The sequence below is a fragment of the Roseovarius sp. PS-C2 genome, assembly GCF_018862045.1.
GTDB lineage: Bacteria > Pseudomonadota > Alphaproteobacteria > Rhodobacterales > Rhodobacteraceae > Roseovarius.
On the sequence record NZ_JAHKSQ010000003.1, the window covers coordinates 56,583 to 168,680 of the forward strand.

108 protein-coding genes and 5 tRNA genes (2 of these 113 running past the window's edge) are annotated in these 112,098 nt (G+C 63.3%); 62 read left to right on the top strand and 51 right to left on the bottom strand.

The features are described from left to right. The 4 genes from KPG71_RS06260 to KPG71_RS06275 all read right to left on the bottom strand — a co-directional run. A protein-coding gene (locus KPG71_RS06260) for a beta-ketoacyl-ACP synthase III (RefSeq protein ID WP_216337268.1) crosses the window boundary here: on the bottom strand, nucleotides 1-756 show its 5' portion. The gene continues 219 nt to the left of window position 1, outside the view; the window shows 756 of its 975 coding nt (coding positions 1-756); it begins with the start codon at nucleotides 754-756; the stop codon falls past the left edge of the window. Then, a complete protein-coding gene (plsX, locus tag KPG71_RS06265) occupies nucleotides 753-1,859 on the bottom strand; it encodes a phosphate acyltransferase PlsX (RefSeq protein ID WP_216337269.1) in 1,107 nt (368 codons plus the stop codon). The genes KPG71_RS06260 and plsX overlap by 4 nt, the downstream gene beginning before the upstream one ends. 23 nt (nucleotides 1,860-1,882) lie before the next feature. Beyond that, a complete protein-coding gene (gene rpmF / locus KPG71_RS06270; protein ID WP_073031830.1) occupies nucleotides 1,883-2,089 on the bottom strand; it encodes a 50S ribosomal protein L32 in 207 nt (68 codons plus the stop codon). A 153-nt stretch (nucleotides 2,090-2,242) separates the two neighbouring features. Continuing rightward, nucleotides 2,243-2,797: a DUF177 domain-containing protein gene (locus KPG71_RS06275; protein ID WP_253196139.1), complete on the bottom strand. Its 555-nt coding sequence runs from the start codon at nucleotides 2,795-2,797 to the stop codon at nucleotides 2,243-2,245. Nucleotides 2,798-2,883: 86 nt separating this feature from the next. Here KPG71_RS06275 and KPG71_RS06280 point away from each other — a divergent pair, with 86 nt between their 5' ends. The 5 genes from KPG71_RS06280 to KPG71_RS06300 all read left to right on the top strand — a co-directional run bounded on the left by KPG71_RS06280 (nucleotide 2,884) and on the right by KPG71_RS06300 (nucleotide 8,416). Continuing rightward, nucleotides 2,884-3,339 (top strand): outer membrane protein assembly factor BamE, encoded by a 456-nt coding sequence (locus tag KPG71_RS06280; protein WP_216337271.1) that lies wholly within the window; start codon nucleotides 2,884-2,886, stop codon nucleotides 3,337-3,339. An 81-nt stretch (nucleotides 3,340-3,420) separates the two neighbouring features. Further along, the gene (locus KPG71_RS06285; protein WP_216337272.1) at nucleotides 3,421-4,170 is read left to right on the top strand and encodes a GNAT family N-acetyltransferase; all 750 of its coding nucleotides are present in this window, start codon (nucleotides 3,421-3,423) and stop codon (nucleotides 4,168-4,170) included. Between the two features lie 99 nt (nucleotides 4,171-4,269). Next, on the top strand, nucleotides 4,270-6,105 hold the full coding sequence (locus KPG71_RS06290; protein ID WP_216337273.1) for an ABC-F family ATP-binding cassette domain-containing protein: 1,836 nt from the start codon (nucleotides 4,270-4,272) through the stop codon (nucleotides 6,103-6,105). 53 nt (nucleotides 6,106-6,158) lie between these two features. After that, nucleotides 6,159-6,941, top strand: a complete 783-nt coding sequence (locus KPG71_RS06295; RefSeq protein ID WP_216337274.1) for an ion channel — start codon at nucleotides 6,159-6,161, stop codon at nucleotides 6,939-6,941. Nucleotides 6,942-7,006: 65 nt separating this feature from the next. Further along, entirely contained in the window at nucleotides 7,007-8,416 is a 1,410-nt protein-coding gene (locus tag KPG71_RS06300) for a PIG-L family deacetylase (protein WP_216337275.1), read from the top strand. Between the two features lie 10 nt (nucleotides 8,417-8,426). On the opposite strand, the gene KPG71_RS06305 is transcribed toward KPG71_RS06300, so the two are convergent. From KPG71_RS06305 to KPG71_RS06330, 6 genes are all read right to left on the bottom strand, one after another. Further along, nucleotides 8,427-9,182 carry an SDR family NAD(P)-dependent oxidoreductase gene (locus KPG71_RS06305; protein ID WP_216337276.1) on the bottom strand — a complete coding sequence of 252 codons (756 nt, stop codon included), beginning with the start codon at nucleotides 9,180-9,182 and terminating at the stop codon, nucleotides 8,427-8,429. A gap of 59 nt (nucleotides 9,183-9,241) precedes the next feature. Continuing rightward, entirely contained in the window at nucleotides 9,242-10,294 is a 1,053-nt protein-coding gene (locus tag KPG71_RS06310; protein WP_216337277.1) for an AbrB family transcriptional regulator, read from the bottom strand. Between the two features lie 44 nt (nucleotides 10,295-10,338). Beyond that, nucleotides 10,339-12,582, bottom strand: coding sequence for a xanthine dehydrogenase family protein molybdopterin-binding subunit (locus KPG71_RS06315; RefSeq protein ID WP_216337278.1), 2,244 nt, complete (start codon nucleotides 12,580-12,582; stop codon nucleotides 10,339-10,341). Then, nucleotides 12,579-13,043: a (2Fe-2S)-binding protein gene (locus tag KPG71_RS06320; RefSeq protein ID WP_216337279.1), complete on the bottom strand. Its 465-nt coding sequence runs from the start codon at nucleotides 13,041-13,043 to the stop codon at nucleotides 12,579-12,581. Before KPG71_RS06320 ends, KPG71_RS06315 begins: the two co-directional genes overlap by 4 nt. Nucleotides 13,044-13,143: 100 nt before the next feature. Further along, nucleotides 13,144-13,908 (bottom strand): 3-keto-5-aminohexanoate cleavage protein, encoded by a 765-nt coding sequence (locus tag KPG71_RS06325; RefSeq protein WP_216337280.1) that lies wholly within the window; start codon nucleotides 13,906-13,908, stop codon nucleotides 13,144-13,146. Next, the gene (locus tag KPG71_RS06330; protein WP_216337281.1) at nucleotides 13,905-15,227 is read right to left on the bottom strand and encodes an aspartate aminotransferase family protein; all 1,323 of its coding nucleotides are present in this window, start codon (nucleotides 15,225-15,227) and stop codon (nucleotides 13,905-13,907) included. Before KPG71_RS06330 ends, KPG71_RS06325 begins: the two co-directional genes overlap by 4 nt. Before the next feature lie 114 nt (nucleotides 15,228-15,341). Between KPG71_RS06330 and KPG71_RS06335 the strand changes: the two genes are divergently transcribed. From KPG71_RS06335 to KPG71_RS06350, 4 genes are all read left to right on the top strand, one after another. Further along, on the top strand, nucleotides 15,342-16,205 hold the full coding sequence (locus tag KPG71_RS06335) for a MurR/RpiR family transcriptional regulator (RefSeq protein WP_253196140.1): 864 nt from the start codon (nucleotides 15,342-15,344) through the stop codon (nucleotides 16,203-16,205). Between the two features lie 34 nt (nucleotides 16,206-16,239). Beyond that, the gene (locus KPG71_RS06340; protein WP_216337282.1) at nucleotides 16,240-17,208 is read left to right on the top strand and encodes a TAXI family TRAP transporter solute-binding subunit; all 969 of its coding nucleotides are present in this window, start codon (nucleotides 16,240-16,242) and stop codon (nucleotides 17,206-17,208) included. Between the two features lie 111 nt (nucleotides 17,209-17,319). After that, on the top strand, nucleotides 17,320-19,929 hold the full coding sequence (locus KPG71_RS06345; protein ID WP_216337283.1) for a TRAP transporter permease: 2,610 nt from the start codon (nucleotides 17,320-17,322) through the stop codon (nucleotides 19,927-19,929). After that, nucleotides 19,926-20,357, top strand: a complete 432-nt coding sequence (locus tag KPG71_RS06350) for a universal stress protein (protein ID WP_216337284.1) — start codon at nucleotides 19,926-19,928, stop codon at nucleotides 20,355-20,357. The genes KPG71_RS06345 and KPG71_RS06350 overlap by 4 nt, the downstream gene beginning before the upstream one ends. 146 nt (nucleotides 20,358-20,503) lie before the next feature. Here KPG71_RS06350 and KPG71_RS06355 read toward each other — a convergent pair. The 4 genes from KPG71_RS06355 to KPG71_RS06370 all read right to left on the bottom strand — a co-directional run bounded on the left by KPG71_RS06355 (nucleotide 20,504) and on the right by KPG71_RS06370 (nucleotide 24,220). Beyond that, a tRNA-Arg gene (locus tag KPG71_RS06355) sits at nucleotides 20,504-20,580 on the bottom strand. A 58-nt stretch (nucleotides 20,581-20,638) separates the two neighbouring features. Next, nucleotides 20,639-22,027 (bottom strand): HAMP domain-containing sensor histidine kinase, encoded by a 1,389-nt coding sequence (locus tag KPG71_RS06360; protein ID WP_216337599.1) that lies wholly within the window; start codon nucleotides 22,025-22,027, stop codon nucleotides 20,639-20,641. Nucleotides 22,028-22,048: 21 nt separating this feature from the next. Continuing rightward, nucleotides 22,049-23,467, bottom strand: coding sequence for an NAD(P)/FAD-dependent oxidoreductase (locus KPG71_RS06365; protein WP_216337285.1), 1,419 nt, complete (start codon nucleotides 23,465-23,467; stop codon nucleotides 22,049-22,051). A 3-nt stretch (nucleotides 23,468-23,470) separates the two neighbouring features. After that, entirely contained in the window at nucleotides 23,471-24,220 is a 750-nt protein-coding gene (locus KPG71_RS06370; protein WP_253196142.1) for a TVP38/TMEM64 family protein, read from the bottom strand. 271 nt (nucleotides 24,221-24,491) lie between these two features. On the opposite strand from KPG71_RS06370, the gene rpmH reads away from it, so the two are divergent. From rpmH to KPG71_RS06400, 6 genes are all read left to right on the top strand, one after another. Beyond that, nucleotides 24,492-24,626: a 50S ribosomal protein L34 gene (gene rpmH, locus KPG71_RS06375; RefSeq protein ID WP_005980833.1), complete on the top strand. Its 135-nt coding sequence runs from the start codon at nucleotides 24,492-24,494 to the stop codon at nucleotides 24,624-24,626. Nucleotides 24,627-24,649: 23 nt separating this feature from the next. Continuing rightward, the gene (gene rnpA / locus KPG71_RS06380) at nucleotides 24,650-25,051 is read left to right on the top strand and encodes a ribonuclease P protein component (protein WP_216337286.1); all 402 of its coding nucleotides are present in this window, start codon (nucleotides 24,650-24,652) and stop codon (nucleotides 25,049-25,051) included. Then, the gene (yidD, locus tag KPG71_RS06385; RefSeq protein WP_216337287.1) at nucleotides 25,048-25,308 is read left to right on the top strand and encodes a membrane protein insertion efficiency factor YidD; all 261 of its coding nucleotides are present in this window, start codon (nucleotides 25,048-25,050) and stop codon (nucleotides 25,306-25,308) included. Before rnpA ends, yidD begins: the two co-directional genes overlap by 4 nt. Before the next feature lie 308 nt (nucleotides 25,309-25,616). Further along, entirely contained in the window at nucleotides 25,617-27,065 is a 1,449-nt protein-coding gene (gene guaB / locus KPG71_RS06390) for an IMP dehydrogenase (protein ID WP_216337288.1), read from the top strand. Nucleotides 27,066-27,110: 45 nt separating this feature from the next. Then, nucleotides 27,111-28,274 carry an RsmB/NOP family class I SAM-dependent RNA methyltransferase gene (locus KPG71_RS06395; RefSeq protein WP_216337289.1) on the top strand — a complete coding sequence of 388 codons (1,164 nt, stop codon included), beginning with the start codon at nucleotides 27,111-27,113 and terminating at the stop codon, nucleotides 28,272-28,274. Nucleotides 28,275-28,403: 129 nt separating this feature from the next. Next, nucleotides 28,404-30,680 (top strand): ATP-binding protein, encoded by a 2,277-nt coding sequence (locus tag KPG71_RS06400; RefSeq protein WP_253196143.1) that lies wholly within the window; start codon nucleotides 28,404-28,406, stop codon nucleotides 30,678-30,680. A gap of 79 nt (nucleotides 30,681-30,759) precedes the next feature. Here KPG71_RS06400 and KPG71_RS06405 read toward each other — a convergent pair whose 3' ends face one another. Then, nucleotides 30,760-31,386 (bottom strand): gamma-glutamyl kinase, encoded by a 627-nt coding sequence (locus tag KPG71_RS06405; protein ID WP_216337290.1) that lies wholly within the window; start codon nucleotides 31,384-31,386, stop codon nucleotides 30,760-30,762. Between the two features lie 195 nt (nucleotides 31,387-31,581). On the opposite strand from KPG71_RS06405, the gene recA reads away from it, so the two are divergent. The 4 genes from recA to KPG71_RS06425 all read left to right on the top strand — a co-directional run bounded on the left by recA (nucleotide 31,582) and on the right by KPG71_RS06425 (nucleotide 36,043). Next, a complete protein-coding gene (gene recA, locus KPG71_RS06410) occupies nucleotides 31,582-32,661 on the top strand; it encodes a recombinase RecA (protein WP_216337291.1) in 1,080 nt (359 codons plus the stop codon). A 132-nt stretch (nucleotides 32,662-32,793) separates the two neighbouring features. Continuing rightward, nucleotides 32,794-35,457 carry an alanine--tRNA ligase gene (gene alaS, locus KPG71_RS06415; protein WP_216337292.1) on the top strand — a complete coding sequence of 888 codons (2,664 nt, stop codon included), beginning with the start codon at nucleotides 32,794-32,796 and terminating at the stop codon, nucleotides 35,455-35,457. A gap of 11 nt (nucleotides 35,458-35,468) precedes the next feature. Then, complete coding sequence (locus KPG71_RS06420; RefSeq protein ID WP_216337293.1) at nucleotides 35,469-35,753, top strand: DUF1330 domain-containing protein; 285 nt, start codon at nucleotides 35,469-35,471, stop codon at nucleotides 35,751-35,753. 2 nt (nucleotides 35,754-35,755) lie between these two features. After that, a complete protein-coding gene (locus KPG71_RS06425) occupies nucleotides 35,756-36,043 on the top strand; it encodes a DUF1330 domain-containing protein (RefSeq protein WP_216337294.1) in 288 nt (95 codons plus the stop codon). A gap of 213 nt (nucleotides 36,044-36,256) precedes the next feature. Here KPG71_RS06425 and typA read toward each other — a convergent pair whose 3' ends face one another. Together typA and KPG71_RS06435 are read right to left on the bottom strand one after the other, a co-directional pair. After that, complete coding sequence (gene typA, locus KPG71_RS06430) at nucleotides 36,257-38,077, bottom strand: translational GTPase TypA (RefSeq protein WP_216337295.1); 1,821 nt, start codon at nucleotides 38,075-38,077, stop codon at nucleotides 36,257-36,259. A 79-nt stretch (nucleotides 38,078-38,156) separates the two neighbouring features. Continuing rightward, nucleotides 38,157-39,056: a GNAT family N-acetyltransferase gene (locus KPG71_RS06435; protein ID WP_216337296.1), complete on the bottom strand. Its 900-nt coding sequence runs from the start codon at nucleotides 39,054-39,056 to the stop codon at nucleotides 38,157-38,159. Between the two features lie 45 nt (nucleotides 39,057-39,101). Here KPG71_RS06435 and KPG71_RS06440 point away from each other — a divergent pair, with 45 nt between their 5' ends. Continuing rightward, nucleotides 39,102-39,245 (top strand): hypothetical protein, encoded by a 144-nt coding sequence (locus KPG71_RS06440; RefSeq protein WP_216337297.1) that lies wholly within the window; start codon nucleotides 39,102-39,104, stop codon nucleotides 39,243-39,245. A gap of 50 nt (nucleotides 39,246-39,295) precedes the next feature. On the opposite strand, the gene KPG71_RS06445 is transcribed toward KPG71_RS06440, so the two are convergent. Further along, the gene (locus tag KPG71_RS06445; protein ID WP_216337298.1) at nucleotides 39,296-39,805 is read right to left on the bottom strand and encodes a single-stranded DNA-binding protein; all 510 of its coding nucleotides are present in this window, start codon (nucleotides 39,803-39,805) and stop codon (nucleotides 39,296-39,298) included. Nucleotides 39,806-40,007: 202 nt separating this feature from the next. On the opposite strand from KPG71_RS06445, the gene KPG71_RS06450 reads away from it, so the two are divergent. Then, on the top strand, nucleotides 40,008-40,601 hold the full coding sequence (locus KPG71_RS06450; protein WP_216337299.1) for a lytic transglycosylase domain-containing protein: 594 nt from the start codon (nucleotides 40,008-40,010) through the stop codon (nucleotides 40,599-40,601). A 17-nt stretch (nucleotides 40,602-40,618) separates the two neighbouring features. Here KPG71_RS06450 and KPG71_RS06455 read toward each other — a convergent pair whose 3' ends face one another. From KPG71_RS06455 to miaA, 3 genes are all read right to left on the bottom strand, one after another. Continuing rightward, nucleotides 40,619-42,289 carry an ABC transporter substrate-binding protein gene (locus tag KPG71_RS06455; protein WP_216337300.1) on the bottom strand — a complete coding sequence of 557 codons (1,671 nt, stop codon included), beginning with the start codon at nucleotides 42,287-42,289 and terminating at the stop codon, nucleotides 40,619-40,621. 67 nt (nucleotides 42,290-42,356) lie between these two features. After that, nucleotides 42,357-43,223 carry an AraC family transcriptional regulator gene (locus KPG71_RS06460; RefSeq protein WP_216337301.1) on the bottom strand — a complete coding sequence of 289 codons (867 nt, stop codon included), beginning with the start codon at nucleotides 43,221-43,223 and terminating at the stop codon, nucleotides 42,357-42,359. 78 nt (nucleotides 43,224-43,301) lie between these two features. Continuing rightward, nucleotides 43,302-44,183 (bottom strand): tRNA (adenosine(37)-N6)-dimethylallyltransferase MiaA, encoded by an 882-nt coding sequence (miaA, locus tag KPG71_RS06465; RefSeq protein WP_216337302.1) that lies wholly within the window; start codon nucleotides 44,181-44,183, stop codon nucleotides 43,302-43,304. Nucleotides 44,184-44,327: 144 nt separating this feature from the next. On the opposite strand from miaA, the gene pyrH reads away from it, so the two are divergent. The 13 genes from pyrH (at nucleotide 44,328) to KPG71_RS06530 (ending at nucleotide 56,989) form a co-directional block, all read left to right on the top strand. Beyond that, on the top strand, nucleotides 44,328-45,059 hold the full coding sequence (gene pyrH, locus KPG71_RS06470) for a UMP kinase (protein ID WP_216337303.1): 732 nt from the start codon (nucleotides 44,328-44,330) through the stop codon (nucleotides 45,057-45,059). 48 nt (nucleotides 45,060-45,107) lie between these two features. Continuing rightward, entirely contained in the window at nucleotides 45,108-45,671 is a 564-nt protein-coding gene (frr, locus tag KPG71_RS06475; protein WP_073031763.1) for a ribosome recycling factor, read from the top strand. Between the two features lie 17 nt (nucleotides 45,672-45,688). After that, complete coding sequence (locus KPG71_RS06480) at nucleotides 45,689-46,414, top strand: isoprenyl transferase (RefSeq protein WP_216337304.1); 726 nt, start codon at nucleotides 45,689-45,691, stop codon at nucleotides 46,412-46,414. Beyond that, nucleotides 46,411-47,190: a phosphatidate cytidylyltransferase gene (locus tag KPG71_RS06485; RefSeq protein WP_216337305.1), complete on the top strand. Its 780-nt coding sequence runs from the start codon at nucleotides 46,411-46,413 to the stop codon at nucleotides 47,188-47,190. The genes KPG71_RS06480 and KPG71_RS06485 overlap by 4 nt, the downstream gene beginning before the upstream one ends. After that, nucleotides 47,187-48,368 carry a 1-deoxy-D-xylulose-5-phosphate reductoisomerase gene (gene dxr, locus KPG71_RS06490; RefSeq protein WP_216337306.1) on the top strand — a complete coding sequence of 394 codons (1,182 nt, stop codon included), beginning with the start codon at nucleotides 47,187-47,189 and terminating at the stop codon, nucleotides 48,366-48,368. Before KPG71_RS06485 ends, dxr begins: the two co-directional genes overlap by 4 nt. Before the next feature lie 4 nt (nucleotides 48,369-48,372). Beyond that, on the top strand, nucleotides 48,373-49,719 hold the full coding sequence (rseP, locus tag KPG71_RS06495) for an RIP metalloprotease RseP (RefSeq protein ID WP_216337307.1): 1,347 nt from the start codon (nucleotides 48,373-48,375) through the stop codon (nucleotides 49,717-49,719). A gap of 383 nt (nucleotides 49,720-50,102) precedes the next feature. Beyond that, nucleotides 50,103-52,430 carry an outer membrane protein assembly factor BamA gene (gene bamA / locus KPG71_RS06500; RefSeq protein WP_216337308.1) on the top strand — a complete coding sequence of 776 codons (2,328 nt, stop codon included), beginning with the start codon at nucleotides 50,103-50,105 and terminating at the stop codon, nucleotides 52,428-52,430. A gap of 8 nt (nucleotides 52,431-52,438) precedes the next feature. After that, nucleotides 52,439-53,107 carry an OmpH family outer membrane protein gene (locus KPG71_RS06505; RefSeq protein ID WP_216337309.1) on the top strand — a complete coding sequence of 223 codons (669 nt, stop codon included), beginning with the start codon at nucleotides 52,439-52,441 and terminating at the stop codon, nucleotides 53,105-53,107. Nucleotides 53,108-53,176: 69 nt separating this feature from the next. Next, nucleotides 53,177-53,641, top strand: coding sequence for a 3-hydroxyacyl-ACP dehydratase FabZ (gene fabZ / locus KPG71_RS06510; RefSeq protein ID WP_216337310.1), 465 nt, complete (start codon nucleotides 53,177-53,179; stop codon nucleotides 53,639-53,641). Between the two features lie 5 nt (nucleotides 53,642-53,646). After that, nucleotides 53,647-54,450, top strand: coding sequence for an acyl-ACP--UDP-N-acetylglucosamine O-acyltransferase (lpxA, locus tag KPG71_RS06515; protein WP_216337311.1), 804 nt, complete (start codon nucleotides 53,647-53,649; stop codon nucleotides 54,448-54,450). A 3-nt stretch (nucleotides 54,451-54,453) separates the two neighbouring features. Continuing rightward, nucleotides 54,454-55,260, top strand: a complete 807-nt coding sequence (locus KPG71_RS06520) for a UDP-2,3-diacylglucosamine diphosphatase LpxI (protein ID WP_216337312.1) — start codon at nucleotides 54,454-54,456, stop codon at nucleotides 55,258-55,260. Further along, complete coding sequence (gene lpxB, locus KPG71_RS06525) at nucleotides 55,260-56,420, top strand: lipid-A-disaccharide synthase (protein WP_216337313.1); 1,161 nt, start codon at nucleotides 55,260-55,262, stop codon at nucleotides 56,418-56,420. The genes KPG71_RS06520 and lpxB overlap by 1 nt, the downstream gene beginning before the upstream one ends. 149 nt (nucleotides 56,421-56,569) lie before the next feature. Continuing rightward, nucleotides 56,570-56,989: a PACE efflux transporter gene (locus KPG71_RS06530; protein ID WP_216337314.1), complete on the top strand. Its 420-nt coding sequence runs from the start codon at nucleotides 56,570-56,572 to the stop codon at nucleotides 56,987-56,989. Between the two features lie 108 nt (nucleotides 56,990-57,097). Here KPG71_RS06530 and KPG71_RS06535 read toward each other — a convergent pair whose 3' ends face one another. Both KPG71_RS06535 and KPG71_RS06540 read right to left on the bottom strand, forming a co-directional pair. Continuing rightward, nucleotides 57,098-58,108, bottom strand: coding sequence for an NAD(P)H-dependent flavin oxidoreductase (locus tag KPG71_RS06535; protein ID WP_367397330.1), 1,011 nt, complete (start codon nucleotides 58,106-58,108; stop codon nucleotides 57,098-57,100). A 466-nt stretch (nucleotides 58,109-58,574) separates the two neighbouring features. Beyond that, nucleotides 58,575-59,450, bottom strand: a complete 876-nt coding sequence (locus tag KPG71_RS06540) for an NAD(P)-dependent oxidoreductase (protein ID WP_216337316.1) — start codon at nucleotides 59,448-59,450, stop codon at nucleotides 58,575-58,577. Nucleotides 59,451-59,530: 80 nt separating this feature from the next. On the opposite strand from KPG71_RS06540, the gene KPG71_RS06545 reads away from it, so the two are divergent. Continuing rightward, nucleotides 59,531-62,005, top strand: coding sequence for a penicillin acylase family protein (locus KPG71_RS06545; protein WP_216337317.1), 2,475 nt, complete (start codon nucleotides 59,531-59,533; stop codon nucleotides 62,003-62,005). A 6-nt stretch (nucleotides 62,006-62,011) separates the two neighbouring features. Here KPG71_RS06545 and KPG71_RS06550 read toward each other — a convergent pair whose 3' ends face one another. Further along, a complete protein-coding gene (locus KPG71_RS06550) occupies nucleotides 62,012-62,437 on the bottom strand; it encodes a hypothetical protein (RefSeq protein ID WP_216337318.1) in 426 nt (141 codons plus the stop codon). A 201-nt stretch (nucleotides 62,438-62,638) separates the two neighbouring features. Between KPG71_RS06550 and KPG71_RS06555 the strand changes: the two genes are divergently transcribed. Next, nucleotides 62,639-63,226: a hypothetical protein gene (locus KPG71_RS06555; RefSeq protein ID WP_216337319.1), complete on the top strand. Its 588-nt coding sequence runs from the start codon at nucleotides 62,639-62,641 to the stop codon at nucleotides 63,224-63,226. Between the two features lie 2 nt (nucleotides 63,227-63,228). Here the strand turns inward: KPG71_RS06555 and KPG71_RS06560 are convergent, their stop codons facing one another. After that, the gene (locus KPG71_RS06560) at nucleotides 63,229-63,828 is read right to left on the bottom strand and encodes a cyclopropane-fatty-acyl-phospholipid synthase family protein (RefSeq protein WP_216337320.1); all 600 of its coding nucleotides are present in this window, start codon (nucleotides 63,826-63,828) and stop codon (nucleotides 63,229-63,231) included. 196 nt (nucleotides 63,829-64,024) lie between these two features. Next, a complete protein-coding gene (infC, locus tag KPG71_RS06565; protein WP_084728771.1) occupies nucleotides 64,025-64,570 on the bottom strand; it encodes a translation initiation factor IF-3 in 546 nt (181 codons plus the stop codon). Nucleotides 64,571-64,775: 205 nt separating this feature from the next. Here infC and KPG71_RS06570 point away from each other — a divergent pair, with 205 nt between their 5' ends. Continuing rightward, nucleotides 64,776-65,498 carry a translation initiation factor 3 gene (locus tag KPG71_RS06570; RefSeq protein ID WP_216337321.1) on the top strand — a complete coding sequence of 241 codons (723 nt, stop codon included), beginning with the start codon at nucleotides 64,776-64,778 and terminating at the stop codon, nucleotides 65,496-65,498. Nucleotides 65,499-65,582: 84 nt separating this feature from the next. On the opposite strand, the gene KPG71_RS06575 is transcribed toward KPG71_RS06570, so the two are convergent. The 6 genes from KPG71_RS06575 to cysG all read right to left on the bottom strand — a co-directional run bounded on the left by KPG71_RS06575 (nucleotide 65,583) and on the right by cysG (nucleotide 70,991). After that, a complete protein-coding gene (locus tag KPG71_RS06575; protein WP_216337322.1) occupies nucleotides 65,583-66,434 on the bottom strand; it encodes a ferredoxin--NADP reductase in 852 nt (283 codons plus the stop codon). Between the two features lie 70 nt (nucleotides 66,435-66,504). Beyond that, entirely contained in the window at nucleotides 66,505-66,909 is a 405-nt protein-coding gene (locus KPG71_RS06580) for a DUF934 domain-containing protein (RefSeq protein ID WP_073031700.1), read from the bottom strand. Further along, a complete protein-coding gene (locus KPG71_RS06585) occupies nucleotides 66,906-67,640 on the bottom strand; it encodes a phosphoadenylyl-sulfate reductase (protein ID WP_216337323.1) in 735 nt (244 codons plus the stop codon). The genes KPG71_RS06580 and KPG71_RS06585 overlap by 4 nt, the downstream gene beginning before the upstream one ends. After that, on the bottom strand, nucleotides 67,627-69,294 hold the full coding sequence (locus KPG71_RS06590) for a nitrite/sulfite reductase (RefSeq protein WP_216337324.1): 1,668 nt from the start codon (nucleotides 69,292-69,294) through the stop codon (nucleotides 67,627-67,629). Before KPG71_RS06590 ends, KPG71_RS06585 begins: the two co-directional genes overlap by 14 nt. Then, entirely contained in the window at nucleotides 69,287-69,595 is a 309-nt protein-coding gene (locus KPG71_RS06595) for a DUF2849 domain-containing protein (RefSeq protein ID WP_216337325.1), read from the bottom strand. Before KPG71_RS06595 ends, KPG71_RS06590 begins: the two co-directional genes overlap by 8 nt. A 1-nt stretch (nucleotide 69,596) precedes the next feature. Beyond that, nucleotides 69,597-70,991 carry a siroheme synthase CysG gene (gene cysG, locus KPG71_RS06600; protein ID WP_216337326.1) on the bottom strand — a complete coding sequence of 465 codons (1,395 nt, stop codon included), beginning with the start codon at nucleotides 70,989-70,991 and terminating at the stop codon, nucleotides 69,597-69,599. A 144-nt stretch (nucleotides 70,992-71,135) separates the two neighbouring features. Between cysG and KPG71_RS06605 the strand changes: the two genes are divergently transcribed. Beyond that, entirely contained in the window at nucleotides 71,136-71,597 is a 462-nt protein-coding gene (locus tag KPG71_RS06605) for an Lrp/AsnC family transcriptional regulator (RefSeq protein WP_216337327.1), read from the top strand. Nucleotides 71,598-71,601: 4 nt separating this feature from the next. Here the strand turns inward: KPG71_RS06605 and tpiA are convergent, their stop codons facing one another. The 6 genes from tpiA to KPG71_RS06635 all read right to left on the bottom strand — a co-directional run bounded on the left by tpiA (nucleotide 71,602) and on the right by KPG71_RS06635 (nucleotide 76,031). Then, nucleotides 71,602-72,354, bottom strand: coding sequence for a triose-phosphate isomerase (gene tpiA, locus KPG71_RS06610; RefSeq protein WP_216337328.1), 753 nt, complete (start codon nucleotides 72,352-72,354; stop codon nucleotides 71,602-71,604). Nucleotides 72,355-72,405: 51 nt separating this feature from the next. Then, nucleotides 72,406-72,756 (bottom strand): iron-sulfur cluster assembly accessory protein, encoded by a 351-nt coding sequence (locus tag KPG71_RS06615; protein ID WP_216337329.1) that lies wholly within the window; start codon nucleotides 72,754-72,756, stop codon nucleotides 72,406-72,408. A gap of 29 nt (nucleotides 72,757-72,785) precedes the next feature. Continuing rightward, nucleotides 72,786-73,148: an SUF system Fe-S cluster assembly protein gene (locus KPG71_RS06620; RefSeq protein WP_216337330.1), complete on the bottom strand. Its 363-nt coding sequence runs from the start codon at nucleotides 73,146-73,148 to the stop codon at nucleotides 72,786-72,788. Nucleotides 73,149-73,314: 166 nt separating this feature from the next. After that, complete coding sequence (rimK, locus tag KPG71_RS06625) at nucleotides 73,315-74,736, bottom strand: 30S ribosomal protein S6--L-glutamate ligase (protein WP_216337331.1); 1,422 nt, start codon at nucleotides 74,734-74,736, stop codon at nucleotides 73,315-73,317. 135 nt (nucleotides 74,737-74,871) lie between these two features. Next, a complete protein-coding gene (locus KPG71_RS06630; protein ID WP_216337332.1) occupies nucleotides 74,872-75,144 on the bottom strand; it encodes an NfeD family protein in 273 nt (90 codons plus the stop codon). Next, complete coding sequence (locus KPG71_RS06635; protein WP_216337333.1) at nucleotides 75,141-76,031, bottom strand: SPFH domain-containing protein; 891 nt, start codon at nucleotides 76,029-76,031, stop codon at nucleotides 75,141-75,143. Before KPG71_RS06635 ends, KPG71_RS06630 begins: the two co-directional genes overlap by 4 nt. Before the next feature lie 78 nt (nucleotides 76,032-76,109). On the opposite strand from KPG71_RS06635, the gene tgt reads away from it, so the two are divergent. Both tgt and lon read left to right on the top strand, forming a co-directional pair. Further along, nucleotides 76,110-77,249 (top strand): tRNA guanosine(34) transglycosylase Tgt, encoded by a 1,140-nt coding sequence (gene tgt / locus KPG71_RS06640; protein WP_216337334.1) that lies wholly within the window; start codon nucleotides 76,110-76,112, stop codon nucleotides 77,247-77,249. A 232-nt stretch (nucleotides 77,250-77,481) separates the two neighbouring features. Beyond that, nucleotides 77,482-79,893 carry an endopeptidase La gene (gene lon / locus KPG71_RS06645; RefSeq protein ID WP_216337335.1) on the top strand — a complete coding sequence of 804 codons (2,412 nt, stop codon included), beginning with the start codon at nucleotides 77,482-77,484 and terminating at the stop codon, nucleotides 79,891-79,893. Nucleotides 79,894-79,973: 80 nt separating this feature from the next. Here lon and KPG71_RS06650 read toward each other — a convergent pair whose 3' ends face one another. Then, nucleotides 79,974-80,168, bottom strand: coding sequence for a hypothetical protein (locus KPG71_RS06650; RefSeq protein WP_216337625.1), 195 nt, complete (start codon nucleotides 80,166-80,168; stop codon nucleotides 79,974-79,976). Nucleotides 80,169-80,296: 128 nt separating this feature from the next. Between KPG71_RS06650 and KPG71_RS06655 the strand changes: the two genes are divergently transcribed. The 6 genes from KPG71_RS06655 (at nucleotide 80,297) to KPG71_RS06680 (ending at nucleotide 81,702) form a co-directional block, all read left to right on the top strand. Further along, nucleotides 80,297-80,758 (top strand): HU family DNA-binding protein, encoded by a 462-nt coding sequence (locus KPG71_RS06655; protein ID WP_216337336.1) that lies wholly within the window; start codon nucleotides 80,297-80,299, stop codon nucleotides 80,756-80,758. 19 nt (nucleotides 80,759-80,777) lie between these two features. Continuing rightward, a tRNA-Val gene (locus KPG71_RS06660) sits at nucleotides 80,778-80,852 on the top strand. A gap of 133 nt (nucleotides 80,853-80,985) precedes the next feature. Then, nucleotides 80,986-81,061 (top strand) — tRNA-Val (locus tag KPG71_RS06665). Between the two features lie 198 nt (nucleotides 81,062-81,259). Then, nucleotides 81,260-81,336, top strand: a tRNA-Asp gene (locus KPG71_RS06670). A gap of 32 nt (nucleotides 81,337-81,368) precedes the next feature. Beyond that, nucleotides 81,369-81,445 (top strand) — tRNA-Asp (locus tag KPG71_RS06675). 38 nt (nucleotides 81,446-81,483) lie between these two features. Continuing rightward, complete coding sequence (locus KPG71_RS06680) at nucleotides 81,484-81,702, top strand: RND transporter (protein WP_216337337.1); 219 nt, start codon at nucleotides 81,484-81,486, stop codon at nucleotides 81,700-81,702. A gap of 7 nt (nucleotides 81,703-81,709) precedes the next feature. Here the strand turns inward: KPG71_RS06680 and KPG71_RS06685 are convergent, their stop codons facing one another. Genes KPG71_RS06685 through KPG71_RS06695 form a run of 3 tightly spaced genes read right to left on the bottom strand, consistent with a single transcriptional unit; the run spans nucleotide 81,710 to nucleotide 84,330 of the window. Beyond that, nucleotides 81,710-82,066, bottom strand: a complete 357-nt coding sequence (locus KPG71_RS06685; RefSeq protein WP_216337338.1) for a hypothetical protein — start codon at nucleotides 82,064-82,066, stop codon at nucleotides 81,710-81,712. Nucleotides 82,067-82,076: 10 nt separating this feature from the next. Then, nucleotides 82,077-82,943: an alpha/beta fold hydrolase gene (locus KPG71_RS06690; RefSeq protein WP_216337339.1), complete on the bottom strand. Its 867-nt coding sequence runs from the start codon at nucleotides 82,941-82,943 to the stop codon at nucleotides 82,077-82,079. Between the two features lie 10 nt (nucleotides 82,944-82,953). Then, nucleotides 82,954-84,330: a M20/M25/M40 family metallo-hydrolase gene (locus tag KPG71_RS06695; protein ID WP_216337340.1), complete on the bottom strand. Its 1,377-nt coding sequence runs from the start codon at nucleotides 84,328-84,330 to the stop codon at nucleotides 82,954-82,956. Between the two features lie 218 nt (nucleotides 84,331-84,548). On the opposite strand from KPG71_RS06695, the gene hemA reads away from it, so the two are divergent. The 6 genes from hemA (at nucleotide 84,549) to KPG71_RS06725 (ending at nucleotide 91,834) form a co-directional block, all read left to right on the top strand. After that, nucleotides 84,549-85,778, top strand: coding sequence for a 5-aminolevulinate synthase (gene hemA / locus KPG71_RS06700; RefSeq protein WP_216337602.1), 1,230 nt, complete (start codon nucleotides 84,549-84,551; stop codon nucleotides 85,776-85,778). A 112-nt stretch (nucleotides 85,779-85,890) separates the two neighbouring features. After that, nucleotides 85,891-87,111: a RodZ domain-containing protein gene (locus KPG71_RS06705; RefSeq protein ID WP_216337341.1), complete on the top strand. Its 1,221-nt coding sequence runs from the start codon at nucleotides 85,891-85,893 to the stop codon at nucleotides 87,109-87,111. Between the two features lie 88 nt (nucleotides 87,112-87,199). Continuing rightward, nucleotides 87,200-88,330 carry a flavodoxin-dependent (E)-4-hydroxy-3-methylbut-2-enyl-diphosphate synthase gene (ispG, locus tag KPG71_RS06710; protein ID WP_216337342.1) on the top strand — a complete coding sequence of 377 codons (1,131 nt, stop codon included), beginning with the start codon at nucleotides 87,200-87,202 and terminating at the stop codon, nucleotides 88,328-88,330. Between the two features lie 72 nt (nucleotides 88,331-88,402). Continuing rightward, nucleotides 88,403-89,149, top strand: coding sequence for an RNA methyltransferase (locus KPG71_RS06715; RefSeq protein WP_216337343.1), 747 nt, complete (start codon nucleotides 88,403-88,405; stop codon nucleotides 89,147-89,149). A 61-nt stretch (nucleotides 89,150-89,210) separates the two neighbouring features. Continuing rightward, nucleotides 89,211-90,350, top strand: a complete 1,140-nt coding sequence (gene ctaA / locus KPG71_RS06720; protein ID WP_216337344.1) for a heme A synthase — start codon at nucleotides 89,211-89,213, stop codon at nucleotides 90,348-90,350. A 5-nt stretch (nucleotides 90,351-90,355) separates the two neighbouring features. Further along, a complete protein-coding gene (locus KPG71_RS06725) occupies nucleotides 90,356-91,834 on the top strand; it encodes a carboxypeptidase M32 (RefSeq protein ID WP_216337345.1) in 1,479 nt (492 codons plus the stop codon). Between the two features lie 16 nt (nucleotides 91,835-91,850). Here KPG71_RS06725 and KPG71_RS06730 read toward each other — a convergent pair whose 3' ends face one another. From KPG71_RS06730 to KPG71_RS06740, 3 genes are all read right to left on the bottom strand, one after another. Next, entirely contained in the window at nucleotides 91,851-93,734 is a 1,884-nt protein-coding gene (locus KPG71_RS06730) for a nucleoside-diphosphate sugar epimerase/dehydratase (RefSeq protein ID WP_216337346.1), read from the bottom strand. A gap of 222 nt (nucleotides 93,735-93,956) precedes the next feature. Then, nucleotides 93,957-94,589 (bottom strand): sugar transferase, encoded by a 633-nt coding sequence (locus KPG71_RS06735; protein WP_216337347.1) that lies wholly within the window; start codon nucleotides 94,587-94,589, stop codon nucleotides 93,957-93,959. After that, nucleotides 94,586-95,437: an NAD(P)-dependent oxidoreductase gene (locus KPG71_RS06740; protein WP_216337348.1), complete on the bottom strand. Its 852-nt coding sequence runs from the start codon at nucleotides 95,435-95,437 to the stop codon at nucleotides 94,586-94,588. Before KPG71_RS06740 ends, KPG71_RS06735 begins: the two co-directional genes overlap by 4 nt. A 191-nt stretch (nucleotides 95,438-95,628) precedes the next feature. Here KPG71_RS06740 and KPG71_RS06745 point away from each other — a divergent pair, with 191 nt between their 5' ends. Continuing rightward, nucleotides 95,629-96,645 carry a polysaccharide biosynthesis/export family protein gene (locus tag KPG71_RS06745; RefSeq protein ID WP_367397315.1) on the top strand — a complete coding sequence of 339 codons (1,017 nt, stop codon included), beginning with the start codon at nucleotides 95,629-95,631 and terminating at the stop codon, nucleotides 96,643-96,645. A gap of 91 nt (nucleotides 96,646-96,736) precedes the next feature. On the opposite strand, the gene gyrA is transcribed toward KPG71_RS06745, so the two are convergent. Further along, complete coding sequence (gene gyrA, locus KPG71_RS06750; RefSeq protein ID WP_216337350.1) at nucleotides 96,737-99,490, bottom strand: DNA gyrase subunit A; 2,754 nt, start codon at nucleotides 99,488-99,490, stop codon at nucleotides 96,737-96,739. A gap of 203 nt (nucleotides 99,491-99,693) precedes the next feature. On the opposite strand from gyrA, the gene KPG71_RS06755 reads away from it, so the two are divergent. Next, nucleotides 99,694-99,963: an usg protein gene (locus KPG71_RS06755; RefSeq protein WP_216337351.1), complete on the top strand. Its 270-nt coding sequence runs from the start codon at nucleotides 99,694-99,696 to the stop codon at nucleotides 99,961-99,963. Between the two features lie 48 nt (nucleotides 99,964-100,011). Here the strand turns inward: KPG71_RS06755 and KPG71_RS06760 are convergent, their stop codons facing one another. Further along, entirely contained in the window at nucleotides 100,012-100,572 is a 561-nt protein-coding gene (locus tag KPG71_RS06760; protein ID WP_216337352.1) for a YSC84-related protein, read from the bottom strand. Nucleotides 100,573-100,705: 133 nt separating this feature from the next. Then, nucleotides 100,706-101,704: a porphobilinogen synthase gene (hemB, locus tag KPG71_RS06765; RefSeq protein ID WP_216337353.1), complete on the bottom strand. Its 999-nt coding sequence runs from the start codon at nucleotides 101,702-101,704 to the stop codon at nucleotides 100,706-100,708. 118 nt (nucleotides 101,705-101,822) lie between these two features. Between hemB and KPG71_RS06770 the strand changes: the two genes are divergently transcribed. From KPG71_RS06770 to KPG71_RS06780, 3 genes are read left to right on the top strand one after another with little or no spacing between them, the layout of a single operon-like run. Then, nucleotides 101,823-102,356, top strand: a complete 534-nt coding sequence (locus KPG71_RS06770) for a component of SufBCD complex (RefSeq protein WP_216337354.1) — start codon at nucleotides 101,823-101,825, stop codon at nucleotides 102,354-102,356. Nucleotides 102,357-102,404: 48 nt separating this feature from the next. Next, a complete protein-coding gene (mfd, locus tag KPG71_RS06775) occupies nucleotides 102,405-105,866 on the top strand; it encodes a transcription-repair coupling factor (RefSeq protein WP_216337355.1) in 3,462 nt (1,153 codons plus the stop codon). Next, a complete protein-coding gene (locus KPG71_RS06780; RefSeq protein ID WP_216337356.1) occupies nucleotides 105,859-106,452 on the top strand; it encodes a GNAT family N-acetyltransferase in 594 nt (197 codons plus the stop codon). Before mfd ends, KPG71_RS06780 begins: the two co-directional genes overlap by 8 nt. A 2-nt stretch (nucleotides 106,453-106,454) precedes the next feature. Here KPG71_RS06780 and KPG71_RS06785 read toward each other — a convergent pair whose 3' ends face one another. The 3 genes from KPG71_RS06785 to KPG71_RS06795 are packed head-to-tail and all read right to left on the bottom strand — an operon-like array spanning nucleotide 106,455 to nucleotide 107,951. Further along, on the bottom strand, nucleotides 106,455-107,042 hold the full coding sequence (locus tag KPG71_RS06785; protein ID WP_216337357.1) for an HD family hydrolase: 588 nt from the start codon (nucleotides 107,040-107,042) through the stop codon (nucleotides 106,455-106,457). Continuing rightward, nucleotides 107,039-107,293: a hypothetical protein gene (locus tag KPG71_RS06790; RefSeq protein ID WP_216337358.1), complete on the bottom strand. Its 255-nt coding sequence runs from the start codon at nucleotides 107,291-107,293 to the stop codon at nucleotides 107,039-107,041. The genes KPG71_RS06785 and KPG71_RS06790 overlap by 4 nt, the downstream gene beginning before the upstream one ends. Before the next feature lie 4 nt (nucleotides 107,294-107,297). Continuing rightward, nucleotides 107,298-107,951: an alpha/beta hydrolase gene (locus tag KPG71_RS06795; protein WP_073031613.1), complete on the bottom strand. Its 654-nt coding sequence runs from the start codon at nucleotides 107,949-107,951 to the stop codon at nucleotides 107,298-107,300. 153 nt (nucleotides 107,952-108,104) lie between these two features. Between KPG71_RS06795 and KPG71_RS06800 the strand changes: the two genes are divergently transcribed. The 5 genes from KPG71_RS06800 to KPG71_RS06820 all read left to right on the top strand — a co-directional run. Next, nucleotides 108,105-108,566 (top strand): Rrf2 family transcriptional regulator, encoded by a 462-nt coding sequence (locus KPG71_RS06800; protein ID WP_073031611.1) that lies wholly within the window; start codon nucleotides 108,105-108,107, stop codon nucleotides 108,564-108,566. Nucleotides 108,567-108,675: 109 nt separating this feature from the next. Beyond that, a complete protein-coding gene (locus KPG71_RS06805; RefSeq protein ID WP_367397316.1) occupies nucleotides 108,676-109,722 on the top strand; it encodes a cysteine desulfurase family protein in 1,047 nt (348 codons plus the stop codon). A 26-nt stretch (nucleotides 109,723-109,748) separates the two neighbouring features. After that, nucleotides 109,749-111,272 (top strand): Fe-S cluster assembly protein SufB, encoded by a 1,524-nt coding sequence (gene sufB, locus KPG71_RS06810; RefSeq protein WP_216337359.1) that lies wholly within the window; start codon nucleotides 109,749-109,751, stop codon nucleotides 111,270-111,272. A 32-nt stretch (nucleotides 111,273-111,304) separates the two neighbouring features. Continuing rightward, nucleotides 111,305-111,619, top strand: coding sequence for a heavy metal-binding domain-containing protein (locus KPG71_RS06815; RefSeq protein WP_216337360.1), 315 nt, complete (start codon nucleotides 111,305-111,307; stop codon nucleotides 111,617-111,619). Between the two features lies 1 nt (nucleotide 111,620). Further along, nucleotides 111,621-112,098, top strand: the 5' portion of a protein-coding gene (locus KPG71_RS06820) for a hypothetical protein (RefSeq protein ID WP_216337361.1). Its footprint extends 125 nt past the window's final position; the window shows 478 of its 603 coding nt (coding positions 1-478); it begins with the start codon at nucleotides 111,621-111,623; the stop codon falls past the right edge of the window.

Here is a 112,098-nt window from a genome sequence, read left to right on the forward strand (position 1 = left end):
CTGATGCGGCACGATCCAGTCGACATCGCTGCCTTTCAGGCCGATCTTGTCCAGGGCCGCATCGGCGGTGGAGGTCAGCTTTTCGACAGCCTGACGGAACAGGGGATTGCCCTGCATGCGCAGCTTGCCCGCCGTCCCGGTCGAGGAGACCCCGCCATCGACATAAAGCATCTCGCGATAGCGTCCGTCCGAGTTCAGGTCGGCCGAGAGCACGCCGCGATCATCGGTGCTCCCGTTTCCGTCCTGCGCGCCGAGAATCAGGGCGCCTGCGCCGTCGCCGAACAGAACGCAGGTCGATCGGTCGGTCCAGTCCATGATCCGGCTGAAGGTTTCCGCGCCGATGACCAGAAGGCGCCGGGCCTGACCGGCCACGATCAGCGCATGGGCGTTGGTCAGCGCATAGACGAACCCGGCACAGACCGCCTGCACGTCAAAGCCGAACCCCCGTGTCATGCCCAGATCGCGCTGCACCATGGTGGCGACAGAGGGAAAAGTCAGATCGGGGGTCGAGGTGGCCACGATGATTCCGTCGATATCGTCGATGCTCAGCCCGGCGTTTTCCAGCGCCGCGCGCGAGGCGCGCACGGCCAGATCGGAGGTGGTCTGTCCTTCGGCCGCGAAATGCCGCCGTTCGATCCCAGAGCGCGTGCGAATCCATTCGTCCGACGTATCGAGGGTTTTTTCGAACTCAGAGTTCGGAACGATCCGGTCAGGCAGGTAATGCCCGACGCCTTCCACGACGGCACGCAGAGTCATACAGTGTCACCATTATCCGAGTTTTCAGTTGCACCATCTTGGTCAAGCATCGTGGCGGATGCAACCCGCGCGGCCAGCTTTTGGGTAAAGCCCGACTGCGCCAGTTCAAAGGCCAGTTTCACGGCTGCGGAAACGCCGGTGGAATCCGCCGCCCCGTGCGATTTCACGACCGTGCCGTTCAGCCCGAGGAAAACGCCACCGTTGGCGCGGCGCGGGTCGATTCGCTTTTGCAGCCGCCGGAGCGATGTATAGGCCAGAACCGAAGCCAGCCGCGACAGGGGGGAATAGCGAAACGCCTCGCGCAGCAATTCGGAGATCAGCCCGGCGATCCCTTCGCCCGTCTTCAGCGCCACGTTGCCGGTGAACCCGTCGGTCACGATCACGTCGCAGACGGTGCCGGGCAGGTCGCGCCCCTCGACGAAGCCGACGAATTCGAAATCCGAATGCGCCGCGTTGGCGGCGATCAGGTCATAGGCCTCTTTCAGTTCGGCGCGTCCCTTGTGCTCTTCGGTGCCGACGTTCAGCAGCCCGACTCGCGGACGCGACAGACCGAAACCGTTGCGCGCATAGGACGTGCCCATCAGGGCGTATTGCATCAGATCCTTAGCGTCGGCGCGAATATCGCCGCCGCCATCCAGCATGATGTTGAATCTCTGCGGGTTGTTCGACGGCCAAAGCACGGCGATGGCGGGGCGGTAGATGCCTGTCAGCTTGCGCAGCCGCACCACCGACAACAGCATCAGCGCCCCGGTATTGCCGCAGGACACGCAAACCGTCGCCTCACCGTTGCGCACCGATTCCAGCGCCGACCACATCGAGGTCTCGCGCCCGTTGCGCAGCACGTGGCTGGGCTTGTCCTCCATCTTGACGATGTCGGTCGCATGCCGGATTTCACAGCGTCCGGCCAGGTGCCTGCGCTTGGCAACCAATGGTTCCAGCGTTTCACGGGGACCGTGCAGGATGAAGGCGATATCCGGATTCTTCTTGGCCGAATGCGCGATGCCGGCAACAACGGTTGCCGGCCCCTTGTCGCCACCCATGGCGTCTATAGAAATGATGGTGCGTCCGGCACCCGCGTTAGAATTTTCCATTCCTGCGGTCATGCGGACGCCCGCCCTTCAGATATTCAGGCCGCGTCTTCGTCCAGATCGACTTCGTCAACCATGGCGACGACTTCGCGGTCGGCGTAATGACCGCAAGCCGAGCAAACATGATGCGGACGCTTCAGTTCGCCACAGTTGGGGCATTCATTCGGGTTGGCCGCAACCAGCGCGTCATGGGCGCGGCGGTTGTTGCGGCGCGATTTCGAGACTTTGTTCTGTTGGACAGCCATGTCGCAACCTCAATTTCCTGTGGGCCAAAGCGGCCCGGTTTCACGAGTGTCCGCGGCTCTTAATCCGTACAGAGCCGCCGGTTCAACCCCAAATTCCGGTGAGAGCGCGAAAATACAGCGAATTCGGGTCAGGGCAAGCGGTTTTTTCGCGGCTCAGCCCTTGCCGTCCAATTTGTCCCTGAGCGAAGCGAGGGCGGCAAAGGGTTTGGTTTCTTCCTCGCGGATCGGGTCGGCTCCGGGCGGGGTAAACTCGGTTCGTTCCAGAGCGGCCTCGTCGCGGCGGGGATAGTCGGGCAGGGCCAGTGTCAGCGCTTCGATCATCACGGCGGTCAGGTCGATGGACTCGGGGAGCGGTTCTGTCGAGTCGTCTTCGGGCATTTCGATGTCGTCACCGTCCGGCGTGCCCGGCATATCGGCGACGAACACGCGTTCCACCGGCGTATCCAGTCGCGTGGTGACCGGCTCGAGCGAGACGACACAGGGTTGTATCACCGTCGCGCCGAGCGTGGCATCGAGCCGCCAGTCGTGTTTGCCTTGGGAGGCCAGTGTGCCGGTGAACGAAACCTTGCGCAGCCCCGAAAGGCCCAGCCGTTCCGCGATGCGTTCCATCTCGGGTTTGCCGGGACGCAGGGCAAAGCGAACCGGACGCCCCGCAGACAACTCTGCGATGCGGTAAACGGTCTTGGCCGAAGTGCTGTCCTGGGTCAAAGCGCTGTCTTCCTTTCTTGAACCTGTGCCCCACCTTGTTGTAAGCGGGATAAAAGGCATATCGGGCCAATATCAAGAGGGTGGACATGTTTGGTATCATAAAGCGGACGCGCGGCGCCATGGTCGTGCTTGGCCTGATCGCCCTTACTGCCTGTTCCGCCACCTACAGGAATCACGGATACGTCCCTCTTGAAGAAGACCTTCAGCAACTGGTTGTCGGCGTGGATACCCGTGCCACGGTTGACGATGTGATCGGTGCGCCCTCGACGGCCGGGATGCTGGATCAGGGCGATTACTACTATGTGCGCAGCCGCGTTCGCGAATTTGGCATGTACCGCCCCGAGGTCGTCGAACGGCAGGTGCTGGCCATCAGTTTCGCCGAAGACGACACCATCGCCAATATCGAACGATTCGGTCTCGAGGACGGGCATATCGTGCCGTTGTCGCGCCGTGTCACCGACTCGTCGGTCATCGATAACGGCTTCCTTCGTCAGATTCTGGGCAATATCGGCAATATCGATCCGTCGCAGATGTTCAACTGATCCGCGTCAAGCCTTTGTCATATCTTGCGTGCCATTGTGCCCACGCTTACCGTTTTCGAACGGTCGACAGAGGTGGATGACATGGCGGCATTGTGCAAAGGGCGCTATCGGGCGCGCATCGCGCAAGACGGTAGTGATGTGATCGCGGCGCAGCGTCTTCGGGCGCTGGCGTTTCTGGACGGGGCCGGACATGACGACAGCATCCTGGATCGCGATGGGTTCGACGACATCTGCACGCATGTTCTGGTGGAAGAGGTCGCGGGCGAACGCCTTGTGTGCTGTTTCCGCCTTCTGCCGCTGAGCGGCGGTGCGGATATCGGGCGCAGCTATTCGGCACAGTTCTACGAGCTTTCGGCGCTCAGGGCGTTCGAGGGGCCGATGGTGGAGATGGGGCGGTTTTGCATCCACCCCGACCTGCATGACCCGGATGTGATACGCGTGGCCTGGGGCGCCATGACGCGCTACGTGGATGAAAACGGGGTCGAGATGCTGTTTGGCTGTTCGTCCTTCAAGGGGACCGACGCCGAGCGCTATCTGGACGCCTTCGCCATGCTGGCCGAGCGCCATATCGCGCCGCGCCGCTGGTTGCCGCGGGTCAAGGCGCCTTCGGTCTTTCGTTTTGCCCAACGGCTGCGGCTACGCTCGCCCGATGCCAGACGGGCGATGCTGGGGATGCCGCCGCTGCTGCGCACCTATCTGCTGATGGGGGGGTGGGTCAGCGATCATGCGGTGGTCGACCGGCAGTTGAACACGCTGCATGTGTTCACGGGGCTGGAGATCGCCGCCATTCCCCCGGCGCGAAAGCGGCTGTTGCGGGCGGTTGCGCAATAGGCCGGCGCGCCGACGAAATACCGACACGATACCGACGTTTTACCGATGCCGCGTTTCAGGCCGCTTGACGCCTGCCGGGGCGCGGGATAGCCCGCTGTCATGGCACGTATTCCGCTTATGCAACTCTCCGATATTTCGCTGACCTTCGGCGGCGATCCGATCTTCGACAAGGTGTCTCTGGTCGTCCAGCCGGGGGACCGGGTGGCGCTTGTCGGGCGCAACGGGTCGGGCAAGTCGACCTTGATGAAGGTCATGGCCGGGCTGGTCGAGGCCGATAGCGGCGATCGGGTCATCCCGCCCGGAACCAGCGTGGGATACATGGAACAACACCCTGATATGTCGGGATTTTCCACGCTCGGGGAATTTGCCTCCAGCGCCCTTGAGCCGGGCGAGATGTATCGTGTCGAGATAGCCGCCGAAGGGTTGAAGTTCGATCCGGCGACGCCGGTCGCGACGGCCTCGGGGGGCGAGCGGCGCCGTGCGGCACTGGCCAAGCTGATGGCCGAAGCGCCCGATCTGATGTTGCTGGACGAGCCGACGAACCATCTGGATATCGAGGCCATCGCGTGGCTGGAGGCGGAGCTGAAGCAGACCCGTGCGGGGTTTGTCCTGATCAGCCACGACCGCGCGTTCCTGCGTGAACTTACCCGTGCAACCCTCTGGATAGACAGGGGAATTGTGCGCCGACAGGAGAAGGGCTTCGGCGATTTCGAGACGTGGCGCGACAAGGTTTGGGACGAAGAAGACCAGGCCCGCCACAAGCTGAACCGCAAGATCAAGGCCGAGGCCCGGTGGGCCGTCGAAGGGATCAGCGCACGCCGCAAGCGCAATCAGGGCCGGGTGCGTGCCCTGCAGGATATGCGTGCCGAACGCGCGGCCCAGATCCGGCGTCAGGGCACGGCGGCGATGGCGTTGGACGCCGGGCCGAAATCGGGCAAGAAAGTGATCGAGGCGAATGGAATTTCAAAGGCTTACGGTGACACCCTCATCCTGCGCGATTTTTCGATTCGCATTCAGCGCGGCGAGCGGGTGGCCTTTGTCGGCCCCAACGGTGTCGGCAAGACGACGCTTTTGAAACTTCTGATGAAAGAGGTGGAGCCGGATCAGGGAACCGTGCAGCACGGGACCAACCTTATTCCGGCGGTGTTCGATCAGTCCCGCGCGAACCTGGACCCGGAAATGACCCTGTGGGACAGTCTGACCGGGGATAAGGACATGCGCGTGTCGGGGCAGGCGGATCAGGTCATGGTGCGCGGACAGCCGCGCCATGTGGTGGGGTATCTCAAGGATTTCCTGTTTGACGAGCGGCAGGCAAGAGCGCCCGTCAGGTCCTTGTCGGGCGGGGAAAAAGCGCGGTTGCTGCTGGCCAAGCTGATGGCGCGGGAAAGCAACCTGTTGGTGCTGGACGAACCGACCAACGATCTGGATATCGAGACACTGGACCTGTTGCAGGAGTTGCTGGACGATTTTGACGGTACGGTTCTGCTGGTCAGTCACGACCGCGATTTCCTGGATCGCGTGGCGACCACGACGATCGCGATGGAAGGCGACGGGCGGGCGACTGTCTATGCCGGGGGCTGGAGCGATTATCAGGCGCAGCGCGGGGATGTTCCTGGTCGGGCGCCGTCGCCCGGTGCCGGAAAAAAACAAGTTAATTCAGGCGCTAAAGAGGCCGATGCCAAGCCGCGCAAACCCGCGAGGTTCGGCTTGTCCTTTACCGAAAAACACCGGCTGGAGGCCTTGCCTGGGGAAATCGGGAAGCTGGAAGCGGAGATTTCCAAGCTCGAAGAGCTTATGGCCGACCCCGACTTGTTCACCCGCGAGCCGGTCAAGTTTCAGAAGGCGAGCGAGGCGCTGAGCACCCGTCAGGCGGCCTTGCAACAGGCCGAAGACGAGTGGCTGATGCTGGCGGAAAAGGCCGAGGCCGATGGCTGAATTTGCATGTCGGTGCGACGTCGGTATCGTGTCGGTAAACCATCGGTGCGAACATGGCTGAAGACAGACCGCTGAAAGACAGGATCAGGCTGCTCTACGAAGGGCGCAGCAAACGGGCGACGCGATTTCGCTATGGGCTGCTGATCTTCGATGCGCTTACCATCGTCTTTTTCCTGGCGACGGCCACGATGAAGCTGACACCGGCGATCATGATCATGGATGCGCTGATCGCGTTCCTGATCCTGCTGGACCTGGTCTTGCGTTTCTGGATCGCCTCCAACCGCAAGTGGCTGATGCGCCGGGCCTATGTGTGGGTGGATATCGTGGTCCTCGCATCGCTGCTGGCGGCGCCGTTCATCGGGCAGGGGCTGGCGGTGCTCAGGGTCTTGCGGTCGCTGCGGCTGATTCATTCCTATCATCTGATGCGCGATCTGCGGCGCGATGCGCTGTTCTTTCGCAGGCATGAGGATGCCATCCTTGCGGCGGTAAATCTGCTCGTCTTCATTTTTGCCATGACGGCATTGGTCGACGTGCTGCGCGGCGGGCAGGAGCCGGGGCTGACCAACTATATCGACGCGCTGTATTTTACCGTCGCAACCCTGACGACCACGGGGTTTGGCGACATCACCATGACAACGCCTTTGGGCCGATTGCTGTCAGTCGGGATCATGGTGGTGGGCGTGGGCTTGTTCCTGCAACTGGTGCGGGCGATTTTTTCGCCGGCCAAGGTCAAGCACAAGTGCCCCGAATGCGGATTGATCAAACACGATCAGGACGCGATCTATTGCAAGCATTGCGGGCATGATCTGAAGATCGAAACCGAAGGCGCGACCTGATCCGGCTGAGCGCAGATCCGGGGCCGCGTTGACATGGTGAATGGCTTGTGCATGGTTCGACACCGATGCCGGGCAATCTGGAGAGTGGGTGGGTGCAAAGCTACGACGACGTGATCGCTTCGCCGGCGTTTCTGGAAGACCTGAACGCGCTGAACGCGGTGATTGTCCAATCTCTGGAGGATGCGGGCGAAGCTGCCGTGATAAACGGCAATGTTCTTTACACGAACAAGCTGAAGGATTTCCACAAGGCGGAGTTCTCCGAGGACATGGAGCCCAAGCGCCGTGCCCTTGTCGCGATGGCGCAGCGATCACGCTGTTTCGTCGAGGTGGGCGTGGCCGGAGGGCATGCGGTGTTGCTGGCGTTGCATGCCAATCCCGACCTGAAAGCCGTGGGAATCGATATGGCGGTGCGGGTCAAACCGTTCTGGCCGCCGGTGGACATATTCGTTCCCGCGGCGGCGGCGTGGATGGAAAAGCGATTTCCCGAGCGTTTCAGGCTGATCCGCAAGGATGCCGTCGAGGGGCTGAAAGACGTGGCGCAAACCCGCCCGTTCGGGCCGGTGGACATGCTGCATCTGGACGGTGGCAAGAAGGGCCGTATTCAGGAACTGGAGGCCATCTGGCCCGCATTGGCCGAGCACGGATACCTGATGCAGGGGGACTATCCCAACGGCCATGTGCAGGCCGACACAGCCATGATGATCGAGCGCGGTCTGGCGCGCGAGATTACCGATGCCGATTTCCCTCCGGCCGAAAGCAAGCTGTTCAAGGCCGTCGAGACAGGGCAGCGCGTGTTGTCCGAAAGCGTGGTCCTGAAGGACTTCAAGGGCAAACGCATTTTGATCTGCACGGCGCATCAGGACGATGAGGTTCTTTTTGCCGGTGGTTTGCTGGGAAAAGTCGCAAGGGACGCCGAGGTAACCGTGGCGTGTTTCTTTCGCCCCGCCGAAGGGCGCAAGGATACCGATACGCGGATCGGCGCCATGCGGCAGGTTTGCGAGTCACTGGGGGTCGGGTGCGTTCAGTATCCCTTTGCCGTCGAATCCCATCACCGTCCGCTCAGGCGATTTGTCGTGCTGCACAGCGAGCCCGAAGAAAATCGCGGCCGCAAGGTGCGCCCGATCGAGAGACATGGGCTGTATCCGGTGTTGAGGGACACCGCCTTTGCCGCGATCCGGCAATACAGGCCGGATATCGTGTTTACCCATAACCGCGAGGGCGAATACGGTCATCGTGAGCATGTGCTGTTGCATCACGCGGTGGTCGAGGCCGCGCGCCACGCCGATACGCCGATGCTGCTGAGTTTCGGGGTCGGGCAGGAAGGGCGGCCCGGTTTGACCGTGACCTATGACAAGCGCCGCAAGAAGAAGCTGTTTGACGTTTACATGCCTCAGTGGGACGGCCCGCGCCTGTATGATTTTGCGCTGGAGCCCGAGACCTATGTGCGCGAGGCGCTGTTTCCGATCTCGGGCTGAAACGGACCCATCACTGCATGCGCAGGGCGCCGTCGAGGCGGATCACCTCACCATTCAGGTAATCGCATTCGACGATGAAGCGCGCCAGCGCGGCGTATTCCCCCGGATCGCCGAGGCGCTTGGGAAAGGTAACATCCTGAGCCAGTTGATCCTGCACCTCTTGCGGCAGGCTTTGCATCATCGGGGTCATGAAGATGCCCGGCGCGATGGCCATGACACGGATACCTTCGCGCGACAGGTCCCGCGCCATCGGCAGGGACAGGCCGACGATCCCCCCTTTGGAGGCGGCATAGGCGGTTTGCCCTTTCTGCCCGTCGAAGGCCGCGACCGACGAGGTGTTGACGATCACGCCGCGCTCGCCGTTGGGGCCGGGGGCGTTCTGTGCGATCTCGGCAGCGGCCAGACGGGCCACGTTGAAGCTGCCGATCAGGTTGATGTCGATGGTGCGTCGGAAGGTGGCCAGATCGTGCGGGCCGGTCTTGCCAAGGGTTTTCTCCCCGGCGACGATTCCGGCGCAGTTCACGGCGGCGGTGATCTTGCCCATGTGGGATTTCGCCGTTGCGATGGCGTGCTGGACCGATGCCTCGTCGGTAACGTCGGTTTCCACGAAGGTTGCGCCGATCTCGCGGGCAACGGTTTCGCCACGGGTGCTGTCGCGGTCGAGGATGGTGACCTGCGCGCCCTGATCGCGGAAATGGCGGGCCGTGGCCTCGCCCAGTCCCGAGGCGCCTCCGGTGATGATCGCGGCGGTGTCTGTCATGCGCATGGCGGGTCTCCGATCCGTTAAATGAACGTGTGTTCAGATAACGCAGTGCGGGCCTTGTGTCAAAGGTGGCGGCGCAGCAAGCGAGAGGACAGGCTGAGGCTGAGGACGGTAATCAGGATGCGCCAGATATGGTGCAGCGTGACCAGCGCCGGATTGGCCTGCAACGACAGGGCGACCAGCGCCATTTCGGTCACACCGCCGGGGGCAAAGCTGATCAGCATGACGTCGAAAGGTTCGTTCACAAGCAGATACAAGGCTTCGGCAAAGCAGGCGGCGAGGATCAGCATGCCGCCGACCGAGAGAAGCGACAGGCCCATACCCCGCAGAATCAGGTGGCGGGACAAGCCGGTGAAGCGCATTCCGAGCGCGGTGCCGACGACGATCTGGGCGACATTGACCAGCCATTGGGGAATGTCGAGGTGATAGACCCCGCTGACCGACAGAAGCGCGGCGACCGCCATCGGCCCTGTCAATTGTCCGGCGGGCAGGCGCAACCAGCGTCCGGCCGCATATCCGGCGATCCCGGCCAGCACGATCACAGGAAGAGCGGACCACGGCACGCCGTCGCGCGCCAGCGTCGCGCCGCCCGCACTGCCCACCGGCTGGCCCAGCCAGAGCGACAACCCGATCGGCAGGATCGTCACGACCAGGATGACGCGCATGAACTGCTGCAGGGTCAGCCGCGCCAGATCGGCGCCGGCCTTCTCGCCCATGGCCAGGGATTCGAACAGCCCGCCCGGTGTGGCGGAATAAAAGGCCGTCGCGGGGTCATAGCCGCCGATGCGGCGGAAGATGGTGTAGTTGAAGGCGTGCGCCACGGGGACAAACAGGACCATGGCGGAAAAGCTTAGGGCCAGTTGCGGCGCGGAGGCCAATAGCTCGGGCGAGACCCGAGCGCCGATCATCAGCCCGATGACGGAAATGAAGGCCAGTCTCAACCAGGCAGGAAAGTTGTATCCGGCAGGTAGGTGCTGCGGCAGGGCCGTGGCGAGCGCGGCACTGACGACAAGCGGACCCAGAAGGAATGGCAGCGGCAGGCCAAGCAGCAGTGCAAGCCCCCCGGCGAGAGAGGAAAGTGCGAGCAGGGCAAGCGTGACGATCAGATGCGGCATGGCCCTAACAAGCACCCTGCGCGGTCAGAGGCAAGGGGGTGGAGTCATACGAAATCCATATGCTTGCTGAAGGGCATTTCGCGCAGGCGTTTTCCCGTGGCGGCAAAGATGGCGTTGGCAAGGGCAGGGGCGGCGGGCGGCACCGGCGGTTCGCCCACGCCGCGCACGGTGTCGGCGTTCTCCAGACCGCGCACGGTGATGTCGGGGCATTGGTACAGCCGCATGAAGGGGAAGCTGTCGAAGTTCCGCTGTTCGGCCTGACCGTCGGCATAGGTGATTTCGGCCATGATGGCGTGGCCCAGTCCCCAGATGACGCCGCCCTGCACCTGATTTTCAAAGTTCACAGGGTCCACGATGCGCCCGACCTCGGCGGCGACGAACACCTTGTCGATGCGGAGGCCGCCGGGGGTGTCGGTGACCTCGACCACCTCGGCGCAGGGGGTGCCGAAGGACAGGCAATAGGCCACGCCCCGGCCTTTGCCCTGTGGCAGGCGCGCGCCCCAGTTCGACATGTCGCCCACCGCCTCGAGCACTTTGCGCGAGGGGGCGTGGGTGCACAGACGCAGGCGCTCTTCCAGCGGGTCGGCCCCGGCGGCGTGGATCAGCTCGTCAAGGAAACTGTCGTGGAAGAACCCGTTCGAGGACGCGCCGACAGACCGCCAGGAACTGACCGGGGCCAGCCCTTTGGCGCGATAGCCGGTGACGCGGTAATCGGGAATGGCAAAGGGCTGATCCCACGCCCCGGCCACGATCTGCAGATCGGGTCCGGCAATGGGAAGGCCCTGCCGCCCCATCTGCGAGGTGATGACCGACGGCATGGCGATCCCGAGGTCACAGGCCGTTACCTGCCCATTCGCCACCGCCCCCCGCCCACGCGCCATCGCGATCTGGCGGGGGTAATCATGCGCCATGTCCTCTTCGCGCGAGAGGGTCAGCTTGACCGGCGTGCCCTTGACCGCCAGGGCCAGTTCCGCCGCCTGCCGCACGACCGTGTCCTCCAGCCGATGGCCGAAACTGCCGCCCATCATCTGCACATGGACATGCACGTCGTCTGTATCGTGCCCGGTGATATCGGCCACGTTCTGCTGAACGAAGCGCGGAATCTGGGTGCCGGTCCAGACATCGACACGGGTGTCGGTGACCAGAACGGTGGCGTTCACCGGCTCAAGCGGGGCATGGGCCAGATAGGGCGCGCGGTATTCGGCCTGCACGGTATCGGTGCCTTGCAGGGCGGTCCCTACATCTCCGTCATCCCTGAAGCGGCTGTCGCGGTTGGCCTCGGTAAAGCTGTCGGAGAGGGCTTGCCAATGGGCCTCCATGTTTGCGGGGTAGGTGGCGTCGGAGTCCCAGTCGATCCCGATGGCATTCACGGCCTGCATGGCGCGCCAAGTGTTGTCGGCCAGAACACCCACGCCGCCGGTGATCAGCACGATCCTGTGTACGCCGCGCATGGTTTCGGCCTGCGCGGCGTCATGACTGCGCATCGCGCCGCCCTGACGGGGATTGGTGCGCACGGCGGCGTGCAGCATGCCGTCGAGGCGGGTGTCGATCCCGTAGGCCTGCGTGCCGGTGGATTTCGCGACGATATCGAGCCGTTGCATATCCTGGCCGATCAGCCGCCAATCCGCGGGATCGCGCAGGGCGACATCCTCGACCGGGGCAATCTGCGCTGCGGCGGCGGCGAGATCCGTATAGGGCAGGCGGGTGCCGTCGGGCAGGATCACGGCCCCGTTCTCGGTGCGCAGCTCAGCGGTGTTCACGCCGGTTTGCGAGGCGGCGGCGGCCTTGAGCGTTTCGCGTGCCACGGCCCCGGCGTGGCGCAGTTTTTCCCAGCCATCCGGCACGGTGGTCGAACCGCCGGTAATCTGGATGCCCAGGAATTTCATCGGCGCGTCCAGAACGGCGCGGGTGGTTTTGGCCAAGAAACTGTCATCGGTGGACGCAAAGGGCGCCGAGTCATGCGACAGGGCGGTGTTGTAATAGGCGGGGCTTGGAGGGCCGGGATCGACATCGACCTGATCCAGCGCCACGTCCAGTTCCTCGGCGATCAGAAGGGCCTGCACGTTATAGGCCCCCTGGCCCAGATCGGCGCGCGGGGTGATCAGGGTGATCCCTTGCGGGGTGATCCGCACGTATGGGGTGAGCGCCGCCTCGCCCTCGGCCAGACCGGACAGCAAGGGGTTTTCATGCGGGCGTTTATACATCACCACACCAAAGGCGACGCCCCCGGCGATGGCGGCCGAACCGATCAGAAAGGTGCGGCGAGCGATCTTTCCGGCGCGGCTCATTCCGAGGTCTCCTGCAATTTGGCGGCGGCTGATTTCACGGCGGCGCGGATGCGCGGGTAGGTGCCGCAGCGGCACAGGTTGCCGCTGAGCGCGTCGTCGATCTGTTCGTCGGTCGGAGCGGGGGTTTCCGCCAGAAGCGCGGCGGCCTGCATGATCTGGCCCGACTGGCAATAACCGCATTGCGCGACCTGATGCTCGATCCATGCGGCTTGCACCGCATGCAATGCGTCAGGTGTGCCAAGGCCGTGGATCGTGGTGACCGGCCCCCAGACATCGCCGGCCAGCGTCTGACAGGAGCGCACGGCGACCCCGTCGATCTGGACGGTGCAGGCCCCGCATTGCGCGATGCCGCAGCCGTATTTCACACCGGTAAGCCCAAGTTCGTCCCGAAGAACCCACAGAAGGGGCATCTCCGGTTCGATATCGAGATCGTGCAGGGTGCCATCGACGGTCAGTTTCATGCCAGACCCCTTTGCCTGTTTAAACTTGGGAGCAGGGTAAACCGATCAGTTCAGATGTCCAGCGAAAGCGTCGCTTCGGGCCTGGCGATGATGCGGCGTATCAGGCGCAGGCCGCCAGCACCCGTTCCACCCGCTCGGCATTGTCGCGCGCAAGGCTGCCATCGGAATGCCAGAGCGAGTTTTCAAATCCGACGCGCAGTTTGCCGCCATGTTCATGGGCCTCGACCAGACAGGCGGTTTCGCTGCTGCCAAAGGCGCAAACCGCCCAATCCGGGGACAGGGCGCGCGTCTCAAGTTGTGCCAGAAAAGGGTGCAGGTCGGCAGGGTCGCTTTGTTGCCCTTCGCTGTAGCGGCCAAGCACGAAGATCAGTTGCAGGGCGGGCGTGTGCATCAGGTCGGGCGGCAGGATGCGCGCCAGCAGGTCGAATTCCTGCGGATCGTAGAGGATATGCTGGATCGCGATGTCGCGCGCGGCGCAGTCTTCGTAAAAGGCGCGGGCGGTCGTATCGGGCGTGTCGGTGGTCATTTCGCGGATCGAGGCCGAAACGAGGCTTGCGTTCGAGGTCAGGGCGACCTCTCGCTGATGGGCGGCGTCATAGAGGCCGACAGCCTCGGTGGTGATCTGCAGGGCCATGTCGGGGACGGCGCTGCGCAGTTCGGCAAGTGCCTCGCGGTAGAGGCCCGCGTCCAGAATGTGCCGCCCCTCGGCATTGCGCAGGTGCAGGTGCAACCCGTCCGCCCCGGCCTGTTGGCAGGCACGGGCGGTTTCGACGATCTCGGGCAGGGTCATGGGCAGGGCCGGATGGTCGGCCTTGGTGCGGCGCGCGCCGTTGGGGGCGACCATCACGCGGGGCAGGGCGGTCATGCGAAAACCTTTCCGAAGGCGGTATCGAGTTTGTCCACCAGTTCGCCGATCTGGTCCTCGGTGATGATGAAGGGTGGGGCCAGCAAAACGTGATCGCCGTGCTGCCCATCGATGGTGCCGCCCATCGGGTAACAGATCAGCCCGGCCTCGAACGCTGCCGCCTTGAGGGCTTTGTGGACGGCGCGGGACGGCGGGAAGGGATCTTTCGTGGCACGGTCGGCCACGATTTCGAGCCCGCGAAACAGCCCGCGCCCGCGAATGTCGCCGATATGCGGGTGTTGGCCGAAGCGATCCTTCAGGGCCGTGTCCAGAACCTCGCCCATCTGGGCCGAGCGCGCCGTAAGCCCGCCATCGGTCAGCTTGTCGACCACCACATCGGCTGCGGCGCAGGCCAGCGGGTGACCCATATAGGTGTGCCCGTGCTGGAAAAAGCCCGAGCCGTCGCGGATCGCGTCGTAGATGCGTGCCGAGCACAGCATCGCGCCGACGGGCTGATACCCCGCGCCGAGGCCCTTGGCGATGGTGACAATGTCCGGCGTCACGTCGTCCTGTTCGCTGGCGAACAGCGTGCCGGTGCGGCCCATGCCGCACATGACCTCGTCAAGGATCAACAGGATACCGTGGCGATCACAAATCTCGCGGATGCGTTTGAAATAACCGGGAACGGCGGGAACCGCCCCGGCGGTGGCGCCGACCACGGGTTCGGCCACGAAGGCGATCACGGTGTCGGGGCCGACCCGTTGCAGCTCGGCCTCCAGCTCATCGGCGACGCGCAGGCCATAGGCCTCGGGGGTTTCGCTGTCCTGCCGTCCGCGATACTCGTAACAGGGCGAGATATGGCTCGTTTCGATCATCAGCGGCGCGAAGGGCTCGCGACGCCACGCGTTGCCGCCGGTGGCCAGGGCGCCAAGGGTATTGCCGTGATAGCTTTGCCGACGGGCGATGAAGCGGGTGCGCTGTGGCTGGCCGGTTTCGAGGAAATACTGGCGCGCGAGTTTCAACGCGGCCTCCACGGCCTCGGACCCGCCGGATACCAGATAAACCCGGTCGATTCCCTCGGGCGCATGGGCGATCAGGCGATCCGCCAGCCGTTCTGCGGGCTCGGAGGTGAAAAAGCCGGTATGGGCGAAGGCGATCCTGTCGGCCTGATCCTTGAGCGCGGCGGTCACGTCCGGGTCGGAATGGCCGAGGCAGGACACCGCCGCGCCGCCCGATCCGTCAAGGTATTGCTTGCCGCTTTGATCATAAATGTAAGGCCCTTCGCCACGCGCGGCGAGGGGCAGGCTGGCCTTGGTGTGGCGGGGGAAAATGTGGCTCATGGCGCGACTCCGGATGGGTTGACGTGACTGAAACAGATGAATCGCGTATTGACAATATGTGAAACAGGTGAAACGAATTTGAGTTAAAAAATAAATCAACGGGGAGAAGACGGCTTGTCGGAGTCGTTCGAACAGAGACTGGCCCAACGGTTCAACGGCCTCAGCGAAAAGCTGCGTCTGGCCGGTGAATATGTGGCCAGCAACCCCGTGGACACCGCCACACGATCCCTGCGCGCCGTGGCCCATGACAGCGGGCTGGCGCCTGCCACGTTCTCGCGTATGGCGAGGGCCGTCGGCTATCGCAGTTTCGAAGACCTGCGCGAGGAAATGCGCACCAAGATCGACCGGCGGGTGAACAGTTTCGCGGACCGGGCAGAGCGATTGCAAACGGCCCATGCCGCAGGTGAAACGGCATTTTTCGATGCCCATATCGGGGCCTGTCAGGCCAACCTTTCCAACCTGTTGCATGACATCGACCGCGACCTTCTGGAGCATTGTATCGACAAGCTGCACGATGCGCGGCAGGTGCAGTTGCTGGGGGCTCTGGGATCGACGGGGGTGGTGGAATATCTTGCCTACATGGCGAATTTCTGCGACACCAACTGGTCGATGGCGAGCCGCATGGGATCGTCGCTGGGGGCCGGTTTGACGGGGCTCGACGAGCGCGATGCATTGATCATCGTGACGAAGCCGCCGTTTTCCACCCGTTCGATCGCTGCCGCCGAACTGGCCGCCCGTCAGGGGGCGTTCGTGATGGTGATCACCGACACGCATTCCTGCCCGGCGTTGCGCCACGCCTCTGCGGGATTCGTCGTGCCGACGGACAGCCCGCATTTCTATTCGTCCTACGTGGCCACGCTGGCCTTTGTGGAAACCATGATCGGGATGCTGGTCAGCCGGGCCGGTCCTGCCGCCCGCGAGCGGATCGCGAAGGTCGAAGAGAGCAACCGTCGTCTTGGAGAAGTCTGGGACGGCTGAATCGTCACCAAGCATCAAACAAAGGGAGACCATGATGTTTTCGAAGTTCAAATTCTCAATTGCCGGTGCGGCGCTTGCCACGATGATGGCTCCGGCGGCTCAGGCCGAAGAGTTCATCACCATCGGCACCGGCGGCGTGACCGGGGTGTATTATCCCACGGGCGGCGCGATCTGCCGTCTGGTCAACAAGGGCCGCAAGGAACACGGCATTCGCTGCTCGGTCGAATCCACGGGCGGGTCGATCTATAACATCAAGACCATTCGCGCGGGCGAACTGGAATTCGGCGTTGCGCAGTCGGACTGGCAGTACCACGCCTATAACGGCACCTCGAAATTCGAGGATGACGGCGCGTTCGAAGGCCTGCGCGCGGTATTTTCGGTTCATCCCGAGCCCTTTACCGTGGTGGCGCGTGCCGATGCCGGTGTGGTCAATTTCGAAGACCTCAAGGGCAAGCGCGTGAATATCGGCAACCCCGGTTCGGGTCAGCGCGGCACGATGGAAGTGCTGATGGGCGCGCTTGGCTGGACCACCGACGATTTTGCCCTGGCGACCGAATTGAAGGCCGCCGAGCAGAGCCAAGCCCTGTGCGACAACCAGATCGACGCGATGGTCTATACGGTGGGCCACCCGTCGGGCTCGATCCAGGAGGCCACCACGGCCTGTGACAGCGTGCTGGTGAATGTCAGCGGCGACGCGGTGCAGGGCCTTGTGGACGAGAACTCGTACTATCGTCTGGCGACCATTCCGGGCGGGATGTATCGCGGCAATGACGGTGACACGCAGACCTTTGGTGTCGGCGCGACCTTCGTGACCTCGGATGCCGTCAGCGAAGAGGCGGTTTACACGGTCGTGAAATCGGTCTTCGAAAACTTCGAGGATTTCAAGAAACTGCACCCGGCTTTCGCTAACCTCAAGCCCGAGGAAATGGCCACCGCGGGCTTGTCGGCCCCGCTGCATGCCGGTGCCGCCAAGTATTACAAAGAGCAGGGCTGGATCGAATAATCCGGCTTTGCCATCGGAAAGGGGCCCTCGGCGGCCCCTTTCCCGCCCCTAATTAACGAGAATGAATAGACCGACGCGCCAAGCGCAGTCAGGGACAGGGAGTTGACCGGTATGACCGATAATACAGGTGGAAAAGGGCCGCTGAGTGAATCCGAACTGCAGGAGCTCGTCTCCTCGACCGATGGCGGGGCGCGCAACCCGGTCGGGGCGGTTGGACTGTTCCTGGCGGTGGTGGCTGTTGTCTGGTCACTGTTTCAGGTGCTGTTAGCATCCCCTGTCTCGAACTACATCCTGCCCGGCGACCTGATCAACAACTCGCGCCAGATTCACCTGGCGTTCGCGATTTTCCTGGCCTTCATGGCCTACCCGATGTTCAAGACCAGCCCGCGCAGCTATGTGCCTGTTTACGACTGGGTGCTTGCGCTCGCGGGGACTTTCATTTCGCTTTATGGCTATTTCTTCTATCAGAAGATCGTCGATAACGGCGGTTTGGCCGATCACACGGACAAGTGGTTCGCGCTGGCCGGCCTGATCATTCTGTTCGAAGGCGCACGCCGCGCGCTTGGCCCGGCGATGGCGATCATCGCCACGATTTTCCTGGCCTATGTCTTCTTCGGCGCGTCCGCCTGGATTCCCGAAGTGATCCGCTGGAAGGGGGCCAGCCTGCAAAAGGCGATGAGCCATATGTGGATCACCTCCGAAGGGGTGTTCGGAATCGCGCTTGGGGTGTCGACCAAGTTCGTCTTCCTCTTCGTGCTGTTCGGCGCGCTTTTGGACAAGGCGGGCGCGGGCAATTATTTCATCAAGATGGCCTTCGGTGCGCTTGGCCACCTGCGGGGCGGTCCGGCGAAGGCCGCCGTTGTCGGCTCGGCGGCCACCGGTCTCATCTCGGGCTCGTCCATCGCCAACGTCGTGACGACCGGCACCTTCACCATCCCGCTGATGAAGCGCGTGGGCTTTAGCAGTGAAAAGGGCGGCGCGGTCGAAGTGGCCAGTTCGGTCAACGGTCAGATCATGCCGCCCGTGATGGGGGCCGCGGCCTTCCTGATGGTGGAATATGTCGGGATTTCCTATGTCGAGGTGATCACCCACGCCTTCCTGCCCGCGACGATCAGCTATATCGCGCTGGTTTATATCGTCCATCTGGAGGCGGTGAAAAACAACATGCCCACGCTCGGGGACCGGGTGGTCAGCCTCGGCCGCACCATCGTCGGCATGGCCGTCTTTTTCGCGGGGTTTGCGCTGTTGTGCTATGGTGTCCAGTATCCCGTGGGCTGGATCGTATCGCTGTTCGCGGAAGGGTCGGGCGCGATCCTGTCGGCGCTGCTCGTTCTGGCCTATGTCGCACTTTTGTGGCTGGCCGCCGGTGTGCCGGATCTTGAGCCCGACGACCCCGAGGCCGAGGACGTCAGGCTGCCCGTGGTGGGGGAAATCTACAAGGCGGGGCTGTATTTCCTGCTGCCGATCATCGTGTTGGTCTACTTCCTGATGATCGAACAGAAATCCCCCGGCCTGTCGGCCTTCTGGGCGACGGCGCTGCTGTTCGTGATCCTGCTGACGCAACGCCCGCTCAAGGCCATGTTCCGCGGCGAGGGCACAGCAGGCAATGCGAGCCGCGAAGGGCTGCTCGATCTGGTGCAGGGTCTGATCGCGGGGGCGAGCAACATGATCGGCATCGGCCTGGCCACGGCCACGGCAGGTGTGATCGTGGGCACTGTGACCCTGACCGGTGTGGGGCAGGTGATGGCCAATCTGGTCGAGTTCCTGTCGGGCGGTAACCTGATCCTGATGCTGGTAATGGTCGGCCTGCTGAGCCTGATCCTGGGGATGGGCCTGCCGACCACGGCCAACTATATCGTGGTCAGTTCGCTGATGGCGGGTGTGGTCGTGGAACTGGGTGCGCAATCTGGGCTCATCGTGCCGCTGATCGCGGTGCACCTGTTCGTGTTCTATTTCGGCATCATGGCGGATGTGACGCCGCCGGTAGGGCTGGCCAGTTTCGCCGCCGCCGCCGTGTCGGGGGGCGATGCGATCCGCACGGGTTTCACCGCGTTTTTCTATTCCCTGCGCACCGTTGCGCTGCCGTTCGTATTCATCTTCAACACCAACCTGTTGTTGATCGATGTGACCTGGGTGCAGGGAATCATAACCTTTGTCGTGGCGACCATAGCGATTCTGGTATTCACCGCCGGGACGATGGGCTGGTTCCTGACGAAGAGCCGGATTTACGAGAGCGTGGCACTTGTGTTGATCGCCTTTGCGCTGTTCCGGCCCGATTTCTTCATGGACCGCATCCAGCCCCCGTTCCAGATGGTCGAACCCGCGCAACTGGGGCAAGCCCTTGGGTCGACAGGGGCCGGGCAGGATTTGCGTGTGGTCGTGTCGGGGCCCGATTTCATTACCGGTGAGCCCAAGGACACCACGCTCGTTCTGACTGTCGCAGAAGAAGGTGACGGCGCGGCGTTGTTGGAGAGTTTCGGGCTGAGCCTGATGGAAGAAGACGGCAAGGTGCTGTTGGAGGAACCGATGTTCGGCACGCCGTTCTCGGACACGATGCAGGGGTTCGATTTCTACGGCGATACGCCGGTGGTGATCGACTCCGTCAAGGCGCCTTCCAAGCAGATGCCGCAAGAATTGATCTTTATTCCGGCGCTGGTGTTGCTGGGGCTTGTGGCCCTGATGCAGCGTGCGCGCATGACCAAGCAAGGAGTTCCCGCATGACCGGTCCTGTTCTTTGTGCTGTCGATGTCAGCAACCCGCATCGGGATGACAATGTGCTGCGCGCTGCGGCCCGTCTGGCCGCGTTGGACGATGCGCAACTGGATGTCATCACCGTGGTTCCCGATTACGGCATGAGCGTCGTGGGCAGCTATTTCGAGAAAGGCCACCATGAGAAGGCCGTGGAAGAGGCCCGGAGCCTGTTGCGCGAGCTGGTGGCCGATGTCCTGGGGGCCGAGGCCAATGAAACGGTGCGCCACATCGTGGCGACGGGCAACGCCTATGACGAGATCCTGCGCGTGGCCGGGGCAGACAAGGCCTCGCTTATCGTGATCGGTGCGCACAAGCCCGATTTCAAGGATTACCTGCTGGGCCCCAACGCGGCGCGCGTGGTGCGCCATTCGGATTGCTCGGTTTTCGTGGTGCGCTGACAAGAGCGGCAGGCGAGAGTGCCGGGAGTATATTGCTTATGTGTTCCCGGCCGTTCGCGGCGGGGTTCCCCGTGTTGAAAACGGCGGGATTATCATGAGTGTGCGGTGGATTTACCTTGCACCTTCAACAGGTTGCCTGAGGTAAGTGGCGGACCGAGGAGGATTCGAACCCCCGACCCCCTGATTCGTAGTCAGGTACTCTATCCAGCTGAGCTATCGGTCCGTGAGGGCGGGATTTAGACTTTGCCGCCGGGCAATGCAAGGGGTGTTTGAGAAAAATCTCAAACTTCTTCAACACCGCCGCGGGGCAGGGTGATCACAAAGACCGTGCCCTGTTCGTCACTGCGTTCCAGCGCAAGTTCGCCACCATGTCCGCGCACCAGTTCCGCCGCGATCGTCAGGCCAAGGCCGGTTCCGCCCTTGGTCGCACCGCCCTGAAAAGGTTGGAAAAGATGCTGCCGTGCCTTTTCCGGCAGGCCGGGGCCGGTGTCGGTGATGCGGATGATCCAGTTGTCGTCGGTATCGCGGGCGGCGATGTTGATTTCACCCGGTTTTCCGGAATTCACGATGGCCTGCCGCGCATTGCGCACGAGATTGGCGATCACGCGGTAAAGCTGTTCGGCATCCGCGCGCAGGGTCAGCGAGGCGGGGATGTCCTCGGAAAAGCTGACCTGGCCATCGCCGACCGACAGGCGCTCGCTGTCGATGACGTCGCTGACCACGTCGGCCAGTTGCACGCGGGCCAGTATCGGGCCCGGTTCTTCGGCCTTGCCATAGGCCAGCGTCGCCTCGCACAGGTGAACGGCGCGGGTGATGGAGTTGACCAGCTTGGGCGCCATGCGCTTGACGGCTGGGTCCTCGCTCATCTCGATGCGGTCGGTGAATAGTTGCGCCGAGGTCAGGATATTGCGCAAATCATGGCTGACCTTGGCAACGGCCCCGCCCAGTTGGGCCAGCCGGTCCTTTTGTTTCAGGGCGCTGGTGAGCTGGGTTTGCATCAGTTGCAGGGTTTCCTCGGCTTCGCGCAACTCGGTGACACCGGCAGAGGGTTTGATCACGCGCCGCACGTCCTCGGGGGCGGCGGCGTAGGATTGCATATGCCCCACGACCCGCTTGATCGGTTTGACGAGAAAGCGCCGGACCGCGAGGAACAGCAGCAGCGCCGTAATGCCCGAGATCACCGCCGACAGAATCAGAATGCGCAGCCCGTAATCTATCATGGCCATGCGCAGGTCGGCGGTATCCAACGTGACTTCGATCAGCAATCCGGCCATGCGCACAGGCTCGCCAATGACACGGATCACCTGCAGATCGGGTGTGGCCAGACGCGCCATCGCGTCGCGGATCAGCTCGAACGGGGTGGCGTCGCGCATGTCGAAGGTGGCCGAAATCGGCGCGGGAATCGGGGAGGACAGGATCAGTTGGCGCGCCTCGTCCCGGCGAAGCACGACGTTGAAAACCCCCGCGTTGTGCAGCAGTTCGTCTTGCAATTCGGGGCTGATATCCTCGCTGGCCAGCAGCGCAAGAGAGGCGATCTGCGCCCGTTCCAGCCGCGACATCAGGAAATCCTCGCGGAAGCGCGCGATGGAGGGCACGAAAATAAGGATCTCGGCCAGCATCACGAACACGACCGTCAGGATCAGGAAGCGTCCGGAAAGAGAGTTCAGCACCCGCATATGTTTTGTGCCCGTTCAGGGAAGCCAGCGCTGCACCAGCCCCACGATTGTTTTCACCTTAGAGTTATCAAACAGCCGGGGCGAGAAATAGGCCCCTGCGACACGCTTGTTCAATTCTCCCATCGTGGGATAGGGCGCGACCATGTTGGCGACGTGTTTCATCTTCAATCCGTTGGCCAGCGCAAGCGCCCAGAGATTGATCAACTCCCCGGCCTGCGCCCCGGCAATCGACACACCTATGGGGCGCCCGCGCAACACCATGACCTTGATCAGGCCCGTCGTCTGGCGTTCGGCTGTCGCGCGGTCGTTCTGGCTGTAGGGAAAGCGCACGATCTCGATCTTGTCGCCATGCGCCTCGCGCGCCTGCGCCTCGGTCAGGCCGATCTGCGCCAGTTCGGGGGCGGTATAGGTGACCCAGGGGATATGCGCTGTTCCCGCCTTGGCGGGCAGGCCGAACAGGGCCGAACGGATGACGATCCCCGCGTGATATCCCGCCACATGGGTGAATTGCAGCCCCCCGGCCACGTCGCCGATGGCGTACACCCGGCGATTGGTGGATTTCAGGGCATTGTCCACCTCGATCCCGTTGCGGGTGGTTTCAATTCCGGCGACGTCAAGGTTCAGCCGGTCGATATTGGGTTTACGCCCCACGGCGATCAGAAGGTGGCTGCCCTTGAACAGGCGGCCATCCTTGACCTCGACCTCGATCGCGCCCTTCGCGCCCCGGATTTCACGGGCCATGGCGTCTTCGGCAATCTCGATCCCTTCGCCGCGCAGGGCGTCCAGGATCACGCCTGCGGTTTCCGGGTCGTCCTTGCCAAGGGCTTTTGCGCCTTCGATGACGGTAACCTTGCAACCGAGGCGGCGGTGTGCCTGCGCCATTTCCATACCGATGGGGCCGCCACCGACGATCAACAGGTGATCGGGTTTTTCGCGCAGGTCGAACAGGGTTTCGTTGGTTTCGTATGGAACGCTGTCGAGCCCCGGAATGGGCGGCACCAGCGGCGAGGACCCGGTGGCGATGACGATGCGGCGGGCGGTGATGACATGATCGCCCGCCTGTACCTCGGTTCGTGAAATGAAACGGCCGTATTCGCGGATCACGCGCACGCCAAGCCCCTGAAAACGCTCCTGACTGTCATGCGGTTCGATCTGCGAAACGATGTCGTGCACATGGTCCTTGGCGGCGGCATAGTCGACCTGTGGCACGACATCCGCGATGCCATAGGGGCTGGCGTGGGCCTGGGCATGGGCCGCCTTGCCGCTGGCGATCAGCGCCTTTGACGGGATGCAGCCGTAGTTCAGGCAATCGCCGCCCATCTTGCCGCCTTCCAGCAGCGTGACATCGGCCCCCATCTGCGCGGCCCCGGCCGCAACGGACAGCCCTCCCGAGCCCGCGCCGATCACCAGCAAATCCGTTTTGATCCTGTTCATGGGTCAGATGTCCTTGTTGCCGCGCAGGGCCTTGATCAGAATGGGAAGGGCGGCCAGAACGCACAGGCCCAGAATGGGGCCGATGACCTGCGGTTCCCACAGCAGAGACAGGTCGGGGCGCTCGCCACGGTCAAAAACTTCGCCGACGCCGACGCCGATCCACGTAAACACGACAGCGCCGGGAATGATCCCCAAGACCGTGGTTATCGCGAAATTGACAAAGCCGACGCCGACCAGTGCGGGGACCAGATTGGCCACGAAAAACGGTACGGCGGGCACGAGTCGCATCAGAAAAAGAAAGGAAATTTCATTGTCATGCAGGCCGTTTTTCAACCGCTTTAATGTGCCGTCCGAAGCCTCGATCCGGGTGGATAGTGCTTGCCCCAGGCCCCATCGCGCCGCCAGAAAAATCGCACAAGCGCCGATGGAGGCGGCGATCACGTTGAACGTGGTGCCAAGGGCGAGGCCGAACAGGAAACCGCCGGTCACCGAGGCGACGGCGGCGCCGGGCAGGGAAAACGCGACGATCACGATGTAAACGAGGATAAAGATCATCGCCATCGCAAGATAATTGGCATCGCGAAAGGCCAGCAACGCCTCGCGATTGGCCTGCAATGTGTCAAACGTCAGATAATCGCTCAGGGTGAAGGCGCCGATGAGGGCGACGATGGCGATGATCGCCAGCGGTGCGTGTCGCCACCAGGTGGGCTTGTGGGTTCGCGGCGTGTATTTCATCGAACGATCATGTCTCATGGGACGGGGTGCCGCCAAGATGCGGGGCGAAGGGAGCTTTGACCAGAGGCCTCACGCGGGGGTGATGGCGAGTGATGCATTCAGGGTGAAAGTTACAAGTTTTCCGGGTTTTGTTGCATGGCTGCGCTGACAGGATGCGGAATTTGTTGCAAAAGGCGTGCAGTGGGTTTGACTTGGTTGAGCAGGGCCTCTATAGACCGGGCTTCGAACAGATATCGGGCTGGCCGCGATTCCAAAGCGGTGCCGCCCCGCCAAGACCGGAGACGGAGCGATGAAACGCACCTACCAACCCTCGAACCTGGTTCGCAAGCGCCGCCACGGGTTCCGTGCGCGTATGGCCACCAAGGCAGGCCGCAAGATCCTGAACGCACGTCGTGCGCGTGGCCGCAAGTCGCTGAGCGCGTAAGCCGCGATTTCAGGTTAACGGACATGATGCCGCCGGAGGCCCCCGCACATGAGCCGGGGACAACGCCCCCGGCGGTTTCCGTTTGTCTTCAGATACTTAACAAGCGGTCTGACTTCCTGCGGGCGGCGCGGGCGCGTCGGCAAGGGACCAGGTCCATGATGGTGCAGGCCCTTGACCGGGGCGATGAGGATCCGGCGATCCGGGTCGGGTTCACCTGCTCCAAGAAGGTCGGCAATGCCGTGGCGCGCAACCGGGCCAAGCGGCGGTTGCGCGAAGCCGCGCGTGCGGTGCTGCCCGAGGCCGGGCGCGAAGGCTGGGATTATGTCCTGATCGGACGTGCCGAGGTGACGGCCTCGCGGCCTTTCGAGGCGTTGAAAGACGACCTGAGATTCGCGCTAAGCCGTTTGCATGACACCGAAAAATGACACCGCTCGCACATATCCTGTCCTGGCCGATCCGGGCCTATCGGCTGATCCTGTCGCCCTGGGTGGGGTATCATTGCCGCTACCATCCGACCTGCAGCCAGTATGCGCTCGAGGCGCTGGAAAAGCATGGCGGGATCAAGGGTGGCTGGCTTGCGGCGAAGCGGATCGCGCGGTGCAATCCGTGGGGACAATGCGGGCACGATCCGGTGCCCGAGCCGAAACCGTCACCGAACTCCCGAACCGCAGACTCCGAGTAGGCGTTTCGTACAAAACGTACGATGTGTACGCGGGTTTTGTACGAAATTCGGGGCTCATGGGGAAAGTCGTGTCCATGATGGACGCAAAAGCGGCTGTCGGGGCCGGGCAGGTCAGATCGGGCCGCGCCGAGGGACGGCCCCTTAACCGGATGGCAAGGATGCGCGGGCAGGGTGGCGGAGTTCGGCGCACCCATGCCCGTCGGACGGGGTGCTGTCCCAAAACCGCGGCAATCGTTCGCGACCCCTTTCCATTCGGGCGTATGCGTGTAATAGGGACGTGCCAAACGATCTGTCCATGGAGAAACGCGATGGAGATTCGTGAGGCGCTGACCTTCGATGATGTTCTGCTTGTTCCCGCCAAGTCCAGTGTGCTGCCCAACACCGCAGATACAAGGACACGCGTGACGCAGTCGATTGACCTCAATATTCCGCTGCTGAGTTCGGCCATGGATACCGTGACCGAAAGCGACATGGCGATCTGCATGGCGCAGTCCGGCGGTATCGGTGTGGTGCATCGCAACCTGACCGCCGAACAGCAGGCGCAGGAAATCCGGCGCGTGAAACGGTTTGAATCGGGCATCGTCTATAACCCGATCACCCTGCGCGCCGATCAGACGCTGGCCGATGCCAAGGCCCTGCAGGAGCGCTACAGCGTGACCGGGTTTCCGGTGGTGGACGATAACGGGCGCGTGGTGGGGATCGTGACCAACCGAGACATGCGCTTTGCCGAGGATGACAAGACCCCGGTGCGGGTCATGATGACCAGCAAGGATCTGGCGATCCTGCAGGAACCCGCCGACCGGGAAGAGGCGAAATCGCTGATGAAGGCCCGGCGGATCGAAAAGCTGCTGGTGACCGACAGCAAGGGCAAGCTGACCGGCCTTCTGACGCTCAGGGATACCGAACAGGCGGTGCTGAACCCGACGGCCTGCAAGGATGCGCTTGGCCGGTTGCGGGTGGCTGCGGCCTCGACCGTGGGCGATGCCGGGTTCGAGCGCACGCAGGCTCTGGTCGATGCGGGGGTGGACATGGTGGTGATCGACACCGCGCATGGCCATTCCGAAGGCGTGGCACAGGCGGTGGAACGGGCCAAGTCGCTGTCCAACGAGGTGCAGATCGTGGCCGGGAACGTCGCCACGGCCGAGGCCACGCGGGCGCTGATCGGTGCGGGGGCGGACGCGATCAAGGTCGGCATCGGGCCGGGCAGCATCTGCACCACGCGGATGGTGGCCGGGGTCGGCGTGCCGCAGCTGACGGCGATCATGGATTGCGCCGCGGCGGCGGGCGATGTGCCGGTGATCGCCGATGGCGGCATCAAGTTCTCGGGCGATTTCGCCAAGGCGATCGCGGCGGGCGCGTCCTGTGCGATGGTCGGCTCGATGCTGGCGGGCACCGATGAAAGCCCCGGCGAGGTGATCCTGTATCAGGGCCGGTCCTTCAAATCCTATCGCGGCATGGGCAGCCTCGGGGCGATGGCGCGGGGCAGTGCCGACCGTTATTTCCAGAAGGATGCCGCCAGTGACAAGCTGGTGCCGGAAGGGATCGAGGGGCAGGTGCCTTACAAGGGCGCGGCGGGCCATGTGATTCACCAGTTGGTCGGCGGGCTGCGCGCGGCCATGGGCTATACCGGCTGCGCGACGGTCGATGAAATGCGCCGCGATTGCAACTTCGTGCGGATCACCGGGGCGGGCCTGAAGGAAAGCCATGTGCATGACGTGCAGATCACCCGCGAAAGCCCGAATTACCGGATTGGATAAATCGTTATATAGCAGAGTCTTGCGGGGTGTTTTTGAGGTGAGTTCATGACCCCGGGCGCCCGTGTTCAGGCGGCCATCGACCTGCTGGACGAGATCCTTGCCGGGGCGCCGGCCGAGCGGGCGCTGACCGGCTGGGCGCGGCGGTCGCGCTTTGCCGGGTCCAAGGATCGCGCGGCGGTGCGCGATCACGTGTTTCAGGCGCTGCGCTGCCGGAGGTCTTATGCCTGTCTGGGCGGTGCGGAAACGGGCCGGGGGCTGATGCTGGGCGCGTTGCGGGCCGAAGGGGGCGATCCCGATACGGTGTACAGTGGGCAGGGCCATGCGCCCGCGCCGCTGAGCGAGGCCGAGCGCGATGGCGGTGCCGCTCCGCGCGCGGACGGAGAGCGGCTGGACCTGCCGGACTGGATGCTGCCGCTGTTTCAGGAGGCTTTGGGCGACGAGGCCGAGGCGGCGGCGCTGGCGTTGCGACAGCGCGCGCCGGTCATGTTGCGGGTAAACTTGCGCATGAAGAATGCCGACCAAGCCATCGAAATATTGTCGAAAGATGGGATTATTGCCACGCCTTCCGCCCTTGCCTCAAGCGCCCTGCGGGTGAGCGAAGGCGCGCGCCGTGTGGCGGGAAGCGAGGCCTACAAGCGTGGACTCGTGGAGTTGCAGGACGGCTCCAGCCAGGCGGCGATGGAGGCGCTCGAGATTCCGACCAGCGCGCGCGTGCTGGATTATTGCGCCGGGGGCGGCGGTAAGGTTCTGGCGCTGGCCGCACGCTGTGAGGCGCAGTGGTTCGCGCATGATGCCGATGCCGCGCGTATGGCGGACCTGCCGGTACGCGCCGGGCGGGCCGGGATCGAGGTGACCTGCCTGACGGGGGCCGACGTGGCGGCGAATGGGCCTTACGATCTGGTGCTGTGCGATGCGCCCTGTTCGGGCAGCGGCACATGGCGGCGCGCGCCCGAGGCCAAATGGCGCCTGACGCCCGCGCGGCTGGCGGAGCTATGCGCCATTCAGGCGGAGATTCTCGATATTGCCCAAGGGCTTGTGGCGCCGGACGGGCAACTGGCCTATGCGACCTGTTCGGTGTTCCGGGCCGAGAACGACGCGCAGAGCGAGGCGTTCGTGCAGCGCCATCGCGGCTGGAACGAGCGGCTGCGGCGGCGCTGGCCCGTGGGCGCGGACGGCGACGGGTTCTACCTCTCGGTTTTCGGGCAATGAGCGTGCCTTGTGCAATCTTGACGTGTAAGGCCGGCTGTCGTTAAGTCCTGCTTAAACCTTTTCATGCAGAACGGGGTCAGGTGACGCGATAGCAAGGGGGCAGGCTGCGTGATGGACGGGGTGCATTCCATGACGCCGGTACGGCGGGCGGCGGCGGGGCTGCGTCCGCGCGCGGGGGTGATTGCCTTGGCGGCCGCCGGTTTTGCCGTTGCGGGCTGGATGGCGGGCGATCCGCTGGTGCAGGCGGTCCTGGTGCTGGTCGCCGGGACGCTGCTGGCCACGGCGGTATGGGTTCTGTTGCTTCACCGGTCGGAGATGCGCAGCCTGGCGGGCGACCGGGCGCAGTTCGCCCGGCTGCTGGAGCACGATACGATCCCGTGTTTCGTGACGCGGGCGGATGGCGGGATTCTGTATCGCAATCCGGCGGCCTCTGCGACCCTGCCGGGGTTTCAGGCCGAAACGCTGGCCGGGGCGTTGCAGGGCGATCTGGCCAATCCAGGCGCGATCCTGTTCCGCCTGCAAAGCCGCGCCATCGCCTCGGGCGCGGCGCAGGAGGATCTGGTCACCCGGCGCGGACATATGCGCCTGTCGGCGCACCGCTCGGGTGAGGGCGCGTTCCTGTGGCGCTATGAAACCTCTGCCGATCGTCCGCAGCCCGGCGCGGACCCGGTGCCGCTGCCGATGCTGACCGTCGGGCGCAAGGACACCGTGCTGTTCATGAATGCCGCCGCGCGCCAGCTTGTGGGAGAGCGGGTGCGCACGCTGGAGCGGCTGTGCCCGGCCCTGCCGCTGCGCTCGGGGCAGGTCAACCCGATCCTGAGGCGGGACGGGGTGATCGCCTGTCTGGTCGTGGAACTGGAGGGGATGGCGGGCCGGCGCGAGGTGTTCCTGCTGCCCGATATGGCCGCGCCGGAATGCCAGGCGGATGGCTGGCCGCTGTTCGACGATCTGCCGGTGCCGCTGCTCAAGCTGGGGCGCGATGGAACGGTGCAGATGTCGAATCTTCCGGCGCGCGATCTGCTTGGGGTCGGAAACTGTGCGGGCAAGGCGCTTGGAGATCTGATGGAAGGGCTGGGGCGGTCGATCTCGGACTGGCTGGACGATGCCGCCGCCGGGCGCGGAACCGTTCATTCGGAATTCATGCGCATCCGCCGCGACGACAAGGAAGTGTTCGCGCAGGTCACGCTGAACCGTGTGATCGAAGAGGGCGAAACCGTTCTGATCGCGGTGCTGAGCGACGCCACCAAGCTGAAATCGCTGGAGGCGCAGTTCGTTCAGAGCCAGAAAATGCAGGCCATCGGGCAACTGGCCGGTGGGGTGGCGCATGATTTCAACAACCTGCTGACCGCGATTTCGGGGCATTGCGACCTGCTGTTGCTGCGCCACGATCAGGGCGATCCGGATTACGCGGACCTGATGCAGATCGGCCAGAACGCCAACCGCGCCGCCGCGCTGGTGAACCAGCTTCTGGCCTATTCGCGCAAGCAGACGTTGCGCCCGCAGATCATGGATCTGCGCGACATGCTGGCCGACCTGACCCATCTGCTCAACCGGCTGGTGGGCGAAAAGGTGAGCCTGACGCTGAGCCACGATCCGTTGCTGGCCACCATCCGGGCCGACAAGCGGCAGCTGGAACAGGTGCTGATGAACCTTGTCGTGAATGCCCGTGACGCCATGCCGGAGGGCGGAGATATCCGCATCGTCACCGAGAACCTGACCCTCGAGACGCCGCTGCGCCGCGACCGGGCCGTGGTGGCGCCGGGGCGGTACGTGTCGGTCAAGGTGATCGACGCAGGAACCGGAATCGCGGCGGATAAGCTGCAAAAGATATTCGAACCGTTCTACACGACCAAGCGCACCGGCGAAGGCACGGGGCTGGGCCTGTCCACGGCCTATGGAATCATCAAGCAGACCGGCGGTTTCATCTTTGTGGACAGCGCACCGGGAGAGGGGGCGACCTTTCAGTTGCTCCTGCCGGTGCACGATATCCCGCAGCAGCCCGCGCCCGAACCCGAGATCAGCGATGCCGGTCAGGGCCGGGCCGACGGCGTGGTCCTGCTGGTCGAGGACGAGGCGCCGGTGCGCGCCTTTGCCAGCCGCGCGCTGCAATTGCGCGGCTTTACCGTGCTCGAGGCGGACTCGGCCGAAGCGGCGCTGGACCTGCTGGACGACCCGGACCTGAAGGTGGATGTCTTTGTCAGCGACGTGGTCATGCCGGGAATCGACGGGCCGAGCTGGGTGCAACAGGCGCTGCAGGACCGGCCGGGGGTGCATGTGGTGTTCGTGTCCGGCTATGCCGAAGAAACCTTTGCGGATACGCAAACCGCGATCCCGAACTCGGTCTTCCTGCCCAAGCCCTTTTCGCTGACCGAACTGACCGAAACGGTGCAGCGGCAGATGGCGTGACCCTGCGCGGGGCTGCCGCTATCCGGCGCCGGGACGGGAGGCGCGATGCCGAATCCGGCTGCCGCTTCTCGGGTATGGCTCAGGCGACGGGCAGGGGGCGATAGCGACCGTTCTGGCCGATTCCGTTCCACAGGGTGAATTCGTTGGCGCATTTGCGGTGCAGTTTGGCGCGCGTGGCCTCCGACAGGTCCAGCGTCAGGGCCGGCGAGGCGTTTTCCTGCGCGGTGTCGAATCCGATCTCGAGCCGGCCCTGCAGGAAGGCGCGCAGCCCCTCCTGATCCTCGTAGCGGAACAGGTGCGTGACGGCGGTGCCGTTTTTCTGCGGCTCCAGGAACTTGGCCTGCGATCCGACATTGGCGAAGGAGGGTTTGTCGCCGCGCGTATAGGCTTCGACGAAGTCGTCGAACCCGATCCCGTGGGTCGAATTGCGCTGCCCCTTCATGAAGGGGCGGCGGCGATAGCGGAACCAGCTTCCCAGCCAGTCCTCGGGCTCGCGCATGACGGCCACAACATCGAGCGGCGTGCCGATGAATTTTTCGAGCGCGGGGCGAAAGAAGCGGTTGTAGCGGAACACCGGCGCGTGTTTCAACTCGGGCGGATCGCTGATCACCATCGCGGCATGCGGCGCAAGCGCCGCCTGATAGGCGGTGGTCCCGGTCTTGGGCACGGAAAGCAAAACCAGCTTTGCCTTTGAAAACACTAACATTTCGACCCTCGTTGCGTTGCTGTCCGCCGGTGATCCGGTGGGCGTAAACTACTTGTTAATCCATACGGGCAAAAGTGGCGTTGGAAAGAATTTTCTTGAAATGTTCTCTTTTTGTCTTCATACGAATGAGAACAAGAGGTGAACGAACGCAGCGATTGCCGCCCGAAACCGGGTGTGAAATAAGGGATCAGAACAATGGCAACGGCAGATCTTTTGACAATGGACAGCAAGAAGAACGCGGACAAGCAAAAGGCGCTGGACAGCGCCCTTGCGCAGATCGAACGGCAGTTCGGCAAAGGGTCGATCATGAAGCTGGGCGGCGACAACCCGATACAGGATATCGAGGCGACCTCGACCGGCTCTCTGGGGCTGGATATCGCGCTCGGGATCGGCGGGTTGCCCAAGGGGCGCATCGTCGAAATCTACGGCCCCGAAAGCTCGGGGAAAACGACGCTGACCCTGCATTGCGTTGCGGAGGAACAGAAAAAGGGCGGCGTCTGCGCCTTTGTGGATGCCGAACACGCGCTCGACCCGATCTATGCCAGGAAACTGGGCGTCGACCTGGACGAGTTGCTGATTTCGCAGCCCGACACCGGCGAGCAGTCGCTGGAGATCGTGGATACGCTGGTGCGTTCGGGGGCGGTCAGCATGATCGTGGTCGATTCGGTGGCCGCGCTGACCCCGAAATCCGAACTCGAGGGCGACATGGGCGACAGCAATGTCGGCGTGCAGGCCCGCCTGATGAGCCAGGCCATGCGCAAGCTGACCGGCTCGATCAGCCGCAGCAAATGCACGGTGATCTTCATCAACCAGATCCGCATGAAGATCGGCGTGATGTTCGGCAGCCCCGAAACCACCACGGGCGGCAATGCGCTGAAGTTCTACAGCTCGGTTCGGATGGACATTCGCCGTATCGGGTCGATCAAGGACCGTGACGAGGTGGTCGGCAACCAGACCCGCGTGAAAGTGGTGAAGAACAAGGTGGCGCCGCCCTTCAAGCAGGTCGAATTCGACATCATGTATGGCGAGGGGATTTCCAAGACCGGCGAATTGCTGGATCTCGGGGTCAAGGCCGGTGTGGTCGACAAGTCCGGCAGCTGGTTCAGCTATGGCGACGAGCGGATCGGGCAGGGGCGCGAAAACGCCAAGACCTTCCTCAAGGAAAACCCGCGCATCGCGCTGGATATCGAGGACAAGATTCGCGCCGCGCACGGGCTGGAATTCGACATGCCCGAGGACGCGGGCGGAGAGGACGGGGATATCCTCGAAGCGTGATCGCGCGGTTTTGTGACGAGACAGGGAAACCCGGACTATGACGGTCCGGGTTTTTTCTTGCGGTGGACACGGGAAGGCGGCGCGGATAAACCGGCACGGCACAAGGCCACAACGCCCTGAAAAGAGACCCAGATGCCCACGCTGAACGACATTCGATCCACCTTTCTGAATTTCTTCGACAAGAACGACCACCAGATCGTGGACAGCAGCCCGCTGGTGCCGCGCAACGACCCGACGCTGATGTTCACCAATTCGGGGATGGTTCAGTTCAAGAACCTGTTCACCGGGGTCGAGCATCGCGACTATACCCGCGCCACCACCAGCCAGAAATGCGTGCGCGCCGGCGGCAAGCACAACGACCTGGACAATGTGGGCTATACCGCGCGCCACCACACGTTTTTCGAGATGCTGGGGAATTTCAGCTTTGGCGATTATTTCAAGGAACAGGCGATTCCCTATGCGTGGGATCTGCTGACCAAGGATTTCGGCCTGAACAAGGACAAGCTGCTGGTCACCGTCTATCACACCGATGACGAGGCGGCGGATATCTGGAAGAAATATGCCGGGCTGAGCGATGACCGGATCATCCGCATCGACAGCGACGACAATTTCTGGTCGATGGGCGCAACCGGCCCCTGCGGCCCCTGCACCGAGATTTTCTATGACCACGGCCCGTCGATCTGGGGTGGCCCTCCAGGCAGCGCGGAAGAGGATGGCGACCGGTTCATCGAAATCTGGAACCTCGTTTTCATGCAGAACGAGCGGTTCGAGGACGGCAGCATGCGCGCGCTCGACATGCAGTCGATCGACACCGGCATGGGGCTGGAGCGGATCGGGGCGCTGTTGCAGGGTAAGCACGACAATTACGACACCGACCTGCTGCGCGCTCTGATCGAGGCCAGCGCGCATCTGACCAACAGCGATCCGGACGGGCCGGGCAACGTACATCACCGGGTGATCGCGGATCATCTGCGTTCAACCTCGTTCCTGATCGCGGACGGGGTGATGCCCTCTAACGAGGGGCGGGGCTATGTGCTGCGCCGGATCATGCGCCGGGCGATGCGCCATGCGCATCTGTTGGGCGCTCAGGAGCCGGTGATGTACCGGCTGGTGCCCGCGCTGGTGACGCAGATGGGGCAGGCCTATCCCGAACTGGGCCGCGCGCAGGCATTGATCGAGGAAACGCTGAAGCTGGAGGAAACCCGGTTCCGCCAGACGCTGGAGCGCGGTTTGCGCCTGCTGGACGATGCGCTGGACAAACTGCCCGACGGTGCGCCGCTGCCAGGAGAAACGGCGTTCAAACTGTATGACACATACGGCTTCCCGCTGGACCTGACGCAGGATGCGCTGCGTGAACAGGGGCGCAGCGTGGATGTGGCGGGCTTCGATGCCGCCATGGCCGAGCAGAAGGCCAAGGCGCGCGCGGCGTGGTCGGGCTCGGGCGAGACGGCGGATGCCTCGATCTGGTTCGACATTGCCGAGCACAAGGGCACCACGGATTTCCTGGGCTACGATACCGAAGTCGCCGAAGGGCAGATTGCCGCGCTGGTGCAATCGGGCAAGGCGGTGGACAAGGCCGCCAAGGGGCAGGAGGTGCAGATCGTCCTGAACCAGACGCCGTTTTATGCGGAATCCGGCGGCCAGGTGGGCGATACGGGCCTTCTGAAAACCGAAACCGGCGCGGCGCGCGTGTCGGACACGAAAAAGGTGGCCGGGGTCTTCATCCATATCGGCGAAGTGACTGAGGGCGAAATCGTCAGCGGTGACGCGGCACAGCTCGAGGTGGATCACGCCCGCCGCAGCGCCATTCGCGCGAACCACTCGGCCACGCACCTCTTGCACGAGGCGCTGCGCGAAACGCTTGGCGATCACGTGGCGCAGCGCGGCAGCCTGAACGCGCCGGACCGTTTGCGCTTCGATTTCAGCCATGCCAAGGCGCTGAGCGCGGCGGAACTGGCGCAGGTCGAGCAAGACGTGAACAGCTATATCCGCCAGAACGAACCGGTCGAGACCCGGATCATGACGCCCGACGATGCGCGCGAACTGGGCGCGCAGGCGCTGTTCGGCGAGAAGTACGGCGACGAGGTGCGTGTCGTGTCGATGGGCAAGCAGGCCGGTTCGGGCAAGGGGCTGGACGGGCGAACCTATTCGCTGGAACTGTGCGGCGGCACGCATGTGAAGCAGACCGGCGATATCGGCAGCTTTGTCGTGACCGCCGACCAGGCGTCGAGCGCGGGCGTGCGCCGGATCGAGGCGCTGACCGGACAGGCCGCGATGGCCTATCTGAGCGCGCAGGCGCAACGGGTGGATGCGCTGGCCGGGGAGTTGAAAACCCGCCCCGAGGAGTTGGTGGACCGGGTCAAGGCGCTGCTGGACGAGCGCAAGGCGCTGAGCAACGAAGTGGCGCAGTTGCGCCGCGAGCTGGCTATGGCCGGCGGGGCCGGGCAGGGCGAAGGCCGGCAGGCGAAAGAGGTCGGTGGCGTCAGGTTCATGGCGCAGGTGTTGCAGGGCGTGTCGGGCAAGGACCTGCCCGCGCTGATCGACGAACACAAGGCGCGGCTGGACTCCGGCGCTGTACTTCTGATTGCGGATACGGGCGGCAAGGCCGCCGTGGCCGCCGGGGTGACGCAGGATTTGACCGACCGGATTTCGGCGGTGGATCTGGTCAAGGCGGCGGTTGCCGAACTGGGCGGCAAGGGCGGCGGTGGCCGCCCGGACATGGCGCAGGGTGGCGGTAAGGATACCGCCAATGCCGAGGCCGCGATTGCCGCAGCCGAAGCCCTGCTGGCAGGATAAGGAGAAAGGACATGGTGGCCTATATCATCGCGCGGATCACCGTGACCGACCCCGAGGATTATCAGACCTATGCCAGTCAGACCGTGGCGCTGGCCGAAAAAGCCGGGGGGCGGTTTCTGGTCAAGGGTGGGGCGCAGTCCTTTGTCGAAGGCGAGGGGCCGGAGCGGCATGTTCTGATCGAATTCCCGACAAAGCAAATGGCGCTGGACTGGTATAATTCGCCGGAATATCAGGAGATTTTACCCATCGCCCTGCGCAGTTCGCAGCGCGACATTGTCGTCGTCGAAGGAGTTTGACCATGCCCGCCTTGTGGATCGCCCATGTCAGCGTCACCGATGAAGAGGCCTATGGCAAATACGCCAAGCTGGCCGGACCCGCGATTGCCAAGCATGGCGGCGCGTTCATCGCCCGTGGCGGGCGCTATGTGCAGCTTGAGGGCAAGGACCGCCCGCGCAACGTGGTGGCGAAATTTCCCAGCGTCGAGGCCGCCGAGGCCTGCTATCACAGCCCCGAATATCAGGAAGCGATGAGCCATGCGCGCGGCGCGGCCGAACGCGAATTGCTGATCGTCGAAACCAGCGAGTAAGCTGTCGAAAGCACGGGTCGGGTGCCGCATTCGCCCGAATAGCGCCGAAGGCGCCGGGCGAGCGCCTGCCCGTTCCGGCGGGCTGGAGCTTTGGCATGGACAGCGCATAAAACACAACGCGGATGTATTTGGCACGATAAATCGCGGTGCCCTGGCGGTGCTGCGCCATCCCACGGGCAGGCGCTCGCCCGTGGAACGGTTTGGTTTGCGTGCTTAGCCCGCCTTGGCGGCGCGTTTGCGTTCGTGCGGGTCGAGGTGGCGCTTGCGCAGGCGGATGGCGTTCGGCGTGACCTCGACCAGTTCGTCGTCGTCGATATAGGCGATGGCCTCTTCGAGACTCATGGTGATGGGCGTGGTCAGGCGCACGGCCTCGTCGGTGCCCGAGGCGCGCACGTTGGTCAGCTTCTTGCCCTTGAGCGGGTTCACCTCGAGATCGTTTTCCCGGCTGTGTTCGCCGATGATCATGCCCTGATAGACCTTTTCCTGCGCGCCGATGAACATGCGGCCGCGATCTTCGAGGTTCCACAGGGCGTAGGCCACCGATTCACCGTCTTCCATGGAAATCAGGACGCCCGCGCGGCGGCCCGGAATGGGGCCCTTGTGCGAGGCCCAGCCGTGAAAGACGCGGTTCAGGACGCCGGTGCCGCGCGTGTCGGTCAGGAATTCGCCCTGATAGCCGATCAGCCCGCGCGAGGGCACATGCGCGATGATGCGGGTCTTGCCCGCCCCGGCGGGGCGCATTTCGACCAGTTCGCCCTTGCGCGCACCGGTGATCTTTTCGATGACCGCGCCGGAATAGTCGTCATCGACGTCGATGGTGACCTCTTCGATGGGCTCCAGCCTCTGGCCGTTTTCATCCTCACGCATCAGCACGCGGGGGCGGGAAATGGACAGTTCGAACCCTTCGCGGCGCATGTTTTCGATCAGCACGCCCATCTGCAATTCGCCGCGGCCCGCCACCTCGAACGCCTCGCCGCCCGGTGTGTCGGTGATGCGGATGGCGACGTTGGATTCGGCCTCTTTCATCAGGCGGTCGCGGATGACGCGGCTTTGCACCTTCTTGCCGTCGCGGCCCGCCAGCGGGCTGTCGTTGATCCCGAAGGTGACCGAGATGGTCGGCGGGTCGATGGGTTGGGCTTCGAGCGGTTCTTCGACCGCCAGCGCGCAGATCGTGTCGGCCACGGTGGCCTTCTGCATGCCTGCAAGGCTGACGATATCGCCGGCTTCGGCCTCGTCGATGTCCTGCTGCGAGAGGCCGCGGAAGGCGCGGATCTTGGTGACGCGGAACTGTTCGATTTTCTGGCCGATGCGCGAGATCGCCTGCACCGTCTGGCCCACCTTGAGCCGCCCGGTTTCGACGCGGCCGGTCAGGATACGGCCCACGAAGGGGTCGGCGCTGAGCGTGGTGGCCAGCATGCGGAAATCGTCGTCGAGCCGGGCCTGCTGACGCGGGGCGGGGACGTGGTTGACGATCAGATCGAACAGCGCCGAGAGATCCTTGCGCGGGCCGTCCAGCTCGTGATCGGCCCAGCCCGAGCGGCCCGAGGCGTACATATGCGGGAAATCGAGCTGGTCGTCATTGGCGTCGAGGCTGGCGAAGAGGTCGAAACATTCGTCCAGCGCGCGGTCGGGCTCGGCATCGGGTTTGTCGACCTTGTTCAGCACCACGATCGGGCGCAGGCCCAGCGCCAGCGCCTTGGAGGTGACGAATTTGGTCTGCGGCATCGGGCCTTCAGCGGCATCGACCAGCAGGACCACGCCATCGACCATCGACAGGATACGCTCGACCTCGCCGCCGAAATCGGCGTGGCCGGGGGTGTCGACGATGTTGATGCGGGTGCCTTTCCATTCGACGCTGGTGGCCTTGGCGAGGATGGTGATCCCGCGTTCGCGCTCCAGATCGTTGGAGTCCATGGCGCGCTCATCCACGGCCTGATTGGCGCGGAAAGCGCCCGATTGCTTGAGAAGCTCGTCCACAAGCGTGGTCTTGCCGTGGTCGACGTGAGCGATGATCGCGATGTTGCGCAGGTCCATATGCGGAGGGTCCTCGTGTTTCCTGCGTGCCGCCTATACCGGGGGGCGAAGAAATACCAGAGGCAAAGCGGCGTGTTTTTCAGGGGCGCAGGCGGATCATTGCGGGGCCGAGCGGACGGATATGCGCGCCCGCGCCGATCTTGAACCGGGCAAGGCCGGGAGAGCCATGCGTGTCCACATGGCCGAGGTCCAGCCGGGCAAAGCCGCGCCCGGCCAGATCGTTGGCGGCGTGCCACAGGATCAGGTGATGGGCCGAGAGGGCGCGGCCCTGCGCGCCGCTCCAGCCGATGTGATAGGTGGCGGCGGGCGGATGCAGCAGCATCAGCATGAAGGCCACGGTCTGCCCCTTGTTCCGTGCAAGATAGAGGCGGGTGGCCTGCGGGGCGGTTGCGGCCCAGGCATGGGTAAAGGCCGGGGGCAGGGCGGCATAGCCGCGGGTGCGGCGCTGCGCGAGTTCCTGTCTGATCAAGTCGTCGTCGCGGGCCGGATCGAAGGGGCGGGCGTGGACCGTCAGGCCGCTGGCCTGCGCGCGGCGCAGCCGGTTGCGCCATTTGCCGTGTTGCGCGGCCAGACGGGCGGATAGCGTCGGCGAAAGGTCCAGGTCGGCCACGAATTGCGGCGTCATCAGCGCGCGGTAGCCCAAGGGGCGAAACAGGGCGGCGTCTTGCGGGCTGTCGGGGCTGGCCAGCCACAGGGCGCGGCCCGGTTGCGACGCGTGCAGGTGGCGCAGCGCCTCGATACGCGCCCCGGTGCCGGTGTCGGCCTGCCAGACGGGGCCACGCGGCAGCCAGTCGATGCAGATCGGGCCAATGCGGCGGCGGACGATCTGCACCTGTCCGATGTCACGCCCATCCCGGCGCATTGCGAGCCGCCGCGCAGCGCCCCCCAGCGCCGACAGCGCCGCGCCGTAAAGCGGGTGCTGTTGCAGGGCACATGCGGCCAGGGGCGGAACATCCGGGGACAGGGCGGCAATCTCCATGCCCGCATTAACCGGATGACAACCTAATGCGGAGTTAATGGAGGGATGAGAGCAAAGGAAAAACCGGTTCTGGGTGTCGATGCGCCCCCGGCGCGGCCCACGGTGCTGGCGGCCTTCCTGCTGGCGGTGGTGTTGTCCGTGCCGGTGGGGCTGGGGCTGACATTGCTGGACTGGCTGGTTCTGAACTGAAAACGGCCACCCGAGGGGTGGCCGCCGATCCCTGAGAGGGGGAGAGTCGATCAGAACGGGATTTCGTCGTCGATGTCGCGCGACGGGCCGCCCGAGGGGCCGCCGGACGGTCCGCTGCTGCTGCCGTAATCCCCGCCGCCATAGTCGCCACCGCCATAGCCGCCACCACCCTGGCTGCCGCCGTAACCACCGCCGCCGCCACCTTCGCCACGGCCATCCAGCATCACGAGCGTTGCATCAAAACCCTGCAACACGACTTCGGTCGAGTAACGATCCTGCCCCGACTGGTCCTGCCATTTGCGGGTTTGCAGCTTGCCTTCGAGATAGACCTTGGAACCCTTGCGCAGGTATTGTTCGCACACCCGCACCAGCCCTTCCGAGAAAATGGCCACGCTGTGCCATTCGGTGCGTTCGCGGCGTTCGCCGGTGTTGCGGTCTTTCCAGTTCTCCGAGGTGGCAATGCGCAGGTTGCACACCTTGCCGCCGTTCTGGAATGTCCGCACCTCGGGGTCGCGACCCAGGTTGCCGATGAGAATTACCTTGTTGACTGAACCGGCCATCGCGGACCTCCTTGCAGATATCGTCGTGTTTTTTGCTTTCCGGGTTACACCATCGCACGTTCATGAAGAAAAGCCTAAAATGCACGGAAAATTCAGCACCTTCCTGCGCGGTGCGGGTTTTGTGCCGTCTTGGAACTGGAAATTCTGTCTGATTTGGATATATTGCGCCCGGATTGGCGGATTAGATGATCCGGGGGACAGTATGAAGACTTTGACGACAGCGGTGGCGGTGTGCGCTCTGTTGGTGCCGGTGACGGCCGGGGCGGACGTTCTTTCAACCAAGAGCCGGAGCAACCTGTTCAGTTCGCAAGTCAAGGTACTGGATACCCGCGCCAAGCAGCAATACAATAATTCGGTCCGCTTGCAGCCGCAGAAGGTGAACACGCCGACCAAGTGGGGCACCGTCTCGACCAAGTCCTATAACGGCAAATACCGTGGCCGGTATCTGCAAATGGCCAAGGATGCCGCGCGCCGTCATGGCGTGCCCGAGGATTTGTTCCTGCGCCTCGTGCAGCAGGAATCGGGCTGGAACGCCGGGGCGCGCTCGCACAAGGGGGCGATCGGGCTGGCGCAGCTGATGCCGGGCACGGCGCGGGTGCTGCGGGTGAACCCGCACGATCCCTATGAGAACCTCGAAGGCGGGGCGCGGTATCTGGCCGAACAATACCGCGCGTTCCGCTCGTGGCGTCTGGCGCTGGCGGCGTATAATGCCGGGCCTGCGGCGGTCGAGAAATACGGTGGCGTGCCGCCCTACAAGGAAACGCGCAACTACGTGCGGATCATCTGGGGCAGCTGAGGCGCGAGGCGCGGCGATCAGGCCGCGAATCCGATCTTGTAGAGATGAATTTCGTCTGACGGGTGCCGCCGGGCATTCACCAGCGTTCCGTTGTGGTGATTGTAGAGCGTGCGCCAGTAGGGCTGGATGATGACCCCCTCGTCACGCAGCAGGGTTTCGATCTGCGCCATCACCGGGCGGCGGGTGTCGGCATCCGACAGCGCCATCGCCTGATCCAGCAATTCATCGAAACGGGGATTCGCAAAGCCGGTTTCGTTCCATGCCCCGTCCGAGCGATAGGCGAGGCTGAGCGCCTGCACCGCCAGCGGGCGGTGGTTCCATTGGGTGAGGGAAAAGGGAAAGCTCTGCCAGTCGGACCAGAAAAGCGTGCCGGGCAGGATGGTCCGGCGCACGGGGATACCGGCATCGCGCAGTTGCACGGCCACCGCATCGCCGGTGTTGCGCTGCCATTCGTCATCGAGCGTGACAAGCTCGTGTTCATAATCGTGCAGCCCGGCCTTGACCATCTCGGCGCGGGCGGTGGCCGGGTCATAGGCGGGCGGGCCGATATCGGCATAGGCGGGGTGAATCGGGCAGACATGGTGGTTGGCGGCAACCAGCCCGCGCCCGGCATAGCCGAGTTCAAGGCAGATCCCGTTGTCCACCGCCATTGCAAGCGCGCGGCGCACGGCGGCGGTTTCATAGGGGCGGCGGCCATCTTCGGTTTCGGTCTGCTGATGGGTGCGGATCACCACCGTGGCCGAACTGTCGGTTTCGGTGCGGGTCCAGCCGATACCGTCCATGACATCCAGAAAATCGCCGACGGTTTCGTACAGCATATCGACCTCGTCGGCGCGGGCGGCGGCGATCCAGTTCGACGGGTCGGTGCCGAAGTCGATGAATTCCACCCGGTCGAGGTATGGCCCCCCATAGACGGCGGTTCCCCACCAGTCATGCTCAGGGTGGCGTTCCAGAATGCAGCGCTCGCCGGGGATCAGGCTGACCGGGCGGAACGGCCCTGTGCCGATACCATGCGCGAACGGATCGCCGCCGTCATAGCTGTCATGGGTGATGGCGGCGGGGTAATCGGCAAGGTTGGCGATCAGCGCGATATCCGGGCGGTCGAGGGTCAGTTCCACCGTCAGCTCGCCCGTCACCTGCACCGCGCCGTCACGGGCCTGCCCGGTGTCCGGGTCGATCAGCCCGGCGAAACGCGTGGCCATGGAGTTGCCGGACAGGGCGGTGTCGCACCAGCGCGCGATGTTGCGGGCCACGTCATGGGCGGTGAAGGGATCGCCGTTGTTCCATGTCACGCCGCCGCGCAGGTGCAGGCGATAGGCGGTGGCGTCCTCGTTGACCTCCCACCTTTCCAGAAGCATGCCGCGAAAACTGCCGTCGCGGTTGTATTCGACAAGGTATTCCAGAAAACCGCGGGTCAGGTTGCCCATCTCGCTCCAGTCATAGGTGCGGGGGTCTTTCAGGGATTTGACGTTCTGCTGGATGCGCAGGGTGCCGCCCTGCCTGATCTCCGGATCGGCGCGGGCCAGTGCGGGCAGGCCGGCGAGGGTGCAGGCGGTGGCGGCGGTGAGGCCCAGCGAGGTCGCGCGGCTCAGGAATTCGCGCCGGTCCATCCGTCCTGCCGCCAGGTCGCGCGCAAGGCCGGGGGCCGCGGGGTGCAAGCGATCAGGACGGAGAACAAATCTGGACATGCGCGGCGCTTTCGGTTGGTCGACGGGGCATTCGTCCAACGCATTACACATGCGCCCCGTTTCAAGATCAACCCATACGGCGCGAAGGGGCGGGGGCAATGCCCGCGCGCGGCGCAACGCCCGGTTGAGGCGCCGCTGGCTGGGTCTGTGCCTTGCGGCGCAGGGCGGTGGGCGTCAGCCCGGTATGATGCTGCACGAAGCGGGAAAAATAGGCGGCGCTGCGAAATCCCAGCATGGCGGCGATCTGCTTGAACGGCTGGTCCCCGGTTTCCAGCAGGACGCGCGCCTCGTGAAGGCTGCGCTGCGTCAGCAGTTTGGAGGCGCCGAGCCCGGCGCAGCCCTGGCAGGTGCGGGTCAGGTGGGTTGGCGTCACGCCGAGGGCACGGGCATAATCGGCCATCGGCTTGCCGGTCCTGTAATCGCGTTCGATCAGCGCGGCATAGGCGGTGACCAGACGCTGCGCCGCCGTGGGGCGGGCGGGGCGGTCATCGGTGTGGTCGATCATCGTGCGCCGCAGCCAGACCGACAAAAGCGCGGCATGGGCGTTCATCGCCTCGTCAAGGAACGGGCGGGCGGTGTTCTGTTCGCGCTGCATCGCGTCGAGGATCGCGGTCAGTTCCGCCTGGGCCTGCACATCGCGCAGGCGCAGGTGCTGCGGCTCGTCTGGCATCAGGGCCGCGCCTCCGGGGGGAATCTCGCAAACCAGACCGAAGCCTTGCCGCCCCACATCCAGCGCAAACAGCGTGCCCGCCGGAATGACCAGCGCGTTATGAACCCCGACGCCACGGCGCACCCCGCCGATCAGGGCCCGCCCCTGACCGCGCGTGATCCAGATCAGCGCGTGATGCGGGCAGCTATGGGGAAGCTCGGCCTGCCACGGCCCGGCGGACGACCATTGGGCCAGGGTGGAAAGGCGCGGGTAGGATGATGGCATGGTATGGCCCGAAATTGCGCTGTTTTGACAAGCGTAACGTCAGGAATGCCCGAAAGTCAGGGGGAAAGATTGAAAAACCTACAATATGACGGCGTCGATGGCCTGCCAGGTCCGCATGCGCGAGCGAAACCATGTGCGCTGCCGCTTGGCGAACTGGCGCGTCGCGATAGTGGCGGCCTCGCGCGCCTGATCGAGAGTCATCTCTCCCCGCAGGTGGGCGATCAGTTCCGGCGCGCCGATGGCCTTGGCCGACAGAAGCGACGGGGTCCAGCCGGGCAGGTTGGCGCGCGCTTCCTCCAGCGCGCCCTGATCCAGCATCCGGTCGAACCGGCGGGCGATCCGGGCATTCAGCCAGTCCTTGTCGGCCTCGACGACCAGCGCGGTGCACTCCGACAAGGGCAGCAGCGGCGGCGGCGTATGGTCCTGCCAGTCCGCCAACCCGCGCCCGGTGGTTTGCAACACCTCCCACGCGCGTTGCACACGCATCGGGTTTCGCGTGTCGATCCGGGCGCGTGTCGCCGCGTCGATCTCTGCCAGAAGCGCCTCGATCCCTTCCTGCGCCATGCGCTCGTTGGCGTCGGCGCGCACGGTCTCGGGGGTTGCGGGAATATCGGCCAGCCCTTCGGTCAGGGCCGAAAAATACAGCCCCGTCCCGCCGACGATGATGGGGCGCGCGCCGCCCTGCAAAAGCGGTGCGACATCGCGCAGCCAGTGCCCGACGGAATATTCGGCATCCCCCGCAACATGCCCGTATAGCGCATGGGCGGCCTGGGCTTCGTCCTCGGGCGAGGGGCGGGCCGTGAGGATACGCCAGTTGTCGAACACCTGAATCGCGTCGCCATTGACGATCACGCCCCCCGATTGCGCCGCGATGCGCAGCGCAAGGGCGGATTTACCGCTGGCCGTGGGGCCGGCGATCAGGACGGGCCTGTCGGGGGGTATGTCGGGCAGGGTGGTCATCGCCCTGTCAGATAGGCGAAAACCGCGCCGCATGCGAGGGGGGGCGGGAACGAATAACGGCGGCGAACCGTTTCTGAGATTGAACCTTGCGGGGTTTTCCTACATTTTGCGCGCGATTGCGAAGCGGCTCACAAGGATTTGCCCATGTCCGATACGGATTCCCCAAAAACCACGTTCAATCGCGTCATGCTGAAGATTTCGGGTGAGGCGTTAATGGGGGATCAGGGCTATGGATTGCATCCGCCGACGGTCGAGCGGATCGCGCGCGAGGTCAAGTCGGTTCACGACATGGGCGTCGAAATCTGCATGGTCATCGGCGGCGGCAACGTGTTTCGCGGGCTGGCGGGCAGCGCGCAGGGGATGGAGCGCACGACTGCCGACTACATGGGCATGCTGGCCACGGTGATGAACGCGCTGGCCATGCAGAGCGCTCTGGAAAAGCTGGGCGTGTTCACCCGCGTGATCAGCGCCATCCGCATGGACGAGGTCGCCGAGCCCTATATCCGCCGCCGCGCGGTGCGCCATCTTGAGAAAAAGCGCGTCTGCATCTTTGCGGCGGGCACCGGCAACCCCTATTTCACCACCGATACGGCGGCCACTCTGCGCGCCAATGAAATGGCCTGCGAAGCGATCTTCAAGGGCACCAAGGTGGACGGCGTCTATGACAAGGACCCGATGAAGTTCGACGATGCCAAACGCTATGACAGCGTGACCTATGATGAGGTTCTGGCCCAGCATCTGAACGTGATGGACGCCAGCGCCATCGCGCTTGCGCGCGACAACAACCTGCCGATCATCGTCTTCAGTCTGGACGAACCGGGCGGGTTCAAGGGTATTCTGGCCGGAGAGGGCACCTATACAAAGGTCCATGGCTGAGGCTAAACAGGCATAACACACGCGAGACCCGCGAGAAGGAAGACGACTATGGCTGATGAATTCATCCTCGATACCGACGATCTGCAACGGCGCATGGAAGGCGCGATGACCGCGCTGCGCAGCGAGTTTTCCTCGTTGCGGACGGGCCGGGCCTCGGCCAGCATGCTGGAACCCGTCATGGTGGATGCCTATGGCCAGCCGACCCCGGTCAACCAGGTCGGCACCGTGAACGTCCCCGAACCGCGCATGGTGACGATCAATGTCTGGGACAAGGGCCTTGTGGGCAAGGTGGAAAAGGCGATCCGCGAAAGCGGCCTCGGCATCAACCCGCAGCTGAACGGCACGATCATCATGCTGCCGATCCCCGAACTGAACGAGGAACGCCGCAAGGAACTGACCAAGGTCGCCGCGCAATATGCCGAACACGCCCGCGTGGCCGTGCGCAACGTGCGCCGCGACGGGATGGACCAGATCAAGAAGGCCAAGGCCGACGGCATGTCGGAAGACGACCAGAAGTTCTGGGAAACCGAGGTGCAGGATCTGACCAACACCTTCATCGGTCACGTCGACGAGGCACTGGAGGCCAAGCAGGCCGAGATCATGCAGGTCTGAGACAAGCGAGGCGCCAAATGGCCCGGAACACCCCCCTGACTGGCGGTCCGCGCCATGTTGCGATCATCATGGACGGCAACGGACGTTGGGCACAGGCCCGCGGACGTCCCCGCCTGTTCGGGCATCATGCCGGGGCGCGGCGGGTGCGCGAGATTGTCAGCTCCTGCCCCGATCTCGGGGTCGATTACCTGACGATCTTCGCCTTCTCGACCGAGAACTGGAAACGCACCCAGACCGAGGTGGCCGGGCTGATGGCGCTGTTCCGGCGCTATATTCTCAAGGAAATGCAGGAGTTCGTGAAGGAAGACGTGCGCGTGCGCTTCATCGGCGACCGCCAGCGGCTGGACAAGTCCCTTCAGGCCCTGATGGACGAAACCGAGCAGATGACCAGCGTCTGCACCGGGCTGAACCTGACCATCGCCCTGAATTACGGCGGGCGCGACGAGGTGGCCCGCGCCACGAGACGGCTGGCGCAGGATGTGGCCGACGGGCGGCTGGACCCGGCGGAGGTCGATCAGGAAACCTTGCCGAAATACCTGGACACCCGCGTTTTGCCCGATCCCGATCTGGTGATCCGCACCAGCGGCGAGGCGCGGATTTCGAACTTTCTGCTGTGGCAGTCGGCCTATTCGGAATACGAATTCATCGACACGCTGTGGCCGGATTTCACCCGCGAGATATTCACCGATGTGCTGCGCGGCTACGGGGCGCGCGACCGGCGCTTCGGGGCGGTGAACGGATGAGTGCACCGGCGCAATGGCACGATCTGGCGCCGCGCGTCCTGTCGGGCGTGGCGATGGCCGTGGCCGGGGCCGCCGCCGTTTGGGCGGGGGGCTGGATTTTCACGATTGCCGTGTGCCTGCTGGCGGGGCTGATGATCTGGGAATGCACCGGCATGTTCGACGTGCCGGGCCGCGCCAGCCTGCCGATCCTCGGCGCGGGGGCGCTGGCCGGGGCGCTGAGCCTGCCGGGCGTGATCGTGGTGCCGCTGCTGGTGGCCGTGGCCTTCGTCGGGGCAGGGCAGGCGGCACGCGACAAGGTGCTGTATGCGGTGTGCGTGCTTTGGGTCCTGCTGGGATGCTACATGATCGCCGTGCTGCGCAGCGATGCCGGGCTGGTCTGGGTGCTGTGGCTGGTGCTGGTCGTCGTGGTTTCGGACGTGGCGGGGTATTTCGCCGGGCGCATGTTGGGCGGGCCGAAATTCTGGCCGCGCGTCAGTCCCAAGAAAACATGGTCGGGCACTGCGGCGGGCTGGATCGGGGCGGCGGTGATCGGGTTGATCTTTGCCCTGCCCACGGGGGCGGGGTGGCTGCTGGTGCCGGTCTCGATGCTGGTGGGATTTGCCGGGCAGATGGGTGACATCGCCGAAAGCGCGGTCAAGCGGCGGGTCGGGGTCAAGGACAGCTCGACCCTGATTCCCGGTCATGGCGGCGTGCTGGACAGGTTCGACGCCATGCTGGGCGCGGGGCCGGCGATCATGGCCATCTGGGCGCTGAAGCTGTTGCCGGGGCTGGCATGAAACGCATCACCATTCTGGGCGCGACGGGGTCGATCGGGCAGAACACGCTGGACCTGATCCGCAGGGATCGCGACGCGTATCAGGTGGTCGCCCTGACCGGGGGGCGCAACATCGCGCAACTGGCGCGCGACGCCGTGGAGTTCGGCGCCGAAATCGCCGTCACCGCGCATGACGAGCTGCTGGACGATCTGCGCGCCGCACTGAGCGGCAGCGCCGTCAAGGCCGCCGCCGGCGCCCGCGCCGTGGCCGAGGCGGGCGCGCGCCCGGCGGATTGGGTGATGTCCGCCATCGTCGGTGCGGCAGGCCTGCCGCCGGGGCTTGCGGCGCTGGAACAGGGCGCGACGCTGGCGCTGGCCAACAAGGAAACACTGGTCGCCGCCGGGCCGCTGGTCATGGAGACGGCCACCCGGCACGGGGCGCGAATCCTGCCGGTGGACAGCGAGCATTCGGCGATCTTCCAGGCGCTGACCGGCGAAGACATCGGCGCGGTGCGCCGGGTTGTCATCACCGCCAGCGGCGGGGCTTTCCGCGACTGGCCGCTCGAGGCGCTGGCGAAGGCTAGTCTCGAAGAGGCCTCGACCCATCCCAACTGGAACATGGGCCAGCGGATCACCATCGACAGCGCGTCGATGTTCAACAAGGCGCTCGAAGTGATCGAGGCGCGGGAATTCTTCGGGCTGGACCCGGCGCAGATCGAGGTGCTGGTGCATCCCGAATCCCTCGTGCATGCGCTGGTGGGGTTTTGCGACGGGGCGCTGATGGCCCATGTCGGACCGCATGACATGCGCCATGCCATCGGCTATGCGCTGAACTGGCCCGAGCGCCGCCCGCTGCCGGTGGATGCGCTGGACCTGGCGGCCATCGGACAGTTGACTTTCCGCGCCCCCGATCCCGCGCGCTACCCGGCGCTCGGGCTGGCGCGCGAGGTGATGGCGATGCGCGGCCTCAGCGGCGCGGTGTTCAACGCCGCCAAGGAACGCGCGCTGGATCATTTCATCGCGGGACGTATCGGTTTCCTGGACATGAGCGATGTCGTCCAAGAGGTTCTGGCCCGGCTTTCCGCCGAAAATGGCCTTATTGATGCCGGGATCACCCTTGATAGCGTGACACGGCTTGACCATCTGTCACGCAGGTGCGCTGACGCCGTGGTGCAGGAACAGTGCAAGAAAACAGGATAATCGAGTGGATATTGCAGCCCTTCTGCCGCAGTTTGGCGGATTTTTCATGACCATCCTCGCCTTTGTCGTCGCCCTTTCGGTGATCGTGGCCGTGCATGAATACGGCCATTACATCGTCGGCCGCTGGTCAGGGATCAAGGCCGAGGTGTTTTCGCTCGGATTCGGGCCGGTCCTGTGGTCGCGGATGGACAGGCACGGCACCCGCTGGCAGATAGCTGCGCTGCCCTTCGGCGGATTCGTCAAGTTTCTGGGCGACGCCAACGCCGCCAGCGCCAAGAGCGACGAGGCCGTGGCCGAAATGCCCCCCGAGATTCGCCGTCAGACCATGCACGGGGCGCCGCTCTGGGCGCGCACGGCCACCGTTGCGGCGGGGCCGGTGTTCAATTTCGTCCTGTCGATCCTGATTTTCGCCGCCGTGATGATGACGCAGGGCAAGGTGGCCGATCCGCTGGCCGTGGGCGAGTTGCGCCCGCTGCCCGGCGAGAACCTGACCTTGCAGGCCGGGGACCGCCTGTTGCAGATCGAAGGGCTCGACGTGCCCGGCGCGGACGAGGACAAGACCTTCAGCGACCTGATCGACGAATTGCCGATCCGCCCGGTTCTGAGCTATCAGGTAGAGCGCGACGGGCAACAGATGCAGGTGCAGGGGCCCTATCCGATGCCGCCGCTGGTGGCGCAACTGGCCCCGCAATCCGCCGCCTATGACATCAGCATGCAGCCGGGCGATGTGATTACCGCGGTCGATGGCGCGCCCATCGCGGCGTTTTCCGAGCTCAAGGAGGTGGTCGAGGCCTCGGACGGGCGCGCCCTGGAACTGAAAGTCTGGCGCGATGGCGAAACGCTGGATTTCGTGCTCGCTCCCCGGCGGGTGGACGAGCCGCGCTCAGAAGGCGGGTTCCGCACCACATGGCGCATCGGAATCGCCGGCGGTCTGGCGTTCGAGCCGGCCACCGAGGCGCTTGGCCCGGTGCAGGCCGTGGCCGGGGGCGCGGTGCAGGTCTGGCGCATCGTCGAGGGCTCGGTTTCGGGGCTCTATCACATGGTGACGGGCGCGATCAGCAGCTGCAACATGTCCGGCCCCATCGGCATCGCCGAGGTTTCGGGCGCGATGGCCAGCCAGGGCGCGGAAAGCTTCATCTGGTTCATCGCGGTGCTGTCCGCCGCCGTGGGTTTCCTGAACCTGTTTCCCATCCCGGTGCTGGATGGCGGGCATCTGGCCTTCTACGCCTACGAGGCGGTTGCAGGCAAACCGCCCAGCGACACGGCGCTGCGGCTGATGATGACCATCGGCCTGACGCTGGTTCTGGGGCTGATGCTGTTCGCGCTGTTCAACGATATCTTCTGCCCCTGACGAAGAAGCCCGGCGTACCGGACTGCCGCATTTTTGCCAATTTTTGGTCCGGCTTGCCGCCACATTGAATCGTCAGTGTTCTGTTCACTCGAAGCGACTGGACAGGACCAATGCAACACATTGTCAGCGGATACCGGGGCATGAGCCTGCTTTTCGATCTCAACTGGGATCGCATCATGTATATCGGCACCATTGCGCTCGGCCTGCTGGCGGGCGGATTCGTGGGGTCTTTCTTCGGCTCGTTCTGAGCGTTTCCGGCATGAGAGCGGCCAGTGTGGCATGGCCGCGCCGAGTTCAAAAATCTTGCGCTTCGCGTTTTGACAACATGCCTCATTCCAGCTACTGACATCGGACAAGAGGGATGTTGGACTGGATTTAATCACATGGCATATAAGCAGCACCGGCGCAGCCGCTACCTGACACAGCGACAGCATTTGGCGCCCGCACTGCGAAGCATCGGATTCGCAGCTTTGACGGCTGCGGCCTTCGCCGTTCCGGGTCCGTCCGACGCTCAGAATTACCGGTTCAGTTCCGTCACGATCGAGGGCAATCAGCGTGTCGAATCCGGCACGATCCTGACCTATGCCGGGATCGCCCGCGGCGAGACCGTTTCGGCGGGGGATCTGAACGAGGCCTATCAGCGCATTCTGGCCACCGGCCTGTTCGAAACCGTCGAGATCGTGCCGCAGGGCAGCCGCCTCGTGATTCAGGTCACCGAATTCCCGACGATCAACCGCATCGCCTTCGAAGGCAACCGCAAGATCAAGGACGAGGATCTGGCAGGCTTCATCGAAAGCCAGTCGCGTCAGGTGTTCAGCCCCACCAAGGCCGAACGCGACGCCGCCACGATCACCGAAGCCTATGCGCAGAACGGGCGCGTCTCGGCCCGCGTGACGCCCAAGGTCATCCGCCGCAGCGACAACCGCGTCGATCTGGTGTTCGAGATTTTCGAGGGCCGCAAGATCGAGGTTCAGCGCATCGGTTTCGTCGGGAACCGCGCCTATTCCGATCGCCGCCTGCGCCGCGTGATCGAAAGCAAGCAGGCCGGCCTGTTGCGCGCCCTGATCGAAAAGGACACCTTCGTCGAAGACCGGATTCAGTTCGACAAGCAGGTGCTGACCGATTTCTACAATTCGCGCGGCTATGTGGATTTCCGCGTGACTGGCACCAATGCCGAACTGGCGCGCGAACGCGACGGTTATTTCGTGACCTTCAACATTCAGGAAGGCCAGCAGTTCAAGTTCGGTGAGATCACCACCGTCAGCGAAATCCCCGAAGCGGACGCCGAGGTGTATCACGACGTTCTCAAGATCAAGCAGGGCAAGACCTATTCGCCGACCCTGGTCGAGGATTCGATCGCCCGCATGGAACGTCTCGCCATCAGGAACGGGGTGGATTTTCTGCGGGTGGAGCCCCGGATCACCCGCAATGACCGCGATCTGACGCTGGATGTCGAATTCGCTCTGGTGCGCGGCGAGCGCATTTTCGTCGAACGCATCGACATCGAAGGCAACACCACGACGCTGGACAGGGTCATCCGCCGTCAGTTCGACATGGCCGAAGGCGATCCGTTCAACCCACGCCAGATTCGCGAGGCCGCCGAACGTATCCGGGCGCTGAACTATTTTTCCGACACCGACGTGAACGCACGCGAGGGCTCGCGTCCCGATCAGGTTGTGGTCGATGTCAATGTCGAAGAGAAAACCACCGGCTCGCTGACCTTCGGCGCCAGCTACTCGACCAACTCGGGTATGGGGATTTCCGTCGGGTTCAGCGAACGCAACTTCCTCGGGCGCGGGCAGAAACTCACCGCGGCCATCGCCGCATCTGGAAACAACCTGAACTACAATTTCGGCTTCGTCGAACCGGCTTTCCTCGGGCGCGATGTCGAGTTCGGCCTCGATTTCGCCCTGACGGAAACCGAAAGCGATTTCAGCGAATTCGACACGGTCGATGGCGTCTTCCGGCCCAGCCTGACCTTCCCGGTCAGCGAAAACGGCCGTCTGAGCCTGTACTATCAGGCAGGCTATCAGGACATCAGCAACTATTACGGGCGTTCGGGTATCCTGCGCGCCGAAACGAACATGGGCGAGCAATGGACCAGCGGGATCGGGTATAACTACACCTACGATACGCGCCGCAACGGACTCGATCCGAATTCGGGTGTGTTGCTGTCCTTCGGTCAGCGGTATTCGGGCCTCGGCGGAGATCGCGAGTATCTGGAAACCACGGCCCGGATCATCGCCCAGACGATGGTCCTGAACGAAGAGGTCACGTTGCGGGCAACCGTCGAAGGCGGCGCGCTCGAGTTCTTCAACGGTCAGAGCAGCCGCGCGGTCGAACGCTATTCCAGTCAGGTCATGCGCGGCTTCGAGCCCAACGGCATAGGGCCGATCGAGGGCCTTGAACATCTGGGGGGCGATTACTACGCGGTGGCCAAGTTCGAAGCCGAGTTCCCGCTCGGCCTGCCGGATGAATACGGTATCTCGGGCGGCGCGTTCTACGATGTCGGGGGCATCTGGGGGGTCGATACCACCAACGCGATCTTCCCCGTGCAATCCACAAGCTTCAAGCCGCGTCACGTGGTCGGGCTGTCGTTGTTCTGGGAATCGCCTTTCGGTCCGTTGCGCTTCAACTGGTCCAAGGCGCTCAAGAAAGAGCCGGGCGATATCGACCAGTCCTTCGACCTGACCGTGCGCACCGACTTCTGAGGTCGGGAATGACCCGCTTTGGTCTTGCGGTCGTCCGGCGGGTGGTGGTGGCGCTGAGCCTGCTCTGCGCTGCCGTGCCCGGCGCCGTGGCGCAGGACATGGGCGTGATCGAAAGCGATATTCTGGTGATCGACCCCGACCGCCTGTTCGCCGAAACGCAGCTCGGTCTCAGGATGACATCGACGCTGCGCGCCGAGCGCGAGGCCCTGATCGCCCGGAATCGCGAACTCGAAGCCCAGCTCGAAGCCGAAGAAAAAGCGCTGACCGATCTGCGCGCCCAAACCAGCCCCGAAGAGTTTCGCAAGCTGGCCGATACTTTCGATTCCAAAGTGCAGGAAATCCGCAGCGAAAGCGAACGCCGCGCCCGCGATCTCGAACGGAACAGTTCCCAGGCGACGGTGCAGTTCATGCGCCTGATCGAACCGGTTCTGGTTCAGATCATGCGCGAGGCCGGGGCCGCCGTGGTCATGGACAGCCGGAATGTTCTGCTGCGCGCGGGCGCCATAGATATCACCGATCTGGCGATCACCCGCATCGACGAGCGGATCGGGGATGCAATGCCGGGCGATGCGCCACCAAAGGACGCCACGCCCGTGCCGGATACGCCCGATCAGACCCCGGAGGAAGACCCGCCTGCGCAGGAGTCCCCGGCAGAACAGGCCCCCGCAGACGATTAGCGCCGCGCTTGCCCATCCGGGGGCGAGTTGCTAGGGAAAGCTCAGGCGAGCACAGTGAAGGACAACAGCATGACCGAGCCGTTCAAATCCGCGGATATTCACCTGATCCAGCGGATCATCCCCCATCGCTATCCGTTCCTTCTGGTGGACAAGGTGGTGGATATCGACGGCTTTCAGCAGGCGCGGGGCATCAAGAATGTCACCATGAACGAGCCGCATTTCCAGGGCCATTTTCCGGGTAAGCCGATCATGCCGGGCGTGACCATTGTCGAGGCGATGGCGCAGACCGCGGCGGTCATGGTCGGCACGGCGCTCGGCATGGAAGACCGCGACATGCTGGTTTATTTCATGTCGATCGACAAATGCAAATTCCGCCGCATGGTGGTGCCGGGCGACGTTCTTGAAATGAAACTCGAAACGCTGCGGGGCAAGCCCGGCGGCAAGGTCTGGAAATTCGCCGGTGTGGCCGAGGTCGAGGGTGAAATGGCCGCCGAGGCCGAATTCACCGCGATGATGGACCTGCCCAAGGAGTGATCCGCATGTCGCAGTCGTCAGAGACGTTCATTCATCCGGGCGCCATCGTCGAACCCGGCGCGCAACTGGGGCAGGGCTGTCATGTCGGCCCGTTCTGCCATGTCGGCCCCGAGGTGCGGCTTGGCGATGGTGTGGTGCTCAAATCGCATGTCGTGGTAACGGGCGACACCGAGATCGGCGACGAGACCGTGATCTTTCCCTTCGCCTGTATCGGCGAGGTGCCGCAGGACCTGAAATTCAAGGGCGAGAAGACCCGCCTCGTGATCGGGGCGCGCAACCGCATCCGCGAACACGTGACCATGAACACCGGCACCGCCGGGGGCGGGGGCGAAACCCGCGTGGGCGATGACGGGCTGTTCATGGCGGGCTGTCACGTGGCCCATGATGTGCGGATCGGCAACCGTGTGATCATCGTCAACAACGCCGCTCTGGCCGGTCATTGCGTGATCGAGGACGATGTGATCGTCGGCGGCTTGTCCGGGGTGCATCAATGGGTGCGGATCGGGCAGGGCGCGATCATTGGCGCGGTCACGATGGTGACCAACGATGTCATTCCCCACGGTCTGGTGCAGGCCCCGCGCGGTGAACTGCACGGGCTGAACCTTGTCGGGCTGAAACGGCGCGGTGTGCCGCGTGCCGACATCACCGCGCTGCGCGCGGCCTTTCAGATGCTGGCGCAGGGCGAAGGCGCGTTTCAGGAACGCGCGCGCCGCCTGGGTGCGGAAACCGAAAGCGACTATGTCCGCCAGATCGTGGATTTCGTGACAGGCGCAAGCGACCGGTCCTTCCTGACTCCGGGGGCGGTCTGAGCCGTGGCGGGAAAACTGGCCATACTGGCCTGTAGCGGGGGGTTGCCCGTGCGCATCGCCGAGGCCCATCCGGAGGCCATCCGTATCGGCTTTGCCGGTGTCCCCAACGATCTGGAGGGCGACGTTCAGGACCATCGCTTCGAGAAGATGGGCGATTTGTTCGCGAACCTGAAGGATCAGGGCGTCGATCGGGTTGTCTTTGCCGGATCGCTCGCGCGCCCGCCGCTCGACCCCACGGCCTTCGATCCCACGATGATGTCGCTCGCGCCCCGTCTGATGGTGGCGATGCAGAGCGGCGACGATGCGCTGCTCAGTCAGGTAATCGCGATTTTCGAGGAACAGGGCTTTGCCGTCATGGGCGCGCATGAGCTGGTGCCGGGCCTGACGGCGGAGGAGGGGCTGGCCGTCGGGGCCGAACCCGGTGAGGCGGATTTGCAGGATGTGTCACGGGCCTGGGATATCCTGATGGCGCTGTCGCCGCTCGATGTGGGGCAGGGATGTGTCGTGGCCGGCGGGCAATGTCTGGGGATCGAAACCGTTCAGGGCACGGATGCCCTGTTGCAGTTCGTGGCGCAGACCCCTGAAAAATTGCGCCGTGATTTCAAGGGCGTATATGTCAAGGCGGCCAAGCGTGGGCAGGATCTGCGGATCGACATGCCGGTGATCGGGCCGCAGACAATCGCCGCCGTTGCCAGGGCCGGTCTGGCCGGTCTGGTGATCGAGGCGGGCCGCGTGATGATCGTCGAGCGGGACAAGACCCTGCAGGCCGTCGAAGACGAGGGACTTTTCCTGACCGCACGGGTGCTGTGATGAAAGTGTTCCTGATCGCCGGAGAGGCCTCGGGCGACAGGCTGGGCGCGGCACTGATGGCCGGGCTGAAATCCCTCGAAGACGTGGAATTTCAAGGGGTCGGCGGGCCACTGATGCAGGCCGAAGGGATGCAGAGCCTGTTTCCCATGGACGAGTTGAGCGTCATGGGGCTGGCCGAGATCCTGCCGAAATACATGCATCTCAGACGCCGCCTGCACCAGACCGCCGAGGCCGTTCTGGAGGCGCAGCCGGATGTTCTGATCACCATCGACAGCCCCGATTTCTGCCTGCGCGCGGCACGGCTGGTCAGAGCGAAAAGCGCCGTAAGAACCGTTCATTACGTGGCGCCCTCGGTCTGGGCGTGGCGCGCGGGCCGGGCGCGGAAGATGGCGGGCGTGATCGACCATGTCCTGGCGCTCCTGCCGTTCGAGCCGCCCTATATGGAAGCGGCGGGGATGGAATGCGATTTCGTCGGGCATCCGGTGGTGAGCGAACCCCAGGCCACCCCCGAGGAGATCGAGCGGTTCAGGGCCCGCCACGGGCTCGACGGGCCGCTCTGGATGGTGCTGCCCGGCTCGCGCCGGGGCGAGGTGACATGGCTGGGCGACCGGTTCTCGGATGTCGTTCGCCGGGTTCTGGCCGCCAGACCGGACCTGTCGCTGGTTCTTCCCACCACCGAAACGGTCGCGCCGCTGGTGCGCGGGATGGTGGCCGACTGGCCGGTCAAGCCGTTGATCCTCAGCCCGGAGGGGATGGACGCCGAGAGCTACAAGGCCGAAAAACGCGCCGCCTTCGGTGCGGCGGACTGGGCACTGGCGGCATCGGGTACGGTTTCTCTGGAACTGGCGGCGGCACGCACGCCGATGGTCATCGCCTATGACCTCAAACCCCTGAGCCGGTTCATCATTTCGCGGATGCTCAAGGTGGACACGCTGACGCTGGTCAATCTCGTCTCCGAAACGCGCGTGATCCCCGAATTCATCGGCAAGGCCTGCCGCCCCGAGCTGATCGCCCCGGCCATGCTCGGGGTGATGGACAACCCCAACCCGCAACTTGCCGCGATGGACCTGACGATGGACCGGCTGGGCCGGGGCGGCGAGGCGCCGGGGTTGCGCGCGGCACGGGCCGTTCTGGCGCGGATGAAAGCGGCCACAGGGTAACGCCGGGTTTGCAGGCGAAGGGGCGGCCATTTGGCCGATACCCGACACTGGACAGGCCCGCGCCCACCCCCTATATGACCGCTGCGAGGACGACCTCCCCCATCCGGGACAAATGCCGGGACGACCCGGACAGCAGATGGGGAAAGACCATGCGCACCACCGGCGATCGTATCCGTCACGCACTCAGCTTTGAAATCATCGGCATCCTGTTGGTCGTGCCCCTTGCGGCGACGGGCTTTGGCGTTCACCTGCACGATGTCGGTGTCGTCGCCATCGCCGCCGCAACACTGGCGACGCTATGGAACTATATCTACAATCTGGGGTTCGACCGGCTGATGATGCGGTGGATGGGCACGGTCCACAAGACCCTGCCGGTGCGTGTCCTGCACGCCGTGCTGTTCGAGACCGGTCTCCTGGTGGTCACCTTGCCCTTCATCGCCTGGTATCTGGGTATAGGGCTCTGGCAGGCGTTGCTGATGGATATCACCTTTGCGGCGTTCTACCTGGTCTACGCCTTCGTCTTCAACTGGAGCTACGATCAGGTCTTTCCCCTGCCGAAGGAGGCGTAGTATCGGGCTGCGTGCGACCTGCAGGGGATGGTCGGATTGGGGCCAATTTAAATGAATGCTGCATCGCAAACGAAAGTCGGCTTCGGTGCGGTAAGCGCCTAGAAATGATCAGAAATCGATGATGGATTTGGCCTGATCGACAATCTCTCGAACGATTTCTTCGGCGCTCTGGACTTTGGTCACAAGGCCGACGCCTTGGCCTGACCACATGGGCAACGGCTCGATGTCACCTTCCAATTCAGAAAATGCTACGGCGCTGGCGTATCTTGGTATCTCGACGCCGTCAGGTCGTGTGGCGAGGATGTCTCCCTCACCGGGTCTGTGCCCGAGCGATGGCCGTCCGGCTGCCTCCCACATCCGAGAGGTGCTATTTTTTAGAGCTCTGTGAGGTGCGTTCGGCCAGACGAGGTCATAGAGATCGTCATAGTGCTCCGTATCGTTCTCGGATGCAGCGAGCAGGCGCTCTAAATAGATCGGGTGGGTCGGTGCTTCTTTGGCAGCGAGAAAACGGGTGCCGATCCAAGCAGCGGAAGCACCGAGCGCCAGTGCAGCAGCAAGTCCCCGTCCGTCTGCTATGCCGCCCGCTGCGATAACCGGAAGCCCATCAACCGCGTCTGCCACAGCCGGGACAAGGGCCATTGTTGAAACTCTGCCTTCGACATGTCCCCCCGCCTCCCATCCCTGGGCGCAGATTGCATCCGCCCCAAGGTCGACGGCTTCACGCGCTCCCTCAGATGTGCTGACGGTTAGTATAACCTTCACACCATGCGATTTCGCTCGTTCGACAAAATTTCCCGAATCTCCCCAAAAAAGGGAAACCACGTCAACGCCTTCCTCCAAACAGACATCAAGCTGCTCTTCGTTGCGGAAATCCATATTTAGGTTCACGCCAAAAGGCTTGTCGGTCAGTTCCTTGATCCGCCGAATTTCCATCCTCATCTTGTCAGGACTTTCCGTCCAGAGTGGAGCCAGCCCAAGCCCCCCCGCATTGCTTACGGCAGCAACCAGCTCTGGCGGTCCGACACGACCCATCGGCGCGAGGATGATTGGTTGAGTTACTCCAAATCGAGTGCAGAACGCATTTGCCAACCTTGTTCCCTCCGTAGGTAACGAGAACACTATCAGTAAAACTGCTTCACGCAACGAGATGCTACTTTCGGTGAGGTCCTGATGCCGTGGTCGATTTGCACAAAGCTGACGACTAGGCGAGTTTTGATGTAGGTTCGCTTTTTTCGCTTAACAGCCTTTGGCACAAAGTGTGGTGCTGCGATCAGGTTCGTTGCATTTGTCCCCAAGCGCGAAACAGCGGCCGAAGGCCGCCGCGCATCGCCAGACCGCCCGCACGGGCTGGCGATTTGGTGAGGTCGGTGCGCCCCTTTGATCTCTTTCGGGTTTGGCCAGCATAAACTGCACTGAATGACCGTCTGATCGCCACCCCGCGGTCTGGCGATGCGCGGCTTAACCAACGTCCGTTCCGGCCCACACAGCAGTCACGACCGTTCCGCGTAGCGAACGAAAAAACCATATGGCTGTTTGCACCCGGCAAACACCCCGCGGGCCGAGGGGGCTGCGCCCCCTCATGCGCTCAGCCCGCCAGCTTGCGCAGGCGTTTGAACAGGCTCGACGTGTCCCAGCGGCCGCCGCCCATGTTCTGCACGTCCTTGTAGAACTGATCGACCAGCGCCGTGACCGGCAGGGAGGCCCCGGTTTCATTGCCCGTGGACAGGCAGATGCCCAGATCCTTGCGCATCCAGTCCACCGCGAAACCGTGGTTGAATTCGTCGTCCAGCATGGTCTCGTAGCGGTTCGCCATCTGCCAGCTTCCCGCCGCGCCCTGGCTGATCACCTCGACCACCGCGCGCCCGTCCAGACCGGCTTTTTCGGCGAAATGCAGCGCCTCGCTCAGGCCCTGCACGACTCCGGCGATGGCGATCTGGTTGCACATCTTGGTCATCTGTCCCGCGCCGGTGTCGCCGATCCGGCGGCACAGTTTGGCATAGGTGTTCATCACCGGTTCGGCGGCGTCATAGGCGGTCTGATCGCCGCCGCACATGATCGAAAGCTGGCCGTTCTCGGCCCCCGCCTGACCGCCCGAAATCGGCGCATCGACAAAGTTCAGCCCGGCCTCCTGCGCCTTGGCGTAAAGTTCCTCGGTCACCTTGGCCGACACGGTGGTGTGATCGACGAATATCGCGCCATCCTTCATCCCGCCGAAGGCGCCATCCGGCCCAAGGCAGACGCCGCGCAGATCGTCGTCATTGCCCACGCAGGCCATCACGAACTCCGCGCCCGCGGCGGCCTCGCGCGGGGTGGGGCCCATGCGCCCGCCATGCTCCTTGACCCAGGCCTCGGCCTTGGCCGTCGTCCGGTTGTAGACGCAGACGTCATGGCCCGCCGCCTGCAGGTGCCCCGCCATCGGATACCCCATCACGCCAAGGCCCAGAAATGCCAGTTTCGTCATTGTCTTCTCCCTTTCCATTGTCTCGGCCCGGATTTCTGACTATCCCATGCGCGGATGCAAGGAAAAACCGGGGCAGGGGCATGGCGCTGATCTTCAAATGGCTGCTGCGGCTGACGGGCGGGGCGATCGTGCTGGCTCTGATCGCCGTGCTTGTGCTGTATTTCCTGCTGTCGCGCTCCTTGCCCGACTACGACAAGCGCCTCACCGTGGCCGGCACCAGCACGCCGGTGGAAATCGTGCGCGACAATGCCAACGTGCCCCATATCTTCGGCGGCAACGATGCCGATACGTTCTTCGGGCTCGGCTATGCCCATGCACAGGATCGCCTGTGGCAGATGGTGACGCTGCGCCGCACGGCACAGGGCCGCCTGTCCGAGGTGTTCGGCGCCCGCACCATCGAGATCGACAAGCTCATGCGCCGTTTCGGGCTCTACGATCTGGCGCGCCGTTCGGTCGCGGCGCAGGACGCCGCCACGCAAGAGGCGCTCACCGCCTATGCCGCCGGGGTGAATGCCCGGCTGGCGGAAATCAATCAGGAGGCGCTCGGGCGCGGCGCCCCCGAGATGTTCCTGTTCAATGCCCCCGTGGCCCCCTGGCAGCCCGCCGATTCCATCGCCATCATCAAGCTGATGGCGGTGCAGCTGTCCTCGCATCTGGAGAACGAGGTGCTTTACGCCCGTGCTTCGCTGGAACTCGACGACGAGGCCCGCCTGGCCGATATCATGCCCCTCGCGCCGGGCAGCGGCATCGCCGCGCTGCCCGATTACGCCACGCTCATGCCCGGTGCGCGCGCGCTGCGCCATGCCTCTTTGCCCGCGCGCCCGCGCGATCCTCTGTCGCCGTTTCACAAACGCGCCTTTGCCGGGGCGTCGAATGCCTGGGCCGCCGCGCCCGCGCGCTCGGCCTCGGGGGGGACGCTGCTGGCCAACGATCCGCATCTGGGCTTTTCCGCGCCGTCCATTTGGTATCTGGCGCGCCTGCAACTGGACAGCGGCGGCGTGATCGGCGGCACCATTCCCGGCGTGCCGGTGGTGATGACCGGGCGCAGCCACGATCTGGGCTGGGCGATCACCTCGTCCTACATGGACGATCAGGACGTGTTCATCGAAAAGCTCAATCCCGACAACCCGTCCGAATACCTCACCCCCGAAGGGCACAAACCCTTCCGCACCGAGCGTTCGATCATCCGCATCAAGGATGCCGACCCGGTCACTCTGACCCTGCGCTGGAGCGATAACGGCCCGATCCTGCCCGGCTCGCATTACGATCTGGCCACGATCACCCCGCCGGGGCATGTCGCCGCGTTGTCCTGGACCGCGCTCAGCGATGCCGACACCACGATGAGCGCGGGCATGAGCATAATGCACGCCAAGACGGTCGAGACCGCGCTGGATGCGGGCCGCCTTTATGTCGCGCCCTCGCAGAACCTGACGCTGGTCGATCAGGACACCATCGCCATGAAAACCGTCGGCGCCATGCCGCGCCGCAACGCGCGCCACGACACGCAGGGGCGCATGCCCGCGCGCGGCTGGATTCGCCAGAACCGCTGGCAGGGGATCAGCCCCTATTCCGCCAATCCCGAATTCGTCGCGCCTGCGGGCGGGGTTCTGGGCAATACCAACAACAAGACCGTCGACCGGCCTTTCCCGCTGCATGTCAGCTTCCTGTGGGGCGATACGCAGCGTGTCTATCGCTGGCGCAAGCTGATGCAGAACCGCGAGGTGCACACCCGCGACAGCTTTATCGAGGCGCAGCTCGATACCGTCAGCTTCACCGCGCGCTCGCTCCTGCCGCTGATCGGCGCCGACCTTTGGTTCACCGGCGAGGCCGCGCCCGACGGCACCCCCGAACGCCAGCGCCAGCGCGCGCTCGACCTGCTGTCGGAATGGAACGGCGAGATGAACGAACACCTCCCCGAGCCGCTGATCTACGCCGCGTGGCTGCGTGCCCTGCAAGACCGCCTGACGCGCGACGATCTGGGGCCGCTGGCGCATGAGTTCAGCCACCCCGACCCGGTGTTCATCGAACGGGTTTACCGCGATATCGACGGGGCCTCGGCATGGTGCGATGTGCGTCAGTCCACCCGCGTCGAAAGCTGCACCGACATTTCCCGCATGGCGCTGGACGATGCGCTGGTGTGGATCAACGAAACCTATGGCACCGCCCTGGAAAGCCTGCGGTGGGGCGATGCCCATCAGGCCACCCACGACCATCAGGTTCTGGGCGAGGTGCCCGTGCTGCGCTATTTCGTGAATATCCGCCAATCCACCTCGGGCGGGGATCACACGCTGTTGCGGGGGCGCACAAAGGGAACCGGCCCCGATCCGTTCCAGAACGTGCACGGTGCGGGATATCGCGGGGTTTACGACTTTGCCGATCCCGACAGCAGTGTGTTCATCGTCTCGACCGGCCAGTCGGGCCATTTCCTGTCACGCTATTACGATGACATGGCACAGCTCTGGAGACGGGGGGAATATATCCCGATGTCGCTCGATCCCGAACTGGCGCGCGCCGCCGCCGTGGGGATTACCGTGCTCGAGCCGTTGGCACGCTGAGCTCTGTCACCGGCTGCCGCGCAGATGGGTGGTGAACCACTCGACACTGTGCCGCCCGACCATATCCGGCGCGGCGGCGGCCCCGGTGCCGGCCCCGAACAGCCCCTTGGGCAGCGGCGCGGTTTGCGTGTTGATCGCCGTCCAGTCCAGAGCCTGCTGAACGCGATTGGCAAGCAGCGCAATATCGCCCACATGGCGCGGGCTGGCAGTTTCGGCATCGGTCAGAAGATCGAACAGCAACGTGGCGATGCCCGCCGCGTTCAGTTGCCGGGCAACGCTGATGTTGCGCGGGCTCATGCGGTTGCTGCCGCTGCCATGCCCGAAGATGACCATCCTGGCGGGGGCGTCTGGTATATCTGGAACGCCATCCAGCATCACCGCACGATCGTCGGTGACAATGATGACGGAAAACCTGTTGGCTCGTGTTGACATGGCATCAGCCTGCCGCGCGCCGGACCGTCGGGTATTGATTGCGGTCAAGGCGGTCAGGGCGTGAGGCGATCACGATATTTCCTCGCATGTTGCGATTTCGTGCTACTATGCCCGCACGCCCGCCACCTTCTTCTGCACGAGTTCTCCGGGTTTCGCATGGTCCAGGTCCGGTGACGGCGCGCAGAAGAGGGGAGAAAATCAATGAAAACGAATGTTGCGGCGGGCATTGCCGCGCTTGCTGCCGGGGTGGCCGGGGCGGCCCTGGCCGATACGGTGGATCTCGATGCGGTTCGGGCCGCCACCGAAAAATACCGCGATGTCGAAGTGGCGCTTGCCGATGGCTATATCCGCGATCCGGCGGATCAATGCGTCACGGCCGAAGCAGAAGGGCTCCCACCCGAATGGGGGGGCATGGGCATTCACTATATCCACCCCGCACGGCTGGGCATCACCGGCGCCGAACCCCGCGTCAGCGGGAATGGCATGCATACCGACTGGATGCATCCCGGCATCCTGATCTACGAGCCGCAAGAGGATGGTTCGCTTGAACTGGTCGCGGTCGAAAACCTTGTCTGGCAAGGGGCGTGGAAGGCCGCCGGCAAGCCGCATCCGCAGATCAACGGCAAACAATGGGAGGCCATGGCCGACGACCCCGCCACCGAAGCCGACGAAGCGCACGGGTTCGAACCGCATTACGATCAGCATGTCTGGCTCTATCGTGACAACCCGGCGGGGATGCTCAAACCCTTCAACCCGGCGGTCAGTTGTGCCCAGCACGCCATGAAGTGATCTCAGGCGTTCATGGGGCGGCGCGCGATCAGGTCGATCAGGGCCGACCGCCCGGCATGACCCTTGCCTTCCCGGATGTCGCGCTCATAGGCGCGGCATTCCAGGATGTCCCACCCGGCAAAGGCATCGCGCAGGATTTCTTCGGTATACATATTGGCCGGGTCGGGTGGCCCGCCGGTGCCGAATTCGATCTGCTTCGGGGTATAGCCGTGCAGCATCATCAGCCCGCCGGGGGCGACGCTGCGCTTCATGCCGTCGAACAGTGTCGCGCGGTCCTTCGGGCCGACGAACTGGATGAAGATACCCGCCACCAGATCGTAGGTGTCGGGCCAGTCATGGGCCAGCACGTCCACTTGCCGGAATGTCACGTCGACACCGCTCTCCCCGGCAAGGGCCTTTGCCTTGGCAATGGCCGAGGAGGCGTATTCCAGCGCCGTCACCTGCATGCCCCGCTGCGCCATGAACACCGAATTGCGCCCCTCACCATCGGCCACCGACAGCGCCGTCGCGCCGGGGGTCAGCAGATCGGCATGATCGCTCAGAAAGACCGCCGGGGCGCGCCCGAAAACGTAATCCGGCGTGGCAAATCGCTCTTCCCACATCTTGCGCTCTCCTTGTGCTGGCTCTTTTGCCCGAGTCGATCGGGGGCCGGTCGTTGCGGATAAAAAAACCCCTCGCACCGGTGGGTGCAAGGGGGCGTTTGTGTCCATCATGGACGCGCTCTTTCGTGAAAGCCCCGGATTTCGTACAAAACCCGCGTACACTTCGTACGTTTTGTACGCAACGAATGGCCCGACCTCAGCGCGCGATGGGGCCGATCACCATGATCATCTGACGGCCTTCCATCTTCGGCATGTTCTCGACCTTGCCGATGTCCTTGACGTCCTCGGCCACCCGGTTCAGCAGGTCGCGGCCCAGATCCTGGTGCGCCATTTCGCGACCGCGAAACCGCAGCGTGACCTTGACCTTGTCGCCTTTTTCAAGAAATTTCAGCACGTTACGCATCTTCACGTCATAATCATGCGTGTCGGTGTTGGGCCGGAACTTGACCTCCTTCACCTCGATGGTCTTCTGCTTCTTGCGCGCTTCGGCCTCGCGCTTCTGCTGTTCGTACTTGTACTTGCCATAGTCCATGATCTTGCAGACCGGCGGGGTGGCGTTGGGCGAAATTTCAACCAGATCCAACCCGGCCTGCTCGGCCATCTCCATCGCACGCTCTGGTGTCACGACGCCAACGTTTTCCCCTTCGGCGCCGATCAGGCGAATTTCGGGGGCACGGATTTTGTCGTTGACGCGGGGGCCTGTATCACGGGTCGGGGGCGCGTTATGCGGTCTGCGGGCTATGGCTTTGATCCTTCGGTTGTTGGAATATTTCGAAACCGCAAAGTAACCGCGGTATTGCGGGCTTTCAAGCTGCAAAATCGGCTGATCTGAGCCGAATCGTGTTACATTCCCCCTTGTCGCTTTCCTTTCGCAGAGTCATCTGAAAGCAATGAGTTGCGTGACAGGTGATCGCGTAGAAGATCAGTATTTTGAGGGGACTAAAACAATGAGAAACCTGCTTTGGATCGTTCTGGCGCTTGTGGTTCTGGGGGGTGGTTACATGCTGTTCACCGGAAAATCGCCGCAGGACGTTGCCGATGACGTGACCGGCGCGGTCGAAGAACCCACCGCCTTGGAAGATGCCGCCGAGGCTGCGGGTGAAGCCGTCGACAACGCGGCCACGACCGTGACGGACGCGGCCGAAGAGGCCGCGACGACCGTGCAGGAAACCGCAGAAGAGGCCGTTGATGCCGCTGCGGACGCCGCCAGCGATGCCGCCGAGGCAGCGACCGATGCGGCCAGCGATACCATGACCGCAGTGGAAGAAACCGCGACCGAGGCGGCCGACGCCGCCAGCGATGCGGCGGATACGGCGGTTGAAACCGCGACCGAGGCCGCCGACAGCACCGCTGAGGCCGTCGATCAGGCCGCAGATACTGCGGTCGATGAGGCTGCGGAGGCTGCGGAATCGGCCGCCGATGCCGCAGAAAGCGCTACTGACGACGCCGCTGCGGCGACCGAAGCAGAGGTTGATGCATCTGCCGGGGGCGTGGCCGATTGGTTGACTGTCGATGGCTTCGACATGGACAAGGCGTCCGAGGCGATCGACAATTCGTCTATCGGCGACATGCAGAAAACCCTGCTGAAAGGATCGCTTGAGCAAGCGCGGCAAAACCCTGATCTGCTCAAGACCGCTCTTGCAAAGGTTCGCGAAGCGCTTGGCATGTAAGATCGGGCGGTCCGTCTGATTGAAAAAAGAAACCCGCGCCAGACCGGCGCGGGTTTTTCGTATCGGGGAAAGGCATGGCGCGGATCAGTCCAGAAACGCCTTTTCGACCACATATTCCTTGGGGTCCGAATTGGCACCCTCGCGCAGCCCGTATTCTTCCAGCATCGCCTTGATCTCGAGGTTGAAGGCCAGGTTCCCGCAGACCATCGCGCGGTCGGTTTCAGGGCTGAGCGGTTCGACGCCCAGATCCTCGAACACTTCGCCCTTGCGCATCAGGTCGGTGATGCGGCCCATCTTGGGGCTCTCTTCGCGGGTCGTCGTCGGATAATACCGCAGTTTTTCGTGAAACCCTTCGCCGATCAGTTCTTCCAGCATTTCGTCCTTGCGGATGCTGTCGATCAGTTGCTTGCCATATTCCAGTTCGCCCACCTCGCGGCAGGTGTGGGTGATGATGACCTCGTCATAGTCCTCATAGGTCTGCGGATCGCGCAGAAGCGAGGCAAACGGCGCAAACCCGGTGCCAGTGGCGAAGAACCAGATACGTTTACCCGGCAGTAGGGCGTCATGCACCAGCGTGCCCACAGGCTTGGGCCGCAGGATGATCTCATCGCCGGGCTGGATGTGCTGCAAACGGCTGGTCAGCGGGCCGTCCTGAACCTTGATCGAGTAGAACTCCAATTCCTCGTCCCAGGAGGGCGAGGCGATGGAATAGGCACGCAGAAGCGGCTTTTCCTTGCCGGTCTTTTCATCGGTCTGCATCAGCCCGATCATCACGAATTCCCCCGAGCGGAACCGCAGCGAGGCGGGCCGTGTCACCCGGAAGGAAAACAGACGGTCGGTCCAATGGGTCACTTCGGTCACGGTCTGCGCGTCGGGCAGGGCGGGTTTCTTGACGGCCTTGGCTGCTGCTTCGGTCACTGTGCTGATCTCGTTCATTGCTCCATCTGCCGGTTTCGTTAAACCGACACCTCTAAGTAATCTTTGATTCAGGTCAGGTGAAGGGGATTTAGCCGCGCAGGCGCGCCTGATAATCATGTGCGCCCCAATCGGCCCGGAACATCCACTGATCTTCGGGCTGACGTTCGGCCAGATCGTCGGCGATTTCGACCTCGTCGAAACCGGCCCGGCGGGCCATGGCGTATTGATCGGCGATCACATGGCCGCGTGCGCGCAGCCGCCCCTTGTAGCCCATCAGGCGCAGCTGCCGCGCGATGGTAAAGCCGCGCCCGTCGGCGAAGCTGGGGAAATCCACCCGGATCATCGGGATATCGGCCAGCCGCCCGGCCAGTTCCATCGGGTCGGCACTGGAGGGGAGGTCGATGGCGTATCCTGTCCGTGCGTCTTCGAGCGCGGAAATGGAGCCGGTCCAGTCGTCGGGTGTGAACCCCTTGTCAGTCACTATGATGCTCATGCGTTCTCTCCTTGGCGGACGATCCTTCCGTTGACGAAATGGATGCCGCATTCAGTTTTGTCCTGGCCGCGCCAGCGGCCCGATCTGGGGTCTTCGCCTTCGTTCACGCGGGTCGTGCAGGGGGCGCAGCCGATAGAGGGGTAGCCCCTGGCCACCAGCGGATGCCGGGGCAGGCGGTTTTCCTCCATGTAAGTGCGCAGGTCTTCGGGGGCCCAATGCGCCAGCGGGTTGACCTTGATCCGACCCGTGCCGTCCTCGGCCTCGAAGAACTCGAGCGTGGAGCGTGTGCTGCCCTGAAACCGCTTGCGCCCGGTGATCCAGCCGCCGAAGCCGTCAAGGGCGCGCTGCAAGGGCTCGGTCTTGCGCAGGGCGCAGCAGGCGTCGGGCGCGGTTTTATGCAGGGTGCCGTCGGGGTCCTGCCGTTGGAGCGCGGTGTCGGCGGCGCGGATGATGCGCAGGTCGCGCAGGTCCAGCCGCTCGGCCAGTTCCTGTTGATAAACCAGCGTTTCGGCAAACAGCATCTGCGTGTCGATAAAGATCACCGGCGTATCGCGGCGCGCGACCGAAACCATGTGCAACAGCACCACGGACTCGGCCCCGAAGCTGGAAACGAGCGCCAGCTTCCCGGCGTCCGGGTCGTGCAACGCGTGCTCGAGAACCGCTGTCGCCGAATGGTGGCGGTAGCGGTCATTGAGCGTCGCGACACGATTGTCGAGATCACTGGGCTGCATAGGCCTCGGCCTTTTCATAAAGGGCGCTCTTGAACGGAGGCATTCCAACGCGGCGATAGGTTTGCAGGAAAGACTCGTCGGCGCTGTCGCGATATTCCAGATAGGTGTCCACGATCCGCTCGATTGCGGACACGATGTCATCCGCCGAGAACCCCGGCCCGGTGCGCTGCCCAAGAGCTGCGTCCTGCGTGTGATCGCCGCCAAGCGTGATCTGGTAGTTCTCGACGCCGGCCCGGTCGAGGCCCAGAATGCCGATATGCCCGACATGGTGGTGCCCGCAGGCATTGATGCAGCCCGAAATCTTGATCTTCAGATCGCCGATTTCATGTTCCAGCTTCAACTCGTCGAACCGTGTGGCGATTTCCTGCGCGATCGGAATCGAGCGGGCGGTCGCCAGGGCGCAGTAATCCATGCCGGGGCAGGCGATGATATCCGAGATCAGCCCGATATTCGCCGTGGCCAGCCCGTGCTTTTTCAGGATGCCATGAATCGAGGGCAGGTCGGATTTGTGCACATGCGGCAGGATCACGTTCTGCTCGTGGCTGATACGCAACTCGTCATGGCCATAAAATTCGGCCAGATCGGCCATCACGCGCATCTGCTCTGCCGTGGCGTCGCCCGGTGTCGCGCCATGCGCCTTGAGGCTGATCTGCACGATGGCATAGCCCGGCGCGCGATGTTCGGCCAGGTTGGTGTCGCACCACGAGCGGAAGATCGGATCGGTGGCATAGGCGGTTTCGTGGATTGCCGTGCTGCTCTTGCGGAAGGCCGGGGCGGCAAAGGCAGACTTGATCTCTTCGAACAACTCAAGGTCGACGCCGCTGAAGGCGGGGCGGATCATTGCGAAACGATCCTCCACCCGCGCGCGGATGTCGTCGATACCGTGCTCATGCACGGTGATCTTGATGCGGCTCTTGTACTTGTTGTCGCGCCGCCCGATCTGGTTCCAGACACTGACCACCGCTTCGAGATAGGGCAGCAGATCGTCCTGGCTGATGAAATCGGACAGCACCTTGCCGATCATCGGCGTGCGGCCCAGACCGCCGCCCACGATCACGCGATAGCCTTGCAGGCCGTCGCGTTCGACGATCTGCAAGCCGATGTCATGTGCTTTGATCACGGCACGGTCGTTGGGGCTGCCGGTCACGGCGATCTTGAACTTGCGTGGCAGGAACTGGAATTCCGGGTGGTCGGTGGACCATTGCCGGATCAGTTCGGCCACGGGGCGGGGATCGGCGATTTCATCGGCGGCGGCCCCGGCGAAATGGTCGGCGGTGACGTTGCGGATGGTGTTGCCGCTGGTCTGGATGGCATGCATCCCGACCTCGCCCAGGGCATCCAGAATGTCCGGCACATCCGACAGTCTGGGCCAGTTGTACTGGATGTTCTGCCGGGTGGTGAAATGGCCATAGCCCTTGTCCCACCGTTCGGCGATATAGGCCAGTTGGCGCATCTTGGCGCTGTCCAGCGTGCCATAGGGGATCGCCACGCGCAGCATATAGGCGTGCAATTGCAGATAGAGCCCGTTCATCAGGCGCAGGGGCTTGAACTCGTCTTCGGTCAGCGCGCCGCTGATCCGGCGTTCGACCTGTGCGCGGAACTGACGGTTGCGCTCGGCCACGAAGGCGGCGTCGAATTCGGAATAGTTATACATCGGTCAACTCCGCTTGCTTGCCATGGGGATAGTTCGAGGGGCCTTTGCGGCGGAACGCCTCGCGGAAATGGGTGGGTTCGGGGCCGTTGGGGCCTGCGACGGCCTCGGCCAGATAGACGCCAACGACATCGTTGGGCTGACCCTCGGCCATCAGAAGGCGCAGTTGGGCATGCGCCTCGTCGGTGATCAGTTCGGCTTCGGACAGGTGGCGCGTCCAGCGGTCATCGCTTGTCAGGTAGACGACATCGCCCTCGATCAGGGCGTTGGCGGTGACGACTTTGGGAGTGAACTCTCGGGGCATGTCAGGCAAGCTCCTGGTCTTGAAGGGAGAGGGCGGTTTGCGCCGCGCGCGGCGCAAGGCCATAGAAGGTCAGGGCGGGGCCGTTGAGCCGGGCCTCGGCCAGATCCAGCGGCAATTTTTCGAGCGTGGTGGCGAGCGTGCGCTGATCGGGACGCGAGGCGTTTTCGATCATCGTTACCGGCGTCGCGCGATCCGCGCCGTGCATGATCAGCCGTCCCTGAATGAAACGGGCCGATTTCTTACCCATATAGATCGCAGCCACCTCGCCGGGGCGGGCGAGCGCCTGCCAGTCGTGATCGGCAAATCCCTTCATGTCATGGCCGGTCAGGAACCGGACCGACGAATTGCGGCCCCGCCGTGTCAGGCTCTGGCCGATCGAGGCCACGCTGGCCGAGGCTGCGGTGATGCCGGGCACGATATGCCAGTCGATGGCCGCGGCTTCGACCGCGTCGATCTCTTCGTCCAGACGTCCGAAAACGGCAGGATCACCCCCCTTGAGGCGCACCACCTGCGCGCCTTGGGTGGCGTGGGTCACGATCAGGTGGTTGATCTCGTCCTGATCCATGGAGGGGCCAAAACCTTGCTTGCCCGCGTCGATCAGCGTCGCCTCGCGGCGGGCGAGTTCGAGGATTTCCGGCGCGACCAGCCGGTCGTGGATCACCACATCCGCCGCGTCGAGCGCCTTGCGCGCCTTGAGGGTCAACAGCTCCGGGTCACCCGGTCCTGCCCCGACAAAGGCCACATGGCCGGGGAGTTGTTCTGATTTTTCATGTTTTTTGACAAGGGCTTGCAGGGCCTTGTTCGCCTCTGCCTCGCCGCCGCGATCCAATGCGCGTGGGCCTTCGCTGAAATAATAATCCGCCCAGAAATCGCGGCGGATACGGCCCGTGGGCAGGATATCGGCCAGTTTGCGAAACGCCTTGCCGATCCGCGCCAATGTGCCAAGGGTTGTGGGCAGTTTCGCTTCGAGATCGGCCTTGATCGCGCGGGCCAGGACCGGCGCGGCGCCTTCGGTGCCGATGGCGACGGTCACCGGGTCACGGTCCACGATGGCGGGGGTGATGAACTGGCTGTCCTCCAGATTGTCCACGATATTGACCGATGCGCCTTCGGCACGGGCGATGGATGCGGTGCGCGCGTCTTCGATGGGGTCTTCATCGGCGGCGTAGAACAGGGCGGTGTTGCGCGTGTCGCCAACGGCAAGCGGGCGACGGTGCAGGGTCAGGTGGTCCTCGGCGGCCCAGGCCTCGATCTCGGGGGCGGGGGAAGGGGCGAAGACGACCAGATCGGCCTCGGTTTTCAGCAGCAGGCGTAGTTTTGCCAATGCGGCCTCGCCGCCGCCCGAAATGACGATGCGCTGGCCCTCTACGGACAGGAAGATGGGAAAATGTTTCATCGGTGGCCTTGGGAACCTGTTTGACTTTGGATGTAATATAGAAAATATTCCCATATATGCGCCATATGTCGGCGTGAATAAGGACATATGTTCCAACCTTCGGGTAATTTCTCGGGGGCGTTCTACGAAAGGGCAAAACCCGAAATGGCTGTTCGCATTGACGATCTGGATCGAAAAATTCTTGTGCAGTTGCAGAAGGACGGTGGCCTGTCTCTGGATGAAATCGCCAAGGTTGTTGGCAGTTCCAAGACCCCTGTCTGGAATCGGATTCGCAAAATGCGCGAGGCCGGAATCATCAAACAGCAGACGTTCCTGCTGGATGCCGAGGCGCTTGGATTCGAGGCCTGTTTCTTTGTCCTGATCCGCACGTCGGAACACGATGCCGACTGGCAGGCCAGGTTTTTAAAGGCTTTGCTGGATCGTGACGAGGTTCAGGAGGCGCACAGACTGGCGGGGGATATCGACTATATCCTCAAGGTGCGGGTGGCCAATGCGCGGGCTTATGACACGTTTTACCAGGCACTGATTTCCGAGGTGAAAGTGCATAACGTGACGGCGTTGTTGTCGATGGAAGAGATCAAATCGACCACCTTTCTGCCGTTGTGATAACTTAAACAGCGGCTTCCAGAGATTTGATAATAGGGGTAAAATCGCTTTCTGCGAGGCTGGCGCCACCGACAAGGGCCCCGTCAACATTCGCCACGGCGAAGATTTCGGGTGCGTTGGCGGATTTGACCGACCCGCCATAGAGCAGGCGGATGGTGCGGGCGTTGTCCGCGCCAAAGCGCGCGGTCAGGTTTTCCCTTATGAAATCATGCACTTCGCCGATCTGTTCGAGGCTGGGCACCTTGCCGGTGCCGATGGCCCAGACGGGTTCGTAAGCGATGACGGTATTGGCCCCGGTGGCCCCGTCGGGCGTAGAGCCCTGAAGCTGGTCCGCGATCACGTCGAGGGTCTGACCGGCGTCACGCTGTGCCAGGGTTTCGCCGATGCAGATGATCGCGGTGAGGCCCGCCGCGTGGGCGGATTCGGCCTTGGCGCGGATCAAGTCATTGGATTCATTGTGATCTTCTCGGCGTTCGGAATGGCCGACGATCACGGCGGTGGCCCCGCAATCGGCGATCATGGGAGCCGAGATATCGCCGGTATGCGCGCCGGAGGGGGTGGTGTGGCAGTCCTGAGCCCCTATATCTAGTGGGTGGCCTGAAACCAGTTCGGCGGCGGACATCAGCAAGGTTGCCGGAGGACAGATCAGGATATCGACGGCCGGGTCGCTGTGCGCCTGCGCCAACGCCTGTAGCTCCTCCAGTGCCGCGCGGGTTCCGTTCATCTTCCAGTTGCCAGCGGCGAGCTTGCGCACCATCGTCCCGATTTCCTTTATTATTGTTTATTTGCAGATGGATACGAGCGTATCTTACATGCCTTCAAACTTGATCGATTCCCCGCAACCGCAGGCTTCGGTGACGTTGGGATTGTTGAACACGAAACCCGATTCAAGCAGCGAGGTCTGATAGTCGATCTGCGTGCCGAACAGGAACATTTGCGCCATCGGGGCGATCATCACCCGCGCGCCGTCCTGTTCGACCACTTCATCATGTGGATCGACCTCGGCAACATACTCCATGGTGTATTCCATACCCGCGCAGCCGCCTTTCTTGACGCCGATGCGCAGGCCTTGGTGGCCGTCCTTTTCCATCAGCTTCGCGATTTTCGTGGCGGCGGCGGGCGTCATGGTGACGGCCTGTTTTCCGGGAATTCCGAACATGAGATTTCCCTTTCAATCCATTGAAAATATTACATGAAACCCAGTTCCAGACGGGCTTCGTCGCTCATCATGTCCATGCCCCAGGGCGGGTCCCAGACCAGTTCGACATCGACCTGTTTGACCCCGGCTACGGGTTCGATGGCCTCGGCCAGCCAACCGGGCATTTCACCGGCGACGGGGCAGCCCGGTGCGGTGAGGGTCATGATGACGCGCACGGCGTTCTCGTCGTTGATCTCGACCGTGTAGATCAGGCCCAGATCGTAAATATTCACTGGAATTTCAGGGTCATAGACGGTGCGACAGGCCTCGACGATCTGCTCGTAGAGAGGATGCTCCGTGCTGGACGGGGCAATGAGCGGTGCGCCTTCGAGAGGTTCTGGGCTTTGAGTCATGTCTGGATCCTGCGATGTTCCTGACGAAACATATAGGTTTTATGATCCACGCCGTCCAGAGGTCGGGTTTCGTACAAAACGTACAAAGTGTACGCGGGTTTTGTACGAAAATCCCGTGTCGGCCCGCCGGGTGCGTCCATGATGGGCGCAACTGCGTGTGACAGCGTCAGTCGGATTTTTTCCGGGTCGTGGTTTTGCGCCGCCGGACCGGAGCGGGGCGCACGCGGGATTCGATGTTTTCGTAAAGCCGCCCGACGATGTTCTTGCCGGTCGAATTCTCGATTCCCTCGAATCCCGGCGAGGAATTGACCTCGAGCACCTTGGGGCCGGTTTCGGAGCGCAGCAGGTCGACCCCGGCCATGTTCAGGTTGAAGGCCTTGGCGGCGCGCAGGGCGGTGTCGCGTTCCTCCTTGGTGATGCGCACGGATTTGGCCGAGCCGCCGCGATGCAGGTTCGAGCGGAAATCGCCCTCGGCGCCGGTGCGCTTCATCGAGGCGACGACCTTGCCGCCGATCACCAGACAGCGGATATCCTCGCCGGCGGCTTCCTTGACGAAATCCTGCACCAGAAAGTTGGCCTTGAGACCGCGGAAGGCGTCGATCACCGATTCGGCGGCCTTTTTGGTTTCGGCCAGGACGACGCCCTTGCCCTGGGTCGATTCCAGCAGCTTGACGATCAGCGGCGCGGTGCCCACGAGCCCGATCAGATTGCCGGTATCCTTGGGCGAGGCGGCGAAGGCGGTATTGGGCATTCCGATCTTGGCGCGGGCCATGATCTGATGGGCATAGAGCTTGTCGCGGCTGGCGCTGATCCCGGCGGAGGGGTTCACGCAATAGGTGCCGATGGTTTCAAACTGTCGGATGATGGCGGTGCCATAGGGCGTGATCGAGGCCCCGATGCGGGGAATCACGGCATCGAAGCGGGGCAGGCGTTTGCCGTCGTAATGCACCTCGGGGGCCATGGCGTTGATCGCCATGTAGCAGCGGGTGGTGTTGATCACCTCGACCGAGTGGCCGCGCTTTTCGCCTTCTTCGACAAGGCGGCGGGTGGAGTAGTTATCCTCGCGCGAGAGAACGCAGATCCGCAGGGCGCGCTTGGGCGCTTCGTGGCGCATCTTGGCGGTGTGATACACATCGTAGCTGAGTTCGGGCTGCATGAAACGGTCGGTGGCGACGATGGTGATGTGATCCTTGAGCGCCTGGCGCCCCAGCAACATGCGCGATTGCATGGTCGCTCGGTTGGTCAGCGTGATTTCGATGGGCCAGCTGTCGCCGTTGACCGACAGGTTGCTTTCGATCACGTAGCGCAGTTCCTTTTCGCCGTTCGAGGACGTGACCTCGCGCCGGTCGACGATGGGGGCCGAGCAGGGAATCACCAGATCGTCGCGCCCCGGAATGGGGTGAACGGTAAAGCGCACCTTGGGTTTGCTGGCCGGGCCGAAGGTTTCGATATCGAAGGCGTGCAACGCCGATGTGCGCGCGCCGGTATCGACCTTGGCGCGCAGGGCGGGCACCCCGAGATCCGGTAATGAAATCCATTCTTCCCACCCGAATTGCAGTTGCTGTGTGGCTTCGGGTGTATCGGTCATGCATCTGTCCCTTGTTGCGTCTGTGCGGGCAGGCCGTGGCGCGGGCCAAGGCCGGAGTCTTGGGGGTGATGACAGCATGTCGCAGGCGCGAGCACAAGGAATTCCATGTGAGCGGCCCGACAGGCGGCTTCGCGGTTACTGGTTGATGTCTTCGTGAATGATGCGGCTCTGATCGTTGCGGGCGCGGAAGGCGCGGCGCAGGATCAGCCATGCCGCCAGCGACAGGACCGCGAAGATGGCGATCAGGGCGGATGGCCCGATGGACAGGGGCAGGGCGACGATCAGCGCCGTCAGGGCGGCGCCCACGGCGATGCCCAGAAAGACATAGCCGGGGATCAGGGTTTCGAGGATGGCCAGCGCCAGAGCGGCGGCCAGCCAGACCCACCAGATATTCCAGAGTTCGCTCATGATTTGCCTTTCAGCATGTTGAAGGCGTTGCCGAAGGCTTCGAGCGCCTGTGCGGGAACCAGCACGGTTTGCGAGGACGGGCTGTTACCGAGGGCATTGAGCGCCTCGACCTGTTTCAGCGCGACCTGGTATTGCGCGGCCTCGAGCCCGTTATCGGCAATCGCCTGCGCCACGACGCCGGTGGCGTAGGCTTCGGCCTCGGCCTGAATGCGGCGGGCCTTGGCGGTTTGTTCGGCGGCGTACAGCTCGCCGTCGGCTTCGAGTTCGACGGCGCGTTTCTTGCCTTCGGCCTCGGTCACCTGGGCGCGGCGGGCGCGTTCGGCATTGAGCTGCTGGAGCATGGCGGCGCGGGTGGCCTCATCAAGGTTGACGTCCAGCAATTCGGCGCGGGTGACTTCGATACCCCAGTCGTCGACCGCATCCTCGACCGCGGCCTTGATGGTGGAAATCAGGGCCGAGCGGTTGGCCTGCACGTCATCGAGATCCATCTTGCCGATCTCGGCGCGCACGATCCCGGCGACGGTGGTGGCGATGGCGGCATCGGCGTCGCGGATGCGATAGACCGTCTTTTCCGGCTGGGTGATGCGGTAGAATACGGAGGTTTCGACCTCGACCAGCACGTTGTCGCGAGTGATGGCGTCCTGGCTGGCATTGGGAAGCTGGCGTTCGAGGATCGACACCTTGTGGCGCACCACATCGAGGAACGGCACGATGAAATTGATCCCCGGCCCGAGCACCGCGCGCAGGCGGCCAAAGCGTTCGACGACGTATTGTTCGGATTGCGGGACGATCTGGATTCCCTTGAAGATGACGGCGAAGATCAGGATCGCCAGAAGAATCCAGATCAGGTTCGATCCCAGAAGGTCCAGAATTTGTTGTTCGGTCATTGTGAAACTCACTCGAAATGAAAGCGCGGGGTTTTCAAGCGAGGTTAAATCACAATAAGGGGGGCGGAAAGACGGCAAATGCGGGATGATCCGGTGAAATTCAGCTTTCAATTGCAGGCCACGGACGGGGCGGCGCGCACGGGCGTGATCGAAACGCCGCGCGGCGAGGTGCGCACGCCGGCCTTCATGCCGGTGGGCACGGCGGCGACGGTCAAGGCGATGCTGCCCGAAAGCGTGCGCGCGACCGGGGCCGATATCCTGCTGGGCAATACCTATCACCTGATGCTGCGCCCCACGGCGGAACGGATCGACAGGTTGGGCGGGTTGCATCGTTTCATGAACTGGGAGCGGCCCATTTTGACGGATTCGGGCGGGTTTCAGGTGATGAGCCTTGCGGGTCTGCGCAAGCTGACCGAGGAGGGCGTGACCTTCAAAAGCCATATCGACGGGTCGCGCCATGAGTTGACACCGGAACGCTCGATGGAGATCCAGCGGCTGTTGGGCAGCGATATCGTGATGTGTTTCGACGAATGCCCGGCGCTGCCCGCGACCGAGGCGCAGGTGGCCGAGAGCATGCGGTTGTCGATGCGGTGGGCGGCGCGTTCGAAAGAGGCGTTCGGGGACCGGCCCGGCCATGCGCTGTTCGGGATCATGCAGGGGGGCGTCACCCCCGAGTTGCGCGAGGAATCGGCGAAGGCGCTGTGCGAAATCGGGTTCGATGGCTATGCCGTGGGTGGCCTTGCCGTGGGCGAGGGGCAGGAGGCGATGTTCGGTGTGCTGGACTATGCGCCGGGATTCCTGCCGCAGGACAAGCCGCGTTACCTGATGGGTGTGGGCAAGCCCGATGACATCGTGGGCGCGGTGAAGCGGGGCATCGACATGATGGATTGCGTGCTGCCCTCGCGCAGCGGGCGCACGGGGCAGGTGTTCACACGGCACGGGCAGTTGAACATCAAGAACGCCCGCCATCAGGACGATCCGCGCCCGATTGACGATCAGTGCACATGCCCCACCTGCCGGAAGTATTCACGCGCCTATCTGCATCATGTGTTCCGCAGCCAGGAAATCATCAGTTCGATGCTGCTGACATGGCACAACCTGCATTATTATCAGGACATCATGCAGGGGATGCGCGATGCGATTGCCGCGGGGCGGTTCGCGGATTGGGAAGCCGCGTTCCATGCCGGGCGCGAGCAGGGCGATATCGAGCGGCTTTAGGATGTGGTGAGAAGCCGCCCGCGGTGGGTGGCCCGTTATATCGCATGCCACGCATTTTCCCCCGGTCATGGCGCAAACAGCCCTTGTGGTGCCTGTTTGGGAAAGGCATTCTGCGTCAAATCGGTTGAAACGGGGCGGGGGCCGCCCCAAGTTAGCCTTCAGGAAACGCGGAGATGGGCGCGGCTGCCTTTGACAGGGGCCCGGACCATCTGCCCAGAACAAGGAAACGAGCATGCAAGAGCCTCTCAACGCCTCCTATCCGGTGCTGCCGCTGCGCGATATCGTGGTTTTCCCCCACATGATCGTGCCGCTGTTCGTCGGACGCGAGAAATCCGTTCGCGCGCTGGAAGAGGTGATGCAGGACGACAAGCAGATTCTGCTGTCCAGCCAGATCGACGCCAGCATCGACGACCCGACCGCCGACGGCATTTACGGCACCGGCGTTCTTGCCAATGTGCTGCAATTGCTGAAACTTCCCGATGGCACCGTCAAGGTGCTGGTCGAGGGTGTCGCGCGGGTGCGGATCACCGATTATCTGGACAACGACAATTTCTTCGAGGCGCGCGCCGAATACCTGAGCGAGATGCCGGGCGATCAGGCCACGATCGAGGCGCTGCTGCGCACGGTCAGCGACGAGTTCGAGCGTTACGCCAAGGTCAAGAAGAACATCCCCGAAGAAGCCCTGGCCGCCGTGAGCGAAACCGAGGAGCCGGCCAAGCTGGCCGATCTGGTCGCCGGGCATCTGGGCATCGAGGTGGAGCAGAAGCAGGAGCTTCTGGAGACGCTTTCGGTCAGCGAGCGGCTGGAAAAGGTCTATGGCCTGATGCAGGGCGAGATGAGCGTGTTGCAGGTCGAGAAGAAGATCAAGACGCGCGTCAAGTCGCAGATGGAAAAGACGCAGCGGGAGTATTACCTGAATGAGCAGATGAAGGCCATTCAGAAGGAGCTTGGCGACGGCGAAGAGGGCGAGGGCGAACTGGCCGAGCTCGAGGAAAAAATCGGCAATACCAAGCTGTCCAAGGAAGCCCGCGAAAAGGCCGAAGCCGAACTCAAGAAGCTCAAGAACATGAGCCCGATGAGCGCCGAGGCCACGGTGGTGCGCAACTATCTGGACTGGATGCTGTCGATCCCGTGGGGCGTGAAATCCCGCGTGAAGAAGGATCTGGGCCGGGCCGAGAAAATTCTGGATACCGATCACTATGGCCTCGAAAAGGTCAAGGAACGGATCGTGGAATATCTGGCGGTGCAGCAGCGCTCGAAAAAGCTGAAGGGGCCGATCATGTGCCTTGTCGGCCCTCCGGGCGTGGGCAAGACCAGCCTTGGGGAATCCGTGGCCAAGGCCACGGGGCGCGAGTTCATCCGCATTTCGCTGGGTGGGGTGCGTGACGAATCCGAGATTCGCGGCCACCGCCGGACCTATATCGGCTCGATGCCCGGCAAGATCATCCAGGCGCTGAAAAAGGCCAAGACGACCAACCCGCTGATCCTGCTCGATGAGATCGACAAGATGGGGCAGGATTTCCGGGGTGACCCGGCGTCGGCCATGCTGGAGGTGCTGGACCCCGAACAGAACGCCACCTTCGTGGACCATTACCTCGAGGTGGAATACGACCTGTCGAACGTGATGTTCCTGACCACGGCGAACTCCTACAACATGCCGGGGCCGCTTCTGGACCGGATGGAGATCATTCCGCTGGCGGGCTATACCGAGGACGAAAAGCGCGAGATCGCCAAGCAGCACCTGATCCCCAAGCAGATCAAGAACCACGGTCTGCGCAAGGGTGAGTTCGAACTGACCGACGACGCGCTGACCGATATCGTGCGCCATTACACCCGCGAAGCCGGTGTGCGGAACCTCGAACGCGAGATCGCCAAGGTCGCGCGCAAGGCGGTGACGCGGATCATCAAGGGCGAGGACAAGGCCATCAAGGTCACGTCCGAAAACCTGGGCGATTACCTTGGGGTCAAGAAGTTCCGCTATGGGCTGGCCGAGGAAAAGGACCAGGTCGGTGTGGTCACGGGGCTGGCTTATACCTCGGTCGGGGGCGAGTTGCTGAACATCGAGGCGCTGCGCCTGCCGGGCAAGGGCCGGATGAAAACCACCGGCAAGCTGGGCGACGTGATGAAGGAATCGATCGACGCGGCCAGTTCCTATGTGCGCTCGATCGCGCCCGAGATCGGCGTCAAGCCGCCGCGGTTCGAGAAGTGGGACATCCACGTGCACGTCCCCGAGGGCGCCACGCCTAAGGACGGGCCGAGCGCGGGCCTTGCGATGGTGACCTCCATCGTGTCGGTGCTGACGGGCATTCCGGTGCGCAAGGATATCGCCATGACCGGCGAGGTCACGCTGCGCGGCAATGCGCTGGCCATCGGGGGCCTGAAGGAGAAACTTCTGGCGGCGCTGCGGGGCGGCATCAAGACGGTGCTGATCCCGCGTGAGAACGAAAAGGATCTGGTCGAGATCCCGGACAATGTGAAGGAGGGGCTGGATATCATCCCCGTCGATCACGTCCGCGACGTTCTGAAACTGGCGCTGGTGCGCACGCCCGAGCCGGTGGAGTGGGACGAGGAGGCCGAAGAGGCCGCCGCCGCCGAAGCCGCGCTGAAAGGCGATGACAGCGTCAAGGGGGCCACGGCGCACTGACGCCGCGACTCGGACTTGAGTTGAAGGCCCTGCCGGGGATTACCGGTGGGGCCTTTTTTCGTTTTCAGCGAGGGAAGGGGTCAGCCGCCGCTGCCCATGCCGATGATGATCAGCAGGAGCGCAATCGCGGCGATCAGCCCGCCGGCCTTTTCCGAACTGTCGACGGCGGCCTCGGCAACGATCTCGGGCGCGACGACAGGATCGGACAGCCCGCCGGCCGTGGCCGCGCCTGTCATGGCGGCAAGTGCAATCAGAGTCACAATAGGTTTTGTCATGATTTTTTCCCCAGGTATCAATGGGTCCGATTTTAAGAAGGGTTTCCAGGCCAGGTCAACTGACGCTGGTCATGGCGCGCGGTTGGAGTTACGCTGAGCGCCAGAGCAGTCACGATCGAGAGGGTCCCATGACGACACGTCGCAGCGCCTCGAGCAAGGCGAAAACCAGTTCCAAGGCCTCCACGGCAGCGAAATCCGCGACAAGCGGAAAGACCGCCACGAAAGCCCCGGCGAAACCGGCCGCGAAAACCGCGCCCGAACCGGGGGTGGTCAGCGAAACCACCGTCACGTCGGTGGCGCCCGAGCTGAAGAAGAAGGAACTGATCGACATGGTGACCGACCGCGCGGGCGTGAAAAAGAAATTCGCCAAGCCCGTGGTCGAGGCGATGATAGACATTCTGGGCGAGGCCATCGCCGAGGGGCGTGAGCTGAACCTGCAGCCACTCGGCAAGCTCAAGCACCAGCGCACCAAGGAGACGCCGAACGCCCGGATCACCGTGGCGAAAATCCGTCAGAGCAAATCGGCCTCCCCGGCGCTGGAGCATAGCGCGGATAATGCGAAAGAGAGTGTTGCAGACGCCGCCGAGTGACGCTACATAGCGCGCCAACGGGTGATTAGCTCAGTGGTAGAGCGCTTCGTTCACATCGAAGATGTCAGGAGTTCGAATCTCTTATCACCCACCATGAATTCCAGGCGGCGTGCCCGAACAGCGGGCGCGCCGCTTTTCGTTTTGGCGGTTCGGACGGCGTGGTTTGTGAAATAGTTGTTGCAGAGCCTCTTGCACACGGCGCACGGCTTGGGTAAATGGCGCGCATCGGGTCGTTAGCTCAGTTGGTAGAGCGCTTCGTTTACACCGAAGATGTCGGGAGTTCGAGCCTCTCACGACCCACCATTTCCTTCATGTCCGGGATGATCGCGAAGCTGTTTTCGCTGTGCGTGGCTCATGCGGCGCGCGGGGGCTCGCGGGCTGTGGCGGGGTGTCGTGCGGACATGGCGGACGGGGGGTGAAATTTCCCGAAACGGGCGCTTGACGGCACCGCGCGCTGCGCCTAATAAGCGCATCACGCCCGAGCGATCGGGCGGGCAGTGAGCGGTTGTAGCTCAGTTGGTTAGAGTGCCGGCCTGTCACGCCGGAGGTCGCGGGTTCGAGCCCCGTCAACCGCGCCACCGCTGCCCCGAAGATCGCTTGTCGCGTCAGCGCGGTTGTAGCTCAGTTGGTTAGAGTGCCGGCCTGTCACGCCGGAGGTCGCGGGTTCGAGCCCCGTCAACCGCGCCACTTTCCTTTCCCTGTCATGGACAAAGATTTTGGCCCGTTTGCTGGACAAATTACCGTGGACGATCGTGCTGGTGATGTGCGTCACGCTGGGGCTGGCGCCGTTCACGCCCGAGCCGCATGTCTGGGAAAAGATCAGGATGCTGGCGGCGGGCGATCTGGTGCGTGCGGTCGACTGGTTCGATCTGGTGCTGCATGGCAGCCCGTGGCTGTTGGCGCTGGCCAAGCTGGGGCGTGGGATCGGCCGGGCGCGAGGCTGAGCGTTATCTAATCGGGGCAGTCGAAGGGCACGAAGGTGCTGGCCATGCCTTCGTTCATGGTCATGGTGGTCAGAAGGTCCGCCATCGCGATGTCCTGTTCGCTGCGGGGGCAGACCCCGCCCCTGGCCACGCATCCATTGGCGATGAAGGCGTCGTTTTCGTCCAGGAACGCATCGGTGATGCCGTCGCGCCCGAGCAGGGCGAGCGCATCCTCGACCGCGTGGCGGTAGAGGGCGCATTTGCGGTCGGTCCATGAGACGGGCGTGGTGTCATCGGCGGTGGCCGGGGCGGACAGGATGACGGCGAGCGCCACGAGGCCGCCAGTCAGGCGGTAAGGCGCGCCGTGGCGGGGGGAGCGTCGCACGCCCGCCAGGTCAGGCGAAGAACGCCCTGAGCGCCGTCAGGGTGTCCTGCGGGGCGGTATCGGGAAAGAAATGCCCGCCGGGTATCGCGAGGGCCTGCATATCGAGGCATTTGGGGGCCCAGGTATCGGCGACATCGTATTGGGCCGCCATGGCCCCGTCGGCCCCGTAGAGCACGAGGGCCGGGCAGGCGATGCGCTGTGTCAGGTCGGCGGCATCGTCCTTGAAATCGTGATCCAGTGCGGCGCGGTAATCGTTGCACATGCCGCGGATGGTGTCGGGATCGCGCCACGCGCGGCGATAGGCGGCCAGTTGATCGGGGCCGAACTGCGTCAGGTCCGATTTGCCCCAGCCTAGGAGGCAGCTTTCGAAATAGCCGTCCGGGTCATGGCCGATCAGGGTTTCGGGAAAGGGCTCGGGCTGAGCGAGAAAGAACCAGTGGTAATAGGCGCGGGCGACATCGGTTTTGAGTTGCGCCAGAAGGGTATGGGTGGGCACGATGTCCATCACCGCAAGCCGTGTGACGGCCTGCGGGGCATCCAGCGCAAGGCGATGTGTGACGCGCCCGCCACGATCGTGCCCGGCCACGGCAAAGCGGTCATGCCCGAGCTGCTGCATCAACGCCAGAACGTCCTGCGCCATGTGGCGAAAGCTGCAGGCGGCCACGTCGCGCGGTTTGCCGCTGTCGCCATAGCCGCGCAGATCGGGGCAGATCACGGTATGGGTTTCCGCGAGTCCGGGGGCGATCTGCGCCCACATGGCGCGGGTTTGGGGAAACCCGTGCAGCAGGACCAGCGGCGGTCCGTCGCCGCCCGTGCTGTAGGCGATTTCGACGCCATTGGGCGTGGCGATCTGGTCGGTGAAGCCGGGGATGGTCATGGGCGATCCCTCAGCCCTTGCACAGCGCATCGAGGATACGCGCCCAGCTTCGGGTGCCCTTGTGGAAGCTTTCCATATCGTATTTTTCATTCGGCGAATGGATCGCGTCGTCGTCCTTGCCGAAGCCGATCAGCATGGCGTTCATGCCGAGGATCGACTGGAAATGCCCGGCAATCGGGATCGAGCCGCCGCAGCCCACATAGGCGGCCTCGTCGGGCCATTCGTCGGAGAGCGCCTGACGGGCGGCTTCGAAGGCGGGATCGGCGGTTTCCATGACCGAGGCGGCGGAGGCGCCGTATTCCTTGAATTCCACCGTGCAATCGGCAGGCAGGCGAGTGCGCACGAAGGTCTGGAAGGCCTTGCGGATGGCCAGCGGGTCCTGGCCCTGAACGAGGCGGAAGCTGATCTTGGCGTGGGCCTGTGCGGGCAGGACGGTCTTGAAGCCGTCGCCGGTATAGCCGCCCCAGATGCCGTTCACCTCGGCGGTGGGGCGTGACCAGATCATTTCCAGCGGCATGCGCCCCTTTTCGCCCGCCGGTTCGCTGAGCCCGACCGAGCCAAGGAAACCCTGCCAGTCGAAATCCAGCCCTTCCCATTGGTCGCGGACCTGATCTGTCAGGTCGGGGATGTTGTCGTAAAAGCCGGGAATCGTGACCTTGCCGGTGTCGTCGTGCAGATCGGCCAGAATGCCCGCGAGCGCGCGAATGGGGTTCATCGCCAGCCCGCCGAAAAAGCCCGAATGCAGATCGACGCGGGGGCCGGTGATGGTGAGTTCCTCGGTCACCATACCGCGCAGCATGGTGACGATGGCGGGGGTTTTCGACTGGAACAGGCCGGTGTCGCAGATCAGCGCGATATCGGCGCGCAGCTCGTCGGCGTTCTGCTGCATGAACGGGACCAGAGAGGGCGACCCCGATTCTTCCTCGCCTTCGAAGAAGAAGGTGATCTTGCAGGGCAGGGTGCCGTGGATTTCGCGCCATGCGCGGCAGGCCTCGACGAAGGTCATGAGCTGGCCCTTGTCGTCGGAACTGCCCCGGCCACGGATCACCGGGCCGTTGGGCGTGTCTTCGACCCTGGGATCGAACGGATCGTTCTCCCACAATTCCAGAGGATCGACCGGTTGCACGTCGTAATGGCCGTAAAACAGCAGGTGCGGGCCGTCGCCGTCGACATGGCCCACAACCATCGGATGACCCGGCGTTTCCCGCTTTTCGGCCTTGACCCCGAGGCTGTTGAGATCGGCCACCAGCCAATCGGCGGCGTCCGAGCACTGATCGGCATAGGCCGGATCGGTCGAGATCGACGGAATGCGCAGCAATTCCAGCAGGCGGTCGGTGGCGGCGGGCAGTTGGTCGTCTATACGGGCCAGAACGGCGTCCAGTGACATGGGCTTTCCTCGGAGTTGCGCGATGTTCGGCGGGAAGGTAACAGGTGACGCGCGGCTGTCCAGCAAGCTTGATCGAAGTCAAGGAAACGGGGGGCGTCAATTTGTAACCTGTTGCGTGACAGGTGTGTGATCTATATGCATCTGACTTAATGAATATGTCGTGCGCGAAACGGCATCCACCCGTAGCGGGGATGGAACGGACCAAGGAGGAAACGCCAGTGGATTACTCTGCGAAGCTGGATGACGCGATCAACCGTCTGCACGAGGAGGGCCGTTATCGCACCTTCATCGATATCGAGCGCCGCAACGGGCAGTTTCCCCACGCCACATGGCGCAAGGACGATGGCAGCGAGCAGCCGATCACCGTGTGGTGCGGCAACGATTACCTTGGCATGGGCCAGCACCCCGTGGTGCTGCAAGCGATGCACGAGGCGCTGGATGCCACGGGCGCAGGATCGGGCGGCACGCGCAACATTTCCGGCACGACCGTGTATCACAAGCGGCTGGAGGCCGAACTGGCCGATCTGCATGGCAAAGAGGCCGCGCTGCTGTTCACCAGCGCCTATATCGCCAACGATGCCACGCTGAGCACATTGCCCAAGCTGTTTCCGGGGCTGATCATCTATTCCGACGAGTTGAACCACGCCTCGATGATCGAGGGTGTGCGCCGCAATGGCGGGGCCAAGCGCATTTTCCGTCACAACGATGTCGAGCATCTGCGCGAATTGCTGGCCGCCGACGATCCGGACGCGCCCAAGTTGATCGCGTTCGAATCGGTTTATTCGATGGATGGCGATTTCGGGCCGATCGAGGCGATCTGCGATTTGGCGGACGAATTCGGCGCGCTGACCTATATCGACGAGGTTCATGCAGTCGGCATGTATGGCGCGCGCGGGGCAGGGATTTGCGAACGCGACCGTCTGATGCACCGTCTGGACATCATCAACGGCACATTGGCCAAGGCCTATGGCGTGATGGGCGGCTATATCGCGGCATCGGAAAAAATGTGCGACGCCGTAAGGAGTTACGCGCCGGGCTTCATCTTTTCGACCTCGCTGGCGCCGACGTTGGCGGCAGGGGCTACGGCATCGGTTGCCTTTCTCAAGACGTCCGAAGGGCAAAAACTGCGCGAAAAGCACCAGACCCAGGCGAAGATCCTCAAGACCCGCCTGAAAGGTCTGGGCCTGCCGCTGATCGACCACGGCAGCCATATCGTGCCGGTCATCGTCGGCAATCCGGTTCACACCAAGAAGTTGAGCGACATGTTGCTGGATGCCCACGGCATTTATGTGCAACCGATCAACTATCCGACCGTGCCACGCGGCACCGAGCGCCTGCGCTTTACCCCGTCGCCGGTGCATGGACCCAAGGAGATGGACGCGTTGGTGCATGCAATGGATGAACTTTGGAGTCATTGCGCGCTGAATCGTGCCGATTTGACGGCCTGACACCCCGAAAAGGTGTAAAATGCCTTGCCATGTGCTATTGTAGCGCAAACAAGAGGCAAGCTTTCGAATCGGGACAATCGGAAGCGGTGAACAGGTTTGAGGGGCAGGCCGCATGATCGGGCGCAGGTTTTCGCGCAAGGCAGAAGAATACGAAGCAGAGCCGCGGGGCTTTGACGATTTCGATTTGCGCCTTGGCGATGTTATGCGCGGCGAACGCGCGACCCTTGGCAAATCCCTTCTGGATGTAGAACGCGAATTGCGAATCAAGGCCTCTTACGTGGCCGCCATCGAGAATGCCGATCCCGGTGCTTTCGACACGCCCGGTTTCATCCCCGGTTACGTGCGCTCCTATGCGCGCTATCTTGGCATGGACCCGGACAAGGCGTTCGAGGCGTTTTGCATGGAAAGCGGATTCTCGATTGCGCATGGCATGTCGGCCGAGGCGTCCTCGATCCGCAAGCCACAATCTTCGGGGCAGTGCCGCACGACCGCCCGCAAATCCGATCCCATCATCGCACCGAACACGCCCTTCGCTCCGGCGAGCGAGGGGTTTCTGTCACGTATCGAACCGGGCGCGATCGGGTCTGTTATGGTGCTGGTCGCTTTGATCGGTGCCATCGGATATGGCGGGTGGAGCGTGCTGAACGAGGTGCAGCGCGTCCAGTTCGCCCCGGTCGAGAATACGCCCGATGTCCTGGCCGATCTGGACCCGCTGGAGAGCGCGGTGCCGAACGCAGAAGACGGGCAAAACCGCGATCTGGCCGGGACTTTCACGGCCCCGGCGGACGACCGGCTGGACCGGCTGTATCGTCCCGAGGCTCTGGACGTGCCCGTGATGGTGGCGCGCGATGCGCCGATTTCCACGCTGGACCCCGCACAGGTGGGCACCATTCGCCCCGACCTGCCGCGCACCGACCGTTCGAGCACGTTCGAAGTGGCCCGCAAGGCCGAGAGCCTTCCCAGCCCGCAGGTGGTCGAGGCCCCGATGCCGGGGCTGCGCGTCGTGGCCGTGCGTCCGGCATGGGTGCGGGTGCGCGCCGCCGATGGCAGCGTGATTTTCGAGGGCATCATGAATGCCGGCGATACCTATGATGTCCCCTCCACCGAAGAGGCCCCTACATTGCGCGTGGGCGAATCGGGGGCGATTTATTTTGCGGTGAATGGCGAGCATTATGGCCCGGCCGGGGCGCGCGGTTCGGTCACGTCCGATCTGGCGCTGGATGCCGCAGTTCTGAGCGCGGCCTATGAGGTGGCCGATATCAGCCAGGATCAGGACCTGTCGCGCTATGTGGCCGAATTGCAGACCAATACCGACAGCGCGCCGCAGGACTAACCGGCGCGCAACGATTGCGGCCCGGCGCGAAGCGCCCTATCTTTCGGCCAGACGAGACCCAATCCTTTTTTTCCCCTGGGGGTAAGCGATGTCGCTGAATCCTATTCGCCCGTGGCGCAACATCGAGCGCCGCCAAAGCCGCCAGATCATGGTTGGCGACGTGCCGGTGGGGGGCGATGCCCCGATCACCGTGCAGACCATGACCAACACCGTGACAACGGATATACCGGGCACCATCGCACAGGTGCAGGCCGCTGCCGAAGCGGGGGCGGATATCGTGCGCGTGTCGGTTCCGGACGAAGATTCGGCGCGGGCGTTGAAAGAGATCGTGCGCGAAAGTCCGGTGCCCATCGTGGCCGATATCCATTTCCATTACCGCCGCGGCATCGAGGCCGCCGAGGCCGGGGCCGCCTGCCTGCGGATCAATCCGGGCAATATCGGCAGCCAGGAACGCGTGCGCGAGGTGATCTCGGCGGCGCGCGATCATGGCTGTTCGATGCGGATCGGCGTGAATGCGGGCAGTCTGGAAAAGCACCTGCTGGATAAATATGGCGAGCCGACCCCGGATGCCATGGTGGAAAGCGGGCTGGATCATATCAAGGTCCTGCAGGACAATGATTTTCACGAGTTCAAGATCAGTTGCAAGGCGTCGGACGTGTTCATGGCGACCGCCGCCTATCAGATGCTGGCCGAGCAGACCGATGCGCCCATTCATCTGGGGATCACCGAGGCGGGCGGGCTGACCAGCGGCACGATCAAGTCGGCCATCGGTCTGGGCAACCTGCTGTGGATGGGGATCGGCGATACGATCCGCGTCAGCCTGAGCGCCGATCCGGTGGAAGAGGTCAAGGTGGGGTATGAAATCCTCAAATCCCTTGGGCTGCGGCACCGGGGGGTGAACATCATTTCCTGCCCGTCCTGCGCGCGGCAGGGATTCGACGTGATCAGGACGGTCGAAACGCTGGAGCAGCGGCTGGAGCATATCAAGACACCGATGAGCCTGAGCATCATCGGCTGCGTGGTGAACGGCCCCGGCGAGGCGTTGATGACCGATGTCGGCTTTACTGGCGGCGGAGCGGGCAGCGGCATGGTCTATCTGGCGGGCAAGGCCAGCCACAAGATGACGAATGACGAGATGATCGAACACATCGTCGAACAGGTGGAACGGCGGGCCGCCGAGATCGAGGCGGAAGAGGCCGCGCGCCCGGCTGCCGAGTAAAACCGCGACCGGGGGTTTTCAGCACCGCATGGCTGGCCTAAGAGGCGGGCAGCTTCATCTTCGAGGATGCCCATGCCCACCGAGACCCCGCAGCCCGCTTTCGTTCTGGTTCGCCCGCAGATGGGCGAAAACATCGGCGCCGCCGCGCGTGCGATGTGGAATTTCGGGCTGGACCGGATGCGGCTGGTGGCCCCGCGCGATGGCTGGCCCAACCCCAAAGCCGTCGCTATGGCCAGCGGGGCGGGGCGTTTGCTGGACGAGGCGCAGATGGTCGAAACGCTGCCCGATGCGGTGGCCGATTGTCATTTTGTCATGGCCACCACCGCGCGCGCGCGGGGCTTGACCAAGCCGGTGCTCAGCCCCGAGCGCGCGATGCAGATCGCCGCCGAGCGGATCGCGCAGGGCCAGAAGGTTGCCGTGCTGTTCGGGCCTGAACGCGCCGGGCTTGAAAACGACGACGTGGCGCGCGCCAATGCCATCATCAACGTGCCGGTCAATCCCGAATTCGCCAGCCTGAACCTTGCGCAATGCGTGTTGCTGACCGCCTATGAGTGGCGGCGTGCGCAGAGCAATATCGTGGACGAGCGCGTGGACATGGCCCGTGCCGACTGGGCCGAGCAGATCGAGATCGAGAAACTGGCCGATCATTATGACGAGCGGCTGACGCAGGCGGGGTTCTTTTTTCCCGACCACAAGGCGGAAGGGATGCGCACCAACCTGCGCAACATGTGGAGCCGCATGGCCCTGACGCGGGCCGATGTGCAGATGCTGCATGGTGTGCTGCGGCAGATGGTCCGCTGGAAAGAGCGCGGCGACTGAGCGCGCTTGAAGGGGGGCGGGGCGCGCACTACTCTGCGGGCGATCAGGCGAGGGAAACGGAATGACGAGCAAGCGCAGCATTTTCGAGGATGTCTCCGAGGGCGAACCCCGGCGCGAGGTCCCAAAGGGCGGGATGATCGACGCGGGCCGGCGCGGTGCGCGCGGTGCGATACGCATCTGGCTGATGGTGATGTTCGCGCTGGTGGTGGTGATGATCGCCGTGGGCGGGTTGACCCGTTTGACCGACAGCGGCCTGTCGATCACCGAATGGAAGCCGCTGAGCGGTGCCTTGCCGCCGATGAACGCCGCCGACTGGCAATCTGAATTCGACAAGTATCGCCAGATTCCCGAATACCAGTTGCAGAACAAGGGCATGAGCCTGTCCGAGTTCAAGGCGATCTATTGGTGGGAATGGGGCCACCGGCAGTTGGGCCGGGTGATCGGCCTTGTCTGGGCCTTTGGCTTTTTCGGGTTTCTGGCCGCGCGCCGGGTTCCCGTTGGCTGGACCGGGCGTCTGATATTGCTGGGCGTGCTTGGCGGGGCGCAGGGCGCGATTGGCTGGTGGATGGTCAGTTCGGGGCTGGATGGCGAGATGCTGGACGTGGCCAGTTACCGGCTGGCGGTGCATCTGGGGCTGGCCTTTGTCATCCTGGGATTCATCGCGTGGTATGTGATGATGCTGCGCCGTGAAGAGCGCGAATTGATGCAGGCCCGGCGCAGCAAGGAGGCGCGGCTGTTCGGCCTGTCGACCGGCTGGCTGCATTTCGCGTTCCTGCAAATCCTGATCGGGGCGCTTGTCGCCGGGATCGACGCCGGGCGCAGCTATACCGACTGGCCGTGGATGGCCGGGGGCTTTTTGCCGCCGGATTTCTGGATGTCCGATCTGGGCTGGCGGAATTTCTTTGAAAACCCCGGTCTGGTGCAGTTCATGCACCGCATGGTGGGTTATGCGCTGCTGGCCTTCGGGATCATGGCGTGGCTGAAGGGGCGGCGCAGCGCCCATGTGGCGACGCGTGCGGCGTTCACGGCTGCGTTCATCGCGCTGTGTGCGCAGGTGGCGCTTGGGGTGGCGACGGTTCTCTATGTGGCCGCCTGGCAGGTGGCGATCGTGCATCAGGTTCTGGCCGTCATCCTGTGGGTGCTGATCCTTCGGGCGCGGTTCCTGAGCCTGTACCCGGTGGCACAATCGGTGCGGGGATAGGAGACATGAGCGCCTATGAGGAGTTGATGGGCTGGGCCCGCGAAACGCAGGCGCTGGCGCAGGTGGCGGGCCGTCTTGGCTGGGATCAGGAAACGGTGATGCCGCGCGGCGCGGCGGCGCAGCGGGCCGAGGAAATGGGTGCGATGGAGGCCGTGTTGCATGCGCGCCGGACCGATCCGCGTGTTGGGGATTGGCTGAATGCGGCGGAAGCGCCGGATGCGGCGGGCAAGGCGCAGCTTCGCCTGATCCGGCGCCAGTATGAGCGCGCGGTCAAGGTGCCCGGCGATCTGGCCGCTGCGCTGGCGCGGATGACCAGCCGGGCGCAGGGCGTGTGGGCCGAAGCGCGGGCGGCGGGCGACATGGCGGGGTTTGCGCCGGTGCTGGCCGAAATCGTGGCGCTGAAACGCGAAGAGGCCGCCGCGCTGGCCGGGGGCAGCGACACAAGCCTTTATGATGCGTTGCTGGACGATTACGAGCCGGGCGCGAGCGCGGCGCAGTTGCAGGCCATGTTCGACGAGATGCGTCCCCGCCTGGTGGCGCTGCGGGCGCAGGCGTTGAACGGGGCCGATACGCCAGAGGTAAGTGGTACGTTCGATGAGGCTGCGCAAATGGCGCTGTCGCGCGAGTTGGCTGAACGGTTCGGCTACGACCTGACGCGCGGGCGGATCGACAAGGCGGTGCATCCGTTCAGTTCCGGCTCGGGCGAGGATGTGCGTATCACCACCCGGACCGTGCCGGACGACCCGTTCAATTGCCTCTATTCGACGATCCATGAGGTCGGGCATGCCTGTTACGAGCAGGGGATCGACCGCGCCTATCACCTGACCCCGGTGGGGCAAGGCGTGTCGATGGGCGTGCACGAAAGCCAGAGCCGCATCTATGAAAACCAGTTGGGCCGCAGCCGCGCCTTTTGCGAATTCCTCTATGGCCGGATGCGCGATACCTTCGGTGAAATCGGTGTGGATGGGCCCGAGGCGTTCTATAGGGCGGTCAACCGGCTGCATCGCGGTTATATCCGCACCGAGGCGGACGAGGTGCAGTATAACCTGCATGTCATGCTGCGTTTCGATCTGGAGCGTGCGCTGATCGCGGGCGATCTGGCGGTGCCCGATCTGGAGGCGGCCTGGAATGACCGGTTCGAGGCCGATTTCGGCTATCCGGTGACGGGTGCGGCCAACGGGGTGTTGCAGGATGTGCACTGGTCGGTCGGGCTGTTCGGGTATTTTCCAACCTATGCGCTTGGCAATGTCTATGCGGGCTGTCTGTACGCCGCTTTGCGCCGGGAGGTGCCCGACCTGGAGACGCATCTGGCCAATGGCGACCCGACCCCGGCGATTGAGTGGTTGCACCAGGCTGTGCAGAGGCATGGCGGGCTCTATCCGCCGCAAGATCTGATCGCGCGGGCCTGTGGCGGAGAAATGCCGGGCGCAGAGCCGTTGATGGCATATCTGGAAGACAAGTTCGGCGCGCTTTATCCCGGCTGAGGAGCGCCGGGGCGATCTACTCGGCCACCACCATCTGAATGGCGGGCTTCTGCGGGGCGGTTTCGATCCACTGTGTCAGCGTATCGTTCAGCAGGGCCAGATTGCGGGTCTCGATCGCCTTGCGCAGGTCGGACAGGGCCTTGGCCATTTCGAGTTCCGACAGGTGGCTTTCCTGCGCGCGCAGAATCTTGGGGTGCGGGGTGGTCAGCATGTCCGAGCCGATCAACAATTCTTCGTGCAGTTTCTCGCCGGGGCGCAACCCAGTGACCTTGATTTCAATGTCGCCACCGGGGTTTTGGGCAGTGCGCACGGTCAGCCCGGCCTGCTCGATCATGCGGTGGGCGATGTCGCGCACGAGAACGGGTTTGCCCATATCGAGCACGAACACATCGCCGCCATAGGTGAACGAGCCCGCCAGCAGGACCAGCCGCACGGCTTCGGGGATGGTCATGAAATAGCGCGTCACGTCGGTATGGGTCAGGGTGACCGGGCCGCCATTGGCGATCTGTTCCCGGAACAGCGGCAGGACCGAGCCGGAAGACCCCAGAACATTACCGAATCGCACCATCGAAAACCGCGTCGTCGTGGAGCGCGTGGCCAGATCCTGCACCAGAAGCTCTGCGAATCTCTTGGACGCGCCCATCATGGACTTGGGACGCACCGCCTTGTCGGTGGAGACCAGAATGAACCGATCGACGTTTGCTTCGCGTGCGGCATCGGCCACGGTCTTGGTGCCAAGGACGTTGTTGCGCATCCCCGCAAGTGCGTTTTCCTCGACCATCGGGAGATGTTTGTAAGCTGCGGCGTGCAGAACGATGTTGATGTCATGGTTGTCCATGACCTCTTTCATCAGGGCCGCATCACAGACAGAGCCGAGGATCGTCACGATTTCGACATCGGAATTGAAGGCGCGCAACTGGCGGTCGATCTCGAAGAGCGCCAATTCGTTGTGATCGAGCAGAATCAACCTACGAGGTGTGCAGGAAATCAACTGCCGGCTCAGTTCGGACCCGATGGAGCCACCTGCACCCGTCACCAGGATGCTTGCGCCGCGATAACTGAGGCTGACACCGGGCAGTTCCTGTTCCAGGCGATTCCGGCCGAGAATGTTATCGAGGTCCAGCGGGCGGGTGTCGAGCGGACGCCGTGCCGTTTTGTCCACCAGATCGCAAAAGGAGGGCAGGATATGCACCTCGCATCCGGTATCCGCCAGACGCCGGCGGATATCGACCTGAACCGTTTCGCTGGCGCTCGGCATGGCGAGCACGATTCTGTCGATGCGGTGCTGAGCGACCAGGGCCGGAACGTCATTGGCCGGATAGACCCGCAGCCCCGCGATGGCGAGCCCTTGCAGGCGTCGGTCGTCATCGACAAAGGCGACAGCCTGCAAGGCGTCATCGGTACTGAGCGCGGAGGCCAGTTGCTGCCCGGTCTGGCCGGCACCGTAGATCAGAATGCGCCGCCGCTGCGTATTGTCGCGATAGAGCTTGAGAACCAGTTGCCGCAACAGAAGGCGGCTGGCGACACTGAGAATGAGGAACAGCATTCCTGCCACGGCAAAGACATGGGGCGGCAGGTCGTTTTGCAAGACGAGCGAAGCGACGATACCGAACGCGCCCACCAGCGCGGCCACCAGTGCGGTATCGTGAAACCCCTGAATCTCATAAGCGTTCAACTTGATCCGGTGCAGGCCAAGGGCCAGAATCGCGACGCCGCCGCCAGCCATGAGAAAGCCGGCTTCGGCCAGGACGAGCGGATCGGCGATCTGCGCCGGGGCGTCGGGGCCGAACAGGACGAGGATCGCAAGAAGGAAGGCCACGCCGATAAGGCAGATGTCCAGCCCCAGCAGCAAGGCGTTCTTTCGGGGGCGATCAAGGCGCGTGAGAAGCTGGTATAGCACTCTTCATTCTCCCGAGGCTCGGAACTTTTCCGTGGGGAAAAGACAACGCGGCCCAACTCGTAAAAGGATCAACATTGAAACGTTTAGAAAACGTGAACGGTGATTTACTTATAGATTTTTACGGTTATGGAGTGCAACCCAAGGTGGTATTCGGTGGCGAAAAATAGCCAGAAATTCCGGCTATCCGGGTCGCAGCGGGATTCTAAGCGCGTGGCGCTGTGCCTAATCGGAATCAGAGTGTTTGCCAACACTTTGAAAGACCCTGGCGGCGGTTTCGATCATCAGTGCGGCGTCAAAGCAAAGGGTTCGATTCGCGGCCCATATCATGTCGAGGCGAGCCTTGGCGGGAACGCACCGCCGGGAGTACATCGCATCGGTTTCCGCGGTAGTACGGCAAGCGGATAGCAGACGTTCTTCGGTGCGGTGATAGCGCAAGGTGGCCAGCCCCGTTACACCGGGACGGCTGCGCAGAACCCGGACATAAATATCGGGGTGCTTTTCGACATACGCGCACAACGGGGGACGGGGGCCGACAAAGCTGAGATCGCCGCGCAGGATGTTGAGGAGTTGCGGCAGCTCGTCTAGGCGGGTGCGGCGCAGGATATGGCCGGTTGGCGTGATGCGTGTGGTTTTGTCTCCGCCAGAGACACCCCTGTCGTTCCGTGTTGTCGTCATCGTGCGGAACTTCAGCAGGGTGAAAGGCTCTGAGGGGGTTTTCATTCTTTCGGACAGGTAAAGGACCGGCCTGCCGTCGCGAACCAGAATGACGAGCGCGATGGCCAAGATCACCGGCAGCAGGATCACCCCGAGCAACAGGGCCAGAACGATATCCGTCGCGCGTTTACCGGCTGTCATGGTGTCGCCCCTTCCGGCGTTTTCCAGTCGGCGATCATCCTGTCCGCATCGGCATCAATAGGGACACGGGGCAGCAAAGCGGCCAGTTGCGAGGTGTCGATGGTAACATTCTGCACCGCATGGTCCGGCGCCGGGCTCCATGCGATCCTGCGTCCCGCGGAACGCACCAGGTCTGCCATATTCACCGGACTGCGGGCCGCGACGTTCAGGACATACGGCAACGTGTGCAGGGGCAGGGCGGCCAGTCCGGTCAGGACCTGCGCCAGCATACCGGGGGCGATATAGCTGCGCCGTGGACTATGACCGTCAGGGAACTTGTCCAGTTCTATCGGCTTCGTCCCGTTCAATCCGGGCGCGAGGCTGTCCGCGCCGACGACATTGGCCAGACGCAGGCAGCAATGCGTGATCCCGTCAATCGCAGGCAAGGCGGCGATGCGCTCTTCCATCCTGAGTTTCGCATGTCCGTACTCCGTGACTGGATTGGGCGTACTCGCTTCGGTCAGGCCGGTGCCGGGGCCGTACACGCCCGCCGAGGACAGGTGCAGCACACGCATTGCGCCAAGGTCTTTTGCCAGATCATGTGCCGCGACGGCGAGTGCGGAATTGAGAGCGAGCGCTTCGGACGCACCAGCGGTGACACCCCAAAGGGCGATCAGAGTGTCGCATCGGGGTAGCGTTCGGGTCACGTGCCCCGGAGACCATCGGGAATCGGCGCCGGCGTTGCGCGACACGAAATGCGCGCGCGGCAGGCCGGGATGGTTCTGCCAGACCTGTCGCAACAGAACGCCCAGGCGGCCCGAGGCGCCGGTCAACAGAAGCGGACAATGTGGCCGTTTCGATTTGCACATGGCGACTCACTCAACCTGAACGAGATAAAATTCCGTTTGTCTAATATCCTGTAATCGGTTTAGTGAACATGCTGCAATTCAACCCGGGGGTTAATGTGCAATTATTCGGTCGAGCCGTTTTGAGTGTTACTGTCGCGTTGAGCGTGGCGGGATGCAGTTTGCCGCGCGGGGCAGCCATTCAATCGGAAGTCGTGAGTGAAAGCAGGGTGAAAGAGCCCAGTTTTCAGGTGGTCAAGGTGACCCGCAATGACGTACCGGTGTTGTCCCGATGGCCGGTGACCGGCTGGACCGGGCATTATCACTGGTTCAGCGATCGCCGGGGGCCCGATTCGTCCGTGATTCAGACCGGCGACACGTTGCAGATCGTTGTCTGGGACAATCAGGAAAACTCTCTTCTGGCGGGCGACGGCACCAAACTGACCGAAATGCCGCCGATGACGGTATCGTCCTCGGGCAAGATTTTCATGCCCTATGTCGGCGATGTTTCGGTTCGCGGACTGACGCAGGATGCGGCGCGTGACCGTTTGCAGGAACGGTTGGAAGCGATCGCATCGTCGGCACAGGTGCAGCTTGCGGTTGTCGAGGGGCGCAACAACTCGGTCGATGTGGTCGGCGGCGTAGGGGCCCCCGGACGTGTCGGCCTTGAATCGCGGAATACGGGTATTTTGAGCGTGATCGCGCAAAGCGGCGGCATCAAGGACGAATTGCGCAACCCCTTGGTACGCCTGCAACGCGGCGGCAAGACCTATGACATTCTTGCGCGCGATTTGCTGGCCGATGCGGACAGCAATGTCAGGGTGCGTGGCGGTGATCAGATCACCATCGTCGAGGACGAACGCAGTTTCAACGTGCTGGGCGCGGCCGGACGCCAGCAATTGCTTTACTTCGAAAAGGAAACCATGAGCGTGATGGAGGCCTTGTCGGCCATGGGGGGATTGGAGGCCAATCGCGCCAATCCCGAGGGCGTGCTGATCCTGCGGGATTACAAGGCCGGGGATCTGACCCCGGGCATGGACGGACCCGACATGCAGCAAGTTGTTTTCACCCTCGATCTGACCAGTGCCGACGGTTTGTTCGCGGCGCGTCAGTTCGATATCCATCCGGGCGATACGATCCTGGCGACGGAATCGCCGGTCAACGCCGTGCGGACGATTCTCGGATTGTTGGGCAATGTGGTCGGGTTCGGCAATACGGTCAGCAACATCTGACACAGGACTCAGGCCGGACAGTAAAACGCCCCGCGGAAAAACCTGCGGGGCGTTTTTGTGCCGATATTCCGGTGTGGACTATGGGTGGGCGTCAGCCTTCGGTCGTGTCGCCGGTTTCGATCGGCTCCAGATCGGTTTCGTCGTCCTCGCCCTGATCGGCGATCCATGCGACGCTGACGACCTCTTCGCCCTTGCGGGTGTCGAACACCTTGACCCCGCCCGCGCTGCGGGAGCGGAAGGAAATGCCGTCGATCGGCACGCGGATCGACTGTCCGCGCGATGTGGCCAGCATGATCTGATCTTCCAGAGAAACCGGGAAAGAGGCCACCAGCGTCCCGCCACGCATCGCCTTGTCCATGGCCTGCACGCCCATGCCGCCACGTCCGCGCACGGGATAATCGTGGCTGGAGCTGAGCTTGCCGGAGCCATTGGCGGTGATGGTCAGGATCAGGTTTTCAGCCGCCTGCATCTCCTCGAACCGTTCGGCGGGCAAATCGCCTGCGGGCGCATCCGCGTCTTCCCCGTCATCGGGGGCACCGGCCAGGGCGCGGCGCATTTTCAGATAGGCGGCGCGTTCGTCTGCCGTGGCTTCGAAATGGCCAATGACCGACATCGACACGACCCGGTCGTCGCCTTGCAGGCGGATGCCGCGCACGCCGGTGGATTTGCGGCCCTTGAATACGCGCACCTCGGTCGTGGGGAAACGGATCGCGCGGCCCGAGTCGGTGACCAGCATCACGTCGTCATCCTCGGTGCAGATGCGCGCATTGACCATCTCGACCCCTTCGGGCAGGTCCATCGCGATCTTGCCGTTGCGTTTCACGTTGGTGAAATCCGACAGCGCGTTGCGGCGCACATCGCCCGCCGTGGTGGCAAAGACGATCTGCAGGTCGTCCCATTCCTTTTCGGGGCGGTCCACCGGCATGATCGCGGCGATCGACACGCCCTGCGGGATGGGCAGGATGTTGACGATGGCCTTGCCCTTGGAAGTGCGCCCGCCAAGCGGCAGGCGCCATGTCTTGAGCTTGTAGACCATCCCGTCGGTGGTGAAGAACAGAAGCTGCGTATGCGTGTTGGCCACGAAGAGGGTGGTGACAACATCCTCTTCTTTGGTGGCCATGCCCGACAGCCCCTTGCCGCCGCGTTTCTGCGCGCGGAAATCGGCCAGCGCGGTGCGCTTGATATAACCGCCCTGGGTGACCGTCACGACCATGTCTTCGCGTTCGATCAGGTCTTCGTCGTCCATGTCGCCCGACCAGTCGACGATCTCGGTGCGGCGAGGCACGGCGAACTGGTCTTTCACCTCGCGCAACTCATCGGCGATGATGCCCATGATGCGTTCGCGGCTGGCGAGAATGGCAAGGTATTCCTTGATCTTGGCCGCCAGTTCCTGCAACTCGTCGGTGACTTCCTTGACGCCCAACTGGGTCAGGCGTTGGAGGCGCAACTCAAGGATGGCACGGGCCTGCGTTTCGGACAGGTTGTAGGTGCCGTCGTCATTGGCCTTGTGCGTGGGATCGTCGATCAGCGCGATATATTCGAGGATATCGCCCGCAGGCCAGCGGCGCGTCATCAGCTTTTCGCGCGCTTCGGCGGCATCGGCCGAGGCGCGGATGGTGGCGACGACTTCATCGACATTGCTGACGGCCACGGCCAGACCGCACAGGATATGGCTGCGGTCGCGCGCCTTGCGCAACTCGAACGCGGTGCGCCGGGCGACAACCTCTTCTCGGAAGGTGATGAAGGAAGTCAGGAACTTGCGCAGAGTCAGTTGCTCGGGGCGGCCGCCGTTCAGGGCCAGCATGTTGCAGCCGAAATGCGTTTGCATCGGGGTGAAGCGGAAAAGCTGGTTCAGCACCACCTCGGCGGTGGCGTCGCGCTTGAGTTCGACAACCACGCGCACGCCGTGGCGGTCGGATTCGTCCTGAACGTGGCTGATCCCGTCAACGCGTTTCTCGCGCACGGTTTCCGCGATCTTCTCGATCATCGCGGCCTTGTTCACCTGATAGGGGATTTCGTCGATGACGATGGCGTAGCGATCCTTGCGGATTTCCTCGACACGGGTTTTCGCACGGATCACCACGCTGCCGCGCCCTTCGAGATAGGCTTTGCGCGCGCCGGAGCGGCCCAGCATGATGCCGCCGGTGGGAAAATCGGGGCCGGGCACGTAGTCGATCAGCTCTTCGGAGCTGAGATCGGGGTTGTCGATCAGGGCCAGCGTGGCATCGCAGACCTCGCCCAGATTGTGCGGCGGGATGTTGGTGGCCATGCCCACGGCGATACCGCCGGCCCCGTTGACCAGCATGTTGGGAAAACGCGCGGGCAGGACCGTGGGTTCGAGATCCTTGCCGTCGTAATTGTCCTGAAAATTGACGGTGTCTTTTTCGATATCGGCCAGCAGCGCCTGTGCCGGTTTGTCCATGCGCACCTCGGTATAGCGCATGGCGGCGGGGTTATCGCCGTCCATCGAGCCGAAGTTGCCCTGACCGTCGAGCAAGGGCAGGGACATCGAGAAATCCTGCGCCATCCGCACGAGGGCATCGTAAATCGCGCTGTCGCCGTGGGGGTGATATTTACCCATGACATCCCCGACGGGACGCGCGGATTTGCGATAGGGCTTGTCATGCGTGTTGCCGGTTTCGTGCATCGCATAGAGGATGCGCCGATGCACCGGTTTCAGCCCGTCGCGCAGATCCGGGATCGCCCGGCTGACGATCACCGACATGGCGTAATCCAGATAGGACGTTTTCATCTCGTCCGAGATCGAGATCGTCGGTCCGTCGTACTGAGGGCGCTCTGGCGGCGTTTCGTCTTCGTTTTCAGGGGGTTGCGGCGTGTCGTTCACGTTGGTGCCCGTCCTGTGTCTGGGGGTCTATATATTGTTGTGGAGACTATATCAGAGGGCGGATATTGGGTGCAATGGCTGTCATCCCCGCCATTTGGCAGCCTTCTGCGCTGCCTGCTAACACACTGTTTTTATTGAAAAGTAATTTCCTTGTGGCATGATTTGAGAACAACGAGAAAAAGCAGGCAACAGGAGCGCAAACAATGGAGATGTCCGAAACCGAAATGCTGCTGAAAGGCTATGGGCTGACCACGGCGGAATTTTTCTATCACATGCCCGATTACGCGCATGTGCTGAACACGTTCATCTGGCAGGATTACGACATCGCGCCGGATCATCCCCGGCTGTTCGAGTTCGTGGAGTTCTGGCAGGAGGAAATCGACGGTCCGCTTCATTCGGTGCGGTTCAATCACCGCAAACTGATCGCCCCCGGAGAGTGGCGCAATGTGGTCGGAGAGTTCACGCTGCATTGACGGGCAGCGCAGAAGCGGCGAGGGGGCAAGGCCCCCTCAAGCCAAGGATCAGGGAATGATCCGGTTGTATTTCATGCCTTCCAGCGACACGCCCGCCATGGCGCCGGCCTGTCCGAAGATCACGGCGACGACCGGTGCGGTGCTGGTCGTGGTGTCGGCGCGCAGGTTTTCACCCTTGTCGTTGAACACGTATTCGATATCCGCGCCCGCAACCCAGCCCGAGGACCGGCGGAAGCGGCTGAGCGCGTCCTGGGTCATGAAAAACAGGACATGCGCGAATTGCTGTGCGCCGATCTGGAGCCCGACACTGCCCTTGGTGGCGGAATAATAATCGACCGTGCTGTTATTGATCTGCAAGGCCCCGCGGCCATAGCCCCCGCCGAACATGAACCCGGCCTCGGTCACCAGCGGCATGACCAGCATACCGGTGGATTTCGCGGCCAGATCGCGGGTATTGGGGTAGGTCGAGTAGAGATAATTCAATGTGGTATCGACGCGCGCGTCGATTTTCTGTGCGTTGTTGGTGCCCACGCCGTTGCCGCAGGCGGCCAGAAGAGGGGTGCCCGCCAGCACACCAAGCGTGAATCCGCGTCGCGAAATATTGCTCATGATATTGCCTGTTCATTTCCTGACATTGGGGCCGGCCTTTTATCATGCCGGTCGCGCATCAGTATACGGGCGGATTTCCGCCGTGTCACCCGTCTTTGCGCGGGTGCGCAAGGGCTTGCCAACGTGGAAACCTTCAGCCGTTCAGCACACGGGCCGCCAGCGGAGCGAAATAGGTCAGCACCCCGTCGCAGCCGGCGCGCTTGAAGCCCATCAGGCTTTCCATCATGGCGCGGTCGCCGTCGATCCAGCCATTTTGCGCGGCGGCCTGGATCATCGCGTATTCGCCCGAGACCTGGTAGGCAAAGGTCGGCACGGCGAATTCGTCTTTGACCCGGCGGCAGATATCCAGATAGGGCATGCCGGGCTTGACCATCACCATGTCGGCACCTTCCGACAGGTCGCGCGCCACGCAGCGCATCGCCTCGTCGCTGTTGGCCGGGTTCATCTGGTAGGTCGCCTTGTCGCCCTTGAGCGCGCCCGATGCGCCCACGGCATCGCGGAAGGGGCCGTAAAAGGCGCTGGCGTATTTCGCCGCATAGCTGAGCAGCATCACGTTGCGGTGGCCCGCGGTTTCCAAGGCCGTGCGGATCGCGCCGATGCGCCCGTCCATCATGTCCGACGGCCCGATGATGTCCACGCCCGCCTCGGCCTGGCTGAGGGCCTGTTTGACCAGTGCCTCGACCGTTTCGTCGTTGATGATCTCATCGTCCACGACAAAGCCGTCATGCCCGGTATCCGAATACGGATCGAGTGCCACGTCCGTCATCACCGCAAGGCCTGGCGCGGCGGCCTTGATGGCGCGCGTGGCGCGGTTGGACAGGTTGTCGGGGTTCCACGCCTCGGCGCAGTCCGACGTGCGGTTGGCGCTGCCGGTATAGGGAAACAGGCAGATGGCCGGAATGCCGAGCGCCTGTGCCTCTTTTGCGGCCTCCACCACCTTGTCGACGCTGCGCCGGACGACGCCGGACATCGAGGGGACGGGTTCTTCTATGCCTTCGCCGTCGCGCACGAAGACCGGCCAGATCAGATCGGCCGGGGTCAGCGCATTCTCGGCCACGAGGGCGCGTATGGCGGGGGTGCGGCGCGGGCGGCGCAGGCGGGTGGCGGGAAAGGCGGCTTGGGTGGTTTTCATGGCGGGCCTTCAAAATCGTTCCGCCATGTCAGTGGCATGGAAATTCGCACATCTCAAGGGTAGGAATTGACGCGCCACGGCGCTATGAGAGGCGAAAAGCAAATCAGGGCCCTTTGCAGTGGATTGGTACGAAACGGTTTTCGAGCTTATCGACATGCGCAGTTTCAGCAACCTCTGGTTCTGGATCGCGCTTGCGGTGTTGTGGTCTTCGACCAGTCATTGGGTGCTGGGCGTGCCCTGGGACATGGTGCTGCGCGCGCGCAAGAAAGACGCGCTCGATCAGAGCGTGATCGACCTGCACGACATGGTGCGGATCAACACCAACAGGATTCTTTATATCGTTCATGAATCCGGGCTACTGATTGCCGGTTTCGTTTGTTTCGCCCTGACAGTACTGGCCCTGACCGGGTTCGTCTATGGCAAGGAAATCTCTCAGGCGTTGTTCCTGATGGGATTCCCGATGAGCCTGGTGGGGCTGGCCTCGTTCCTGAGCGCCCGCAAGATCCGGGTGCAGGCGCTGGAAGGCGCATCGCTTTACAGGCAGATGAACCGCCAGCGGATCGTCACGCAGATCATCGGCATGGTTTCGATCTTTATCACGGCCATGTGGGGCATGCTCCAGAACATGAGCGTGGGTGTGCTGGGCGGCTGAGGCAGGGCGCGGTTGCACCTTGCGCCGGGGCCGGGTATCGGGCTGTGCATGAGCGGTTCTGACCATATCACAGTGGGCGGCGCGCCCGAGGGTTTCGATGCGCGGCTGATCCTTGACGAGGTCGCCCGGCAGGGCGGGCCCGTGGCCCATATCGCGCGCGATGACAAGCGCATGGTGGCGATGGCCGATGCGCTGCTGTTTTTTGCCCCGGATATGCCGGTGATCCGTTTTCCGGGCTGGGATTGCCTGCCTTACGACCGGATGTCACCCAATGCCGATATCTCGGCGGCGCGCATGGCCACGCTGGCGGGGCTGGTGCACGGGATGCCCCAGCAATTCGTGCTGCTAACCACGCTCAACGCCGCCACACAGCGCGTTCCGGCGCGCGACGTTCTGAAAGGGGCCGCGTTCATCGCCCGCGTCGATCACCAGATCGACGAAGAGGCGCTGAGGGCGTTTCTGGTGCGTATGGGGTTTGCGCAAGCCCCCACGGTGATGGAGCCCGGAGATTACGCGGTGCGCGGCGGCATCATCGACATCTACCCGCCGGGCGAAAGCGGCCCGGTGCGGCTGGATCTGTTCGGGGATGTTCTGGACGGTATTCGCAGGTTCGACCCGGCCACGCAACGCACCACCGAAAAGCTGGATCAGATCGAACTGGCCCCGGTCAGCGAAGTGATCCTCGACGAGGCTGCGATCACCCGGTTCCGGCAGAATTACCGGATCGAGTTCGGCGCGGCGGGCACCGACGATCCGCTTTACGAAGCCGTGAGCGCGGGGCGCAAGCATGCCGGTATCGAACACTGGCTGCCGTTTTTCCATGAGCGGCTGGAAACGCTGTTCGACTACCTTCCCGGAGCGACCGTAACGCTGGACGATCAGGTGACCCCGGCGCGGCTGGCGCGGTGGGACGGCATCGCCGATCAATACGAGGCGCGTCTGCACGCCCTCAAGCAGAAAAGCCGTGAGGACACCGTTTACAAACCCGTCGCGCCGGGGTTGCTGTATCTGGACGATGGCGCGTGGCAGGATGCGGTTTCCGCATGCCGGGTATTGCAGTTTTCCGCATTGCCGCAGGCCACCGGGCCGGGTGTGATCGACGCGGGCGGGCGGATCGGGCGGAACTTTGCCCCCGAGCGGCAGAACGAAAACCTGAGCCTGTTCGGGGCCCTGAAAGACCATATCGAGGCGCGCATGGCCGAAGGGCCGGTGTTGCTGGCCAGCTATTCCGAGGGCGCGCGTGAGCGTCTTGAGGGGCTGCTGGAGGACGAAGGGCTGATCGGCCCCGTCACGGTGGGGGACGCGACGCGCATCGGATCACGGGGGCTGCATCTGGCGGTCTGGCCTCTGGAACACGGGTTCGAGGCACCGAACCTGACGGTGATTGCCGAGCAGGATGTTCTGGGGGATCGCCTGATCCGGTCACCCAGGAAACGCCGCCGGGCCGAGAATTTCCTGACCGAGGCGCAGGCGTTGTCGTCCGGCGATCTGGTGGTGCATGTGGATCATGGCGTCGGCCGCTATCAGGGGCTGGAAGTGGTCAGCGCGGCGGGGGCGGCGCATGAGTGCCTGCTGCTGGAATATGCCGAAGGCTCCAAGCTGTACCTGCCGGTCGAGAATATCGAACTGCTGAGCAAGTACGGCCATGATGAGGGGTTGCTGGACAAGCTGGGCGGCGGGGCGTGGCAGGCCAAGAAGGCCAAGCTCAAGGAACGCATCCGCGAGATGGCCGACCGGCTGATCCGCATCGCCGCCGAACGCGAGTTGCGCAAGGCACCGGTGCTGGAACCCGAGCACCACGCCTGGGAGGAGTTTTCCGCCCGCTTCCCCTATACCGAAACCGACGATCAGTTGCGCGCGATCGAGGACGTTCTGAGCGATCTCGATGCGGGCCGCCCGATGGACCGGCTGATTTGCGGCGATGTGGGCTTTGGCAAGACCGAGGTGGCGATGCGCGCGGCCTTTGTCGCGGCGATGGCGGGGATGCAGGTGGCGGTGATCGCACCGACCACGCTGCTGGCGCGCCAGCATTACCAGAGTTTCGCCGAGAGGTTCCGTGGCTTTCCCGTCAATGTGCGGCCCCTGTCGCGTTTCGTGACCCAGAAAGACGCCAGCCTGACCCGCGAGGGGCTGGCCAGGGGCGAGGTGGATATCGTCGTGGGAACCCATGCGTTGCTGGCAAAGGGAATCCGCTTCAAGAACCTCGGCCTGCTGGTCATCGACGAGGAACAACGGTTCGGCGTGGGGCACAAGGAACGGCTGAAGCAGTTGCGCAGCGACGTTCACGTCCTGACGCTGACCGCGACGCCGATTCCGCGCACCTTGCAATTGTCGCTGTCCGGGGTGCGCGATCTGTCGATCATCGGCACACCGCCGGTCGACCGCCTGTCGATCCGGACCTATGTCAGTGAATTCGATACGGTCACGATCCGCGAGGCCTTGTTGCGCGAACATTATCGCGGCGGGCAGAGCTTCTATGTGGTGCCGCGCATCAGCGATCTGCGCGAGATCGAGGAGTTCCTGAAAGAACAGGTGCCCGAGGTCTCCTATGTGGTGGCGCATGGCCAGATGGCCGCGCGCGAGCTGGATGACCGCATGAACGCCTTTTACGACGGCAAATACGATGTGCTGCTGGCCACCACGATTGTCGAATCGGGGCTCGATATTCCGACGGCGAACACGATGATCGTGCACCGCGCGGATATGTTCGGCCTCAGCCAGCTTTATCAGATCCGGGGCCGGGTGGGGCGCGCGAAAACCCGTGCCTATGCCTATCTGACGACCAAGCCGCGCATGCGCCTGACCCCGGCGGCGGAAAAGCGGCTGCGGGTTCTGGGATCGCTCGATACCCTGGGGGCTGGCTTCACGCTGGCCAGCCAGGACCTGGACATTCGCGGGGCGGGCAACCTGCTGGGCGAGGAACAGTCGGGCCAGATGCGCGATGTCGGTTACGAGCTCTACCAGTCGATGCTGGAAGACGCGATTGCCAGGATCAAGACGGGCGAGCTGGAAGGCCTGACCGAAGAGGACGGCCAGTGGGCGCCGCAGATCAATCTGGGTGTGCCGGTGCTGATCCCCGAGGAGTACGTGCCCGATCTGGATGTGCGCCTTGGCCTCTATCGGCGTCTGTCCGGCCTGCACAGCAAGGTCGAACTGGAAGGTTTCGCCGCCGAGTTGATCGACCGTTTCGGCAAGCTGCCCAAGGAGGTCAACACCCTGATGCTGGTCGTTCGGATCAAGGCCATGTGCAAGAAGGCCGGGATCGCCAAGCTGGACGGCGGGCCGAAAGGGGCGACGATCCAGTTCCATAACGACAAGTTCGCCTCACCGCAGGGGCTGGTCGAGTTCATCACCGCGCAGAACGGGCTGGCCAAGGTGCGCGACAACAAGATCGTGGTGCGCCGCGACTGGCGCAAGGACAGCGACAAGATCAAGGGCGCGTTCGCGATCGCCCGCGATCTGGCCGAAAAGGTCGTGGCGGAAAAGAAGAAGGCGAAGAAGAATGCTTGAGGACGGGTTGCATGCGGTTCCGGCGGGGCACACGGCCTCGGTCGTGACGCATCTGGAGATGTGCGCCGAGGCGGCGCAGCGGCCCGAGGCCGATCTGCCGCTGGACCTGGCGCGCGTGACTGCGCCCGAGTCCCACTGGTATCTGAATCTTTTCCGCAAGGTCGGCGCGCCGTGGCTTTGGTTCGGTCGGCTGGTGATGGACCGGGACGAGTTACGCACGATCCTGAGCGACGAGCGGGTGCATGTTTACGTGGTCAGGGATGGCACGGAGGAGGTCGGCCTGCTGGAACTGGATTTTCGCCAGCATGGCGATTGCGAACTGGCCTATTTCGGATTGGCGCCGGAGGCGGTTGGCGGCGGTGCCGGGCGCTGGCTGATGAACCGCGCGATCCGGCTTGCCTGGGCAGAAGGTATTGCTCGGTTTCACGTTCATACCTGTACGCTGGATCATCCGGCGGCTCTGGATTTCTATCGGCGCAGCGGGTTCACGCCCTATGCCCGCGAGATCGAGATCGCACCCGATCCGCGACTGTCGGGGTTGCTTCCCGAGGATACCGCGCCGCAGGTGCCACTTATCAGGCCGTAATCTCAGCCGTTGCGGGCGAACCAGTCGCGGATTTTTGGGGCGATCCAATCCCAGAGGGCCGGGGCCCCTCGGGTGATGGGCGTGCCGACACGGGTTTCGACCTTGTCCAGTGTGGCGTTGTGGTCGCGCCAGCTGATGCCATCTGACGCGAGGTTCTGATTGGGCGGTTGGAAACGGTCGAGCGCCTTGGCGAATCTGGCGTCGGGGCTTTCCGCCGTTTCGAATTCGTCCCAAAGAGCGCGAAGGTTCGCAGCCTGATCCGCTGGCAAAAGACCGAAAATGCGGTCGGCGGCGGCCTGCTCGGCGGCGGCGACAGCCGCGCGGTCGGCCTGCGCATAGATCGGTGTATCGCCTGCGTCGATTTCCACCAGATCATGCAGGATCAGCATTCTGATCACGCGCGCAGGATCGACCCCGTCAGGTGAATGTTCGCCCAGAATCAGCGCATACAGCGCCAGGTGCCAGCTGTGTTCCGCCGAGTTTTCATAGCGTGACCCGTCGCAAAGCGTGTTGGCGCGGATCACGGATTTCAGGCGGCAGGCCTCGGTCAGGAAGGCCATCTGCGCGTCGAGACGCGACACATCGCTCATTCTTTCGGGGCCTGCTCTGCCTTGGCTTTGGTGTCTTCCTTGAACGCCCTGGCGCGGTCCAGCAACAGCTTGCGCGCCTTGACGTTGGCGCGGCGCACCCGCAGCGAGGTCAGGAATGCCTCCTCCGCGGTCTGGGACGTGGCCCCCAGCACCTTGACCATATCCGCGACGATCTGTTCGTCGCCGGTGGCGTCGATGTATTTCAGCACATCCAGCGCCAGTTCGTCGGCGAGATCCTCGGTAACGCCCATCGGATCAGCGGGTATTTTCTGTCAGGCGGCGCTTCACGTACCCGGTGACCGTGTCGATCATCGTGTCCATGTGCGGCTCCTTGAAGAAATGATCCGCGCCTTCGAGTTCTTCGTGGGTGATGGTGATGCCCTGCTGCTCGTGCAGCTTGTTGACCAGCGTGGTGGTGTCCGCAGGAGGCGCCACACGGTCGGCGGTGCCGTTGATGATCAACCCGGACGAGGGGCAGGGGGCAAGGAACGAGAAATCGTACATGTTCGCGGGCGGCGAAACCGAAACGAAACCGGTGATTTCCGGGCGGCGCATCAGGAGTTGCATGCCGATCCATGCGCCGAAGGAAAAGCCCGCGACCCAGCAATGCTTGGAGTTGTTGTTCATGGATTGCAGGTAGTCGAGCGCCGAGGCCGCATCGCTGAGTTCACCCACGCCCTGATCGTATTCCCCCTGGCTGCGTCCGACGCCGCGGAAGTTGAAGCGCAGAACGGTGAAGCCCATGTTGTAGAACGCGTAGTGGAGGTTATAGACCACCTTGTTGTTCATCGTCCCGCCGAACTGCGGGTGCGGATGCAACACGATCGCGATCGGGGCGTCCTTTTCGCGTTGCGGGTGATAGCGTCCTTCAAGACGGCCTTCGGGGCCGGGAAAGATAACCTCTGGCATAGAGCCTCATTCTCCGTATGTTGGTGCGCGACTTTCTTGACGAAATCGGTCAAGCACCTTAGAACGTTTCTAAATTTCCTGCCGGGGCCGGAGGATGCAAGCGAGATAAGGGTTGCATGGCCTCGCGTCAATCTATTCGCGGGAGAATCGGCCATGAAGCTGAGCACCAAGGGTCGTTATGCGATGGTCGCGCTGGTCGATATCGCATTGCAGGACAGTGATACGCTGGTGACGTTGGGCGAAATCGCGAAACGTCAGGATATTTCGCTGCCCTATCTGGAGCAGTTGTTCGTCAAGCTGCGCCGGGCTGATCTGGTGGCGTCGGTGCGCGGTCCCGGTGGGGGATATCGCCTTGCGCGCCCCGCATCGGAAATCCGCGTGGTGGACGTGCTAGCGGCGGTCGATGAGACGGTGAGCGCCTTGCAGAAAGGGGCCGGAGCATCGGGCGCGGCGAGCGGATCGCGGGCCCAGTCGATGACCAACCGGCTGTGGGAATCTCTGAGCGCGCAGGTCTATGTGTTCCTGCACCAGACCCGGCTGAGCGATGTGGTGAGCAATACGCTGGCGCCGTGCCCGGCGGTGCCGACATTGTTTTCGGTGGTGGACGAGGAATGAGGTTGGGCGACAAAAGTATGGAGCCGTTTGGCCGGGTATCTCTTGACGTTGGTGGGTGTGCCGGGCCATGGCCACTTGGACATTCGTTTAAGGGAAAGACGCCGGCACCGTGAAGCGCAGGGTTTATCTGGATTACAACGCAACCGCCCCGTTGCGGCCCGAGGCGCGCGAGGCGATGATCGCGGCGATGGATCTGGTGGGCAACCCGTCCAGCGTGCATGCCGAGGGGCGCGCGGCAAAGGGCCTGATCGAACGGGCTCGCGGGCAGGTGGCCGCGGCGTTCGGGGCCGAGGGCGCGGACGTCATTTTCACCTCGGGCGCAACCGAAGCCGCGGCGTTGGCCTGTGCCGGTCGCGGATTGCATGGCGCGTCCGTGGAACATGATGCGGTCAAGGCGTGGATCGACGCGGATTTGCCGGTTGATGCACTGGGCCGTGTGAGCGTGGACGATCCGGCGCGTTCGGTCTTGCAAAAGGCCAATTCGGAAACCGGTATCGTGCAGGATCTTCCCGAGGGGCTTGAGGTCAGCGACATGACGCAGGCGTTCGGGAAACTGCCGGTTGCATTCAACTGGTCGGGCTGCCGTATGGTGCTGATTTCCGCGCACAAGTTGGGCGGGCCAAAAGGTATCGGCGCGCTGGTCGTGAAGCGCGGCACCGATCTGGAGGCGCTGATCAAGGGCGGCGGGCAAGAAATGGGGCGTCGTTCGGGAACCGAAAACGTCATCGGGATAGCCGGATTCGGGGCTGCCGCCGAGGCGGCTGCGCGGGATTTGGCCGGTGGACTCTGGGATCGTGTGGCAGAATTTAGAAAGATTCTAGAAAATACCATTGCAGCCGAGGCAAACGGGACTATTTTTGTCGGGAAAGATGCGTCGCGTCTTCCCAACACGTCGTGCTTTATCACGCCCGGCTGGAAAGGGGAAACGCAGGTCATGACGATGGACCTTGCTGGCTTCGCCATTTCCGCTGGATCTGCCTGTTCGAGTGGCAAGGTTCGGGCCAGCGGTGTATTGCAGGCCATGGGGTTCAGCGAGGACGAGGCCGGATCGGCGATCCGGGTCTCGCTTGGGCCGGGCACGACGCAGGACGATGTGACACGCTTTGCCGAGGCATGGCTGAAGCACTGGAATAAACACTGCGCCCGAACGGCGTAGCGAAACGAGATCAAGGAGGGGCCGATATGGCGGCACTGGACGATACACAGGTCAAAGAAGGCGTCGATCAGGAAACGGTGGATGCTGTCCGCGAGATGGCCGGCACGTACAAGTACGGCTGGGAAACCGATATCGAGATGGATTATGCCCCCAAGGGCCTGACTGCGGATATCGTCAAGCTGATCTCGGAAAAGAACGAAGAACCCGAGTGGATGACCGAATGGCGTTTGCAGGCCTACGAGCGCTGGCTGCAGATGAAGGAACCCGACTGGGCGATGCTGGATTATCCCGAGGTGAATTTCCAGGAACAGTATTACTATGCCCGCCCCAAGAGCATGGCGGAAAAGCCCAAGTCGCTGGACGAGGTGGATCCCAAGCTTCTGGAAACCTACGAAAAGCTGGGGATTCCGCTGAAGGAACAGATGATTCTGGCCGGGGTCGAAGGCGCTGAAGACGCCCCCGCCGAGGGCCGCAAGGTGGCCGTGGACGCGGTGTTCGACTCGGTTTCGGTTGGCACGACCTTCCAGAAGGAACTGGCCAAGGCCGGGGTGATCTTCTGCTCGATCTCCGAGGCGATCCAGAAACACCCCGAACTGGTCAAGAAATACCTCGGTTCGGTCGTTCCGGTCAGCGACAACTTTTACGCCACGCTGAATTCGGCCGTGTTCTCGGACGGGTCGTTCGTGTACGTGCCGCCCGGTGTGCGCTGCCCGATGGAACTGAGCACCTATTTCCGCATCAACGCGGAAAATACCGGTCAGTTCGAACGCACGCTGATCATCGCCGACAAGGGGTCTTATGTCAGCTACCTGGAAGGGTGCACCGCACCGCAGCGCGATGAATCGCAGCTTCATGCCGCCGTGGTCGAGATCGTCGTCGAGGAAGACGCCGAGGTGAAATATTCCACGGTGCAAAACTGGTTCCCCGGCAACGAAGAGGGCAAGGGCGGCATCTACAACTTCGTGACCAAGCGCGCCGATTGTCGTGGCGACCGGGCCAAGGTGATGTGGACGCAGGTGGAAACCGGCAGCGCCGTGACCTGGAAATACCCGTCCTGCATTCTGCGCGGGGACAACAGCCAGGGCGAATTCTACTCGATCGCCATCACAAACAACTGGCAGCAGGCCGATACCGGCACCAAGATGATTCACCTGGGCAAGAACACCCGTTCGCGGATCGTCTCCAAGGGGATCAGTGCCGGGCAGGCGCAGAATACGTATCGCGGCTTGGTCAGCATGCATCCCAAGGCCAAGAACAGCCGCAACTACACGCAATGTGACAGCTTGCTGATCGGCGATAAATGCGGGGCGCATACGGTGCCTTATATCGAGGTCAAGAACAACTCGTCGCGCGTGGAGCACGAGGCGACCACCTCGAAGGTGGATGACGATCAGTTGTTTTATTGCCGTCAGCGCGGCATGGACGAGGAAGAGGCTGTTGCGCTGGTGGTGAACGGGTTCTGCAAGGATGTGTTGCAGGCGCTGCCCATGGAATTCGCCATGGAAGCACAGCAACTGGTTGCCATCTCGCTGGAAGGTTCGGTGGGCTAGGACCCGCCCGATCCGCTGACAAGGGGGCGGTCATGATCGTCACGACAACGCAAAATATCGAGGGCCGCAAGGTCGCGGAATACCGCGGGATCGTGGTGGGTGAGGCGATCATGGGGGCCAATGTGTTCCGTGATTTCTTTGCCCAGATCACCGATGTAGTGGGTGGGCGCTCGGGCGCCTATGAATCCAAGTTGCAGGATGCCCGCGACACCGCCCTGAACGAGCTGGAACAGCGTGCAGCGGCACTCGGGGCCGATGCGATTCTGGGGGTCGATCTGGATTACGAGGTCGTCGGCGATTCGATGTTGATGGTGTCGGCCAGCGGCACGGCGGTCGTGCTGGCCTGAGATGGATCAGGCGGCCATCATATCGCGCCCCGAACTGACCCTGCCCGAGGCAGAGGCACAGAGGTTGCGCGCGGCCTATGAGGCGGCGCAGGTGATCCTTGAATACGGGTCCGGCGGGTCTACGGTGATGGCCGCCGAGATGCCGGGGAAATCGGTGTTCTCGGTCGAAAGCGATAGGGACTGGGCGCAAATGATGCGCGATTGGCTGGCGCAAAGCCCGCCCGCAGACGGGACCGAGGTGGATGTCATCTGGTCCGATGTCGGCCCGACCAGAAAATGGGGTTATCCCGCGACGGACAGCGAATGGCAGCGTTACGCGCGCTATCCGCTCGAAGTGTGGGATTTGCCCGAGTTCCGCCAGCCGGATGTGGTGCTGGTGGATGGCCGGTTTCGCGCCGGTTGTGCGATGGCCACGGCCTTTCGCACGCAAAAGCCGGTAAGGGTGTTCGTCGACGATTATGCGCGGCGCAAACACTATC

Bases quoted from the DNA above. Each gene is read 5' to 3' on its own strand.
- plsX (WP_216337269.1), bottom strand. From the start codon at position 1,859: ATGACCGCAGGAATGGAAAATTCTAACGCGGGTGCCGGACGCACCATC.
- rpmF (WP_073031830.1), bottom strand. From the start codon at position 2,089: ATGGCTGTCCAACAGAACAAAGTCTCGAAATCGCGCCGCAACAACCGC.
- KPG71_RS06280 (WP_216337271.1), top strand. From the start codon at position 2,884: ATGTTTGGTATCATAAAGCGGACGCGCGGCGCCATGGTCGTGCTTGGC.
- KPG71_RS06285 (WP_216337272.1), top strand. From the start codon at position 3,421: ATGGCGGCATTGTGCAAAGGGCGCTATCGGGCGCGCATCGCGCAAGAC.
- KPG71_RS06290 (WP_216337273.1), top strand. From the start codon at position 4,270: ATGGCACGTATTCCGCTTATGCAACTCTCCGATATTTCGCTGACCTTC.
- KPG71_RS06295 (WP_216337274.1), top strand. From the start codon at position 6,159: ATGGCTGAAGACAGACCGCTGAAAGACAGGATCAGGCTGCTCTACGAA.
- KPG71_RS06300 (WP_216337275.1), top strand. From the start codon at position 7,007: ATGCCGGGCAATCTGGAGAGTGGGTGGGTGCAAAGCTACGACGACGTG.
- KPG71_RS06305 (WP_216337276.1), bottom strand. From the start codon at position 9,182: ATGCGCATGACAGACACCGCCGCGATCATCACCGGAGGCGCCTCGGGA.
- KPG71_RS06310 (WP_216337277.1), bottom strand. From the start codon at position 10,294: ATGCCGCATCTGATCGTCACGCTTGCCCTGCTCGCACTTTCCTCTCTC.
- KPG71_RS06315 (WP_216337278.1), bottom strand. From the start codon at position 12,582: ATGAGCCGCGCCGGAAAGATCGCTCGCCGCACCTTTCTGATCGGTTCG.
- KPG71_RS06320 (WP_216337279.1), bottom strand. From the start codon at position 13,043: ATGAAACTGACCGTCGATGGCACCCTGCACGATCTCGATATCGAACCG.
- KPG71_RS06325 (WP_216337280.1), bottom strand. From the start codon at position 13,908: ATGACCGCCCTGCCCCGCGTGATGGTCGCCCCCAACGGCGCGCGCCGC.
- KPG71_RS06330 (WP_216337281.1), bottom strand. From the start codon at position 15,227: ATGAGCCACATTTTCCCCCGCCACACCAAGGCCAGCCTGCCCCTCGCC.
- KPG71_RS06340 (WP_216337282.1), top strand. From the start codon at position 16,240: ATGTTTTCGAAGTTCAAATTCTCAATTGCCGGTGCGGCGCTTGCCACG.
- KPG71_RS06345 (WP_216337283.1), top strand. From the start codon at position 17,320: ATGACCGATAATACAGGTGGAAAAGGGCCGCTGAGTGAATCCGAACTG.
- KPG71_RS06350 (WP_216337284.1), top strand. From the start codon at position 19,926: ATGACCGGTCCTGTTCTTTGTGCTGTCGATGTCAGCAACCCGCATCGG.
- KPG71_RS06365 (WP_216337285.1), bottom strand. From the start codon at position 23,467: ATGAACAGGATCAAAACGGATTTGCTGGTGATCGGCGCGGGCTCGGGA.
- KPG71_RS06370 (WP_253196142.1), bottom strand. From the start codon at position 24,220: ATGAGACATGATCGTTCGATGAAATACACGCCGCGAACCCACAAGCCC.
- rpmH (WP_005980833.1), top strand. From the start codon at position 24,492: ATGAAACGCACCTACCAACCCTCGAACCTGGTTCGCAAGCGCCGCCAC.
- rnpA (WP_216337286.1), top strand. From the start codon at position 24,650: ATGATGCCGCCGGAGGCCCCCGCACATGAGCCGGGGACAACGCCCCCG.
- yidD (WP_216337287.1), top strand. From the start codon at position 25,048: ATGACACCGCTCGCACATATCCTGTCCTGGCCGATCCGGGCCTATCGG.
- guaB (WP_216337288.1), top strand. From the start codon at position 25,617: ATGGAGATTCGTGAGGCGCTGACCTTCGATGATGTTCTGCTTGTTCCC.
- KPG71_RS06395 (WP_216337289.1), top strand. From the start codon at position 27,111: ATGACCCCGGGCGCCCGTGTTCAGGCGGCCATCGACCTGCTGGACGAG.
- KPG71_RS06400 (WP_253196143.1), top strand. From the start codon at position 28,404: ATGACGCCGGTACGGCGGGCGGCGGCGGGGCTGCGTCCGCGCGCGGGG.
- KPG71_RS06405 (WP_216337290.1), bottom strand. From the start codon at position 31,386: ATGTTAGTGTTTTCAAAGGCAAAGCTGGTTTTGCTTTCCGTGCCCAAG.
- recA (WP_216337291.1), top strand. From the start codon at position 31,582: ATGGCAACGGCAGATCTTTTGACAATGGACAGCAAGAAGAACGCGGAC.
- alaS (WP_216337292.1), top strand. From the start codon at position 32,794: ATGCCCACGCTGAACGACATTCGATCCACCTTTCTGAATTTCTTCGAC.
- KPG71_RS06420 (WP_216337293.1), top strand. From the start codon at position 35,469: ATGGTGGCCTATATCATCGCGCGGATCACCGTGACCGACCCCGAGGAT.
- KPG71_RS06425 (WP_216337294.1), top strand. From the start codon at position 35,756: ATGCCCGCCTTGTGGATCGCCCATGTCAGCGTCACCGATGAAGAGGCC.
- typA (WP_216337295.1), bottom strand. From the start codon at position 38,077: ATGGACCTGCGCAACATCGCGATCATCGCTCACGTCGACCACGGCAAG.
- KPG71_RS06435 (WP_216337296.1), bottom strand. From the start codon at position 39,056: ATGGAGATTGCCGCCCTGTCCCCGGATGTTCCGCCCCTGGCCGCATGT.
- KPG71_RS06440 (WP_216337297.1), top strand. From the start codon at position 39,102: ATGAGAGCAAAGGAAAAACCGGTTCTGGGTGTCGATGCGCCCCCGGCG.
- KPG71_RS06445 (WP_216337298.1), bottom strand. From the start codon at position 39,805: ATGGCCGGTTCAGTCAACAAGGTAATTCTCATCGGCAACCTGGGTCGC.
- KPG71_RS06450 (WP_216337299.1), top strand. From the start codon at position 40,008: ATGAAGACTTTGACGACAGCGGTGGCGGTGTGCGCTCTGTTGGTGCCG.
- KPG71_RS06455 (WP_216337300.1), bottom strand. From the start codon at position 42,289: ATGTCCAGATTTGTTCTCCGTCCTGATCGCTTGCACCCCGCGGCCCCC.
- KPG71_RS06460 (WP_216337301.1), bottom strand. From the start codon at position 43,223: ATGCCATCATCCTACCCGCGCCTTTCCACCCTGGCCCAATGGTCGTCC.
- miaA (WP_216337302.1), bottom strand. From the start codon at position 44,183: ATGACCACCCTGCCCGACATACCCCCCGACAGGCCCGTCCTGATCGCC.
- pyrH (WP_216337303.1), top strand. From the start codon at position 44,328: ATGTCCGATACGGATTCCCCAAAAACCACGTTCAATCGCGTCATGCTG.
- frr (WP_073031763.1), top strand. From the start codon at position 45,108: ATGGCTGATGAATTCATCCTCGATACCGACGATCTGCAACGGCGCATG.
- KPG71_RS06480 (WP_216337304.1), top strand. From the start codon at position 45,689: ATGGCCCGGAACACCCCCCTGACTGGCGGTCCGCGCCATGTTGCGATC.
- KPG71_RS06485 (WP_216337305.1), top strand. From the start codon at position 46,411: ATGAGTGCACCGGCGCAATGGCACGATCTGGCGCCGCGCGTCCTGTCG.
- dxr (WP_216337306.1), top strand. From the start codon at position 47,187: ATGAAACGCATCACCATTCTGGGCGCGACGGGGTCGATCGGGCAGAAC.
- bamA (WP_216337308.1), top strand. From the start codon at position 50,103: ATGGCATATAAGCAGCACCGGCGCAGCCGCTACCTGACACAGCGACAG.
- KPG71_RS06505 (WP_216337309.1), top strand. From the start codon at position 52,439: ATGACCCGCTTTGGTCTTGCGGTCGTCCGGCGGGTGGTGGTGGCGCTG.
- fabZ (WP_216337310.1), top strand. From the start codon at position 53,177: ATGACCGAGCCGTTCAAATCCGCGGATATTCACCTGATCCAGCGGATC.
- lpxA (WP_216337311.1), top strand. From the start codon at position 53,647: ATGTCGCAGTCGTCAGAGACGTTCATTCATCCGGGCGCCATCGTCGAA.
- lpxB (WP_216337313.1), top strand. From the start codon at position 55,260: ATGAAAGTGTTCCTGATCGCCGGAGAGGCCTCGGGCGACAGGCTGGGC.
- KPG71_RS06530 (WP_216337314.1), top strand. From the start codon at position 56,570: ATGCGCACCACCGGCGATCGTATCCGTCACGCACTCAGCTTTGAAATC.
- KPG71_RS06540 (WP_216337316.1), bottom strand. From the start codon at position 59,450: ATGACGAAACTGGCATTTCTGGGCCTTGGCGTGATGGGGTATCCGATG.
- KPG71_RS06545 (WP_216337317.1), top strand. From the start codon at position 59,531: ATGGCGCTGATCTTCAAATGGCTGCTGCGGCTGACGGGCGGGGCGATC.
- KPG71_RS06550 (WP_216337318.1), bottom strand. From the start codon at position 62,437: ATGTCAACACGAGCCAACAGGTTTTCCGTCATCATTGTCACCGACGAT.
- KPG71_RS06555 (WP_216337319.1), top strand. From the start codon at position 62,639: ATGAAAACGAATGTTGCGGCGGGCATTGCCGCGCTTGCTGCCGGGGTG.
- KPG71_RS06560 (WP_216337320.1), bottom strand. From the start codon at position 63,828: ATGTGGGAAGAGCGATTTGCCACGCCGGATTACGTTTTCGGGCGCGCC.
- KPG71_RS06570 (WP_216337321.1), top strand. From the start codon at position 64,776: ATGAGAAACCTGCTTTGGATCGTTCTGGCGCTTGTGGTTCTGGGGGGT.
- KPG71_RS06575 (WP_216337322.1), bottom strand. From the start codon at position 66,434: ATGAACGAGATCAGCACAGTGACCGAAGCAGCAGCCAAGGCCGTCAAG.
- KPG71_RS06580 (WP_073031700.1), bottom strand. From the start codon at position 66,909: ATGAGCATCATAGTGACTGACAAGGGGTTCACACCCGACGACTGGACC.
- KPG71_RS06585 (WP_216337323.1), bottom strand. From the start codon at position 67,640: ATGCAGCCCAGTGATCTCGACAATCGTGTCGCGACGCTCAATGACCGC.
- KPG71_RS06590 (WP_216337324.1), bottom strand. From the start codon at position 69,294: ATGTATAACTATTCCGAATTCGACGCCGCCTTCGTGGCCGAGCGCAAC.
- KPG71_RS06595 (WP_216337325.1), bottom strand. From the start codon at position 69,595: ATGCCCCGAGAGTTCACTCCCAAAGTCGTCACCGCCAACGCCCTGATC.
- cysG (WP_216337326.1), bottom strand. From the start codon at position 70,991: ATGAAACATTTTCCCATCTTCCTGTCCGTAGAGGGCCAGCGCATCGTC.
- KPG71_RS06605 (WP_216337327.1), top strand. From the start codon at position 71,136: ATGGCTGTTCGCATTGACGATCTGGATCGAAAAATTCTTGTGCAGTTG.
- tpiA (WP_216337328.1), bottom strand. From the start codon at position 72,354: ATGGTGCGCAAGCTCGCCGCTGGCAACTGGAAGATGAACGGAACCCGC.
- KPG71_RS06615 (WP_216337329.1), bottom strand. From the start codon at position 72,756: ATGTTCGGAATTCCCGGAAAACAGGCCGTCACCATGACGCCCGCCGCC.
- KPG71_RS06620 (WP_216337330.1), bottom strand. From the start codon at position 73,148: ATGACTCAAAGCCCAGAACCTCTCGAAGGCGCACCGCTCATTGCCCCG.
- rimK (WP_216337331.1), bottom strand. From the start codon at position 74,736: ATGACCGATACACCCGAAGCCACACAGCAACTGCAATTCGGGTGGGAA.
- KPG71_RS06630 (WP_216337332.1), bottom strand. From the start codon at position 75,144: ATGAGCGAACTCTGGAATATCTGGTGGGTCTGGCTGGCCGCCGCTCTG.
- KPG71_RS06635 (WP_216337333.1), bottom strand. From the start codon at position 76,031: ATGACCGAACAACAAATTCTGGACCTTCTGGGATCGAACCTGATCTGG.
- tgt (WP_216337334.1), top strand. From the start codon at position 76,110: ATGCGGGATGATCCGGTGAAATTCAGCTTTCAATTGCAGGCCACGGAC.
- lon (WP_216337335.1), top strand. From the start codon at position 77,482: ATGCAAGAGCCTCTCAACGCCTCCTATCCGGTGCTGCCGCTGCGCGAT.
- KPG71_RS06650 (WP_216337625.1), bottom strand. From the start codon at position 80,168: ATGACAAAACCTATTGTGACTCTGATTGCACTTGCCGCCATGACAGGC.
- KPG71_RS06655 (WP_216337336.1), top strand. From the start codon at position 80,297: ATGACGACACGTCGCAGCGCCTCGAGCAAGGCGAAAACCAGTTCCAAG.
- KPG71_RS06690 (WP_216337339.1), bottom strand. From the start codon at position 82,943: ATGACCATCCCCGGCTTCACCGACCAGATCGCCACGCCCAATGGCGTC.
- KPG71_RS06695 (WP_216337340.1), bottom strand. From the start codon at position 84,330: ATGTCACTGGACGCCGTTCTGGCCCGTATAGACGACCAACTGCCCGCC.
- KPG71_RS06705 (WP_216337341.1), top strand. From the start codon at position 85,891: ATGATCGGGCGCAGGTTTTCGCGCAAGGCAGAAGAATACGAAGCAGAG.
- ispG (WP_216337342.1), top strand. From the start codon at position 87,200: ATGTCGCTGAATCCTATTCGCCCGTGGCGCAACATCGAGCGCCGCCAA.
- KPG71_RS06715 (WP_216337343.1), top strand. From the start codon at position 88,403: ATGCCCACCGAGACCCCGCAGCCCGCTTTCGTTCTGGTTCGCCCGCAG.
- ctaA (WP_216337344.1), top strand. From the start codon at position 89,211: ATGACGAGCAAGCGCAGCATTTTCGAGGATGTCTCCGAGGGCGAACCC.
- KPG71_RS06725 (WP_216337345.1), top strand. From the start codon at position 90,356: ATGAGCGCCTATGAGGAGTTGATGGGCTGGGCCCGCGAAACGCAGGCG.
- KPG71_RS06735 (WP_216337347.1), bottom strand. From the start codon at position 94,589: ATGACAGCCGGTAAACGCGCGACGGATATCGTTCTGGCCCTGTTGCTC.
- KPG71_RS06740 (WP_216337348.1), bottom strand. From the start codon at position 95,437: ATGTGCAAATCGAAACGGCCACATTGTCCGCTTCTGTTGACCGGCGCC.
- KPG71_RS06755 (WP_216337351.1), top strand. From the start codon at position 99,694: ATGGAGATGTCCGAAACCGAAATGCTGCTGAAAGGCTATGGGCTGACC.
- KPG71_RS06760 (WP_216337352.1), bottom strand. From the start codon at position 100,572: ATGAGCAATATTTCGCGACGCGGATTCACGCTTGGTGTGCTGGCGGGC.
- hemB (WP_216337353.1), bottom strand. From the start codon at position 101,704: ATGAAAACCACCCAAGCCGCCTTTCCCGCCACCCGCCTGCGCCGCCCG.
- mfd (WP_216337355.1), top strand. From the start codon at position 102,405: ATGAGCGGTTCTGACCATATCACAGTGGGCGGCGCGCCCGAGGGTTTC.
- KPG71_RS06780 (WP_216337356.1), top strand. From the start codon at position 105,859: ATGCTTGAGGACGGGTTGCATGCGGTTCCGGCGGGGCACACGGCCTCG.
- KPG71_RS06785 (WP_216337357.1), bottom strand. From the start codon at position 107,042: ATGAGCGATGTGTCGCGTCTCGACGCGCAGATGGCCTTCCTGACCGAG.
- KPG71_RS06790 (WP_216337358.1), bottom strand. From the start codon at position 107,293: ATGGGCGTTACCGAGGATCTCGCCGACGAACTGGCGCTGGATGTGCTG.
- KPG71_RS06795 (WP_073031613.1), bottom strand. From the start codon at position 107,951: ATGCCAGAGGTTATCTTTCCCGGCCCCGAAGGCCGTCTTGAAGGACGC.
- KPG71_RS06800 (WP_073031611.1), top strand. From the start codon at position 108,105: ATGAAGCTGAGCACCAAGGGTCGTTATGCGATGGTCGCGCTGGTCGAT.
- sufB (WP_216337359.1), top strand. From the start codon at position 109,749: ATGGCGGCACTGGACGATACACAGGTCAAAGAAGGCGTCGATCAGGAA.
- KPG71_RS06815 (WP_216337360.1), top strand. From the start codon at position 111,305: ATGATCGTCACGACAACGCAAAATATCGAGGGCCGCAAGGTCGCGGAA.